At 61.2% G+C, this 113,116-nt stretch carries 111 protein-coding genes, 2 pseudogenes and 1 riboswitch (2 of these 114 cut by a window edge); of the genes and pseudogenes, 36 read left to right on the top strand and 77 right to left on the bottom strand.

Annotation, left to right across the window (positions count from 1 at the left end; all coding sequences use genetic code 11):
* The 7 genes from K5Q02_RS14965 to flhA form a co-directional block, all read right to left on the bottom strand.
* Positions 1-1,420 carry the 5' portion of a chemotaxis protein CheA gene (locus K5Q02_RS14965; RefSeq protein WP_225831804.1) on the bottom strand. The gene continues 800 nt to the left of window position 1, outside the view, so 1,420 of the gene's 2,220 nt are visible here — the first part of the coding sequence; it begins with the start codon at positions 1,418-1,420; the stop codon falls past the left edge of the window.
* 11 nt (positions 1,421-1,431) lie between these two features.
* Positions 1,432-2,220, bottom strand: coding sequence for a protein phosphatase CheZ (locus tag K5Q02_RS14960; RefSeq protein WP_225831802.1), 789 nt, complete (start codon positions 2,218-2,220; stop codon positions 1,432-1,434).
* 19 nt (positions 2,221-2,239) lie between these two features.
* Complete coding sequence (locus K5Q02_RS14955; protein ID WP_225831800.1) at positions 2,240-2,614, bottom strand: chemotaxis response regulator CheY; 375 nt, start codon at positions 2,612-2,614, stop codon at positions 2,240-2,242.
* Positions 2,615-2,766: 152 nt separating this feature from the next.
* The gene (fliA, locus tag K5Q02_RS14950; protein WP_225831798.1) at positions 2,767-3,510 is read right to left on the bottom strand and encodes an RNA polymerase sigma factor FliA; all 744 of its coding nucleotides are present in this window, start codon (positions 3,508-3,510) and stop codon (positions 2,767-2,769) included.
* The gene (fleN, locus tag K5Q02_RS14945; RefSeq protein ID WP_225839697.1) at positions 3,507-4,346 is read right to left on the bottom strand and encodes a flagellar synthesis regulator FleN; all 840 of its coding nucleotides are present in this window, start codon (positions 4,344-4,346) and stop codon (positions 3,507-3,509) included. The genes fliA and fleN overlap by 4 nt, the downstream gene beginning before the upstream one ends.
* Before the next feature lie 87 nt (positions 4,347-4,433).
* On the bottom strand, positions 4,434-5,741 hold the full coding sequence (gene flhF / locus K5Q02_RS14940) for a flagellar biosynthesis protein FlhF (protein WP_225831796.1): 1,308 nt from the start codon (positions 5,739-5,741) through the stop codon (positions 4,434-4,436).
* A gap of 15 nt (positions 5,742-5,756) precedes the next feature.
* Positions 5,757-7,865, bottom strand: coding sequence for a flagellar biosynthesis protein FlhA (gene flhA, locus K5Q02_RS14935; protein WP_225839696.1), 2,109 nt, complete (start codon positions 7,863-7,865; stop codon positions 5,757-5,759).
* 253 nt (positions 7,866-8,118) lie between these two features.
* Between flhA and sodC the strand changes: the two genes are divergently transcribed.
* Complete coding sequence (gene sodC / locus K5Q02_RS14930; RefSeq protein WP_225831795.1) at positions 8,119-8,640, top strand: superoxide dismutase family protein; 522 nt, start codon at positions 8,119-8,121, stop codon at positions 8,638-8,640.
* Between the two features lie 44 nt (positions 8,641-8,684).
* Here the strand turns inward: sodC and flhB are convergent, their stop codons facing one another.
* The 19 genes from flhB to K5Q02_RS14835 all read right to left on the bottom strand — a co-directional run bounded on the left by flhB (position 8,685) and on the right by K5Q02_RS14835 (position 24,775).
* A complete protein-coding gene (flhB, locus tag K5Q02_RS14925; RefSeq protein WP_225831793.1) occupies positions 8,685-9,821 on the bottom strand; it encodes a flagellar biosynthesis protein FlhB in 1,137 nt (378 codons plus the stop codon).
* Positions 9,821-10,597 (bottom strand): flagellar biosynthetic protein FliR, encoded by a 777-nt coding sequence (fliR, locus tag K5Q02_RS14920; RefSeq protein WP_225831790.1) that lies wholly within the window; start codon positions 10,595-10,597, stop codon positions 9,821-9,823. The genes flhB and fliR overlap by 1 nt, the downstream gene beginning before the upstream one ends.
* Positions 10,597-10,866 (bottom strand): flagellar biosynthesis protein FliQ, encoded by a 270-nt coding sequence (gene fliQ / locus K5Q02_RS14915; protein ID WP_013791040.1) that lies wholly within the window; start codon positions 10,864-10,866, stop codon positions 10,597-10,599. Before fliQ ends, fliR begins: the two co-directional genes overlap by 1 nt.
* 10 nt (positions 10,867-10,876) lie before the next feature.
* On the bottom strand, positions 10,877-11,662 hold the full coding sequence (fliP, locus tag K5Q02_RS14910; protein ID WP_225831788.1) for a flagellar type III secretion system pore protein FliP: 786 nt from the start codon (positions 11,660-11,662) through the stop codon (positions 10,877-10,879).
* Complete coding sequence (gene fliO, locus K5Q02_RS14905; RefSeq protein WP_225831785.1) at positions 11,662-12,087, bottom strand: flagellar biosynthetic protein FliO; 426 nt, start codon at positions 12,085-12,087, stop codon at positions 11,662-11,664. The genes fliP and fliO overlap by 1 nt, the downstream gene beginning before the upstream one ends.
* Before the next feature lie 4 nt (positions 12,088-12,091).
* Complete coding sequence (fliN, locus tag K5Q02_RS14900) at positions 12,092-12,562, bottom strand: flagellar motor switch protein FliN (protein ID WP_225831783.1); 471 nt, start codon at positions 12,560-12,562, stop codon at positions 12,092-12,094.
* Between the two features lie 63 nt (positions 12,563-12,625).
* Positions 12,626-13,597 carry a flagellar motor switch protein FliM gene (gene fliM / locus K5Q02_RS14895; protein WP_225831781.1) on the bottom strand — a complete coding sequence of 324 codons (972 nt, stop codon included), beginning with the start codon at positions 13,595-13,597 and terminating at the stop codon, positions 12,626-12,628.
* A 15-nt stretch (positions 13,598-13,612) separates the two neighbouring features.
* The gene (fliL, locus tag K5Q02_RS14890) at positions 13,613-14,137 is read right to left on the bottom strand and encodes a flagellar basal body-associated protein FliL (RefSeq protein ID WP_225831779.1); all 525 of its coding nucleotides are present in this window, start codon (positions 14,135-14,137) and stop codon (positions 13,613-13,615) included.
* Between the two features lie 255 nt (positions 14,138-14,392).
* A complete protein-coding gene (locus K5Q02_RS14885) occupies positions 14,393-15,670 on the bottom strand; it encodes a flagellar hook-length control protein FliK (protein ID WP_225831776.1) in 1,278 nt (425 codons plus the stop codon).
* A gap of 72 nt (positions 15,671-15,742) precedes the next feature.
* Positions 15,743-16,099, bottom strand: a complete 357-nt coding sequence (locus K5Q02_RS14880) for an Hpt domain-containing protein (protein ID WP_225831774.1) — start codon at positions 16,097-16,099, stop codon at positions 15,743-15,745.
* Between the two features lie 88 nt (positions 16,100-16,187).
* The gene (locus K5Q02_RS14875) at positions 16,188-17,882 is read right to left on the bottom strand and encodes a fused response regulator/phosphatase (protein ID WP_225831772.1); all 1,695 of its coding nucleotides are present in this window, start codon (positions 17,880-17,882) and stop codon (positions 16,188-16,190) included.
* Positions 17,883-17,888: 6 nt separating this feature from the next.
* On the bottom strand, positions 17,889-18,194 hold the full coding sequence (locus K5Q02_RS14870) for an STAS domain-containing protein (protein ID WP_070882915.1): 306 nt from the start codon (positions 18,192-18,194) through the stop codon (positions 17,889-17,891).
* Positions 18,195-18,402: 208 nt separating this feature from the next.
* Entirely contained in the window at positions 18,403-18,855 is a 453-nt protein-coding gene (gene fliJ, locus K5Q02_RS14865; protein WP_225831770.1) for a flagellar export protein FliJ, read from the bottom strand.
* Between the two features lie 3 nt (positions 18,856-18,858).
* Positions 18,859-20,217, bottom strand: a complete 1,359-nt coding sequence (gene fliI, locus K5Q02_RS14860; protein WP_225831769.1) for a flagellar protein export ATPase FliI — start codon at positions 20,215-20,217, stop codon at positions 18,859-18,861.
* Positions 20,207-20,995: a flagellar assembly protein FliH gene (fliH, locus tag K5Q02_RS14855; RefSeq protein ID WP_225831767.1), complete on the bottom strand. Its 789-nt coding sequence runs from the start codon at positions 20,993-20,995 to the stop codon at positions 20,207-20,209. The genes fliI and fliH overlap by 11 nt, the downstream gene beginning before the upstream one ends.
* A 3-nt stretch (positions 20,996-20,998) precedes the next feature.
* A complete protein-coding gene (gene fliG / locus K5Q02_RS14850) occupies positions 20,999-22,015 on the bottom strand; it encodes a flagellar motor switch protein FliG (protein ID WP_225831766.1) in 1,017 nt (338 codons plus the stop codon).
* The gene (gene fliF / locus K5Q02_RS14845; protein ID WP_225831764.1) at positions 22,008-23,813 is read right to left on the bottom strand and encodes a flagellar basal-body MS-ring/collar protein FliF; all 1,806 of its coding nucleotides are present in this window, start codon (positions 23,811-23,813) and stop codon (positions 22,008-22,010) included. The genes fliG and fliF overlap by 8 nt, the downstream gene beginning before the upstream one ends.
* Positions 23,814-23,829: 16 nt before the next feature.
* On the bottom strand, positions 23,830-24,159 hold the full coding sequence (gene fliE, locus K5Q02_RS14840; protein ID WP_225831762.1) for a flagellar hook-basal body complex protein FliE: 330 nt from the start codon (positions 24,157-24,159) through the stop codon (positions 23,830-23,832).
* Positions 24,160-24,448: 289 nt separating this feature from the next.
* Positions 24,449-24,775: a ComEA family DNA-binding protein gene (locus K5Q02_RS14835; RefSeq protein ID WP_225831761.1), complete on the bottom strand. Its 327-nt coding sequence runs from the start codon at positions 24,773-24,775 to the stop codon at positions 24,449-24,451.
* A gap of 184 nt (positions 24,776-24,959) precedes the next feature.
* Between K5Q02_RS14835 and K5Q02_RS14830 the strand changes: the two genes are divergently transcribed.
* Positions 24,960-26,516, top strand: a complete 1,557-nt coding sequence (locus K5Q02_RS14830) for a glycoside hydrolase family 17 protein (RefSeq protein ID WP_225831759.1) — start codon at positions 24,960-24,962, stop codon at positions 26,514-26,516.
* A 40-nt stretch (positions 26,517-26,556) separates the two neighbouring features.
* Here K5Q02_RS14830 and K5Q02_RS14825 read toward each other — a convergent pair whose 3' ends face one another.
* Positions 26,557-26,931: a hypothetical protein gene (locus tag K5Q02_RS14825; protein WP_225831757.1), complete on the bottom strand. Its 375-nt coding sequence runs from the start codon at positions 26,929-26,931 to the stop codon at positions 26,557-26,559.
* 276 nt (positions 26,932-27,207) lie between these two features.
* Between K5Q02_RS14825 and K5Q02_RS14820 the strand changes: the two genes are divergently transcribed.
* The 3 genes from K5Q02_RS14820 (at position 27,208) to K5Q02_RS14810 (ending at position 30,253) form a co-directional block, all read left to right on the top strand.
* Positions 27,208-28,506 (top strand): serine/threonine protein kinase, encoded by a 1,299-nt coding sequence (locus tag K5Q02_RS14820; protein ID WP_225831755.1) that lies wholly within the window; start codon positions 27,208-27,210, stop codon positions 28,504-28,506.
* A gap of 19 nt (positions 28,507-28,525) precedes the next feature.
* Positions 28,526-29,275, top strand: coding sequence for an MlaA family lipoprotein (locus K5Q02_RS14815; protein WP_225839695.1), 750 nt, complete (start codon positions 28,526-28,528; stop codon positions 29,273-29,275).
* A gap of 129 nt (positions 29,276-29,404) precedes the next feature.
* Positions 29,405-30,253 (top strand): pirin family protein, encoded by an 849-nt coding sequence (locus K5Q02_RS14810; RefSeq protein WP_225831753.1) that lies wholly within the window; start codon positions 29,405-29,407, stop codon positions 30,251-30,253.
* Positions 30,254-30,334: 81 nt separating this feature from the next.
* On the opposite strand, the gene K5Q02_RS14805 is transcribed toward K5Q02_RS14810, so the two are convergent.
* Entirely contained in the window at positions 30,335-30,937 is a 603-nt protein-coding gene (locus K5Q02_RS14805) for a tRNA-uridine aminocarboxypropyltransferase (protein ID WP_225831750.1), read from the bottom strand.
* 144 nt (positions 30,938-31,081) lie between these two features.
* Here K5Q02_RS14805 and K5Q02_RS14800 point away from each other — a divergent pair, with 144 nt between their 5' ends.
* Positions 31,082-31,621, top strand: a complete 540-nt coding sequence (locus tag K5Q02_RS14800) for a DUF1003 domain-containing protein (RefSeq protein ID WP_225831747.1) — start codon at positions 31,082-31,084, stop codon at positions 31,619-31,621.
* A gap of 46 nt (positions 31,622-31,667) precedes the next feature.
* Here K5Q02_RS14800 and K5Q02_RS14795 read toward each other — a convergent pair whose 3' ends face one another.
* A complete protein-coding gene (locus K5Q02_RS14795; protein ID WP_225831745.1) occupies positions 31,668-33,233 on the bottom strand; it encodes a methyl-accepting chemotaxis protein in 1,566 nt (521 codons plus the stop codon).
* A 374-nt stretch (positions 33,234-33,607) separates the two neighbouring features.
* On the opposite strand from K5Q02_RS14795, the gene K5Q02_RS14790 reads away from it, so the two are divergent.
* The 3 genes from K5Q02_RS14790 to K5Q02_RS14780 are packed head-to-tail and all read left to right on the top strand — an operon-like array spanning position 33,608 to position 38,167.
* Positions 33,608-34,801: an efflux RND transporter periplasmic adaptor subunit gene (locus tag K5Q02_RS14790; protein ID WP_225831743.1), complete on the top strand. Its 1,194-nt coding sequence runs from the start codon at positions 33,608-33,610 to the stop codon at positions 34,799-34,801.
* 1 nt (position 34,802) lies between these two features.
* Positions 34,803-36,749, top strand: coding sequence for a MacB family efflux pump subunit (locus K5Q02_RS14785; protein WP_225831741.1), 1,947 nt, complete (start codon positions 34,803-34,805; stop codon positions 36,747-36,749).
* An 8-nt stretch (positions 36,750-36,757) separates the two neighbouring features.
* The gene (locus K5Q02_RS14780) at positions 36,758-38,167 is read left to right on the top strand and encodes an efflux transporter outer membrane subunit (protein WP_225831739.1); all 1,410 of its coding nucleotides are present in this window, start codon (positions 36,758-36,760) and stop codon (positions 38,165-38,167) included.
* 11 nt (positions 38,168-38,178) lie between these two features.
* On the opposite strand, the gene K5Q02_RS24350 is transcribed toward K5Q02_RS14780, so the two are convergent.
* Both K5Q02_RS24350 and K5Q02_RS14775 read right to left on the bottom strand, forming a co-directional pair.
* Positions 38,179-38,304, bottom strand: a complete 126-nt coding sequence (locus K5Q02_RS24350; protein WP_268945231.1) for a PA1414 family protein — start codon at positions 38,302-38,304, stop codon at positions 38,179-38,181.
* A 169-nt stretch (positions 38,305-38,473) separates the two neighbouring features.
* Positions 38,474-40,600 carry a TonB-dependent receptor family protein gene (locus K5Q02_RS14775; RefSeq protein ID WP_225831737.1) on the bottom strand — a complete coding sequence of 709 codons (2,127 nt, stop codon included), beginning with the start codon at positions 40,598-40,600 and terminating at the stop codon, positions 38,474-38,476.
* 300 nt (positions 40,601-40,900) lie between these two features.
* Here K5Q02_RS14775 and K5Q02_RS14770 point away from each other — a divergent pair, with 300 nt between their 5' ends.
* Positions 40,901-41,788: a DMT family transporter gene (locus K5Q02_RS14770; protein ID WP_225831735.1), complete on the top strand. Its 888-nt coding sequence runs from the start codon at positions 40,901-40,903 to the stop codon at positions 41,786-41,788.
* A 218-nt stretch (positions 41,789-42,006) separates the two neighbouring features.
* Here the strand turns inward: K5Q02_RS14770 and cysK are convergent, their stop codons facing one another.
* Positions 42,007-42,981, bottom strand: coding sequence for a cysteine synthase A (cysK, locus tag K5Q02_RS14765; protein ID WP_225831733.1), 975 nt, complete (start codon positions 42,979-42,981; stop codon positions 42,007-42,009).
* 133 nt (positions 42,982-43,114) lie between these two features.
* On the opposite strand from cysK, the gene K5Q02_RS14760 reads away from it, so the two are divergent.
* A complete protein-coding gene (locus tag K5Q02_RS14760) occupies positions 43,115-44,197 on the top strand; it encodes a DUF748 domain-containing protein (RefSeq protein WP_225831731.1) in 1,083 nt (360 codons plus the stop codon).
* Between the two features lie 135 nt (positions 44,198-44,332).
* Here the strand turns inward: K5Q02_RS14760 and K5Q02_RS14755 are convergent, their stop codons facing one another.
* Positions 44,333-44,908: a hypothetical protein gene (locus tag K5Q02_RS14755; RefSeq protein WP_225831729.1), complete on the bottom strand. Its 576-nt coding sequence runs from the start codon at positions 44,906-44,908 to the stop codon at positions 44,333-44,335.
* Between the two features lie 300 nt (positions 44,909-45,208).
* Between K5Q02_RS14755 and K5Q02_RS14750 the strand changes: the two genes are divergently transcribed.
* From K5Q02_RS14750 to K5Q02_RS14740, 3 genes are all read left to right on the top strand, one after another.
* Positions 45,209-46,054: an AAA family ATPase gene (locus K5Q02_RS14750; protein ID WP_225831727.1), complete on the top strand. Its 846-nt coding sequence runs from the start codon at positions 45,209-45,211 to the stop codon at positions 46,052-46,054.
* 154 nt (positions 46,055-46,208) lie between these two features.
* Positions 46,209-46,604 (top strand): GFA family protein, encoded by a 396-nt coding sequence (locus K5Q02_RS14745; protein WP_225831725.1) that lies wholly within the window; start codon positions 46,209-46,211, stop codon positions 46,602-46,604.
* 10 nt (positions 46,605-46,614) lie between these two features.
* On the top strand, positions 46,615-47,793 hold the full coding sequence (locus tag K5Q02_RS14740) for a vWA domain-containing protein (protein WP_225831723.1): 1,179 nt from the start codon (positions 46,615-46,617) through the stop codon (positions 47,791-47,793).
* A 226-nt stretch (positions 47,794-48,019) separates the two neighbouring features.
* On the opposite strand, the gene K5Q02_RS14735 is transcribed toward K5Q02_RS14740, so the two are convergent.
* The 3 genes from K5Q02_RS14735 to K5Q02_RS14725 are packed head-to-tail and all read right to left on the bottom strand — an operon-like array spanning position 48,020 to position 49,862.
* Positions 48,020-48,553 (bottom strand): DUF2937 family protein, encoded by a 534-nt coding sequence (locus tag K5Q02_RS14735; RefSeq protein WP_225831721.1) that lies wholly within the window; start codon positions 48,551-48,553, stop codon positions 48,020-48,022.
* Positions 48,554-48,587: 34 nt separating this feature from the next.
* The gene (locus K5Q02_RS14730) at positions 48,588-49,364 is read right to left on the bottom strand and encodes a class II glutamine amidotransferase (protein WP_042555763.1); all 777 of its coding nucleotides are present in this window, start codon (positions 49,362-49,364) and stop codon (positions 48,588-48,590) included.
* 24 nt (positions 49,365-49,388) lie between these two features.
* Positions 49,389-49,862, bottom strand: a complete 474-nt coding sequence (locus K5Q02_RS14725; protein WP_225831720.1) for an MFS transporter — start codon at positions 49,860-49,862, stop codon at positions 49,389-49,391.
* Positions 49,863-50,048: 186 nt separating this feature from the next.
* Between K5Q02_RS14725 and K5Q02_RS14720 the strand changes: the two genes are divergently transcribed.
* Positions 50,049-52,088 (top strand): S9 family peptidase, encoded by a 2,040-nt coding sequence (locus K5Q02_RS14720; protein ID WP_225831718.1) that lies wholly within the window; start codon positions 50,049-50,051, stop codon positions 52,086-52,088.
* Between the two features lie 41 nt (positions 52,089-52,129).
* Here the strand turns inward: K5Q02_RS14720 and K5Q02_RS14715 are convergent, their stop codons facing one another.
* Positions 52,130-52,381: a hypothetical protein gene (locus K5Q02_RS14715; protein ID WP_225831716.1), complete on the bottom strand. Its 252-nt coding sequence runs from the start codon at positions 52,379-52,381 to the stop codon at positions 52,130-52,132.
* A 129-nt stretch (positions 52,382-52,510) separates the two neighbouring features.
* Here K5Q02_RS14715 and K5Q02_RS14710 point away from each other — a divergent pair, with 129 nt between their 5' ends.
* Entirely contained in the window at positions 52,511-52,879 is a 369-nt protein-coding gene (locus tag K5Q02_RS14710) for a YajD family HNH nuclease (protein ID WP_225831714.1), read from the top strand.
* A 48-nt stretch (positions 52,880-52,927) separates the two neighbouring features.
* Complete coding sequence (locus K5Q02_RS14705; RefSeq protein WP_225831712.1) at positions 52,928-53,395, top strand: RNA methyltransferase; 468 nt, start codon at positions 52,928-52,930, stop codon at positions 53,393-53,395.
* Positions 53,396-53,455: 60 nt separating this feature from the next.
* On the opposite strand, the gene K5Q02_RS14700 is transcribed toward K5Q02_RS14705, so the two are convergent.
* The 7 genes and pseudogenes from K5Q02_RS14700 to dapA form a co-directional block, all read right to left on the bottom strand.
* Positions 53,456-54,067 carry a heme utilization protein gene (locus tag K5Q02_RS14700; RefSeq protein ID WP_225831711.1) on the bottom strand — a complete coding sequence of 204 codons (612 nt, stop codon included), beginning with the start codon at positions 54,065-54,067 and terminating at the stop codon, positions 53,456-53,458.
* Between the two features lie 225 nt (positions 54,068-54,292).
* The gene (locus K5Q02_RS14695) at positions 54,293-55,519 is read right to left on the bottom strand and encodes a hypothetical protein (protein WP_225831709.1); all 1,227 of its coding nucleotides are present in this window, start codon (positions 55,517-55,519) and stop codon (positions 54,293-54,295) included.
* A gap of 123 nt (positions 55,520-55,642) precedes the next feature.
* Positions 55,643-56,092, bottom strand: a complete 450-nt coding sequence (locus K5Q02_RS14690; RefSeq protein WP_225831707.1) for a YcgN family cysteine cluster protein — start codon at positions 56,090-56,092, stop codon at positions 55,643-55,645.
* An 84-nt stretch (positions 56,093-56,176) separates the two neighbouring features.
* Complete coding sequence (locus K5Q02_RS14685) at positions 56,177-57,103, bottom strand: D-2-hydroxyacid dehydrogenase (protein WP_225831705.1); 927 nt, start codon at positions 57,101-57,103, stop codon at positions 56,177-56,179.
* A gap of 11 nt (positions 57,104-57,114) precedes the next feature.
* The gene (locus tag K5Q02_RS14680; RefSeq protein ID WP_225831703.1) at positions 57,115-57,408 is read right to left on the bottom strand and encodes a YcgL domain-containing protein; all 294 of its coding nucleotides are present in this window, start codon (positions 57,406-57,408) and stop codon (positions 57,115-57,117) included.
* Positions 57,405-58,539 (bottom strand): annotated as a pseudogene (gene rnd, locus K5Q02_RS14675) (ribonuclease D). Before rnd ends, K5Q02_RS14680 begins: the two are co-directional and overlap by 4 nt.
* Before the next feature lie 56 nt (positions 58,540-58,595).
* Positions 58,596-59,450 (bottom strand): 4-hydroxy-tetrahydrodipicolinate synthase, encoded by an 855-nt coding sequence (dapA, locus tag K5Q02_RS14670; protein ID WP_225831702.1) that lies wholly within the window; start codon positions 59,448-59,450, stop codon positions 58,596-58,598.
* Positions 59,451-59,974: 524 nt separating this feature from the next.
* On the opposite strand from dapA, the gene K5Q02_RS14665 reads away from it, so the two are divergent.
* Entirely contained in the window at positions 59,975-60,454 is a 480-nt protein-coding gene (locus tag K5Q02_RS14665) for a hypothetical protein (protein ID WP_225831700.1), read from the top strand.
* Positions 60,455-60,614: 160 nt separating this feature from the next.
* A complete protein-coding gene (locus K5Q02_RS14660; RefSeq protein ID WP_225831698.1) occupies positions 60,615-61,907 on the top strand; it encodes an OmpP1/FadL family transporter in 1,293 nt (430 codons plus the stop codon).
* 105 nt (positions 61,908-62,012) lie between these two features.
* Here the strand turns inward: K5Q02_RS14660 and K5Q02_RS14655 are convergent, their stop codons facing one another.
* The 20 genes from K5Q02_RS14655 to ttcA all read right to left on the bottom strand — a co-directional run bounded on the left by K5Q02_RS14655 (position 62,013) and on the right by ttcA (position 78,029).
* Positions 62,013-62,567, bottom strand: coding sequence for a glutathione peroxidase (locus K5Q02_RS14655; RefSeq protein ID WP_225831695.1), 555 nt, complete (start codon positions 62,565-62,567; stop codon positions 62,013-62,015).
* A 28-nt stretch (positions 62,568-62,595) separates the two neighbouring features.
* A complete protein-coding gene (locus tag K5Q02_RS24345; RefSeq protein WP_268945230.1) occupies positions 62,596-62,721 on the bottom strand; it encodes a hypothetical protein in 126 nt (41 codons plus the stop codon).
* Positions 62,718-63,920 carry an MFS transporter gene (locus tag K5Q02_RS14650; protein WP_225831694.1) on the bottom strand — a complete coding sequence of 401 codons (1,203 nt, stop codon included), beginning with the start codon at positions 63,918-63,920 and terminating at the stop codon, positions 62,718-62,720. The genes K5Q02_RS24345 and K5Q02_RS14650 overlap by 4 nt, the downstream gene beginning before the upstream one ends.
* A 63-nt stretch (positions 63,921-63,983) precedes the next feature.
* A complete protein-coding gene (locus K5Q02_RS14645) occupies positions 63,984-64,388 on the bottom strand; it encodes a MarR family winged helix-turn-helix transcriptional regulator (protein ID WP_225839692.1) in 405 nt (134 codons plus the stop codon).
* Positions 64,389-64,536: 148 nt separating this feature from the next.
* A complete protein-coding gene (locus tag K5Q02_RS14640; RefSeq protein WP_225831692.1) occupies positions 64,537-65,268 on the bottom strand; it encodes an adenosylcobinamide-GDP ribazoletransferase in 732 nt (243 codons plus the stop codon).
* Positions 65,265-65,831 carry an alpha-ribazole phosphatase family protein gene (gene cobC / locus K5Q02_RS14635; RefSeq protein ID WP_225831691.1) on the bottom strand — a complete coding sequence of 189 codons (567 nt, stop codon included), beginning with the start codon at positions 65,829-65,831 and terminating at the stop codon, positions 65,265-65,267. The genes K5Q02_RS14640 and cobC overlap by 4 nt, the downstream gene beginning before the upstream one ends.
* A complete protein-coding gene (gene cobT, locus K5Q02_RS14630) occupies positions 65,828-66,883 on the bottom strand; it encodes a nicotinate-nucleotide--dimethylbenzimidazole phosphoribosyltransferase (protein WP_225831689.1) in 1,056 nt (351 codons plus the stop codon). The genes cobC and cobT overlap by 4 nt, the downstream gene beginning before the upstream one ends.
* The gene (gene cobU, locus K5Q02_RS14625) at positions 66,880-67,401 is read right to left on the bottom strand and encodes a bifunctional adenosylcobinamide kinase/adenosylcobinamide-phosphate guanylyltransferase (RefSeq protein WP_225831687.1); all 522 of its coding nucleotides are present in this window, start codon (positions 67,399-67,401) and stop codon (positions 66,880-66,882) included. Before cobU ends, cobT begins: the two co-directional genes overlap by 4 nt.
* Entirely contained in the window at positions 67,402-68,883 is a 1,482-nt protein-coding gene (locus tag K5Q02_RS14620) for a cobyric acid synthase (RefSeq protein WP_442964006.1), read from the bottom strand.
* A 26-nt stretch (positions 68,884-68,909) separates the two neighbouring features.
* Positions 68,910-69,902, bottom strand: coding sequence for a threonine-phosphate decarboxylase CobD (gene cobD, locus K5Q02_RS14615; RefSeq protein WP_225831683.1), 993 nt, complete (start codon positions 69,900-69,902; stop codon positions 68,910-68,912).
* On the bottom strand, positions 69,895-70,803 hold the full coding sequence (gene cbiB / locus K5Q02_RS14610; RefSeq protein ID WP_225831682.1) for an adenosylcobinamide-phosphate synthase CbiB: 909 nt from the start codon (positions 70,801-70,803) through the stop codon (positions 69,895-69,897). Before cbiB ends, cobD begins: the two co-directional genes overlap by 8 nt.
* A gap of 12 nt (positions 70,804-70,815) precedes the next feature.
* Positions 70,816-71,481: a 5,6-dimethylbenzimidazole synthase gene (gene bluB / locus K5Q02_RS14605; RefSeq protein ID WP_225831680.1), complete on the bottom strand. Its 666-nt coding sequence runs from the start codon at positions 71,479-71,481 to the stop codon at positions 70,816-70,818.
* Positions 71,478-72,803 (bottom strand): cobyrinate a,c-diamide synthase, encoded by a 1,326-nt coding sequence (locus K5Q02_RS14600; protein ID WP_225839691.1) that lies wholly within the window; start codon positions 72,801-72,803, stop codon positions 71,478-71,480. The genes bluB and K5Q02_RS14600 overlap by 4 nt, the downstream gene beginning before the upstream one ends.
* A complete protein-coding gene (gene cobO, locus K5Q02_RS14595; protein WP_225831678.1) occupies positions 72,803-73,438 on the bottom strand; it encodes a cob(I)yrinic acid a,c-diamide adenosyltransferase in 636 nt (211 codons plus the stop codon). Before cobO ends, K5Q02_RS14600 begins: the two co-directional genes overlap by 1 nt.
* A 146-nt stretch (positions 73,439-73,584) precedes the next feature.
* Positions 73,585-73,816, bottom strand: a riboswitch (cobalamin riboswitch).
* A gap of 34 nt (positions 73,817-73,850) precedes the next feature.
* On the bottom strand, positions 73,851-74,378 hold the full coding sequence (locus K5Q02_RS14590; RefSeq protein WP_225831677.1) for a C40 family peptidase: 528 nt from the start codon (positions 74,376-74,378) through the stop codon (positions 73,851-73,853).
* 137 nt (positions 74,379-74,515) lie between these two features.
* Positions 74,516-75,148 carry a C40 family peptidase gene (locus K5Q02_RS14585; protein WP_225831675.1) on the bottom strand — a complete coding sequence of 211 codons (633 nt, stop codon included), beginning with the start codon at positions 75,146-75,148 and terminating at the stop codon, positions 74,516-74,518.
* Positions 75,149-75,202: 54 nt separating this feature from the next.
* Entirely contained in the window at positions 75,203-75,982 is a 780-nt protein-coding gene (locus K5Q02_RS14580) for an NAD-dependent deacylase (protein ID WP_225831674.1), read from the bottom strand.
* The gene (locus K5Q02_RS14575) at positions 75,982-76,701 is read right to left on the bottom strand and encodes a DNA-3-methyladenine glycosylase I (protein ID WP_225831672.1); all 720 of its coding nucleotides are present in this window, start codon (positions 76,699-76,701) and stop codon (positions 75,982-75,984) included. Before K5Q02_RS14575 ends, K5Q02_RS14580 begins: the two co-directional genes overlap by 1 nt.
* Before the next feature lie 15 nt (positions 76,702-76,716).
* Positions 76,717-77,193: a hypothetical protein gene (locus K5Q02_RS14570; RefSeq protein ID WP_225831670.1), complete on the bottom strand. Its 477-nt coding sequence runs from the start codon at positions 77,191-77,193 to the stop codon at positions 76,717-76,719.
* An 11-nt stretch (positions 77,194-77,204) separates the two neighbouring features.
* On the bottom strand, positions 77,205-78,029 hold the full coding sequence (gene ttcA / locus K5Q02_RS14565) for a tRNA 2-thiocytidine(32) synthetase TtcA (RefSeq protein ID WP_225839690.1): 825 nt from the start codon (positions 78,027-78,029) through the stop codon (positions 77,205-77,207).
* 145 nt (positions 78,030-78,174) lie between these two features.
* Here ttcA and K5Q02_RS14560 point away from each other — a divergent pair, with 145 nt between their 5' ends.
* Both K5Q02_RS14560 and K5Q02_RS14555 read left to right on the top strand, forming a co-directional pair.
* Entirely contained in the window at positions 78,175-78,753 is a 579-nt protein-coding gene (locus K5Q02_RS14560) for a DNA-J related domain-containing protein (protein WP_225831668.1), read from the top strand.
* A gap of 85 nt (positions 78,754-78,838) precedes the next feature.
* Positions 78,839-79,333 carry a SprT family zinc-dependent metalloprotease gene (locus tag K5Q02_RS14555; RefSeq protein ID WP_225831667.1) on the top strand — a complete coding sequence of 165 codons (495 nt, stop codon included), beginning with the start codon at positions 78,839-78,841 and terminating at the stop codon, positions 79,331-79,333.
* A gap of 12 nt (positions 79,334-79,345) precedes the next feature.
* On the opposite strand, the gene K5Q02_RS14550 is transcribed toward K5Q02_RS14555, so the two are convergent.
* From K5Q02_RS14550 to K5Q02_RS14535, 4 genes are all read right to left on the bottom strand, one after another.
* Positions 79,346-80,233 carry a chemotaxis protein CheV gene (locus K5Q02_RS14550; RefSeq protein WP_225831665.1) on the bottom strand — a complete coding sequence of 296 codons (888 nt, stop codon included), beginning with the start codon at positions 80,231-80,233 and terminating at the stop codon, positions 79,346-79,348.
* Positions 80,234-80,315: 82 nt separating this feature from the next.
* Positions 80,316-80,552 carry a glutaredoxin family protein gene (locus K5Q02_RS14545; protein ID WP_225831663.1) on the bottom strand — a complete coding sequence of 79 codons (237 nt, stop codon included), beginning with the start codon at positions 80,550-80,552 and terminating at the stop codon, positions 80,316-80,318.
* Between the two features lie 46 nt (positions 80,553-80,598).
* A complete protein-coding gene (locus K5Q02_RS14540) occupies positions 80,599-81,717 on the bottom strand; it encodes a DUF5610 domain-containing protein (protein WP_225831661.1) in 1,119 nt (372 codons plus the stop codon).
* An 89-nt stretch (positions 81,718-81,806) separates the two neighbouring features.
* The gene (locus K5Q02_RS14535) at positions 81,807-83,015 is read right to left on the bottom strand and encodes an ammonium transporter (protein WP_225831659.1); all 1,209 of its coding nucleotides are present in this window, start codon (positions 83,013-83,015) and stop codon (positions 81,807-81,809) included.
* Between the two features lie 370 nt (positions 83,016-83,385).
* On the opposite strand from K5Q02_RS14535, the gene K5Q02_RS14530 reads away from it, so the two are divergent.
* The 7 genes from K5Q02_RS14530 (at position 83,386) to K5Q02_RS14500 (ending at position 90,075) form a co-directional block, all read left to right on the top strand.
* Positions 83,386-83,715 carry a DUF883 family protein gene (locus K5Q02_RS14530; protein WP_042555727.1) on the top strand — a complete coding sequence of 110 codons (330 nt, stop codon included), beginning with the start codon at positions 83,386-83,388 and terminating at the stop codon, positions 83,713-83,715.
* Between the two features lie 12 nt (positions 83,716-83,727).
* Positions 83,728-84,114 (top strand): phage holin family protein, encoded by a 387-nt coding sequence (locus K5Q02_RS14525; protein WP_225831656.1) that lies wholly within the window; start codon positions 83,728-83,730, stop codon positions 84,112-84,114.
* A complete protein-coding gene (locus K5Q02_RS14520; protein WP_225831655.1) occupies positions 84,111-84,452 on the top strand; it encodes a hypothetical protein in 342 nt (113 codons plus the stop codon). Before K5Q02_RS14525 ends, K5Q02_RS14520 begins: the two co-directional genes overlap by 4 nt.
* A gap of 83 nt (positions 84,453-84,535) precedes the next feature.
* Entirely contained in the window at positions 84,536-85,696 is a 1,161-nt protein-coding gene (locus K5Q02_RS14515; RefSeq protein ID WP_225831653.1) for an EAL domain-containing protein, read from the top strand.
* Between the two features lie 130 nt (positions 85,697-85,826).
* On the top strand, positions 85,827-87,158 hold the full coding sequence (locus K5Q02_RS14510) for a deoxyguanosinetriphosphate triphosphohydrolase (RefSeq protein WP_225831652.1): 1,332 nt from the start codon (positions 85,827-85,829) through the stop codon (positions 87,156-87,158).
* A gap of 2 nt (positions 87,159-87,160) precedes the next feature.
* Positions 87,161-88,258 carry an FUSC family protein gene (locus K5Q02_RS14505; protein ID WP_225831651.1) on the top strand — a complete coding sequence of 366 codons (1,098 nt, stop codon included), beginning with the start codon at positions 87,161-87,163 and terminating at the stop codon, positions 88,256-88,258.
* Between the two features lie 116 nt (positions 88,259-88,374).
* Positions 88,375-90,075, top strand: a complete 1,701-nt coding sequence (locus K5Q02_RS14500; RefSeq protein ID WP_225831649.1) for a hypothetical protein — start codon at positions 88,375-88,377, stop codon at positions 90,073-90,075.
* A 36-nt stretch (positions 90,076-90,111) separates the two neighbouring features.
* Here K5Q02_RS14500 and K5Q02_RS14495 read toward each other — a convergent pair whose 3' ends face one another.
* On the bottom strand, positions 90,112-90,456 hold the full coding sequence (locus tag K5Q02_RS14495; protein ID WP_131179129.1) for a YggL family protein: 345 nt from the start codon (positions 90,454-90,456) through the stop codon (positions 90,112-90,114).
* 156 nt (positions 90,457-90,612) lie between these two features.
* Between K5Q02_RS14495 and dacB the strand changes: the two genes are divergently transcribed.
* On the top strand, positions 90,613-92,091 hold the full coding sequence (gene dacB / locus K5Q02_RS14490) for a D-alanyl-D-alanine carboxypeptidase/D-alanyl-D-alanine endopeptidase (protein WP_225831646.1): 1,479 nt from the start codon (positions 90,613-90,615) through the stop codon (positions 92,089-92,091).
* Between the two features lie 90 nt (positions 92,092-92,181).
* Here the strand turns inward: dacB and rlmKL are convergent, their stop codons facing one another.
* The gene (rlmKL, locus tag K5Q02_RS14485) at positions 92,182-94,428 is read right to left on the bottom strand and encodes a bifunctional 23S rRNA (guanine(2069)-N(7))-methyltransferase RlmK/23S rRNA (guanine(2445)-N(2))-methyltransferase RlmL (RefSeq protein WP_225831644.1); all 2,247 of its coding nucleotides are present in this window, start codon (positions 94,426-94,428) and stop codon (positions 92,182-92,184) included.
* A 424-nt stretch (positions 94,429-94,852) separates the two neighbouring features.
* Between rlmKL and rmf the strand changes: the two genes are divergently transcribed.
* Entirely contained in the window at positions 94,853-95,068 is a 216-nt protein-coding gene (gene rmf / locus K5Q02_RS14480) for a ribosome modulation factor (RefSeq protein WP_225831642.1), read from the top strand.
* A gap of 94 nt (positions 95,069-95,162) precedes the next feature.
* On the opposite strand, the gene K5Q02_RS14475 is transcribed toward rmf, so the two are convergent.
* Together K5Q02_RS14475 and K5Q02_RS14470 are read right to left on the bottom strand one after the other, a co-directional pair.
* Complete coding sequence (locus K5Q02_RS14475; RefSeq protein ID WP_225831641.1) at positions 95,163-96,185, bottom strand: quinone-dependent dihydroorotate dehydrogenase; 1,023 nt, start codon at positions 96,183-96,185, stop codon at positions 95,163-95,165.
* Between the two features lie 74 nt (positions 96,186-96,259).
* A complete protein-coding gene (locus K5Q02_RS14470; RefSeq protein ID WP_225831639.1) occupies positions 96,260-96,481 on the bottom strand; it encodes a DUF2835 domain-containing protein in 222 nt (73 codons plus the stop codon).
* A gap of 170 nt (positions 96,482-96,651) precedes the next feature.
* On the opposite strand from K5Q02_RS14470, the gene K5Q02_RS14465 reads away from it, so the two are divergent.
* The gene (locus K5Q02_RS14465) at positions 96,652-97,515 is read left to right on the top strand and encodes a DUF6685 family protein (protein ID WP_225831637.1); all 864 of its coding nucleotides are present in this window, start codon (positions 96,652-96,654) and stop codon (positions 97,513-97,515) included.
* 97 nt (positions 97,516-97,612) lie between these two features.
* Positions 97,613-98,611, top strand: coding sequence for an alpha/beta fold hydrolase (locus tag K5Q02_RS14460; RefSeq protein ID WP_225831635.1), 999 nt, complete (start codon positions 97,613-97,615; stop codon positions 98,609-98,611).
* 314 nt (positions 98,612-98,925) lie between these two features.
* On the opposite strand, the pseudogene K5Q02_RS14455 reads toward K5Q02_RS14460, so the two are convergent.
* From K5Q02_RS14455 to K5Q02_RS14435, 5 genes and pseudogenes are all read right to left on the bottom strand, one after another.
* A pseudogene (locus K5Q02_RS14455) lies at positions 98,926-103,794 on the bottom strand (NAD-glutamate dehydrogenase).
* A 279-nt stretch (positions 103,795-104,073) separates the two neighbouring features.
* Positions 104,074-105,378: a TRAP transporter large permease gene (locus K5Q02_RS14450; RefSeq protein WP_225831633.1), complete on the bottom strand. Its 1,305-nt coding sequence runs from the start codon at positions 105,376-105,378 to the stop codon at positions 104,074-104,076.
* A gap of 59 nt (positions 105,379-105,437) precedes the next feature.
* Positions 105,438-105,941, bottom strand: coding sequence for a TRAP transporter small permease (locus K5Q02_RS14445; RefSeq protein WP_225831631.1), 504 nt, complete (start codon positions 105,939-105,941; stop codon positions 105,438-105,440).
* A gap of 129 nt (positions 105,942-106,070) precedes the next feature.
* Positions 106,071-107,057, bottom strand: coding sequence for a TRAP transporter substrate-binding protein (locus tag K5Q02_RS14440; protein ID WP_225831629.1), 987 nt, complete (start codon positions 107,055-107,057; stop codon positions 106,071-106,073).
* Positions 107,058-107,417: 360 nt separating this feature from the next.
* Positions 107,418-108,362 (bottom strand): LysR family transcriptional regulator, encoded by a 945-nt coding sequence (locus tag K5Q02_RS14435; RefSeq protein ID WP_225831626.1) that lies wholly within the window; start codon positions 108,360-108,362, stop codon positions 107,418-107,420.
* A 280-nt stretch (positions 108,363-108,642) separates the two neighbouring features.
* Here K5Q02_RS14435 and K5Q02_RS14430 point away from each other — a divergent pair, with 280 nt between their 5' ends.
* The 4 genes from K5Q02_RS14430 to K5Q02_RS14415 form a co-directional block, all read left to right on the top strand.
* Complete coding sequence (locus K5Q02_RS14430) at positions 108,643-109,860, top strand: OprD family porin (RefSeq protein WP_225831625.1); 1,218 nt, start codon at positions 108,643-108,645, stop codon at positions 109,858-109,860.
* A 132-nt stretch (positions 109,861-109,992) separates the two neighbouring features.
* Positions 109,993-111,876: a methyl-accepting chemotaxis protein gene (locus K5Q02_RS14425; RefSeq protein WP_225831623.1), complete on the top strand. Its 1,884-nt coding sequence runs from the start codon at positions 109,993-109,995 to the stop codon at positions 111,874-111,876.
* 238 nt (positions 111,877-112,114) lie between these two features.
* On the top strand, positions 112,115-112,867 hold the full coding sequence (locus K5Q02_RS14420) for a 5-oxoprolinase subunit PxpA (protein WP_225831621.1): 753 nt from the start codon (positions 112,115-112,117) through the stop codon (positions 112,865-112,867).
* Positions 112,864-113,116, top strand: partial view of a 5-oxoprolinase subunit B family protein gene (locus K5Q02_RS14415; protein ID WP_225831619.1) — the start only. Its footprint extends 467 nt past the window's final position; 253 of the gene's 720 nt are visible here — the first part of the coding sequence; its start codon is at positions 112,864-112,866; the stop codon falls past the right edge of the window. The genes K5Q02_RS14420 and K5Q02_RS14415 overlap by 4 nt, the downstream gene beginning before the upstream one ends.

The raw sequence follows: 113,116 nt of genomic DNA, 5'->3' as shown, positions 1-113,116 counted from the left end.
CATGGTCGACCGCGTTGCGCACCAAGTGAACCAGCGGGTCGGCCAAGGCTTCGACGAGGTTCTTGTCGAGGTCGGTCTCTTCACCGACCAGCTCCAGGTTGATCTCTTTCTTCAGCTGGCGAGCCAGGTCGCGAACCAAGCGTGGGAAGCGCCCGAAGACCTTCTTGATCGGCTGCATGCGGGTCTTCATGACCGACGTCTGCAGATCGGCGGTGACCACGTCGAGGTTGGACACGGCCTTGGACATGGCCTCGTCGCCGCTGTTGAGTCCCAGGCGCACCAGGCGGTTACGCACCAGTACCAGCTCGCCGACCATGTTCATGATTTCGTCCAGACGCGCGGTGTCGACCCGCACGGTGGTTTCCGCTTCGCTCGCAGGCGCAGCAGCAGCCGGAGGCGGCGCGGCAGCGGCTTTGGCTGGTTCGGCTTTGGCAATAGGCGCAGGTGCGGGCGCGACCTTGGCAACTACCGGCGCAGCCGTTTTGGCTGCTGGCTTCGGCACAGGGGCCGGAGCGGCAGCAACAGGGGCGATCGCCGTCGGCTCGACGAACTTGCCTTTGCCGTGCAGTTGATCGAGCAGCGCTTCGAATTCGTCATCGGTAATTTCATCGCCCTGCGCTGCAGAACTGGCGGATGCAGCAGGAGCAGCCGGTGCTGGCGTCTCTACGGCAGCAGCAACGAACTGGCCTTTGCCGTGTAACTGATCGAGTAGAGCTTCGAATTCGTCATCGGTGATGTCGTCGCCATTGGCGCTGCTCGAGACATTGGCTGGTGCAGGCGCGGCCGTTTCGACAGCGGTTGTCGCTGCAGCTGCGAACTGCCCTTTGCCATGCAACTGATCGAGCAGCGACTCGAATTCATCATCGCTGATTTCGTCGTCCGAAGCGCTCGCTGACGGCTGCGGCTCATCGTCCAAGGCATCGAGCAGCTGTGCGAATTCGCTATCGGTAATATCTGCTGATGCCTCAGCGCTCTGGGCTACAGGCTGGACAGGTGCAGAGACTGCAACATTGGCAAGCGCTGCGGCAGGCGCAGGTTCGGCGAGTCGTGCCAGTGCTGCCAGTAGCTCGGGAGAGGCCGGCGTTGGCGTAACGCGCTCGCGCACTTCGCTGAACATGCCATTGACCGCATCCAGCGCTTCGAGCACCACGTCCATCAACTCGGAGTCGACGCGACGCTCACCCTTGCGCAGGATGTCGAACACGTTCTCGGCAATATGGCAGCACTCCACCAGCTCATTGAGCTGCAGAAAGCCTGCCCCGCCTTTTACCGTGTGAAATCCCCGAAAAATCGCGTTGAGCAGATTCATATCGTCCGGGCGGCTTTCCAGCTCCACCAATTGCTCGGACAACAGCTCGAGAATCTCGCCGGCCTCTACCAGGAAATCCTGGAGGATTTCTTCATCGGCGCCGAAGCTCATATGACGTGCTCCTAAAATCCCAGGCTGGACAGCAAATCGTCGACGTCGTCCTGGGAAGAAGCGACATCATCACGCTTATCGGCATGAATCTGTGGAACTTCACCATGAGACGTATTTTTTTGTTTGTTCTGCTCTACACGCAACTCTTCATGATCGTGATCGATGCCGGCAAAACGGTCGACCTGACTGGCCATTAGCATCAATTTCAGCAGGTTGCTCTCTACCTCGGTCACCAGTTGCGTGACACGTTTGATCACCTGCCCGGTCAGATCCTGATAGTCCTGTGCCAGCAAAATGTCATTGAGGTGCCCCGACAGTTTGCTGCTGTCGCGCTGGCTGCGCGCCAAAAACAGCTCGATGCGTTTGGCCAACTCACGGAAAGCCTCAGCGCCCATTTCGCGGCGCATGAAACGTCCCCAATCCTCGCTCAGGGCATCGGCTTCGCTGCTCAAGTCATTGACCAACGGCGCACTCTGCTCGACCAGATCCATCGTGCGATTGGCCGCTCGCTCGGTCATGGTCACAACGTAATTGAGCCGCTCCGTAGCGTCGGATATCTGTGAGACTTCATTGGCGTGTGGCACTCGGGGGTCGAGCTGAAAATTGACGATGGCGTTGTGCAGCTCACGCGTGAGCTTGCCGACTTCGTGGTAAAGACCACGGTCGCGCGCCTTGTTCAGTTCATTGATCAGCTGTACCGCTTCGCCAAAGTTGCCTTTTTCGAGGCTGTTTACCAGTTGGCGGGCATTGCTTTTCAGAGTCGACTCGAGGTCGGCCTCTTGAGAATCTTCGTGTTCCATAACAACCTCGCGGCAGACATCAGCCGTTGACCCGCTCGAAGATTTTTTCGATCTTTTCCTTGAGCACCTGGGCGGTGAATGGCTTGACCACATAGCCATTCACACCGGCCTGGGCGGCCTCGATGATCTGATCACGTTTGGCCTCTGCCGTAACCATCAGCACTGGCATTTGCTTCAAACGTTCGTCTGCACGCACTGCGCGCAGCAGATCGATCCCACTCATGCCAGGCATGTTCCAGTCGGTCACGAGAAAGTCAAAACTACCGCTTTGCAGCATCGGCAATGCGGTGACGCCATCGTCGGCTTCCGCCGTATTGGTAAAGCCCAAATCACGCAAAAGGTTCTTGATGATCCGGCGCATCGTCGAAAAATCATCGACGATGAGGATTTTCATGTTCTTGTCCAAGTCGACCTCCGTACAGTCCTAAAACGCCATCAGCATTCTGAAGCGCTTATAAATCGTGAAACCGGCCTGGCGGAACGCCGCAAAACTATTGCGCCCGGCTTTGCTGCGTTCACTGTGTTTTCCAGCGCCCTGCTAATTCCTTATGCGCGCCATTCCACTAACCGTGCGCGTAGGCGCGCGGCACACTGACTGTGTAATTGGCTGACCCGCGACTCACTAACCCCCAGTACCTCGCCGATTTCCTTGAGATTCAACTCCTCATCGTAATACAGCGATAACACCAGCCGCTCACGCTCCGGCAGATTGCTGATAGCGTCGACCAGCGCGGCCTGGAAACGATTGTCTTCCAGCTCATGCGAAGGCCCTTGCAGCAAGGAACTCGTGTCTTCCTGCAGCCCGCCGCTTTCGCCTTCCTGCAACAGATCGTCGAAACTGAACAGGCGGCTGCCCAAAGTGTCGCCAAGAATGCCGTAGTAATCTTCGAGACTCAATTGGAGTTCGGCAGCAACCTCCTGATCTTTAGCGTCTCTTCCTGTTCTCGCTTCAATTTTTCGGATCGCATCGCTGACCATCCGGCTGTTGCGATGCACCGAGCGCGGCGCCCAGTCACCTTTGCGCACCTCGTCGAGCATCGAACCACGGATACGAATACCCGCGAACGTCTCGAAACTAGCGCCCTTACCGGCGTCATATTTACGTGATGCCTCAAGCAGGCCAATCATGCCGGCCTGGATAAGGTCATCCACCTGCACATTGGCAGGCAGACGCGCCAGCAGGTGGTAAGCGATACGCTTGACCAGTGGCGCGTAACGTTCAATCAACTGATGCTGTGAATCTTGTGCGTGTGCCTTGCTGTACATACGGAGTCCAGAGGCTGTCGTCATACAGCCGTGTCTGCAGTCGGTTGTTGCACCAGGCGCTCAACGAAAAATTCCAGGTGGCCTCGCGGATTGGCCGGCAACGGCCACGCATCAACCTTCTGGGCAATCGCCTTGAACGCCAGCGCGCACTTCGAGCGAGGGAACGCCTCATACACCGCACGCTGTTTCTGTACGGCCTTGCGTACCGATTCGTCGTAAGGAACCGCGCCCACGTACTGCAGCGCGACATCCAGAAAACGGTCGGTCACCTTGGTCAGCTTAGCAAACAGATTACGGCCTTCCTGTGGGCTGTGCGCCATATTGGCGAGCACCCGAAAACGATTCATGCCGTGGTCACGGTTGAGGAGCTTGATCAGCGCGTAAGCATCAGTGATCGAGGTCGGCTCGTCGCACACCACCACCAGCACTTCCTGGGCAGCGCGCACGAAACTCACAACCGAGTCGCCGATGCCTGCAGCGGTATCCACGATCAACACATCGAGGTTGTCGCTGATATCGCTGAAAGCCTGAATCAGGCCGGCATGCTGCATAGGCGTGAGCTGCACCATGCTCTGAGTACCGGAGGCTGCCGGCACGACACGAATACCGCCTGGTCCCTGCAGGACAACATCGCGCAGTTCGCACTGACCGTCGATGACGTCAGCCAGGGTGCGTTTGGCCGTCAGGCCGAGCAATACATCGACGTTGGCCAGCCCCAGGTCAGCATCCATGAGCATGACGCGCCGACCGAGATCCGCCAGCGCCAACGACAAATTCACCGACACATTGGTCTTGCCAACGCCGCCCTTGCCGCCGGTCACCGCGATCACCTGTACGGGATGCATACCCATGTTATCTATACACCTTGTCTAACTTCGCTTTAGAGCCACATGGCCATTGTGCGCTGCCGGAATGACCACGGCCAACGCTTCGCCACACCTGCATGATCATCCCGCGCGTCGTGTCGGATCTTGATACAACCCGGCAAACATATCGGCCATCGTATCCTCACTCGGCTCATCCGGAGCCTGCAGGCCTACAGCACGACTGACCAACTGATGGCTACGCGGAACATGTACATCGTCCGGAATTCGCGGGCCGTCTGCCAGATAGGCTACCGGTAGACGGTGGCTAATAGCCAGACCCAATACCTCTCCCATGCTGGTTGCTTCATCCAGTTTACTCAGAATGCAGCCGGCCAGCCCACAACGCTTGTAGCTGTGATACGCCGCCTTGAGCACTTGCGCCTGGCTGGTTGCAGCCAGTACCAAATAATTGCGGGCGTTGACGCCACGACTTGCCAGGGCCTCCAACTGCATGCGCAGTGCTGGATCGTTGGCTGGCAGGCCGGCAGTATCGATGAGAACCACACGTTTGCGCACCAACGGTGCCAGCGCCTGAGTCAATGACTGACCTGGATCAACGTGAGTCACGGAAACGCCAAGGATACGGCCCAGGGTCTTGAGCTGCTCCTGAGCACCGATGCGGTAGCTGTCCATGCTCACCAGGGCGATATTCGCAGCGCCGTACTTGAGTACATAGCGCGCTGCAAGCTTGGCCAGGGTGGTGGTCTTGCCCATGCCGGCCGGGCCAACCAGAGCGATCACTCCGCCCTCTTCCATCGGCTCCTGCTTGGGTGTCTGAATCGAGTGTGCCAGGTGCGCCAACACCATGCGCCAGGCTTGACGCTGATCAGTGAGCGAGGCGACACGATCAAGCAGCGTACGTGCCAGATCAGCAGGCAAACCCATGCGCTGCAGACGGCGCCACAGGGTGGCCTGCTGAGGGCGACGCGCTTGCAACTGGCCCCAAGCCATGGAGCCCATCTGCATTTCGATCAGCTCACGCAAGCCATGCAATTCGGAACGCATGGATTCCAGAGCAGACTGGTCTACCGAAGCCGCTGCCGGCTTCTTCTGCTGACGTTCGAGCACCGCGCTCAGGCTATCGGCCGGCGCACTGCCCGGCGCTTCGGCGAACATCTGCCGATCCTTGCCAGCGTCAAGCTGGGCACGGGTGGTCAATTCAGCCTGGGCGGAAGCGATACGCGACTGCGTCTTGCGCAGTTCAGCCTCCAGGGCCGGATTCGGTTGCCGCGCCGGAGCGGGCTGAACCTGATAATCGAGCGCGGCCGTCAATTCCACGCCACCTGCCACACGGCGGTTACCGATGATGGTCGCATCAGCGCCCAGCTCATCACGAACCAGCTTCATGGCTTGGCGCATATCGGCGGCAAAAAAGCGTTTGACCTGCATGGCCCGTACCCTCGATTAGTTCTGCCCCACCGTCGCAACGATGGTGACCTGCTTGTTGTCCGGAATTTCCTGGTACGCCAGAACATGCATGCTCGGGACGGCCAACCGGGCGAAACGCGAGAGCATTCCCCGAACCGGCCCGGCCGCCAGCAGAATCACCGGCTTGCCAAGCATCTCCTGACGCTGCGCTGCTTCCACCAGGGAACGTTGCAGCTTCTCGGCCATGCCAGGCTCCAGGAGGATGCCATCCTCGGAGCCTTGACCGGCCTTCTGAAGACTATTTAGCAATATCTGTTCCAACCTTGGCTCAAGGGTGATCACAGGCAGCTCCGGCTCTAGTCCCACGATGTTTTGCACGATTGCGCGAGCCAACGAGACGCGCACTGCGGCAACCATGGCGGCGGGATCTTGACTCCGTGGCGCGACGTTGGCGATGGCTTCGGCAATGGTACGGATGTCGCGAACCGGCACCTGCTCCTGCAACAGTGCCTGCAGTACCTTGAGCAGAGTCGACAGCGAGATCAGGCCAGGAACCAGCTCTTCTGCCAGTTTTGGCGAGCTTTTCGCCAACAATTGCATCAATTGCTGGACTTCTTCATGGCCCAGCAGCTCATGGGCATGCTTGTGCAGAATCTGATTGAGGTGGGTAGCGACCACGGTACTGGCGTCCACCACGGTGTAACCGAGGGACTGTGCCTGGTCACGCTGACCGGGATCGATCCAGACTGCCTCCAGGCCGAACGCCGGATCTTTGGCGGCGACGCCATTGAGGGTGCCGAACACCTGACCCGGGTTGATCGCCAGCTCGCGATCCGGATACACCTCGGCCTCGGCGACGCTGACACCCATCAGGGTCAGGCGATAGGCATTGGGTTGCAGATCCAAGTTGTCGCGAATGTGCACGGACGGCATTAGGAAGCCCATCTCCTGTGAGAGCTTCTTGCGCACGCCCTTGATCCGTGCCAGCAGTTGCCCGCCCTGGTTGCGGTCGACCAGCGGAATCAGCCGGTAGCCGACTTCCAGGCCGACCATGTCCACCGGCATCACGTCATCCCAGCCGAGCTCCTTGACCTCCTGAGCACGCTGGGCGGGCAGCAGCTCCTGCTGACGTTGAACCTCCTGGATCTCGACTTCCTTGACCTTGCGCTGTTTGTTGGCGATCCAGTAAGCGGCGCCAGCAGCGACCAAGCCCAAGCTGATGAAGGAGGTGTGCGGCATACCGGGCACCAGGCCCATGGCGATCATGATGGCAGCGGCAACAGCCAGCGCGCGGGGCGAGGCGAACATCTGACGATTGACCTGGGCGCCCATGTCTTCGGAGCTGGATACCCGGGTCACCATGATCGCAGCGGCGGTCGACAGCAGCAGCGACGGAATCTGTGCCACCAGACCGTCACCGATGGTCAGCAAGGTGTAGATGCGGCCGGCGTCGCCGAAGCTCAGGCCGTGCTGCAGCATACCGATGGCCATGCCACCGATCAGGTTGATGAACAGAATCAGCAGGCCGGCGACGGCGTCACCGCGAACGAATTTACTGGCACCGTCCATGGAGCCGTAGAAGTCGGCTTCCTGAGCGACTTCGGTACGGCGCTTCTTGGCTTCGACCTGGTCGATGAGGCCGGCGTTGAGGTCGGCGTCAATGGCCATCTGTTTGCCGGGCATGGCGTCCAGGGTGAAACGAGCGCTCACTTCGGAGATACGCCCGGCACCCTTGGTGACCACCACGAAGTTGATGATCATGAGGATCGCGAACACCACGATACCGACCACGTAGTTGCCGCCGATCACCACCTCACCGAAGGCCTGAATCACCTTACCGGCAGCGTCGTGGCCATCCTGACCGTGCAGCAATACCACCCGCGTGGAGGCGACGTTGAGGGCCAGGCGCAGCAAGGTCGCGGCCAGCAGAATGGTCGGGAACACCGCGAAGTCCAGCGGCCGCAGCGCGTAGATCGCCACCAGCAGGACGACGATCGACAAGGCGATACTGAAGGTGAACAGCACGTCGAGCAGGAACGGCGGGATCGGCAGCATGACCATGGCGAGCATGACCAGCAGCAACAGCGGGATGCCGAGATTGCCGTTGCGCAACCCGGAAAGGTTGCTGCGAACGTCGCCAATCATTTGTGCGCGATCTACTGCCACGTGGTTACCCCAGCTGATTCAATCTTTTGACGCCTGAGCGTCTTTGCTGCGGATGTTTGCAAGAACCTTTCCAACTCTCCGAAAAGCCCGTAATCACTGACTTGCAAAGCTTCTTGAACGGGTATGAGCCGCTACGGAGCAGGACGAAAACACGAACCACGCCGGGAAACTCCAGTCCCAACCTGTGGGTGATGCTTTTGCCCACGGATTTTCCATCCTCGAGGAGTCATGTATGAAACGCTGGATGATGGCCGCACTGGCCAGTTGCTGCGCCGCTAGCCTGCAAGCCGCCGACCTCACGGTCGACCTGAACGCCGTGGACGCCAAAGGCGTCAACAGCCCGGTAGGCAAGGTGGTGATCAGCCAAAGCCCTTACGGCGTGGTTTTCACCCCAGATCTGCACGACCTGGAGCCAGGCGTGCACGGCTTCCATGTGCACAGCAAGCCCAGCTGCGATGCGGCACCGAAGGACGGCCAGCCCTCGGCAGCTGAAGCCGCTGGTGGCCACTGGGATCCGCAGAACACCGGCAAACACGGTTTGCCATGGGGTGATGGCCACCTCGGCGATCTCCCCGCCCTGCTGGTTACCGCAGACGGCAAAGCCAGCCAGCCGGTACTGGCGCCGCGCATCAAGAGCGTGGATGAGCTGAAGAATCTGGCCCTGATGGTTCATGCAGGGGGTGATAACCATGCTGACCACCCGAAACCATTGGGCGGCGGTGGTGCCCGCGTGGCCTGTGGCGTCATCAAGTAATACCGCAGGCGCACATCGCGGGCCGCAACTCGTGATGTGCGCGGCTACTCGTCGCGCCGTAGATCCGGCGGGATGGGCAGATCCTTGAGCTCAACAGGGCGTTTGCCCTTGCCTGCCTGGTACTGGCGTATCTGGTAAACGTAAGCCAGCACCTGGGCAACCGCCAGATAGAGCCCCGCGGGAATTTCCTGATCGAGATCGGTGGTGTGATAGATCGAACGCGCCAGCGCTGGGGACTCGAGCAGCATCACTTTGTGCTCCTGAGCGATCTCGCGGATCTTCAACGCGGTGAAATCGCTGCCCTTGGCCAGCAGCATGGGCGCTTGGCCCTTCTCTGGGTCGTATTTCAAGGCCACGGCGAAGTGGGTCGGGTTGGTGATCACCACATCGGCCTGGGGCACGGCCTGCATCATGCGGCGCTGGGTCATCTCATGCTGCAACTGACGAATACGCTGCTTGACCTCAGGCTTGCCCTCGCTGTCCTTGTATTCGTCCCTGACTTCCTGCTTGGTCATCTTCAGCTTCTGGTTATTGTCCCAGAGCTGGAAAGGCACATCGACAGCCGCGATCAGGATCAACCCCAGTGACATCCACAGCGCACTCCAGCCCACCACTTCGGCGGAATGCATGATGGCCGACTCGATCGGCTCATTGGCTATCGCCAGGAGGTCATCGCGATCCATCGACAGCACCACCAGCGCCACCACCAGAATCAGAATGAACTTGGCCAACGCCTTGAGCAGCTCGATCAGCGCCTTCATCGAGAACATGCGTTTGAGCCCAGCCAGCGGGTTCATGCGGCTGAACTTGGGCGCCATGGCCTTGGCCGAGAACAGCCAGCCGCCGAGGGCGATGGGCCCGACGATGGAGGCAATCAGCAGGACGATGAACAGCGGCATCAGCGCTTCGAGGGCTACCTTGCCGGAAGCGGCCAGCAACAGCGCCATGTTGCGCTCGTCGAACAGCATCTCGCGGGTCAGCTCGAAATTGCCGCGCATGATATTCAGCAGCGCATTGCCAATGGCGCCGCCAGTGGCCAGCAAGCCACCGGTACCCGCCAGCATGACGGCAAAGGTGTTCAGCTCGCGCGAGCGCGCGATTTGCCCTTTCTCGCGAGATTCCCGACGGCGTTTCTCCGTGGGTTCCTCGCTTTTATCGGCACCACTTTCCGACTCGGCCATCAGCCTGCCCTCGCCAGCTCACGCAACATGATCAGCGCCTCGGACGCCAGCCCCTGATAGTGCGAAAGGATATCGGCCAGGGAAATCCACACGATCACCATGCCCAGCACCAGGGTCAGCGGAAAGCCGATGGAAAAGATGTTCAGCTGCGGCGCCGCCCGGGTCATTACGCCAAAGGCGATATTGACCACCAGCAGCGCGGTAACCGCTGGCAACACCAGAATCAGCGCCGCACCCATCACCCAGCCGAGCTTGGTTGCCACCTCCCAATAATGCTCGACCTGCAGCCCGGAGCCCGGCGGCAGCGTTACGAAACTCTCGGCGAGCACCTCGAACACCACCAGATGGCCATTCATTGCCAGGAACAGCAGGGTCACCAGCATGGTGAAGTACTGACCGATCACCGGCACCGAAATACCGTTTGCGGGGTCGACCATGGACGCGAAACCCAGCCCCATCTGCATCGCCAGGATCTGCCCGGCGACCACAAAAACATGGAAGAACAGTTGCAGCACGAAGCCGAGCATCACGCCGATGAGAATTTCCTGGGCGATGAGCATGAAGGCTTGCAGGCTTATGGATTCCACCTGCGGCATGGGTGGCAAGGTAGGCACCAGAACCACGCTGATGGCCAGCGACAGGTACAGCCGCACACGCGTTGGCACCAGTTGCGTACCGAAAATCGGCATCACCATCAGCAACGCTGCGATGCGAAATAGCGGCAGCACGAAACTGCTGACCCAGCTACCTATCTGCGCATCGCTCAGCTCGAACATCAGCCGATCAGCTGCGGGATGTTCATGATCAGGTTCTGGGTGTACTCCATCAGTTGCTGAACCATCCACGGCCCGGCAACGATCAGAGTCAGCAGCATCACCAACAGACGCGGCAGGAAGCTCAGCGTTTGTTCGTTGATCTGCGTGGCAGCCTGGAACATCGCCACCAGAAGGCCCACCAGCAGGCTGGGCATAACCAGCAAGCCGACCATCAGGGAGATCAGCCAGAGCCCTTCACGGAACAGGTCGACAGCAACTTCAGGGGTCATGTGAGCCTCGCTATAAAGTGCCGAAACTGCTGGCCAGAGTGCCCATGATCAACGCCCAGCCATCGATCAACACGAACAGCATGATCTTGAACGGCAGCGAAATGATCAGTGGTGACAACATCATCATACCCATGGCCATGAGGATGCTCGCCACCACCATATCGATGATCAGGAACGGGATGAAGATCATGAAACCGATCTGAAACGCGGTCTTCAACTCGGAGGTCACGAACGCCGGCACCAGGATGGTCAGCGGCGCCTGTTCCGGGGTAGCGATGTCGGTGCGCTTGGACAGGCGCACGAACAGCTCCAGATCGCTCTCACGGGTCTGCGCCAGCATGAAGTTCTTGATCGGCACTTCCGCCCGCTCGATCGCCTGTTGCGCCGGCAGCTGTTCGCTCAGGTAAGGCTGCAGCGCCTCGCGGTTTATCTGGTCGAACACCGGCGCCATGATGAACATCGTCAGAAACAACGCCAGGCCAATGAGAATCTGGTTGGACGGCGTCTGCTGCAGGCCCATGGCCTGACGCAAGATGGAAAATACGATGATGATCCGCGTGAAGCTGGTCATCAGCATGACGAACGCCGGAATAAAGCTCAGCGCAGTCATGATCAGCAAAATCTGCAGACTGACCGAATATTCCTGCTGCCCCTCGGCATCGGTGCTCAGGGTGATCGCTGGAATCGACAGCGGGTTGTTGCCCTGCTGGATCAGCGAGATGCCGCCAGGCGGTTCCTGAGCGAAAGCCAGCGAAGCGCCTAGGGTGAACACCAGCACAAGCAGAAGACGCAGCATCAGGACTTGTCCTTCTGATCCTTGCCCAGCAGCTCCATCAGGCGCTGAGCGAACTCCGTCGAAGCAGGCTCAGCATCAGGCAAATGCACCGGCTCGTTCATCACGTGCAACTGATTGATTCGCCCCGGGGTGAGACCGAGCAATATCTGCTCGTTACCCACTTGCACCAATACCAGCCGATCACGCGGGCTCAAGGCCTGGGTAGCAACGATCTTGATTACCTTGCCACCATTGGGGCCCAGGCGCTGCACACGGCGCATCATCCAGGCGAGCAGAAAGATCAGGCCAACGACCAACAACAGGCCGATGACCAACTGCACCAATTGGCCACCGATACCGCTGGCGGCCGCAGGCGCCTGGGCCACAGGCTCAGCAGCCAACGCGGAAAGCGGCAACACCAGTAGAGCAGACAGGATTTTGTTCATGATTTCAGCGCAGCTTCTTGATGCGTTCACTGGGGCTGATCACGTCGGTCAGGCGAATGCCAAACTTCTCATTGACCACCACCACTTCGCCATGGGCGATCAGGGTACCGTTGACCAGCACATCGAGCGGCTCGCCAGCCAGACGATCGAGTTCGATCACCGAGCCCTGGTTGAGCTGTAGCAGGTTGCGAATGGTGATGTCGGCATTGCCTACTTCCATGGAAATGGAGACAGGAATGTCGAGAATCACATCGAGATTCGGGCCTTCCAGGCTAACTGGATTGTTGGCCTTGGGCATGCTGCCGAACTCTTCCATGGGCGCCCGCGGCGCAGCCGGCTGGCTTGATGCGCTGGCGGCCAGCATGGCATCGATATCGTCCTGCCCATCAGCATCGCCGGACTCAGACAGGGCGGCAGCCCACTCATCGGCCAGTGCCTGCTCCTCGGGCGTGGTGTTTTCGTTCTCGTCTGCCATCGTTCAACCTCGGCTGGCGTTTATCGGTCGGGCCACACGCTCGGGCGCATGGCGAAATTGTGGCTAGCGATGACGCTCGATCGGATCGAGCACCTGTAGAGACAGGTTGCCCTTGTGCGAGCCAAGCTTGACCTTGAAGGACGGCACGCCATTGGCACGCAGAATCATGTGTTCCGGCAGCTCGACGGGAATCACGTCGCCCGGCTGCATGTGCAGAATGTCGCGTACCTTCAGTTGGCGCCGCGCGACAGTGGCGCTGAGCGGTACGCTGACCTCCAGAATGTCTTCACGCAGGGCCTTGACCCAGCGCTCGTCCTGGTCATCGACATCGGACTGGAAGCCGGCATCGAGCATCTCGCGAATCGGCTCGATCATCGAGTAAGGCATGGTGATGTGCAGGTCGCCGCCACCACCATCGAGCTCGATGTGGAAGGTCGATACCACGATGACTTCGCTGGGACTGACGATGTTGGCCAGCGCCGGATTGACCTCCGAGCCGACGTATTCGAAGTTGATGTCCATCACCGCGGCCCAGGCTTCACGCAAATCAATGAATGCCTGATCGAGCACCATGCGTACTACACGTAATTCGGTAGGGGTGAACTCGCGGCCTTCGATCTTCGCGTGGCGGCCATCACCACCAAAGAAGTTGTCGACCAGTTTGAATACCAGCTTGGCGTCGAGAATGAACAGACCAGTGCCACGCAGCGGCTTCATCTTCACCAGATTGAGACTGGTCGGCACGTACAGCGAGTGAACGTACTCGCCGAATTTCATCACCTGCACACCGCCCACGGCCACATCAGCGGAGCGACGTAGCAAGTTGAACATGCTGATGCGGGTATAGCGCGCAAAACGCTCGTTGATCATTTCCAGGGTCGGCATGCGCCCGCGCACGATCCGATCCTGACTGGTCAGGTCGTATCCCTTGACGCTACCCGGCTCGACGAATTCCTCGGTTTCCACCAAGCCGTCGTCGACACCGTGCAACAGCGCGTCGATCTCGTCCTGGGACAGCAGGTCTTGCACAGCCATTATCGGACTCCCGCCTTATTGCAACACGAGGTTGGTGAACAGTACCTGCTCGACGGTCACCTTACCCGTCTCCTTCTCAGCCAGTTGCTGCACACTGGCCGTGGCCTGCTGACGCAGCATCTCCTTGCCCACCGGGGTGACCAGCGTGGCGAAATCCTGGCTAGAGAACAGCATCACCAGGTTGTTGCGCAGTACCGGCATGTGCACCTTCAATGCATCCAAGCCGGCCTGGTCGCGAGTCATCAAGGCAATGCTGACCTGCATGTAGCGGGCCCGACCGTTCTGGGTAAAGTTGACCACGAACGCCGGCGCCAGCTCTTCATAAATGGCCGGCTGCTTGACCGGAGCAGCATTCTGCGCTGACTCATGGGCTGTTTCTTCCTTGGCCGCGCTCTTGCTGAGAAAGAACCAGGTGCCGCCAACCGAAAGCCCTACGGCGATCAGCAGCGCCAGAACGATAACGATGATGAGCTTCAGCTTGCCAGGCGGTTTGCTTACAGCCTCAGCGTCAGCAGCGGGTGGGGCGTTCTTCTTAGCCATGCCAAAAATCCGTCACGAAGCAGAGAACCTTCCGCTTTCAAAGGGTTGAGAGCAAGTGTTATGCCAGCTCATGAGCTAGGGTGCAATTGCTGCGCGCGCCATGTTACGCGAAAGCGCAGTATCTGACCTGAGCATTGGCCCAGAAACAAAATCACCCTGACCGATTGATTCGGACAGGGTGAAGTCTAGAGCAGAGTCTGGCGATCAGGCTAAGCGGTGGCTAGTCAATCATCGACTGGCTCACTGACAGCAACCTCATGCGTAGTAGTCGACCATACCGCGGCCAGCGCCCTGGACGGGATCACGTAGCTCGACACTGCCGATCACCCGTTCTTCTTCACCCGCCCCGACGGAACCGTCATCTGCGAGCCGGCCGCCGCGGTCACGACTATCACCGTCCTGCCCCTGGCCTTGCCATCCACGGCCCTGGGACTGGTCGGAAACGTTCACATCGGCGAGATTCATGCCTTGCTGGGTGAACATTTCACGCAGGCGGTGCACCTGGCTTTCCAACGCCTCGCGCACGCCCAGGTGGGCACTGGCAAAGCTGATCTGGGTCTGATCCTGGTTCACGCTAATGCGCACTTCCAGGCGACCAAGCTCCGCCGGGTCAAGCTGGATTTCGGCGGACTTGAGGTTCTGGCTGGACATCCACATCACTTTGTCCACCACGCCCTCGCTCCAACCGCCTTGATGCATGGCTAGCGCTTGCCCAGGCACCACGGGAACCCGCGCCACTTGTGAAGCCTGCTGGCCGATAGCCTGGCTCAGTGCACTGAGCTTGCTGACGAATTGTTCAGGCGCGGTGTCAGCCGAACTCTCCTTCAGCGCCTCCAGGCCTTCAGTGCTGAGCTCGAACAGCGGAAGCTTCGCAGTCTCACCGCTGCCCTCACCGTCAACAGTCGTAGATTTCATGCCCATGGCCGCCATGGCGCTGGCAAATGCCTGACCACTGCTGGCCGACGCGGAAGTCGACGCACTGCCATTGCTCGCCGCGGCTTGTTCAGCCACCTTTTCCTGGGCGCCGACATCGAGCGCCAGACGCACCGCAGGCAGTTGATTGAGCGCATCGATCTCAGGATCGAAGCTGGCTTCGGTCATGGCGGCCGGTGCGGAGCCAATCAAACTGGCCGAGGCAGCAGCCTGCGCCTGCAGCGCAGGATCAACGACCTCCACCACGACCGGCTGCGGCTCGAACAGGCCGAGCATCAACAGCGGATCAACCACTGCATCCTCACTTGCCGGATCGGCAGGCAAATCCTTGCCGCTTTCGGCAACGGCTGGCGTCTGGTCGGAGGTCGGCGCCGGACTACTGGCGGTTTCCTGGGGCTCGCTTTTGCTGTCGCGTGCGTTTTTGGCGGCATTGTCCTGGCGCTCGGCCGCCTTGGCCTGACGCTCTTTGGCATACACCTGCGAGAAGCTGGAAGCCTCTTGCTTGCGCGGTTCGGCCGTATTCTGCGCAGCGTTCGCAGCAGGGGCCTTGGGTTTGGCCACCGCAGTGGGCGTCAGCAGCAGATCAGGGGCAACGGGCATGAATGCTCTCCGCTTGAATTATGTCGTGAACACAGACAAAGCAAAGGGCGGGCCAATATGCAGGTAAACAGATTAATCCGTGGAAAAACGCTGGCGCTCAGATTTGAGCAGGATACGAACGATGGCGAACTCGCGCTCAACGCGGCCGATCAACGCGGCCGAATCAGTCAGGTCACCACGGCGGGCCAGCTCCTCAAGCTCGCAGCAGGTATCAGCCAGCATCTTGGCGCCCATGTTGCTGCAACTGCCCTTGAAGCTGTGTGCAGCATGGCGCATGGTTTGCACATCCTGCTCCTGCTCGGCCACCCGTAACAGCCGCAGACGCTCTTCGGAGTCGGCAATGAAGGTATCCAGCAACACGGGATACTCGCCCTCCATGATGTCCTGCAAGGTAACCAGCACGGCGCGGTCTAGATGATTGTCGGACACCCTTTACTCCAGGCATGCCGTGAACGGCAGCTCGCCAGTGCTGATAACACGCCTTAACCCGGCAGGCCGAGCAAAACGAAGGGACGAATTATGCCTCTGCGGGCCAGGAGAATTCCACACTGACCCGACGCCCATCGGGCGACCAGCTGCAATACTCACTAAGATCACGAACCAGGTTTATGCCGCGCCCACTGAGTCCATCAGCAGGGCGATGGCGTGCCAATACGGCCTGGGAGTCGAAGCCTGCGCCGCTGTCTTCCACCGTCAGCGTCAAGCGACCGCCACCCTCCTCGCGGCAAACGTCGACAGCGATGCTGACGCAGCCATCAGCCAGTGCATCGAGACGTTCGCCACGCTGCCGGTAATACTCGGAGAATCCCGCCGCATCGCACTTGAGGGCCGAATCCAGCCCCAATACACCGTGCTCGAGCGCATTGGTATACAGCTCGCACAGCACGCTATAGAGATTACCGCCATGGCCACGCAAGCCTGGCACTTCGAGCAACAGCTGCAGCAGGTAAGGCAAGGGATAGAAATCACGCAAGGTGGGGCCGCGAAAGTCGAAGCGTGCCGACCACTGCTCAGGCCCTGCGCGCCACTCAGTGGACGCCAGCGGCGGTCGATTCACCGCGCTATCCTCGACCATGGTCACCTCGACCAGGCTGACGTCGTCACGCGCCTCGCCATGAAAGCGCTGCAGCGCACGCTGAATGTCGTCGAACAACGCAGACGGTGGATGGCCGTTATCAAGTACGTCGAGCAGCCGTTGCTCGCCAAACAGCTCTTCATGTTCGTTGTGGGCTTCGAGCACCCCATCGGAAAGCAGGAATACGCGATCACCCAGTTCCAGCGGATAGGCCTCGTAGTCATCGCGAAAACTGTCCGGCTCCAGCACCCCAAGCGGCAGATGGCGTGACACCAGCGGGACTCGCTCACCGCCCTTGCGCAGCACGTAGCCGTCCGGCAGACCACCGCCCCAGAATTCGACTACTTGGCGGCGGAAGCTGATATTCAGCACCGTGGCACAGCAAAACACGCCGCGTGGCAGGATGCGCCGCAGCTTGGCATTGCTCTCGTGAAGAATTTCGGCCAGCGAATGCCCCTTACCCGTCATCCGGTAGAAGACATCGGCCAATGGCATCGCCCCGATCGCCGCGGGCAAACCATGACCGGTGAAGTCGCCGAGCAGTACATGCATGTCACCGCTAGGGTGAAATGCGGCCAACAACAGGTCGCCATTGAACAGTGCGTAGGGCGATTGCATATAACGGATATTGCCCGCCCCCAGGCAACCGGAATGGGCCACCTTGTCGAACACCGCCTTGGCTACCTGCTGTTCGTTGAGCAAGTGCTCATTGTGCCGGGCGATCAGGTCGCGTTGCTGCAGTACCTCCTGATGCAAGCGTCGCAAGCGATCCATGGCGTTGATCTTGGCTTCGAGAATCACCCGGCTGTAGGGCTTGGCAAGAAAATCGTCGCCACCGGCCTCCAGGCAACGAACCAGTGCTTCTTCTTCGCTCAGGGAAGTCAGAAAGATGATCGGCACCATGGCATCGCCAGCCAGCGCCTTGATCCGCCGCGCCGCCTCGAAACCATCCATCACCGGCATCAGTGCATCCATCAATACCAGTTGCGGACGCTGCGACTCGAACAGCGCGACCGCCTCCAGGCCATCGCTGGCGGCCAGCACTCGGTGCCCCTGGCGACCGACGATGGTCGACAGCAGCATGCGGTCAGTGGCGCTGTCCTCGGCAATAAGGATGGTAAGACGCGAGGCGTTCATAACGCGTCAGACGATCTGGAACAGCTGTTCGAAGTTCGAAATGGACAATATCTTGCGCACGTCGGCATTGCAGTTAAGCAGGCGAATCTGCGCGCGGTCACCGCCTGCATGGTCACGCAGCAGCAGCAACATGCCGAGCGCCGAGCTATCGAGGTAGGTCGTCCCCTTGAGGTCTACCGAATAGCGCTTAGGACGGATATCGACGCGCTCGTAAGCACGACGAAACTCCTGATGGGCGCCAAAATCGAAGCGACCCTGAATCGTGATGGTCAACTCTTGCCCATCTTCCGAAGGCAGCGAGGTGATGGGCATGCAACACTCCTTGAGATCCGAGAAACCCGTCAGACCGCCGTATGCGAACCAACTTACCCGAGCCTGCCCTAATCAGCAGGCAATACCATGCTGACCAAAGCCGTGACGCGGTGTCTCACCTATTTTCCTATCCCTGCCCAAGCCGCTCTCCGGCGACCTGAATTCCGGCCTATGAAGATTTAGCATTAGCCTGCGTCAGCGGCAACCATCATTCTTGAAAATCACGTCGAGGTATACGCTGAGAAAGCTCATCCAGTAGTTTCTGCTCACGTTTATCCTCGGCCAGACGCGCCTCGTCCAGGTAGCGCTGCACCAGCTTTCGCAGCCCCTCGAGCCGGGCGTAGCGCTGCTGCCAGATCTCGCGCATCTTGTCCAGGTTATTGCGGTGCCAGCTCACGGCCTGCTGCTGTTGAGCAATTGCCACATCGAGCTGGGAAAGGAAACGCTGATAATTCATCAGCCACTGGCCGGATACACCGCGCTGCCCTTCGCTGATCCACTGCTGTTGATAGCCTTGCAGATAGTTTTCAAGATCGCCCAGCTTGCCTTGAGCCTGGCCCAGCAAGCCTTGGGCACGCCCTAGCTGCAAAGCGGCCTCACGCTCGGCTTTTTCGGCCATTTCGACGACGGGCGCCAACCGCGCAGCGCGACTTGTTGCCACGCGTTAAGGCGCCGCAGTGGGGTTCAGAACAGCAGCCAGCAGGTCACGGCTGCTTTCCAGGCTTTCGCTTTCTCCCAGGCTTTGGCGCAAGTAGCGCACCATTACCGGTTGGCGGGCGATAGCCAAGTCAGTATCGGCATCACCACCTGGCACATAGGCGCCAACACTGATCAGATCGCGGCTCTGTTGATAACGTGACCACAGCTGCTTGAAGCGCTGAGCGTTGCGCATATGCTCGGCGCTGACCACCTGGGGCATGACCCGGCTGATGGAGGCTTCGATGTCGATTGCCGGGTAATGCCCCTCTTCGGCCAAACGTCGGGACAGCACGAAGTGACCGTCAAGCACCCCACGGGCGGCGTCAGCGATGGGATCCTGCTGGTCATCGCCTTCCGACAGCACGGTGTAGAATGCGGTGATCGATCCCCCACCCTCCTCTGCGTTGCCGGCACGCTCGACCAGACGCGGCAATTTGGCGAATACCGAGGGTGGATAACCTTTGGTCGCCGGCGGCTCACCAATGGCCAAGGCGATTTCACGCTGGGCCTGGGCGAAACGGGTCAGGGAGTCCATGAGGAGCAGAACATTCTTGCCCTTGTCACGAAAATACTCGGCGATCCGCGTGCAATACATGGCGGCGCGCAGGCGCATCAATGGCGCATCGTCAGCAGGCGATGCCACAACGACCGAGCGCTTGATACCCTCGCTACCGAGAATCTCGTCGATGAACTCCTTCACCTCACGGCCCCGCTCGCCGATCAAGCCAACCACGATGATGTCGGCCTCAGTAAAACGGGTCATCATGCCCAGCAGCACCGACTTACCAACGCCAGTGCCGGCAAACAGTCCGAGACGCTGGCCACGGCCGACGGTGAGCAAGCCATTGATGCTGCGGATGCCGACATCCAACGGTTCGCTGATCGGGTGGCGCTTTAGCGGGTTGATGGTCGGGCCGTCCATGGGCACCCAGTCTTCGGCTTTCATCCCGCCCTTGCCGTCCAGAGCACGGCCAGCACCATCGAGCACACGGCCGAGCATGGACATGCCCATGGGCAGACGCCCGGTATCCGGCAGCGGCACCACGCGCGCGCCAGGCGCAATGCCAGCCAAACTGCCGACCGGCATCAGGTAGATCTTGCCAGCAGAAAAGCCCATCACCTCGGCTTCCACCTGCACAGGGTGATAACTGTCGTCATTGATCACCAGGCAGCGGCTGCCCAAAGCAGCTCGCAAGCCTTCGGCTTCGAGGGTCAGGCCGACCATACGCAGCAGGCGGCCTTCGACTATGGGCTGAGATGGCAGCTTCACGGCGTCGCTATAACCCTCCATGCGACGGGCAAAGCTAATGCGCTCAAGGCGCATTGGCGTCATCCAGGTCAATATGCATGTCGGCAGAACGTGGTGTCGTCGCATGCTCGCGCTGCTGCTCGAACAGTTGCTTGAGCGCTTGGCTCAGCCGCGTTTCGACACTGGCGTCGATGCGACTGTGCTCGGTTTCTACCCGGCAGCCGCCGGGTAGAAGAGAATCATCTTCGAGAATCCGCCAGTTTTCTTCATGGCGATCACGCAGCGACTTGACCTGCTCGAAGTCCTGCGGATTGAGGTGAATACGGATATTTTCTGCGCCCATGGGCAGCAGCTTGAGCGCCTCACGCAGCACCTGGCGAATCTGGCTGGAGTCTCGGCCCAGTTCGCGCTGAATCACCTCACGAGTGATTTGCCCGACCAAACTCACCATTGCCACTTCGAGTTGCTGATCCTGCTCAGCGATCGGCTCGAATAACTGGCTCATGACCTGCTCGAGCGCATTGACTCTGCTCGCTAACGCGACGTCGGCTTCCTGCTTGGCTTTGAGCTGGCCTGCGCGAAAGCCGTCTTTTTCGCCTGTTGCGAAACCTTCGTTGTAGGCGTCCTGGCGAATGGCCTCAAGCTCGTCGAGCGTCAAGGGTTTGACATCCTCCAGAGCAACCTCTTCGCTCTCCTGTGGCTCAGGCGGTTGCGCCTCGGCAGCCGACACGTCAGAAGCAGGTGCCTGCTCCGGCACCTCAACATGCTCGTCGAAACTGGGCAGCGACCAACGATTGACGCTGCCCAGATCCTTGGCGCGAATCAGTTCACTGACGGGTTCCTTGCCGGCCATGGGTTAAACCATCTCCTCGCCACCTTTGCCACCCAGGACGATTTCGCCAGCATCAGCCATACGCCGAGCGATGGTGAGGATTTCCTTCTGGGCCGTTTCGACATCGCTGACACGCACCGGCCCTTTCGCCTCGAGGTCATCACGCAACAATTCGGCGGCACGCTTGGACATGTTCTTGAACACTTTCTCCTTGATCGCCTCGTCCGCGCCCTTGAGCGCCAGCACCAGCACATCGGAAGAAACTTCTCGCAGCAGCGCCTGGATGCCGCGGTCATCGACATCGGCCAGGTTGTCGAAGACGAACATCAGGTCTTCGATCTGCGACGACAGGTCTTCGTCGACCTCTCGGATCGAATCCATAAGCTGCCCTTCGACCGAGCTATCGAGGTAGTTCATGATATCCGCAGCACGCTTCACGCCGCCCATGGTCGCACGGGTGGTATTAGTGCTGCCGGAGAACTGCTTCTCGAGGATAAGGTTGAGCTCCTTGAGCGCAGCGGGCTGCACGGTGTTCAGCGACGACACGCGCAGCACGATGTCGAGACGAACCTTGTGATCGAAATGCCCCAACACCTCGCCAGCCTGATCCGGATCCAGGTAAGCCACCACGATGGCCTGAATCTGCGGGTGCTCATAGCGGATCACATCGGCCACGGCGCGCGGCTCCATCCACTTCAAACTGTCCAGGCCGCTGGTGCTACCGCCCAGCAAGATCCGGTCGATCAGGTTACCGGCCTTGTCCTCACCGAGCGCCTGGGTGAGCATTTTGCGTATATATCCGTCAGCGCCCACGCCCAAGCTGGTTTGGTCGCCGACGGTTTCGACGAACTCGCCCATCACCTGTTCGACCTGCTCACGGTGAATGTTGCGCATGCCGGCCATGGCCACACCCACGCGCTGCACTTCCTTGGGGCCCAGATGACGGAGCACTTGGGCCGCATCGGTTTCACCCAGCGAGAGCAGAAGAATCGCGGCCTTCTCGACTTTGCTCATCTTGGCGGTGGTACGGTTTTCATTCATCAGCATTGATCCAATCTTTGACCACCTGGGCTACACGACCCGGGTCTTCGGCGACCAGGCTTTTGATCGCGTTTAGTTGCGCATCATACCCCTCGCTCGGGCTGGGCAGGAGAATGCTTTGCGGGCCACCGAGGCTCACCCGGTCGGACGACAATTGACCGTCCAGGCCACCCATCTCGCCGAGATCGACGTCGCCATCGCGACCACCACCAGCCATGGCCAGCTCTTTGCCCTTGCCGCCACCGGTAATGTTGTTGAGCACAGGGCGCAACACGAACCACACCAGCAGGAAGATCAGCAGCGCCGGGAATAGCGACTTGAGACCGCCCATGGCCATCAGGAACAGTTCGCTCTGGTACCACGGCATCTCGATCACTTCGCTGACCTCACTGCTAAAAGCAGTGTTGATCACGCTGACGCTATCACCGCGGCTGGCATCGAAGCCTACCGAGTCCTGCACCAGACGGGTAAACCGAGCCAGGTCATCACTGGTCCACGGCACCCGAGTGGCTTCCCCGGTGGCCGGGTCGACACGCATCTGATCATCCACCACGACAGCGACGGAAAGCCGGCGCAAGCGACCTTGTTGCTGCTTGGTATAACTGACCGAACGATCGAGTTCGAAGTTACGGGTCGACTGATCACGTTTGTCGGCCGGGTATGGTGCAAGCATCGGCTGGCCAGTGGCCGGATCCATGATCTGCTGGCCATTGGCATCGACCAGAGGCTGGCCGGGGGCAATCGGGCCACCAGGCGCGGCGGCACCGCCAGCCTGCTGCGGCGCAGCGGCAGGGCCTGGCGGCTGATTGCTCAGGGCGCCGGGAACGCCTTGCGGACCGCTGCCGCTGCTGCGTTGTTCATTGACTTGCTGCTCGCTGCGCAGCGCGGGCTGATCCGGATTGAAGGTTTCCGAGGTCGACTCGACGGCGCTGAAATCCACGTCGGCAGAGACTTCGGCCTTGTAGCGACCCATGCCGAGCACAGGCTGCAGAATGTTGTGCACGCGCTGGGTGAACAGGCTCTCCATGCGGCGGCTGTAATCGAACTGCTTGCCGGCCATGCTCAGTTCGGACATTTCCTGCTGATCGGACAGCAGGTTGCCCTTCTGATCGACGACGGTGACCTGGCCCTTGTCCATTTCCGGGACGCTGCTGGCGACCAGATTGACGATCGCCATCACCTGGCTTGGCTCCAGATTACGGCCCGAATACAGCTCGACCAGTACCGACGCGCTTGGCTTGCGCTCGTCACGAACGAATACCGAGCTCTTCGGGATTGCCAGGTGCACGCGAGCTGCCTTGACGTTGTTGAGGCTGGAAACGGTGCGTGCCAGCTCGCCTTCCAGGCCGCGACGGTAGCGGGTGGCTTCCATGAACTGGCTGGTACCCAGGCCCTGCTCCTTGTCGAGAATCTCGAAACCGATACTGGTATCGGTGGGCGCCACGCCAGCGGAAGCCAGGCGAATGCGCGCACGGGCCAGGTCTTCTGACTTGACCAGCAGTGCGCCGGAGTTCGGCTCGATGGTGTAATCGATATTGGCCGTAGTCAGGGTTTCCATCACCCCGCGGGCGTCCATACCGTCGAGGCTGCCGTACAACGGCTTGTACTCCGGCTGCTGTGACCACAGAACCACGGCGAAACCAATCGCCACACTGGCGGCCAGGCCAACCAGCAAGCCAGCCTGACGCAGCAACGGCATATCGGAAAGGTTTTCCAGGAACGTCAGTCCCAGCAACGGCTTTTTCGGCTCGCTGCCAGCAGTGGTGGCGGGTACGGTGGTGGCAAGTGCGTCGGCCATGATCGGGATCTACCTCTTAAACCGGCATTTGCATGATGTCTTGATAAGCCTGAACCAGCTTGTTGCGCACCTGGGTCATAGCCTGAAAGGAAACGCTGGCCTTCTGCGAGGCGATCATCACGTCGGTCAAGTCAACGCCGCTCTGGCCCATTTCGAAGGCCGTGGACAGCTGGCTGGAGGCCTGCTGGGTTTCGCTGACTTTATTCACCGCCTGCCCGAGCATGTCCGAGAAGCTCGGTGCACCGGCTTCCTGGGCTTCGGCGACTGCCGGTTTGCGGGCCATGGCCTCAGCCTGCATGGAGCGCATTTCCAGCATTAGACGGTTGAACGCGACGCCCTGACTCATAACCCTTCCTCTCACTGACCGCGGTTTTTTGACGCCGCGTGTGCTTTGCAAGGGTATTTGCAACAAGGGTGCCAACTGCAAAGAGCATCAGTTACTGACGCAATACCGGTGCACTGACGGCAAAAGCAGGAAGCGAGCCAACACCCTGAAAGGGTCTACACAGCATTGTTAGGAGGATGAGGCGCGGCATGCTGCCAGAAAACCGCCCCTATCGAGGATTACCGCTGGCCATAAAAATGCCGCTCGATCTAAACAATCGAGCGGCTCGGGTACAGCGTGCCAGTCAGCGTTATTGGCTGACAGTCAATTTTCCACGATTACGTTCAAGCAGCGACTCGCCGATCCCCTTGACCTCAAGCAGCTCGTCAACCGATGCAAACTCACCGTGAGTCTCGCGGTAACTGACGATGGCTTGTGCCTTGACCGAACCGACACCACTGAGCTCGCGCTGCAGTGTTTCAGCATCGGCAGTATTGAGATTGATGGGGTTGAGTTCGGCCAATTGCTGAGCGACGGGCTCGGCGGCCGGCGTTTTGGCACTTTCATTGGCACTGACCAGCAGTGAGGTACTGGCCAGAGCAGCGAACAGCAGGGCTTGCAACGTAGATTTTTGCATGATTCAACATCCTTATAGAGTCGACTCCAGTTGAGCGACGCGGGTATTCCTAACGCCGCACAATCAAAACTAGCCAGCTTGCATCGGTTGTCAAATCTTGGCGTTGTTATCTCACTTTGCGCCGCTATCTAAAGCCCCTGCTCGCCGCTAAGATGCGCGTCTCTCTTACCATGCGTGTTCGATCATGCCCGCCACCGCCCGCTTTCCTTTGCTCCCTTATATCTGTGCCGGCATCATCGGCTTTCTCGCGCTTGGCAGCCTCTGGCAAACCATTGGCAAGCCGGTCGTCCTGGCCGACGCTGCGACGCCCACGCACAAGCTGCAATGTGCTTCCTACACACCGTTTGGCAAGGATCAGTCGCCCTTCGATCTGCCTCTGCAGATTCATCCGGAGCAGATGGACACCGATCTTGGATTGCTTGCCGAACGCTTCCAATGCATCCGCACCTATTCGGTCACCGGCCTCGAGTCGCTACCGGATCTGGCGCGCAAGCACGGCCTGAAGCTGATAACCGGCGCCTGGGTGAGCCGCAACCCGCATGACACGGCCATCGAAATTCAGGGCCTGATCAAGCTGGCCAAGGAAAACCCGGACGTCGTCGAAGCGGTGATCGTCGGCAACGAAGCGCTGCTGCGTAAGGAAGTCACGGGCGGGCAACTGGTCGAGCTGATCAATCAGGTCAAAGCCGAAATCACCCAGCCAGTGACTTACGCCGATGTCTGGGAGTTCTGGCTCAAGCACCCCGAAGTGGCCCCGGCCGTGGACTTCATCACCATTCACCTGCTGCCCTACTGGGAAGATGACCCAGCCGGCATCGATGCAGCACTGCATGAAGTGACCGAAGTGCGCGAATTGTTCGGTAAACAGTTCGCGCCCAAAGACATCATGATCGGCGAAACCGGCTGGCCAAGCGAAGGCCGCCAGCGTGAAACCGCAGTACCCAGCCGCGTCAACCAGGCCACTTTCATCCGTGGCTTCGTCGCACTGGCCGAACAGCACGGCTGGCGCTACAACCTGATTGAAGCATTCGATCAGCCGTGGAAACGCGTCAGCGAAGGCGCTGTGGGCGGTTTCTGGGGTTTGTATGACGCCGACCGCCAGGACAAATCGATCCTCGCCGGGCCAGTTTCCAACCTGCCGCACTGGCCGTTCTGGCTGGCCATCAGTGGCGGCGTTCTGGCCTTTGGATTACTGGTTGGCGGTCGCCCCAGTTCGACCCGCAACGCCGTATTGCTGCCGCTGGTAGCCGCACTGGGTGCCGCGTGCATCGGTCTGTGGGCAGAGTTGTCCTGGGTCACCAGTCGCTATGTCGGCGAATGGCTGTGGGCCGCAGCCCTGCTCACTCTCAATCTGCTGGTTCTGGCCCACGCAACACTGTCGCTGTCCACTGCTCAGAGCTGGCGTGCTCAGGCATTCAGCTGGTTGGAGCGCCGTGCAGGCTGGTGGCTGGCGGCGGCCGGCTTCGCCGGTGCGGTGATGATGCTGGCGATGGTCACCGACGCCCGCTATCGCAGCTTCCCCAGTGCAGCGCTGTTGCTGCCGGCGCTGGTTTACCTACTACGCCCGGTTGCGGCGCCGCGTCGGGAGATTGCCCTGTTGGGGCTGCTGATTGCCGCAGGCATCGTGCCGCAGCTGTATGAAGAGACGCTGGATAACCTGCAGGCCATTGGCTGGGCGATTACCAGCGCGCTGCTGGCAGCCGCGCTGTGGCGCAGCCTGAAACGCTCGAAGGGACGCTAGGAGCAACTGGCGCAGCGTTCGAGCGCTGCGCCAGGCACTATCAGCCCGCTGCCGAAGTGGGCGCGCGTACCAAGCGCAACAGCGCCAGTACCACCGCGAACACCGCCAGGCTGGCGGTGTAGAGCGCCAGAGCCGGTAAACCAAGCAGCAGCCCTGGTACAGCCAGGCGCCAACCCCAGGCACCTGGCAACACAAAGGCCAGCACGGCACAGCCAAGGGCAGCCCAGGCGATTATTTTCAAATGAATCATCCAACCCAGGGTGGCGCGAACCTGGCAGGCCAGATTCTCTGGGTCGTCGACACAACGACCTACCCACTGATCACCCTCCATAAGCAGGTAGCGCAAGCCATAACTGGCGATCACGCAGAGAACGGCAATGATCACCAGCACAACGACAGACAGACGACGGGGCATGCGGCACTCCAGAGCGCATCGAAATGGCGCTCAGCATAATCTTCCGCATGGTGGATGCAAGTCACAAATGGTGGTAAGTCCAAAGGCGCTGAAAACCGCGCAGCCTCGACCTTTGCTCGTAAATCCGGTATCTACTTCATTGGCGTGCAGCAGGACGATAATTTCCCATGGCACTTTGACACATGGGCAGTTGTCCTAGTCATCGCGGCTGATGCCGAAAGCACGGGCAGCCCCGCCCACCTCTGAAAAGAATGTTCTCTTCCAAAGGGATCTTGTATGTCTTTCATACCCCGCCTTGCTGCCCTGCTTAGCGGCCTGCTGCTCAGTGCCCCGCTCTGGGCTGCCGACATCGACGCGCAGACTTACGGCTATCCGCTTACCAATCCGTTCGAGGCGACTATCGCCACCACGCCGCCGGAGCTGCGGCCTGAGTTACCGGACGATGCCGATATCAACCAGAAGGACTATCAGGTTCGCCTGCGCCCGGAACGCGAATTCCAGCTGCCGGACAACTTCTGGGCGGTGACCAAGATGCGTTACCGGCTGGCCGAGCAGAAAGGCCCGGCGCCGCTGATCTTCATCATCGCCGGCACCGGTGCGCATTACTCGAGCAGCACGCCTGAATACCTGAAGAAACTGTTCTATGGTGCGGGCTATCACGTCGTGCAGCTGTCGTCGCCGACCAGCTACGACTTCATGACCTCAGCATCGCGCTTCGCCACGCCGGGTATCAGCCGTGACGATGCCGAAGACCTGTATCGCGCCATGCAGGCGGTGCGTGCTCAGCATCCGCGCCTGGAAGTCACCGACTTCTACCTCACCGGTTACAGCCTCGGCGCCCTGCACGCCGCATTCGTCAGCCAGTTGGACGAGACACGCCGCAGCTTCAACTTCAAGCGCGTGCTGATGCTCAACCCACCGGTCAACCTGTACACCTCGATCACCAACCTGGATCGCCTGGTTCAGACCGAGGTCAAGGGCATCAGCAACCGCACCACCTTCTATGAACTGGTGCTGGGCAAACTGACCCGTTACTTCCAGGACAAGGGTTACGTCGATATCAACGACGCGCTGCTGTATGACTTCCAGCAGTCCAAGGAGCACCTGACCGACGAACAGATGGCGATGCTGATCGGCACTTCGTTCCGTTTCTCGGCTGCCGATATCGCGTTCACATCTGATCTGATCAACCGTCGCGGCCTGATCACTCCAGTGGATTATCCGATTGGCGAGGGCACCAGCCTGACGCCGTTCTTCCGCCGCGCTCTGCAGTGCGATTTCGACTGCTACATGGCCGAACAGCTGATCCCCATGTGGCGCGCCCGCTATGACGGCGGCAGCATGACCCAGCTGATCAATGAGGTGAGCCTGTACGGTATCGAGGATTACCTGAAGAACAGCCCGAAAATCGCGGTGATGCATAACGCTGACGATGTGATTCTTGGTCCAGGCGACCTCGGTTTTCTGCGCCGCACCCTGGGTGATCGCCTGACCGTGTACCCGCTGGGCGGCCACTGCGGCAACCTCAATTACCGCGTCAACAGCAAAGACATGTTGGAGTTCTTCCGTGGCTAAGTCCTTTCCTACTCTCACGCTGTTCGCCGCCCTGCTGACCTGCGGCACCGCCGTTGCCCAGACCACCATCGAGGACGACGGCTTCAAGCAACCGCTGAGCAAGCTCAAGTTCAACCCCGGTCTGGATCAGCGCGAGTTCGAACGCTCGACGCTGTCCGCGCTGGAAGTGTTCGATCCGCTGGAATCGTGGAACCGCCGCGTCTACCACTTCAACTATCGGTTCGATGAGTGGGTGTTTCTGCCCGTGGTCGACGGGTACCGCTACATCACACCGGGCTTCGTGCAGAAGGGTGTGACCAACTTCTTTAGCAACCTGGGTGACGTACCCAACCTGTTCAACAGCGTGGCGCAGCTCAAGGGGCAGCGCGCACTGAACACCACGGCACGCCTGTTGTTCAACACCACGCTCGGGGTTGCCGGACTGTGGGATCCAGCCACCCTAATGGGCTTGCCCAAGCAGCGCGAGGACTTCGGCCAGACCCTGGGTTTCTACGGCACCCCTGCCGGCCCATACCTGATGCTGCCGATTCTCGGGCCGTCGAACCTGCGCGACACCGGTGGCCTGGTGACGGACTTCGGCGTCGCACAAGCGGTCAATTACCTCAACATGGCCGAGGTCGCCAGCGATCATCCAGAAGTCACCCTGCTCAGGGGCGTCGATCAGCGATCGACCACCAGCTTCCGCTATGGCCAGATCAACTCGCCGTTCGAATACGAGAAACTGCGCTTCTTCTATACCGAATCGCGCAAGCTGCAGATCGCCGAGTGACACGAGGGGCGGCGTCCAGTGGCGCCGCCCTTCAACATCGACTTTATTGATCGATAACACAGGGTTTTCCTACCCATATCCCGGTTCGCCTCGCCTAACATGGGCCATCGCGTTCCAGGAGCCTTCAGCATGACCCAACTACGCAATGTACTCGCCATTCAGCCGGGCCAGCCCGCTTCCGACGGTGCCGGCGTGCGCCTCAATCGAGTGATCGGCGGTGGCGGCATCGAGCGCTTCGACCCCTTCCTGATGCTCGACGAGTTCAGCACCGAGAACGCCGACGACTATATCGCCGGCTTCCCGCCGCACCCCCACCGTGGCTTCGAAACCATTACCTATATGCTCGAAGGGCGCATGCGCCACGAGGATCACCTGGGCAATGTCGGGCTGCTGCAGGGCGGTGACGTGCAGTGGATGACCGCGGCACGCGGCATCATCCACAGCGAAATGCCGGAGCAGGAACAGGGAGCCATGCGCGGCTTCCAGTTGTGGCTCAACCTGCCCGCCGACAGCAAGATGGCCGACCCGGACTACCGCGACATTCCGGCCGCGCAGATTCCCCGCGTGCGTACCGCCAGTGGCGCCGAAGTGGTGGTGATTGCCGGCACCTTCGCCGAGGGCGCTATCGTTCAGGCAGGCGCGGTGCAGCGCCCCAGCACCGATCCCTATCTCCTCGATCTGCATATTCCGGCAGGCAGCACCTTGAGCCCCGCCCTGCCCGACGGCCACCGCGCTCTGCTTTACGTGTACCAGGGCGACGCTCATGTGCAACGCAGCCACGAAGTGAGAGCCGGCAGGCTGGTTCGCCTGGATGATCAGGGTGAATTGCATCTGAGCAGCAGCACGGGGACTCGAGTGCTACTGCTCGCTGGCAAGCCGCTGAACGAGCCCATCGTGCAATACGGGCCTTTCGTGATGAACAGCCGGGAAGAAATCGAACAGGCGATGCGCGACTTCCGAGATGGCACCTTCGCCTGAAGCGGGCATCGCTATTGGTGGGCTGGAGCCCAGCCTACGACACGCGCGCACCCCGTAGGGTGGGCTTCAGCCCACAAACACTTATGAATGCAGGTGATTGCGCCTGAACGTTTCTTCGCCCATCGCCGCGATCTGCCCTTCGATAAGGGCATCGAAGGGTTTCAGCAGGGCCTGATAATCAGCCGGCGCCTCCAGCACGTTCAGCGCCGCGACGATGGCCTCGAGAGTCGACAGCGATCCTTCCATCGGCGCCTTGCGCAGTCGATAGCGTGAGGGCGGCACATTCGACAGGGTCACCCGCGGCAGCGCTGCCAACGCAGGATTGAGGTGCAGCAGCTTGCGCGCCTTGCGCCAGGTGCCATCAGGCACCACCAGCCGCAACGGTCTGTCATCCGCCCCACCGACAAGGCTGTCCAGCGGCTGGGCGTCGTTCCCGGGAAACAGCAGGCAGGAGCGATAGCTAGGTTGCGCCAACCAAAGCGGCAAGTCTTCGAATACCTCACCGATCCGCAACGTCGCGTTGCGCAGACCGAGCACGGCCAGATTGGCGGTATTCAAAGCGTGATCGACTTCATCAGGATGCTGCAGCACAAGAATTTCGGTACGGCTGGGCAAATCTGGGATCAGCGCGCACAAGCAGTGGCTTTCGGGGCGTTTGCAGCGGGAACAGCGGGGGCGTGACATCGGGGGCTCTCCTCAGCGAGGCAGTGTGCCACAAGCCAACTGCCGCGTAAGCTGCAGTGGCAGCCAGATAGCCGTCATGGTGCTCCGACCAAGCGCCGTGCCTTCCCACTCACCGCTGCGCGCCCTGCCCCCATGGAGCCGACAATGAACACGCCTGCCGACAAACCCTCAATCTCCCCCGTCGACCCTCTACGCTTCCATCGCAGCCATGCCCACTTGGCGAACCCTTTCGGTAACGACACCTTCGCACTCAAGGCTGAAGCCTTCGCACGATTCTTCGGCACTCCGATGTTTCTCGGCGTACAAACGCTGATAGTGGCAGCCTGGATCGTCGTGAACGCAAGTGGCCTGAGCAGTTTCGATGTCTATCCGTTCATTTTGCTCAACCTCGCGTTCAGCCTGCAGGCGGCCTATGCGGCGCCCCTGATCCTGCTGGCTCAAACTCGCCAGGCAGCCCGCGACAAAGCGCATTCGGAGGCCGATGCGAAACACCGTGAAGAACTGGCAGTCGCCAACGAGAAACGCCTGGAGAGTGCCGCACAACAGAGTGCCCAGTTGCTGGATCTGATTCGTCAGAATACCGAACTGACGTCCATCACCAAGCAACTGAGCGAGCGAATCGAAGGCTTGACGGTAGAACTGCATGAGCGACTGATCAACAAAGATAGCCGCCCATTGGCCTAGGGTCTGTTGCCGTTTCACGCGGCTCGCGTTGAAACGGCAACAGACCCTAGCGGTTGAAGCGCTCGGCCAGGCTGTGTAGGTAGTCGGCCATGGTCTCCAGCTCCTTGCCGATGGCGGCCCCCTGGTGAGCCTGCTCGGCGCCCTGCTCGGAAAGCTGGGCGATGCGGGTGATTTGCCGACTGATGTCATCGGCCACCTGGCCCTGTTCTTCGGAAGCAGCGGCAATCTGCTGGCTCATGCCGGTGATGCGGCTCACCGATTCGCTGATGCCATCCAGCGCGATACGCACCGCCTCGACGCTTTGTACGCTCTCCCGAGATATCTCCTCACCCCGCCCGGCGGTGACCACCGCACGCTCGGCGCCGGCACGCAAGGACGCAATGATCTGGTGAATCTGCTGGGTCGACTCGCGGGTGCGCGAAGCCAGCGAACGCACCTCATCGGCAACCACGGCAAAACCACGCCCCTGCTCGCCCGCGCGCGCCGCCTCGATCGCGGCGTTGAGCGCCAGCAGGTTGGTCTGCTCGGCAATCGAGGTGATCACGTCAGCAACGCTGCCGATGGACTGGGTCGAGTTGGCCAGGTCGTTCACCGCCTGGCCGATATCCGCGACGGCCTTGGCCATGTGCTGCATGGATTCCAGGCTGCCACCGGCCAGTTGCCGACCTTCCTTGGCCAGGCGATCCGCCTCTTCGGCGGCATGGCTGGTGCTCTGCACGTTCTGGGTGACTTCCTGAATGGTTGCCGCCATCTGGTTGATGGCCGTGGCTGACTGATCGGTTTCGCTGCGCTGCTGATCGAGCATCTCGGCGCCGGCCCGGGAAAAGCCGGCTGACTGAGCGGCCTGTTTCTTGACGTTCACACCCGCATCTTCCAGGCGCGTCAGCGCCGTCTGCAGGCGGGCCTCCTCGCTGATCATGGCCATGTCGAGCAACGCCTGGGCGCCGCGGCTCTCGCTGTAGGTGAGCGCCACCAGGCTACTGGTGAAGGCCTTGGGATGGTCGGCCAGGGTACGGCGAATCAGAGAGCGCTTGGCGTACAGCTGATAGGAGCCCAGAGCAGTCATCACCACCACGATAAGCGCCGCCAGCCACAACCCAGCAAGCACCGAGTGAGCAGCGAGGATCACCAGCGTGGCAAGAATCAGCGGCCAGGAACGAATCAGGTCGTAGGTCAGGTACTCGATCTTCGGTACCGGGGATTTTCCGGCCCGCAACCTGGCGTACAGCGCCTCGGCGCGGCGCTTCTGGTCTTCGCTCGGCAGCGAGCGCACCGATTCGTAACCCGACACCTGGCCGTTCTGGTAGATCGGCGTGACGTAGGCACTGACCCAGTAGTAATCGCCGTTCTTCGAGCGATTCTTGACGATCCCCATCCAGGGTTTGCCCTGCTTGATGGTGTCCCACATGTGGCCGAATACCGCTGGCGGCATATCCGGGTGGCGTACCAGGTTGTGGGGCTGGCCGATCAGTTCCTCACGAGTGAAGCCGCTGATGGCAACGAATGCGTCGTTGCAGTAGGTGATCTTGCTGTTCAGATCGGTGGTGGAGATCAACCGCTCATGACCAGGAAAAGTCCTTTCCCGCTGAGTCACCGGCAGATTCTGACGCATGGTTGCAATCCTTTAGTTCGTGAAGGGTACATCCCTGCCACTCCACTATGTCTAGCACAGCAATGCTGCCGCGCCAGCACAGGTAGGCGTTTGGTTTTAAACAACTAAGCACGAGCGAAATGGCACATTGGAGTCGTCGCACTCGGCTCCCTGCCACGCCTGTTTCCTGCTTACCCGATCGGGCTTTCCATAATGTCGGCAAGCGCGTCGGTGACTTGAGAGCCTTGCCGCATTTGCTGGGTCACAAATAACCGCTGCCGGTCGTCCGACCACGAACTTTACCTATTCCTGACAGAACCTTACCTCGCTCTTACCCAACGCAGATGAGCGCCTCCCTATAGTGGCTACATCCAAATTCGTTGTGTGCCATCACCATGCCAAGAACCAAGCTGCTGCTCCTGATTCCCGCCATCGCTGCCCTGGCATTGGGCGGCTATGCGCTCAACCGTTGGCTGCAGCCAGCGCCAGGCAACGGCCTGCTGACTGCCGAGGTTCGCCAGGCCAGCATCGAGCAAACGGTCATTGCCACCGGCACACTGGAAGCCTTCAAGCAGGTCAGTGTCGGCGCCCAGGTGTCCGGCCAAGTCACCAAGCTACACGTCGACTTCGGTGACCTGGTCAAACAGGGCGACCCCATCGCCGAGATCGACTCCCTGACCCAGCAGAACGACCTGGCCAATGCCAAGGCTGCATTGGCCAACGTCAAGGCCCAGCGTGCAGTGCAGGCCGCGAACTTGAAAAAGGCGCAGCTCGCCTTCAATCGGCAGAAATCCATGCTCGCCCAGAACGCCAGCTCGCGGGAAAGCTACGAGACTGCCGAGGCCGACCTGAACACCGCCAAGGCCCAGGTCGCCGCGCTGGACGCGCAGATTCAGCAGGCACAGATCCAGGTGTCCACCGCCGAAGTCGATCTCGGCTACACCAAGATCGTCGCGCCCATCGACGGCACCGTGGTCGGCGTGGTGGTCAAGGAAGGCCAGACGGTCAACTCGGCGCAGTCGGCGCCGACTATCGTCAAGGTCGCCCAGCTCGACAAGATGACCGTGCGCGCCGAGATTTCCGAGGCCGATGTGGTCAACCTGCAGCCCGGCCTGCCGGTGTACTTCACCATCCTAGGCGAGCCCGGCAAACGCTATGAAGCCACGCTGCGCATGATCGAGCCGGCACCGGACTCGATCAACACCAGTGACAGCACGTCGAGCAGTTCATCGTCGACCACCTCCACCGACACGGCGGTGTATTACATCGCCGTGTTCGACGTGCCAAACCCGGACGGCAAGCTGCGCATTTCCATGACCACCGAAGTGAACATCGTCCTCGACAGCGTCAAGGATGCCGCGAGCGTCCCAGTGTCGGCGCTGGGCAGCGCCAACCGTGACGGCAGCTACACCGTGCAGGTGATGGGCAAGGATGGAAAGGTCGAGGCACGACAGATCCGCACCGGCCTGGAAGACTCGATCAACGCTCAGGTGCTGGAAGGCCTGGAGACCGGCGACAAGGTGGTACTCGGCGACGCCGCAGCCGGCTCCAGCACCACCCTGCGCATGCGCGGGCCGATGAGGCTCTGATATGGCACTCTTAGAACTCAGCGGCCTGCGCCGCGAATTCCCTGCTGGGGAGCAGACCATTGCCGTGCTCAAGGATGTCGACCTGAGCATCGAACAGGGCGAGATGGTAGCGATCATCGGCACCTCCGGTTCGGGCAAGTCGACACTGATGAACATCCTCGGTTGCCTGGACAGAGCAAGCGCCGGCACCTACCGCATCGCTGGCCGGGAAACCGGCAAGCTGTCACCGGACGAGCTGGCCGAACTGCGCCGCGAGTATTTCGGCTTCATCTTCCAGCGCTACCACCTGCTTGGCGATCTGGACGCCGTGGGCAACGTCGAAGTACCGGCCATCTACGCCGGCAAGGACGCCGCCAGCCGCCGCGAACGCGCCGAAGCCCTGCTGCAGCGGCTCGGCCTCGGCGAACGCCTGAGCCACAGGCCAAATCAACTTTCCGGCGGCCAGCAGCAACGCGTCTCCATCGCCAGGGCGCTGATGAATGGCGGCCAGGTGATTCTCGCCGACGAACCTACTGGCGCACTGGACAGCCACAGCGGTGAGGAAATGCTCAAGCTGCTGCGCGAGCTGCATGCCGCCGGACACACGGTAATCATCGTCACCCACGACATGAAGGTCGCGGAAATCGCCGATCGGGTTATCGAGATCAGTGACGGTTGCATCATCGCCGATCGCCGCCTGCGCCCTGCCGAGGACGACGTGCCCGCCATGCCTGAACCGGCGCCAGCACGGGTCGCCAATGCCTTGAAGGCCAGTTTCGGGCAGTTCCGCGAGGCCCTGCGCATGGCGCTGCTGGCGATGCTGTCGCACAAGCTGCGGGCCTTTCTGACCATGCTCGGCATCATCATCGGCATCGCCTCGGTGGTCTCGGTGGTAGCGCTCGGTCAAGGCTCGCAGCAGAAGATCATGGAAAACATCAGCGCGATCGGCACCAACACTATCGACATCTATCCGGGCAGCGGCTTTGGTGACCGCCGCTCCGGGCGGATCCAGACGCTGGTACCGGCAGACGCCGACGCCCTGGCCGGCCAGGCTTTCGTCGACAGCGTCACGCCGTCGGTTTCCAGCTCCGGTACCTTGCGCTATCGCGAGCAGGCGCTGACCGTATCCACCAGCGGCGTGGGCGAACAGTTCTTCCGTGCCAAGGGCTACACCTTTGCCCAGGGCCGTGCGTTCGACGCCAAGGCGGTACGCGAGTCGGCGCAAAGCGCGGTTATCGATGACAACACCTACAAGAAGCTGTTCGCCGGCAAACAGGCCCTCGGCCAGGTGATCCTGCTGGGCAATGTACCGGTGCGCGTGGTCGGCGTGCTCGACCCCATCCAGAGCAACTTCGGCGGCAGCGATTCGCTGCGCGTCTATCTGCCTTACACCGCGGTGATGAACCGCATGCTCGGCCAGTCGTACCTTGAAAGCATCACCGTGCGGGTCGACGACAGCGTGTCCAGCGATGCCGCCGAGCAGGGCATTATCCGCCTGCTCGCCCGCCGTCACGGGGTTCAGGACTTCTTCGTGATGAACACCGACACCATCCGCCAGACCATCGAGAAGACCAGCCAGACCATGACCCTGCTGATCTCGGCCATCGCCCTGATCTCCCTGCTGGTCGGCGGTATCGGGGTGATGAACATCATGCTGGTGTCGGTCACCGAGCGTACCCGTGAAATCGGCGTGCGCATGGCGGTAGGCGCACGGCAGAACGACATCCTTCGCCAGTTCCTGATCGAGGCGGTGCTGGTGTGCCTGATCGGTGGTGCCCTGGGGGTGCTGTCGGCGCTGGCCTTTGGCGCGCTGTTCAGCCATTTCACCAGCGAATTCAGCCTGGTGTTTTCCAGCGGCTCGATCATCGCTGCGTTTCTCTGTTCCACGGTCATCGGCCTGGTGTTCGGGTTCCTGCCAGCCCGCAATGCCGCCCGCCTCGACCCCGTCGACGCACTGTCTCGCGAGTAGCCACGATCATGCACAGCCATTACCTGAAACCTCTGTCTCTGCTCGTCGCCCTTGCTCTGGGCGGCTGCAGCTCGCTGCTCTCCACACCTTACGAGCGCCCGGAGCTGACCGTACCCACCAGCTGGCAGCAGCCTGGCGAACAACAGGCCAGCAGTGGCCAGGCCTGGTGGAAAGCCTTCAATGATCCGGAGCTGGATCGACTGATCGATGCGGCGCTGGCCCGCAACAACGATATCGGTACCGCATTGCTGAACGTACGCCGAGCGCAATTGCAGGCTGGCCTCACCCGCGACGGGCAGTTTCCCCAGCTCAGCAGTGGGCTGAGTGCCGACCGTACCCGCGCCCTGCGCGGTGAAGGCAGCGCCGCTCACAGCTATTCGCTGACCGGCTCGGTAAGTTGGGAGGCCGACCTGTGGAACCGCCTGGGTAGCGCTACCGATGCAGCCGAACTCGAAGCGCTGGCGACCGAGCAGGATTACGCCGCTACCCGCCTGTCACTGGCGGGTACGGTGGCGAGCCTGTATTGGCAGATCGGCTATCTTAACGAACGCCTGGCGGCCAGCGCCGCGAGCATCGAGTACGCACGGCAAACCCTGCAGTTGGTTCAGGTGCAATACGATGCCGGCCAGGCTTCGGCGCTGGAGCTCGCCGAGGCGCGGCAGAGCCTGGAAACCCAGCTTGCCAGTGAAGTGGATCTGCGCCAGCAACGGGTCGAGCAGCGCAACGCCCTGGCCGTGCTGTTCGACGGTACCAGCCCGGCGAGCCTGACTGAACTGCAGAGTCTGCAAGACAGCGTATTACCCGCCGTGCGTGCAGATCTACCGGCCAGCCTGCTGGCTCGGCGCCCGGATCTGCGCGCTGCTGAACTGCGCCTGCGCAGTAGCCTGAAATCCGTGGATGCCACCCGCGCCAGCTATTACCCGGATCTGAGCCTGACCGGCACCCTGGGCTACTCCAGTTCGGCACTGGGCAACCTGCTGCAGAATCCGGTCGGCGCCGTGGGTGCCAGCCTGGCCATGCCATTCCTGCAGTGGAACCAGATGAAGCTCAACGTCGCGGTCTCGAAAACCGACTATGAGCTGGCGGTGACGGACTTCCGCCAGAGCCTGTATCAGGCATTGGCCGACGTGGAGAACGGACTGGCGGGGCGGCGTCATTACGCCGAGCAGGAAGGCATGCGCAGCCGCGCACTGGACGCAGCCAGCGAGGCAGAACGTATCTATCGTATTCGTTACGAATCAGGGGCTGTGGATCTGCAGTCCTGGCTGAGCGCGCAGGATACCCGCCACACGGCGCAGATCACTCTGGCGGAGAATCGTCTGAACCAGCTGATAAATGCAGTCACGCTGTATCAGTCCCTGGGCGGGGATACAGGCGTGAACATCGAAGCGCCACTGGCGACGCTTCCAGATCAATGACGCAGCGACACTCAGCGGCGGCGCTGGCGCTCTGCTGCCAAACGGCGCTGCTCTTCACTGCGGATTGGGATCGGCTGCATGCGCTGAACAAACAGGGCATTGAGCTGTGCGGCAAGTTTTTCGAACCAGGCTTTCATAAGAGATCTCCTCGACTGCACGCGGCTATGGTGACCGCTTGACTTGAGAGTAGCCGAAACCTTCGCACTAGGGGAGATGTAACAAGCCTCCAACCGTTGCAAGGCGCTACCGACCGTCGCTTTGCTTCTGCTGAAAGTCGAGGGCCGACGCTGCGGCCCGTCGGTTTGATCAGAATTGATATTCCACGCCCGCCCCTGCATACCAGGAACGGCCGGGTGCCGCTTCGTAATAACGGTCGTTGCCATCGCCAACGATCACCGAGCCGACATACTGCTTATCCAACAGATTATCCAGGCGCAAGGTCTGGTGAGTCTTCCAGGCACCCAGATTCTGCTCGAAGCGGGTACGCCAGTTGAAGACCGCGTAACTCGGTGCGGCTTTATCGGTGTTGGTGTCCTCGACGTAGACCTTGCTGCGATACAAGCCTTCCACGGCAGTGCTGATGCCATCGACTGGCTTCCAGGCCACTTCGCCGAACAGCGTAGTGCGTGGTACGCCAGGGAGGTTGTTGCCTTTGTCGATGCTGTTGTTGCCTGCGACGAAGCTCGAATCATAGGTCGCCGCCAGGTAGGTATAGGCCAGCGCTGCTGACCACTGCTCGTTGAACTGGCTCTCAACACCCAGCTCGAAACCGCGGCGCAGGGTCTTGCCAGCGTTCTGGTAGCTGGTGCGCCCGCCGCTGTTTTCCAGCACGACGATTTCATCATCGGTAGTAATCTGGAAGATCGCGGCATTGACGCGGGTGCCTTCGGCGACGCGAGCTTTCAGGCCAATTTCGTACTGGGTGCTTTCCGACGGCTCCAGGCCATAGTTGAAACCAGCATTGCCCTGCGAGTAGGCTAGCTCGGCCTGACTCGGCGTTTCGAAACCCTTGCCGACGCTGACATAGCCATTCAGGTCAGGCGTGAAGGCGTAACCCAGACTGACCGAAGGCGTGGCCTTTTCATAACGTCGGGTGCCACTGTCGTCACCATTGGCACCAGCGATGTACTTATCATCGACATCCACCTCCACGGTGCTGTAACGCAGGCCGCCCTGCAGCGTCCAGTCGCCTAGTGTCCAGGTCGCCTGGGCGTAGGGATCCAGGCTGGTGACGGTGTCGACTTCGTCGCGGCGTAACGCGCCTTTGACGCCTATCTGAGAGCCGGAGAAATTCTCGTATCCACGGCGATCGTCACGACTCTGATCGTAATCCAGGCCGAACACCAGCCGCAGATTACCCGCCACCCCATCCACCGGTTGCAGCCAGCGAACACTGCCGCCGTGAAATTCGCGGTCGAAATCGACTACCCCACCACTGTGATTCGGGTTGCCCTGTGGCCCTTGGGGAATGGCCAGATATTGAATCACGCTGCGTTTACCCGCATAGGCCGTCGCCTGCAGCGTCGCATCACCAAAATAGCGCTCATAGTTGGCGCCCAGTTGCTGGTGGTCGATGCTCTTGCGGGTATTGAAGTTCAGCGCATTGACCGCCACCGAACGCGGATCGGCCTTGTAGGCCTCCCACGCCTGGCCAAGGGGATCCTTAGTGCCGTTCTGCTCCAGGCTGCTGTAGATCAGCGCCAGCTTGCTGTCTTCATCCGGTTTGAAATTGAGCTTGGCGAAGGTCTGGTCACGGCGCGCTGAACTGTGGTCGCGGTAACCGTCGGTGTCCATCCGCGAGGCGTCGAGCACGAAGCCCACGCCATCTGCCTCGCCTTCGGCGGTGAGGTGGTTGCGGGTCAAGCCATCACTGCCGATCAAGGTCTCGGCACCAATACGTGGCCGACCGACGCCGTCGCGGGAAAACATCTGGATCACCCCGCCGGCATTGCTGCCATACAGCGTCGAGGCCGGGCCACGCAGCACTTCGATACGGTCGGCGGTATCCAGGTTGAAGGTCGCCGCCTGCCCCTGGCCGTCAGGCGTGCTGGCAGGGATACCATCAGTGATCAGCTTCAAGCCGCGCACGCCGAAAGCCGAACGGGCGCCAAAGCCGCGGGATGATATCTGCAGGTCCTGGGCATAGTTCTGGCGATTCTGCACCACCAGCCCGGGCACCCGTGTCAGCACCTCGGAAGCATTGATGCCCAATTGACCATCACTGATCTGCTCGCGGTCGATACCGTCCACCGAGAATGGCAGGTCGAAACTCTGCATCGCGCTACGCGAGCCGGTCACCACGCTGGGTTCGAGCACCAGGCTGCTGGCAGGCTCCGCCGCCTGTACCGTCCCCGCAGCGGCGCAGCTGCATAACAGGATGGCCTTGGCCAGGCGGGACAGCTCGGGCAGTTGCGCGGGCGAGTTACAGCTCATGGGCGTGTTCCTTAATTCTTCGGCAGAGCGTATTTGGCGCGACCATCCGGATCGGGATGGCTGATGCAGAGCGGCGCAATTATGGTTCTTTCGGGCCTGACGTGCGACCCGCGTGCCAGAGCGCTTGTTCAAACAATAGTGCTCGGTGGCACAGAGCCTGGCACTTACTGGCCTTGGACAAGGTTGCAGGTTGTTTCCTGCTCGGCAGGTACTTGCCGACTTTGAAAGCCAATTTCGAGCTTGCCTTGCCGACGACGTCCGGCAAAACTGCCGGCCTTCCGCCCGAGACTGGAGCCTGCCTTGCGCCCCGCCGATATGCTGCGCCTTCTGCTACTTGCGTCGATCTGGGGAGCCAGCTTCCTGTTCCTGCGCGTGGTGGCCCCTGTGATCGGCAGCATGCCGACAGCCTTTTTTCGCGCTGCGATCGCCATGCTGGGCCTGCTGGCGATCCTGCTGCTGATGCGAGTGAAGTGGGATTTTCGCGGCAAGCTGGGTCTGTGCCTGGTGCTGGGCGTGATCAACGCCGGGATACCCTCGGCCATGTACAGCCTGGCGGCGCTGGTGTTGCCAGCGGGCTATTCAGCGATCATCAATGCCACCACGCCGATGATGGGGGTATTGATCGGCGCCCTGTTCTTCGCCGAAGCGATGACGCTGACCCGTGCAGCCGGCGTTGCCCTCGGACTGTTCGGGGTTGCCGTACTGACCCGTAGCGGCCCGGTGGAGCTGGATACTGACCTGGTACTTGGCGCCCTCGCCTGCCTGCTGGCGACGGTCTGCTACGGACTGGCCGGATTTCTTACCCGGCGCTGGATAGCCGGCGACCTGGACAACCGCCTTACCGCGTTTGGCAGCCTGTGCGGCGCCAGCCTGTTCCTGCTACCGCTGTTCGGTGGTTCGCTGGCGATACAACCGCTGGCCAGCTGGGGCGGCTGGCTGGAGTGGTCATCGCTGCTGGCCCTGGGGCTGGGCTGCACAGCTTTCGCCTACGTACTGTATTTCCGCCTGCTCAACGACATTGGCCCGATCAGGGCGTCGACCACCACCTTTCTGATCCCGATCTTCGGCGTGTTCTGGGGCGCCCTGCTGCTCGACGAGCCGTTGTCCTGGGCGCACCTGTACGGCGGCGTATTGATCGCCATCGCGTTGTGGCTGGTGGTTCGCCCGGCGACGAAAGCACCGGCATAGACAGCCGTCCAATGCCATAGGGTGGATCGGGACGTGCAAGTGAAGCGTCGTCTACCCGTTACGGCTCGAAAGCAGTGCCGGACGATCGATTAGGTGGGCTGAAGCCCACCCTACAGGGGCGCTGGCGTAGGGTGGGCTTCAGCCCACCAATTCGCCTCGTTTGATGGCTCCCACGCTCAAGCGTGGGGAGCGATCTGATTGGCTACGCGGCCAATACTTTACTGCTGCAATTCCTGCTCGGTGAACAGGTCACTGAACAGCATGCTCGACAGGTAGCGCTCGCCGGAGTCCGGCAGGATCACCACGATGGTCTTGCCCTGCATCTCCGGCTTCTCGGCCAGGCGAACGGCGACTGCCATCGCCGCGCCGCAGGAAATACCGCAAAGAATGCCTTCCTCGCGCATCAGCCGCAGCGCCATGGCTTTGGAGTCTTCGTCGGTCACTTGCTCGACCCGGTCGACCACCGACAAATCGAGGTTTTTCGGCACGAAGCCGGCGCCAATGCCCTGAATCTTGTGCGGGCTGGGTTTGACCTCTTCGCCGGCCAGGGTCTGGGTGATTACCGGCGAGGAGACAGGCTCGACCGCAATGGACTGGATCGCCTTGCCCTGGGTGTGCTTGATGTAACGCGAAACCCCGGTGATGGTGCCGCCCGTGCCGACGCCGGATACCAGCACGTCCACGGCACCTTCGGTGTCGTTCCAGATTTCCGGGCCGGTGGTTTTCTCGTGGATCGCCGGGTTGGCCGGGTTTTCGAACTGCTGTGGCATGTAGTACTTGGCGGTATCGGAGGCAGCGATCTCAGCGGCTTTCTCGATCGCACCCTTCATGCCCTTGGCCGGCTCGGTGAGAACCAATTCGGCGCCCAGCGCCTTGAGCACCTTGCGGCGCTCCAGGCTCATGGACGCTGGCATGGTCAGCACCAGCTTGTAACCGCGGGCAGCGGCGACGAAAGCCAGACCGATACCGGTGTTGCCCGACGTCGGCTCGACCAGGGTCATGCCCGGCTTGAGCACGCCACGGGACTCGGCATCCCAGACCATGTTGGCGCCGATCCGGCACTTCACCGAATAAGCAGGGTTGCGCCCCTCGATCTTGGCCAGGATGGTCACCCCTTTGGGGCCGAGGCGGTTGATCATCACCAGAGGGGTGTTGCCGATAGCCTGTGCGTTGTCTGCATATATGCGGCTCATGGTGTACCGGTTCCTTGTCTTGACTGAGCCCATCAGCCTATGCCCGATGCGTCAGGGCGTCCAGCGTCGGGAAGGTCGAACTCTGCGGGCGCGATTGCAGTCCACCCAGACAACGCCTACACGGATGCATCCGATGAAACGCCGCTACAGCCTGCCACTATGGATCTGCCTGGGCCTGCTCGCACTGGTGCTGGTCGCCCACGTCGCCCTGCCCTATGTGGTGCGCGACTACCTGAACGAGAAGCTCGCCGACATGGGCGACTACCGAGGCCACGTCGAGGATGTCGACCTGGCCTTGTGGCGCGGCGGCTACCGCATCAATGGCCTGCGCATCGTCAAGGCAGATCGCGACGTGCCGGTGCCGTTCGTGGCCGTGCCGCAGATCGAGATTTCGGTGAGCTGGAATGAACTCTGGAGCGCACGCGCAGTGGTCGCCCGGGTGGTATTCGAGAAACCCGAAGTGAATTTCGTCGACAGCGAAAACCGCGACGATGCCCAGACCGGTGAAGGCGTCGACTGGCGCGAGCAGTTGAACAAGCTGCTGCCAATCACCCTCAACGAACTGCGCGTGAATGACGGCACCCTGGGTTTCTACAACTTCAATGCGTCGCCGCCGGTGAAGATCCAGGCCAATGCCATCCAGGCCAGCCTTTATAACCTGACCAACGTGGCCGACGAACAGGGTGATCGGGTCGCCCGCTTCGAAGGCAAGGCACAGTTGCTCGACCATGCCCCCCTGGAAGCCAGCGCGGTGTTCGATCCCTTCCACAACTTCCAGGATTTCGAATTCCGCGTACGCGCCACCGGCATCGAACTGCCACGCCTCAATGACCTGGCCAATGCCTACGGCAAGTTCGACTTCAAGAGTGGCAACGGTGATCTGGTGGTCGAAGCGTTTGCCGAGGACTCCCAACTGAGCGGCTACATCAAGCCACTGCTGCGCAACGTCGAAGTGTTCGACTGGCAACAGGACGTCGAGAATGAAAACAAAGGTTTCTTCCGCTCCATCTGGGAAGCCGTGGTCGGAGGCGGCGAGAAGGTTTTGAAAAATCAGCGCCAGGATCAGATCGCCACCCGTGTGGAGCTACGTGGCAGCACCAAACAGCAGGACATCAGTGCCTTTCAGGCGTTTATCGGCATCCTGCGCAATGGTTTCGTGCAGGCTTTCAACGCGAGCTATGACGGCGAGCCATCGGGCAGCGACGCTCAGAAATAATCTACGGAGTTCTAGCTCGGCGGAGTGACAGAAGTAGTCGGGCACACCAGTTTGGCGAAGTTGCCAGAAACGGTCATGCAGAACGCGGCTCTCGGTAGCCTTGGATAGGGCTCCAAAGCTACCGACAACTCGATATTACTGACCTGCAGTCGCGCCAATGACGTTGCAAAATTCGTCGCGAACGGCCTCAGCCGGGGACGTCACACCACCGGAAAGTACATAGGTGGTGCTCACTCGTAGCGCTTTGCCTTGAGGTTCCATGGTCACGTTGAACGGTACGCTTTTGCCCTGACCGTAGCTAACGGCCTGCGAAGCACTAATAATGCCCAGATCCTTATCGGTATTGGTGATGGTCCAGCCATTGGAAGTCAGGTAGCGGGCGGCACGCTGAATGCCGGTGGCTTGCGATACACCATTGATGGTTGCATGGGACTTGAATGTACGGCCCGCCCAGAAGCTGCCATCAAACGTGAAGTTTTGCGCGCACTCGCGACTATCCGCTGGCAAGGCTGCCTTTGCCTGCTCATTTTTTACACCTGGTGTAACGCAACCACTGAGAATGATGCCGCCAAGAGCAATGAGAAGAGTCTTTTTCATTTTCCACTTTATCCAAGAGAGGGAAGATGCGTAGCTAGGTGGACATTTCAGTCCATTGGCCACCGTTTTCAGGTCGTAGAAGTCGGTGAGTACGGCACGCTGAGCAATCAGCACCTTACCGCAGACCTGCCCGCAGTTTACAAGGCATGGGTAGAGATTACCTGTCCTGGCTCACACCTGAGTCTCCCAATCGAGACATGCATCACCCATCTCTTTAAACAACAGCCAACGATCAGCATGGTAACTCATCACTGAAATACCGCTCCAGGCAGGCCAGGCCGTCGAGCCGACTGCGCGGTGTGCGGCCAACAAACTAAGAACCGCCCGCCGGTTCACAGTCCAACGGCACGCGCGTTATAGTCCGTGCTTTGCGCACAATCAGGCCTCTATACAAAGCCCTGCGAGGATTATTCGATGAAGTTCGAAGGCACACCGTCCTATGTCGCCACCGACGACCTCAAACTGGCGGTCAATGCAGCAATCACCCTGCAGCGGCCGCTGCTGGTCAAGGGCGAGCCCGGCACAGGCAAGACCCTGCTCGCCGAGCAGTTGGCCGAGTCCTTCGGCACGCGGCTGATCACCTGGCACATCAAGTCCACCACCAAGGCTCATCAGGGCCTGTACGAATACGATGCGGTGAGCCGCCTGCGTGATTCGCAGCTCAGTTCCGAGAAGGTTCACGACGTCCGTAACTACATCAAGAAAGGCAAGCTGTGGGAGGCCTTCGAGGCCGACGAGCGCGTGGTGCTGCTGATCGACGAAATCGACAAGGCCGACATCGAGTTTCCCAACGACTTGTTGCAAGAACTCGACAAGATGGAGTTCTACGTTTACGAGACCGACGAGACGATCAAGGCCAAGCAGCGCCCGATCATCATCATCACCTCGAACAACGAGAAAGAACTGCCAGACGCCTTCCTGCGCCGCTGCTTCTTCCACTACATCGCCTTCCCGGATCGCCAAACCCTGCAGAAGATCGTCGACGTGCATTACCCCGGCATCAGCAACAGCCTGGTGGCCGAAGCCCTCGACGTGTTCTTCGACGTGCGCAAGGTGCCGGGGCTGAAGAAAAAGCCCTCGACCAGCGAACTGGTCGACTGGCTCAAACTGCTGATGGCCGACAACATCGGCGAAGCGGTGCTGCGCGAGCGCGACCCAACCAAGGCCATCCCGCCACTGGCCGGCGCCCTGGTGAAGAACGAGCAGGACGTGCACTTGCTGGAGCGCCTGGCCTTCATGGCGCGCCGCGGTAATCGCTGAGAACGTGTTAATGACCTGCTGCGCGTCGGCCATGCCGCGTTAAAAACAGGCTCGGAATGCTCATTTACAAACTCGTAAACTCCGCTTCCTCACCTGTTTTTGTCTTGCATGACTCTAGCTCGCTAGATCCTAAACACGTTCTAAGGAACATCTAATGCACTGTGGAAGTTGCCTCTGCGGTACGGTGAAGTACCAGATCGACGGGCCCATCGAATCTGCCAACCATTGCCATTGCAGCCAGTGCCGCAAGGGCCATGGTGCAGCGTTCGCCACGTACGGCAACGTGCGGCGCGAGCACTTTCGCTTTACCCAGGGCGAAGAGGCGGTGGCGCTGTTTAGCTCTTCGCCGGGCGTAGGCCGTACTTTCTGCCAGCGCTGCGGCTCGAATCTGCAATGGTTCGCCGAACAGCCCCGTCCGAACTGGCTGTCGGTAACCCTGGGGACGCTGGATACGCCGTTACCCAGCGTTGCGCAGCAACACATTCATGCCGAATCCTGCGCCGACTGGTACCGGATCGCCGACGGCCTGCCCGTAGAACGTCGCGACTGAGGAAGCCACCATGCTGCTCAATCTGTTCACTGAAATGCGTGCCGCCAAGGTGCCGGTTTCCCTGCGTGAACTGCTCGACCTGATCAATGCGCTCCAGCACAAGGTCGTGTTCGCCGATATGGACGAGTTCTATTACCTGTCGCGCGCCATCCTGGTGAAGGACGAGCGCCATTTCGACAAGTTCGACCGTGCTTTCTCCGCCTATTTCGACGGTTTGCAGAGCCTCGATCAGCACCTGGAAGCCCTGATCCCCGAAGAGTGGCTGCGCAAGGAGTTCGAGCGTTCCCTGAGCGCTGAAGAGCGCGCGCAGATCCAGTCCTTGGGCGGCCTCGACAAGCTGATCGAGGAATTCAAGAAGCGCCTGGAGGAACAGAAGGAGCGCCATGCAGGCGGCAACAAGTGGGTCGGCACCGGCGGTACCAGCCCGTTCGGCTCGGGCGGCTACAACCCGGAAGGCATCCGCGTCGGTGATGCAGGCGAGCGCCAGGGCAAGGCCGTCAAGGTGTGGGATCAGCGCGAGTACAAGAACCTCGACGATTCGGTCGAGTTGGGCACCCGCAATATCAAGGTGGCCCTGCGCCGCCTGCGCAAGTTCGCCCGCCAGGGTGCGCTGGACGAACTGGATCTCGACGGCACCATCGACCATACCGCCCGGGACGGTGGCCTACTGAACATCCAGATGCGCCCGGAGCGTCGCAACACGGTCAAACTGCTCCTGCTGTTCGACATCGGCGGCTCCATGGATGCCCACGTCAAGGTCTGCGAAGAGCTGTTTTCGGCCTGCCGTACCGAGTTCAAGCACATGGAGTATTTCTACTTCCATAACTGCGTGTACGAGACGGTGTGGAAGAACAACCTGCGGCGCAACGCCGAACGTTTTTCCACCCATGACCTGCTGCACAAGTACGGCGCCGACTACAAGGTGGTGTTCATCGGCGACGCCGCCATGGCGCCCTATGAAATCACCCAGCCCGGCGGCAGCGTCGAGCACTGGAACGAGGAAGCGGGCCACCTGTGGATACGCCGCTTCATGGAAACCTACAAGAAGCTCATCTGGATCAACCCCTACCCGCGCCAGACCTGGGATTACACCACCTCGACCGGCATCATCCGCGAGCTGATCAACGACCAGATGTTCCCGCTGACTCTGCAGGGACTGGAAGACGGGATGCGTTTTTTGGCCAAGTGATAGCCCCCTCGGATCGCACAGGTTAGGTGCCAGCCAGTGCAAAGGGTATTTACACGCTTGACGGCGCTCTACCCCACCTTCTTATGCAATGCCGAATATCGCTTGGTGGGTTACGCGACGCGCCGAAAAAAAGATGCGCCTGGCTTTCCGGGGGATGGCGTCGCTAACCTGCGCGGCCCGACCCACCCTACGGTTCTTCGCTCAACCCAGGCGACGCCACGTGCTCTTAACGCATGCGCGGCTGCTGACGCTCAGACACGGTGCGCCGATCACGGCGACGGAACGGCAGGGCCAGCAACATCACGATGCTTTCCACTACCCAGGCGAGGAACAGCGCGCAGGCGATACCCCAGGCGATCGCCTCGGGCGCCAGGAGCACCTGATAGCGGTAGGCAGCATGGGTTTCCTGCAACAGTTGCTCGTCGGCGGCCGTTGCCAGGTGCCAGACCTGGCGATACCAGGGCCCCTGCATGGCCAGCGATTCGCGCTGCAGCAACTCGGAGCGCTCGACCAGCAGGCTGACGCTGCGCGCGTCGCTCTGCATCACCGGGTCAGTGCTGCCGCGATAATGGCCGACCAGGCGCTGCAGATCGCCATCGAAGAAGCGTTGTGCGGTGTCACGGAAACCGCTCAGGCTCTGCTCGGATTCCAAGTGATGGGCTTCGACGCGCTTGGCGTAATCATCGATGAAGCCCGGCACCTGAACGCCCAGCAACAGGCCCAGAGCGAACAACGCCAGACGCAGATAACTTCTTAACATTCATCCCCCGCAGCCCCGTCACGGGGGACACTCGTCAGTTGCTCAGGCCCTGGGCGATGCATTCGCCCGCGCGCCACAGGCGCCATTCGCCCGGCTGGTACAGCGACCATTGCTCGTTGTCGGTCAACGGCTCGGTGGCCAGTACCGACACCACGTCATTGGGCGTGGTTTCGGCATGAAAATCCACGCTCATGTCGGCATCGCGCAGGTGCGCAGGCCCAAAAGGCGCACGCCGGGTGATGTGTGCCAGCTTGCTGGAACAGAAGCTGAACAGCCAGTCACCGTCGCTCAGCAGGCAATTGAACACGCCATGCTGACGATAGGCCGCGCAGGCAGCGACAAGTTCAGGCAACAGCACCTCGATCGGTACCGCCTCCGGGAATGCTGTGCGAATGCGGTTGAGCAGATCGCAGAAGGCCGATTCGCTGTCCGTATCGCCGATGGCGCGGTAGAAACTCAGGGCCGGACGGAAATCAGCCAGTTGGCCGTTGTGAGCAAAGCACCAATTGCGCCCCCACAGCTCACGCACGAAGGGATGGGTGTTGGCCAGGCAGACGCGCCCGACATTGGCCTGGCGGATATGACCGATCACCACTTCGCTCTTGATCGGATAGCGCTGCACCAGTTGCGCCACTTCCGACTCGCTGCTCGCCCGTGGATCTTGAAACAGGCGCAGGCCGCGGCCTTCGTAGAAACCGATGCCCCAGCCATCACGGTGCGGCCCGGTGCGCCCGCCACGCTGCATCAGCCCGGTAAAGCTGAAGACGATATCGGTGGGGACGTTGGCGCTCATGCCGAGCAGTTCACACATGATCTGGTTCTCGATTGATCTGGCTTACAACCGCGGCTCGACGCGAGCGCTGCGGGAACTGCGTGGCGCGGCGTACTCTGGCTCCTGCTCCTGCTTGAGGCGTTCGCGCAGGGTCAGATCGCTGTCCTCACCCTGCTCCTCTTCGCGTGCAGCCTTACGCGCCTTGGCGCTGCGCAGGAACGGCCAGCGAATGGCCACAAACACCAGGTAGATCGCAAATACGATGAGCCCGTACATGGCCAGATCCGCCACGGCGCGCCAAGCACTGCTACCCACTTTGAAGATCAGGTCGAGGGCAACGATGGCTACGGCGGGCGCAAACAGCTCCTTGGCCGGATCGACGATGGTCGGGCAGAACAGCAGGATCGCCACCAGCACGCGCAGCGGTTCGCGCAGGTAGCGCCACATCCAGCTGGTGATACGGAACCACACCAGCAGGCAGCCCAGCGCCGCAATGGCATAGGCGCCCCAGGCGAGGAGGTAGTCGTTTTCGATCATGAGGGGGACGGTTCCCTTGCTTGACTGGGCTCGAACGGGCGAATCCGCATCTTTCGGCGGTTGCCTGACGACAAAGACGCTTATGATAACGGCTTTTCCCTGGTTCGGCGCCTTTAGGGTGCCTCTAAAAACGTAGGTAGTTTTTAGAAGTGCCCTTTGTCGTCGCCCTGCGTTCTGGAGACTTTTATGACCACCGCCCCCATCGCCCGCAAGGACACCGGCACCGATCCCTATCACTGGCTCGAAGCCCGGGACAGCGATGAGGTGCTGAGCCACCTGCGTGCCGAGAACGCCTACCTGGAAAGCCAGCTGAGCGATCAGGGTGCATTGCGCGAACGGTTGTTTCAGGAAATAAAGGCGCGTATCCGCGAGACCGACCTGTCATTGCCAACGCCCTGGGGCGACTACCTCTATTACCAGCGCACCACCGCTGGTGACGAATACCCGCGCCACTACCGCTGCCCTCGTCCCGCTGACGGCAGCCTGCAGCTAGACGAAGCTGGCGAACAGCTGCTTCTCGACCCCAACGAAATCGCCGCAGGCGGATTTCTGTCCCTGGGCGCCTTCAGCATCAGCCCTGACCAACAGCGCCTGGCCTATAGCCTGGACACCAGTGGCGACGAGATCTATCGCCTGTTCGTCAAGGAACTGGCCAGCGGCACCATCGACGAGCTGCCGTTCGACGACTGCGACGGCAGCGTGACCTGGGCCAATGACAGCCAGACGCTGTTCTACGGCGAACTGGACGATGCCCACCGCCCCAGCACGCTGCATCGCTATCGACTTGGCGAAACGCAGAGCAGCCAGGTGTTCCACGAGCCCGATGGCCGTTTCTTCCTCACCTGCTACCGCAGTAGCTCGGAACGCCAACTGGTACTGCTGCTCGGCAGCAAGACCACCAGTGAATGCTGGGTGCTCGACGCGGACACCCCGCAGCAGGACTTCCAATGCCTGGCACCGCGCGAGGAAGGTCACGAGTACTACCCTGACCACGGCAAGCTCGACGGCCAGTGGGCCTGGCTGATTCGCAGCAACCAGACCGGCATCAACTTCGCGCTGTACAGCGCAACACCTGAGCGACCAACGCGCGCGTACTGGCAGGAACTGGTAGCACACAATGAACAGGTGATGCTCGAAGGCGTCAGCCTGGCCGAGTCGGCGCTGGTGCTCAGCCTGCGTGAAGGCGGCCTGCCGATCATCGACGTGCGCCCGCAAGGCCTGGCCGGTTATAGGGTTAGCCTGCCGGATGCCGCCTACAGCCTGTACGTGCAAGACAGCCTGGAATTCGCCAGCCCGGTGATCCGCCTGCGTTACGAGGCACTCAATCGGCCCGCACAGATTCGCCAGTTGAGCTTGGCCGATGGCACTCAGCAGATTCTCAAGGAAACCCCGGTACTCGGCGAGTTCGATGCCGATGTCTATCTCAGCCAACGGCTGTGGGCGACCGCGCAAGATGGCACTCAGGTGCCGATCAGTCTGGTCGCCCGCCGAGATGCGCTAGGCCAGGCCGCTCCGCTCTATCTGTATGGTTACGGCGCCTACGGCGAAAGCCTCGACCCGTGGTTTTCCCACGCGCGCCTGAGCCTGCTCGATCGCGGCGTGGTGTTCGCCATCGCTCACGTGCGCGGTGGCGGCGAGCTGGGAGAAGCCTGGTACCGCGCCGGCAAGCTGGAGCACAAGCAGAACAGCTTCGGCGACTTCATCGCCTGCGCCGAGCACCTGATCGCCCAGGGCTTCACCAGCCCGTCGCAGCTGGCCATCAGCGGCGGTAGCGCCGGCGGCCTGCTGATCGGCGCGACGCTCAACCAGCGGCCTGAGTTGTTCGCAGCGGCTATCGCCGAAGTGCCTTTCGTCGATGTGCTCAACACCATGCTCAACCCGGAGCTGCCGTTGACCGTCACCGAGTACGACGAATGGGGCGACCCCAACCAGCCGGAGGTGCACGAACGCATCAAGGCTTACGCTCCTTACGAGAACGTACGTACGCAGCGTTATCCGGCGATCCTCGCGGTGGCCGGCTACAACGACAGCCGCGTGCAGTACTGGGAAGCAGCCAAGTGGGTGGCACGCCTGCGCGAACTGAAGACCGATGACAACCTGCTGCTGCTCAAGACCGACCTGGAAGCCGGCCACGGCGGCATGAGCGGCCGCTACCAGGCGCTACGGGATGTCGCACTGGAATATGCCTTTCTGTTCAAGGTACTCGGCCTACGTAACGAGGCCTGATGCATGGCTGGCTGCCGTGGTCGGCAGCCAGCGTTGCGCACTCAGTGTTTCTGGTGCTGGTCTTGCTGCTCATGTTGACGCTCCGCGGCGTCATCAGCCGCCTCGGTCGACTCGTCGTTGTCACGGCCGTCGCGGATCACTGGCGGGGTGTCGGGATCAACGGCAGAGGGATCGGGCACGTCGGGGCTCTGCACGGTATCCGCGGGCTGCACGGCAGACGGCTGTTCCTGCTGGGCATGGGCGATGCCGGCGAATGACAGCAGACCGATCAGCATCATGATGGATTTGCGCATGTTGGGTACTCCAATGTTCGGTGGGACGAACTGCATTGGGCATTGCCAGATGCTGGAAAGTGCAAACAGATTCCTCTGGGCAGTCACTGACGCTGCCTTATACTGAGAGCCAGCCACCAAGGAGCGAACATGAGCAGCCCGTCCACGCCAACGTCCAAACTCGACCGCATCCTCGCCGATGCCCAACGCAGCCGCGAAGAAGGCTACCGGGACAAGGCCCTGCGCATGTACCCGCACGTTTGTGGCCGTTGCGCCCGTGAATTTTCCGGCAAGCGCCTCAGTGAACTGACCGTTCACCACCGTGACCACAACCACGACAACAACCCCCAGGACGGCTCCAACTGGGAGCTGCTGTGCCTGTTCTGCCACGACAACGAACACTCTCGGTATACCGACCAGCAGTATTTCAGCGAAGGCTCCACCGCCAGCCAGAACGGGCCGAAAACCACCCACAAGGCGTTTGCCAATCTCGCCGATCTGCTGCAGAAAAAGTCCTAGCCGCCAAACAGGCCGTATAATGTCGCTCCTTTTGCGCGAGGCCTGTCCGTGGGCAACAAACGATACAGCTGCATTGGTCTCTACAACCCCAAGTCACCGGAGAATGTCGGCGCCGTGATGCGTGCCGCTGGCTGCTATGGCGTGGCCTCGGTGTTCTATACCGGCAAGCGCTACGAGCGCGCCCGGGACTTCGTCACCGATACCAAGCGTGTGCACCTGGACATTCCCCTGATCGGCATCGATGACCTGCAGAAAGTCATCCCCCTGGGTTGCACCCCGGTTGCCGTGGAACTGGTGGACGGTGCCAGGCCACTGCCGAGCTACACCCACCCGGATCGCGCCTTCTATATCTTCGGCCCGGAAGATGGCTCGCTGGACAAGGAAGTACGCGACTGGTGCGAAGAGGTGGTCTACATCCCCACCGAGGGCTGCATGAACCTGGCGGCCACCGTCAACGTAGTGCTCTATGACCGCCTGGCCAAAGGCAACAACACCAAGACCGGCGCCAAGTACTGAGCCAAACTGCAGACAAAATAAAGCCCGGAGCAACCCGGGCTTTGTGTTGAGGCTGACTGATCAGGAAGGTTGGACTTTGCCACCAGTGCGGCTGTAGCCATCTTCGGCAACCAGTTTGCCACCGATGTGCTCGAAGGCCTGGGCAGCTTTGCCACCAGTGCGCTCGTAACCGTCTTCAGCGACCAGTTTGCCACCGACACGCTCGAAACCGTTTTCGGCAATCTTGCCACCAGTACGCTCGTGGCCGTCTTCAGCAACCAGCTTGCCACCGACACGTTCGAAACCGCTTTCAGCGATCTTGCCGCCAGTACGCTCGTGGCCATCTTCAGCAACCAGTTTGCCGCCTACACGCTCGAAGCCGCTTTCAGCGATCTTGCCGCCAGTACGCTCGTAGCCGTATTCAGCGACCAGCTTGCCACCGACACGTTCGAAACCGCTTTCAGCGATCTTGCCACCGGTACGCTCGTAGCCATCTTCAGCAACCAGTTTGCCGCCTACACGCTCGAAGCCGCTTTCAGCAATCTTGCCGCCGGTACGTTTGTAACCATCTTCAGCGACTTTTTGTGCACCAACCGAGTGCGAAGTAGTGGCATCGACAGGGGCTTGCGGCAGTGCGAAAGCGGCGCTGGCAAGGGTGGCAATGAACAGGCTGGCGATAAATTCAGTTTTCATGTTGAGCTCCTTGGGAGGAAGTAAATGGGTATGGAGCTCATGTTACTCAAGAAAATTTGATCAAAAACTCGATCCTGGGAATAGTAAAGATCGACTTCATTGATAGCTTGCTGAACGCCAGCAATGGCGGGGCCTGGATGCGAAAACGCCCAACCTGGCGCCTGCACCGGATTGGGCGTTAGTGACTCGAAAGAGGGCTTTCGAGGGAGATGCCGCTACAGCCGATCAGCGCAGCAGTCGGGTATCCAGCACCTTGGAACTGCGACCCATGACGTTCTCGGTGATCTCGATGAAGTCCTTGGTGCTGGCCTTGTCGAGACGCATCAGGCCGCGAGCCACGTCGTCCAGCGAGCGCTGCTGACCATCCTTGGTGGCCTGGCGAATTTCCCGGTCGAGCTCCTGCAGGAGTAGAACCGCACGCGCGGTGATCGGCCCGGTGGAATTTTCCGTGCGCAGAGATTTGACCGGCTTGCTCCACTTGATCAGATGCTCGCGCACCTTCTGGTAGCGATCCTCGCTGAGTCCGCCAGCGCGGCGCATCACTTCGATGGCGTAATACTCGGCCACCCCTTCGCTGATCCAGTCACTATTGTCGGTATCACTGATGCGGCTGAACACGTGTACCAGCTCGTGCACCAGCGAGCTGGTGCCGTTCTCGCTGACCAGCGGGCGATCCGCGTGCATGAAATAGGAATTGGGGGCCGACAACCCGCCACGCCACATCGGGTCACCAGCACCGACCACCAGCAGTTTGGCTGGATCACGCGGGAACACCGCCTGCATCTCGGGCCATACGAAGGTCAGCAAGGTGAGGGCATCCATGCGCCGCATGCCCTCACCCACCGGCGCGGCGATGGTCACCTGGGTTTCACCAAGTTTGGCACGCCGCGTGCCAATCTTGCCGGCGACGATCCAGCCGGTGGGGCGATCGAACTTGCGCTGAGGGTTGTCGATACGGAATTTGTTCTTACCCACTCGCGGCCAGCCGGTCTCGACGCTACGCCAGCCTTTGGGCAGGTCGAACTCGAGTCGCGCGACCAGATTCGTGCCGTCGACCTGGTTGAGTACCGCGCTGGGGATCAGGTCATCACCGCGTAGCAGGGCCCAATCTTCGGTCATCCGCGCGTCGAAGCGATCTTCGCCACGGGGATGACTGATACGCACCTTGTACGTCAGGCTCGCTTTGCCCTTGCTCGGCACCCACAGGCCACGCTGCTCGCCCTCCTGCTTCCACTCGCCGTCGGCTTTGAAGTCGCTGTAATAGCCATCGTCACCCAGATTGAAATTGAGGCTGCGAACGCGCTCGCCCTTCTCCAGGCTGATGCTGACTTCGGCCTGATCGCTTTGCGGAAGGAATTTCACCTTGTAGTCCAGATCGACCTTTTCGGCCGCCCACAAGGGTGTGCCGGTACTCAACAGAACAGCGGACAGCAGCAGGCAGCGAATCGACATACAGGCAACTCCAGAACAGACGAATCGGAACGTTCCATGGGATCAGGCACAACAATAGCCGGTGCAATCGCGTCATGAGACACCAGCCCGCTTAAGCGAGCCTTAACAGCACATCACAGACACTCAGCCGGCGCGAAAGATCAGATGTTCTTCCCAATCATCCTCGGCCACGCTGCTTTCACTGAGCATGCGCCCCGCCTGGGAGATCCGCTCGCGGTGCACTGCATCCGGGTCACCGCTGACCAGGTGATGCCAGAGCGGCAGATCCTTGCCCTCGCTGACCAGCCGATAACCACACGTGGGCGGTAACCACTGGAACTGATCTGCCTGGGCTGGCGTGAGCTGAATGCAATCCGGCACGAAGGTCTTGCGGTTCGGGTAATCGCTACAGTGGCAGGTATCCAGATCGAGCAGTTTGCAGGCGATGCGCGTGTAATAGACCGCCCCATCGTCCTCGTCTTCGAGCTTCTGCAAGCAGCATAGGCCACAGCCGTCGCACAGCGATTCCCACTCCTGAACGTCGAGTTGCTCGAGGGTCTTGTGTTTCCAGAATGGGGGTACGAGCGCGGCCATGATCAGAACTGGAGGTAGCTGGCGAAAAGGCCGGCAGTCTAGGTCTGCCGACCGCACAGTACAAGCCGCGCGCGACGACGCGGCTCAATAGCCTCGGGAGAAATCCACCTGGCCTTGCAGCGCGCCGCCGTCTTGGTAACGCTGCAGGTTGCTGACGAACAGCTCGACCACCAGATGCGGCAAGCTGGGCGCAGCACTGTGGCCGGTGAGCAGCAGGTTGTCGGCAGTCCAGAACGGGTGCCCGGCAGGCAGCGGTTCTTCGCGGCAGACATCGATCACCGCGGCGGCCAATTGGCCCTTGGCCAGCGCCGCGACCAAATCCTCGTCGACCACCGATGTACCGCGTCCCGCGTTGATCAATACGGCTGACGGCTTGAAGCGTGCCAACAGCGCAGCATCATAGATGTCATGGGTGGCCGGCGTGTTGGGCAGCAGGTTGATCACGTAATCGGCCTGGGCGACCAGGCGCGGCAGGTCTTCGAGGGCAGCCACTTCGTTGAATGGCGCCAGCGTTCGCGCACTGCTGGCAACACCGGTCAGCTCGACGTTGAATGGCTGCAGGAAGCGCGCTACTGCCACGCCAATTTCGCCGGTACCGACGATCAACACCTTGCGTCCGGCCAGGCTGCTGGGCAGCCGGCCATCCCAGCGCTGCTCGCGCTGCGCCTGCAGACGGGTGAAGAGTTCGCGCTCGTGGGCGAGCATGTGGCACAGCACGTACTCGGCCATGATCTGCCCGAAAACCCCGACCGCACGCGTCAATCGATAATCGCGTGGCAGGTCGTCAGCCAGCAACGGCGCGATGCCCGCCCAGGTCGACTGCACCCAACCCGGCTTGTGACCGGCGCGCATAAGTTCGGCGAACAAATGGGGCTCGCCCAGCCAGACTTCACAGCCGCCCGCCTGCTGCGCCAGATCGTGCTCACCGGCAACCAGCTCGATTTGTGGCAAGGCTGTTTGCAGCAAATCGCGATATACGGCGTGATCATTTTCGGCAATCAGTACACGCATGGCGGCCTACCTCAGACAGGGTCGTTGCGACGTAACAGCTCTTCCGGCAGATGCTCGATGTAATCCTCTTCCGGTGGCGGCATCTGCAGGTGGTAACCCTGGCTATCAAGGTTCTCCAGCACCTTGTGGATGTCTTCGCGTGCCAGAGCGCGCTCCGGCGTCAACACCATGTCGAAAGAATGAATCGGCGAGCCGAAGGCGCTCAGCAGGTTTTCAGGCACCTGTTTCAGGGCATCGGCACGCAGCACATAGAGGTACATACCATCCTTGCGCGGGCTCTTGTAGATAGAGCAGATACGTTTCAAGCAGATTCTCCTTGTGCGGCGAGGCAGTCGAGCAGCGCCTCGCCCATCAACTCACGGCGCCAGCCACGCAGGCTGTCGGGCAGGCGGTAAGGGACCATTCGGATATCCACTTTTGAGCAGCGCTTCCAGAATTTTCTTGCGCAACATCAGCTCAGGGGCGATATCCAGGCGCTCGCCTTCACGCTGGCCAATGGCACGTAGCTTCTTGAGCAGCGCCGTGGACTCCAGCGGCAAGGGCTCGGGCATGGCTGGCGGCCACTCGCTCTGTGGCAGCGCGGCGGCATCACGGATCATCTGCAGTATGGTTTCGCCGTCCTGGCGGACGGTTTTCGGATGCATGTCTTCGATGCGCGCCAGGCTGACCAGATCACCCGGCTGCTGGCGAGCCAGCGGCCACAGCGAGTGTTCACGCAGGATGCGGTTGCGCGGCTGGTTGCGTGCCCGTGCCTGCTGCTCGCGCCAGATGCACAGTACGCGCAGCACGGCCAGTTGAGCACGTGACAGCTTCCAAGCCAGCTTGGCCTCCCGATAGGCCTCTTCGGCAGGCGTCTCGCGACCGAGGGCGGCGACCAGTTCGGCACCATCCTCGAGTATCCAGGCATTCTTCTCGGCCGAGAGCCTTTCCTGCAGACGCCGATAGAGCTCGGCCAGATGCACCACGTCTTCTGCGGCATAGCTGACCTGGGTGTCGGAAAGCGGGCGTTGCAGCCAGTCCGAGCGGGTCTCGCCCTTGGGCAGCTCTATATCCAGCACAGCCTGCACAAGACGCGAATAACCCATGGAGAAACCAAGATTGAGATAACCGGCGGCCAACTGCGAATCGAACAGTGGCACTGGCAGGCTACCGGTCAGGCGCAGTAGTACTTCCAGATCTTCGCTACAGGCGTGCACCACCTTGATCACCTGAGAATCTTCGAGCAGCGCGGCGAACGGCGACCAGTCGTCGATCAGTAGCGGGTCGATCAGATAGGCCTGCTTACCCTCGCTTACCTGTAGGAGGCCGGCGATGGGGTAAAAGGTGTCGACGCGCATGAACTCGGTGTCCAGCGCCAGAAATGGCTGTTTGCGCCAGGCAGAGCAGTGCTCCGCCAGGCTGGCGTTGTCTCGAATCCAGAGAATTTCGATGGTCACGCGGCTCTCCCGTAAAGATTGCCGCGCAGTATATCCCGTGAGCCTCTGCCGTGGGCTCACAGTAGTTCGACCCGCATGCGTTCACGTAACTCGTCGGAACAACGCAGCATGGGCTCGCGCAACTCATCGACGATCAACCCCTGCATGGCCAACAGGCTTTTCACCGGCGCCGGGTTGGGTTCGACGAAGGCCAGGCGGATCAGTGGTAACAAGTCGCGGAACAACGCGCGCCCGGCTTGCAGATCGCCCCGCTGCAGATGTGCCACCACCTGCACGAAATCGGCGGTACGGATATGCGCTGCCGCAGAGATGGCACCGCTGCCACCAAGACACAGCGTGGCAAATATCTGCTCGTCTTCGCCGGTAAGTACGTCGAGCGCGCCATCCTGAATCAGCATCTGGGTCTTGCGCGAGTCGCCGCCGCAATCCTTGATGGCGACTATCCGTGGGTGCCTGGCGAGCTGACGAATCGTCTCCAGTTCCATGCTGACGGCGCTGCGATAGGGAATATCGTAAACAATGACCGGCAACTGCGAAGCATCAGCGATGGCCCCGAAGAATGTCAGCAACCCCTGCTGCGACGGCCTGATGTAATAGGGCGCAGGCACCAGGATACCGGCCAGCGAGCGGTTCTGAATGCGCTGCAGGCGAGCCAGCACCGCCGCCTGATTATTGCCACTGAGCCCCATCACGACACGGCTGGCGGGGATCACTTCGAGCACCGTGTCGAGCACCGCCAACTGCTCCTGCTCATCCAGCGCTGCCGCTTCGCCACTGGTGCCGCAAACCACCAGCCCTGCCGCACCTGCGCCCAGCAAATGCGCAGCCAGCGAGCGCAAGGCCGGCAAATCCACCTGCCCGTCGCGAAATGGCGTAACCAGAGCGACCCAGATTCCAGAAAATGTAGACATGCGTGCAACTCCTCGATGTAGACCGTCTGGTCACCGTCGATGGAGTGCGGGAAGGGAGTGTGACGAAGGGATACTTCGACCTCGCGCCTCTGTCCTGTCAGCCCATCTGACGGGACAGCGCGCCCCGGTCAAATGAGCGACTGTTTCTTCGACTTACCAGCTTCCAGGCAAACACCCTGCAACGCAGCGGCGAGGCTACGGGCAGAAGGTATGGGCTGGGAGATGATGAACATGGAATGCTCAGGCAAGACAACGATGCATCGATACTGCCGAAAGCAGCGCAATGGTGTCAATACGGCTCGCTACAGTTCCAATTAGGCATATGCAGCCTGGTGTAAATCCTCTATTGATTTAAAAACAGATCTTTACAGGATGAATATCCCACTAAGCTTTAACTTGAGCGGCTAAACCACCGCTCCCGATGGGATTTACAGATTGATGGGCCGCTTCGCAAACGCCACCGCCTGCTCACGACGATGTTGCCAGCGCCCTCCTCCACCGGTCACCTCTGCGTAGAGGCTCGTATGGGAATCGCCGCCTGTGATCTGAACCAGCAGGTTATCCGCCCCACCCTGCTGTATCTGGACAAACAATCGACCGCCGCCGAAGCGCTGTTGCTAGGCATCGCCGCCTGCCAGTCGTCTCTGGGCGAATCACTGGACAACCATAGCGGTTACGGCCTGTATCGAATCTCGGAATCCCGTCATCGGCATCTCTGGGATGACCACCTGGCCGGCGACCCCGAGCTGGCCAGTCGAGTAAGAGGCCTAGCCAGCCAGCATGCCTTTCTCGGCGCGCCCCACCTCGAACTGACGGTCAATCTGCGCTATGCCACCGCGATAGCCTGGCTGCTCATCGACAACCACTACAAGGTGCTGCCTGTCGCCGACGATCTCGCCGCACAGGCGTTGATCTGGCAGCAGGTCTTCGCGCCCTATCGCAAGCCGGACGAATTCATTTCGGCCTGGCAACGATGTGTTCTCGGACGAGCGGTTGCTGCCTGAAAAACTGACTATCGAGTCAGGGGTGCCAATCGGCGCGAGGCTCTATATCCTGCCCGAACGGACAGTTTCACCTCGACGGATCGTGTTTAACCCTGAACTTTCCAAGTTGACGTTGAGTCAGCAAAGCGAGAGTTCCCCCGACCCTGCCAAGGAGCACCCCGTGAGTACAAGAATCCTAAGAACCGGTCTGGCAATCGCCATCGCATCCACCTCCAGCTATAGCTTGGCCAGCGGCTTTGCGCTCAACGAGCAGAGCGTCGCAGGCATGGGCATGTCGTTCGCTGGCCGCTCGTCGTCAGCGGAGGATGCCAGCACGGTGTTCGGCAACCCGGCTGGCATGGCGCGAATCAAGCGCGAACAGGTCAATTTCGGTGTGGCTGCCATCCATGCCAAGAGCAGAATCAGCAGCAATGGCAGTACTACAGCTCTGAGCGGTGCTCCCAACGGCGGTAGCAACGATGGTGACATGGTGCCGACCACTGGCGTGCCGATGGGTTACTACGTCAAACCACTGGACGACAAAGTCGCCTTCGGTATTGGCGTCTACGCGCCCTTCGGCCTGGCGACCGAGTACGAGAGTGGCTTCCAGGGCCGCTACTTCGCAGACAAGAGCTATGTGCGAGTCATCACGGTACAGCCTACGCTGAGCTACCGCTTCAATGACCAACTGTCGGTCGGCTTCGGCCCCACCTTCAACCACATCGAAGGCGAACTTACTTCGTCGCTGACCAACCCGGCCGGCCCGCCCGGCAGCAATGACGGCAAGGTCAAGATCAAGGGCGATGATGTAGCCGTGGGCTTCAACGTCGGCGTACTCTACGAGTTCACTCCGCAAACACGTGTAGGCCTGGCCTACCATTCGCGGGTCAAGTACGAGCTGGAAGGCGACACCCGCGTATCGGGCCCTGGCACGGTGATCGGCACTGCAGCTGGCAAGTATGACGCCTCGCTCGACGTGACCACTCCAGAATCCGTAGACCTCTCCATCACGCACGAACTCAACGATGCCTGGACACTTTATGCAGGTAGCACCTGGACACGCTGGAGCCGTTTCAAGGAAATCCGCGTCGAAAATGAAGGCGTGACCGGCCCACTGGCCCCTGGTTTGAGCACCATCGTAGAAGAACAAGACTGGCACGACACCTGGGCTCATGCGGTCGGCGTGTCTTACAAGCTGAATCCGCAATGGGTACTGCGTACAGGTGTGGCCATCGACCAGACACCCACCAACAACGAACATCGCTCGCCACGCATCCCATCGGGTGACCGGACGATCTTCAGCGTTGGTGCCGGCTGGAGCCCAAGCGACGACATGACCATCGACCTCGCCTACACCTACCTCAAGGAGGAAGAAGTCGATATCAATCGCAGCAGTGCCTCTCGAGGTACCTACAACGCCACCTACAAGAACAGTGCCCATGGCCTGGGGGCATCCCTGACCTACCGTTTCTAAGCCGATCTCGAGCACGCACGTCCATCAGGGTGGCGTGCTCAACAGACGGCAATCGGAAACAAAAAAATCGCGGCTCATGCCGCGATTTTTCATTGCTTCCTCAACTCAAGGCTGTGAAGCGATTGCCTTCTCCACGGCGGCGATCAGCTCGGGATCATCGGGCTTGGTCATGCTGGAAAACCGCGCGATCACCTGGCCCTTGCGGTCGACCACGTACTTGAAGAAATTCCAGCGCGGCGCTGCCGTCTGCCGGGTCAGCTCCTTGAACAGCGGGATGGCCTTGTCGCCGGTGACGGGCTGGGTTTCGCTCATGGTGAAGGTCACGCCGTAATTCACGTAACAGACCTTGGCGGTCTCTTCGGCGTCATCCGACTCCTGCTTGAACGAATCGGACGGTACCCCAAGGATTTCCAGGCCCTGACCGCGATAGCGCTGATTGAGCGCTTCCAGCCCTTCGAACTGCGAGGTGAAGCCGCAGAAGCTGGCGGTATTGACCACCACCAGCGGCTTGCCGGCGAACTGTTCGCACAGGTCGATCTTGTCCTTGGAGCGCAATTTGGGCAGCTCCCCCTGCAAAAGCGCCGGGCACTCAGCGGCCTGCACGGCGGAGACAGTGAACGCCAGCAAAACCAGCGGCAGAGCAAACAGTCGCACGCGCATCAGGTCGTTTCCTTATGGTTTGATCCGTTCAGCAGAGGCTCATCCCCAACTGCATTATCGCCAGCCCGCCCTGTTGCCAGCCCCAGAAGATCACCGCCAGCAGCGACAGACCTGCGGCGCCGATAGCCAAAGCGATCAAGGGTCTGAGGATCATGCATGGGCTCCTTGCAGGCGGGCGACGGGCTGTTCGCGAACTGGCCAGTTGAGCGCTGCGGCCAGAACGCTGAGCAGGATGGAAATCTGCCATACCAGATCATAGCTGCCCGTGTGGTCATAGAGGTAGCCGCCCAGCCAGCCCCCAAGGAAAGAACCCAGTTGGTGGAACAGGAAGACGATGCCGCCGAGCATCGACAGGTTGCGTACCCCGAACATGGTTGCCACCGTGCCATTGGTCAGCGGCACGGTGGACAGCCACAGCAGGCCCATGACGATACCGAATGCGTAGGCCGTCCATACGCTCAACGGCACCGTGATGAACAGTGTGATCACCACGCCACGTGCCAGATACAGCGCACTGAGCAGCCGTGGCTTGGAGCGCCGCCCGCCCAGCCAGCCGGCGATGTAAGTGCCGAACACGTTGAACAGCCCGACCAGCGCCAGCACGGTAGTGCCGACGATGGCCGGCAGGTGCTGATCGACCAGATAGGCCGGCAGGTGGACGCCGATGAACACCACCTGAAACCCGCATACGAAAAAGCCCAGCGCCAGCAGCCAGAACCCGGAATGGCTGCAGGCTTCGCGCAGCGCCTCGCCAAGCGTTTGCTGAGGGCCCAGTGACACCTGCGGGCGATCCTTGACCATGGCCGCCAGCGGAGCAATCAGCGCCACCATGATACCCAGCACGATCAGCGCGGCCGACCAGCCCAGCCAGCCGAGCAGCCCGAGCGTGCCTGGCAGCATGGCGAACTGGCCGAAAGAGCCCGCCGCTGCGGCGATACCCATGGCCATGCTGCGTTTCTCGACCGGCACCGCACGGCCGACCACGCCGAGAATCACCGAGAACGATGTGCCCGACAGGCCAATGCCGATCAGCAAACCGGCACTCAGCGACAGCGATAGCGGCGAGTCCGACAGGCCCATAAAAATCAGCCCCGTCGCGTACAACAGGCCGCCGACGATGATCGCCCTCTGCGCGCCGAAGCGATCCGCCAGGGCACCGGTAAATGGCTGTGCGATGCCCCAGATCAGGTTCTGCAAGGCAATGGCGAAGGCGAAGACACCGCGCCCCCAGCCAAAATCGTCGCTCATCGGCGACAGGAACAAGCCGAACCCGTGGCGAGTGCCAAGGGACAGGGCGAGGATCAGAGAAGCTCCCAGCATCAGCCAGAAACTCGTGCGCCATACCGAACTCATTGCATGTCCTTCTGTTATCAGGTCGAAACGCACAGTGGGAAAGGCGACTCACGCCCACTCCCGTCAATCCAGGCTGGCGAGCAATTCGCCCAGCGCTTCCATGTGTTGCGGCTGCAATCGCTGCTGCAGTTGCGCCTGCACCGTCTGCCAAGCGCCCAATGCTTCGGCGAGAAGCTGTTCACCAGACGGGCTCAGCACGACCAAACGGTTGCGCTGATCGGCACCGCCTTGCAGCGTTACCAAGCCCCGCCCTTCGAGCACACGAAGGTTGCGGCCCAGGGTGCTGCGCTCCAGGCCCATGGCATCGGCCAGGTCAGTGATGCTCGGCTGACCGAGGCGCTGCAGGTGCCTGAGCAGAGAATACTGGGCGACGTTGATCCCCACCTCGCTCAGGGCGTCGTCGTAGAGTTTGCTGACGCCACGGCTGGCACGGCGCAAACGAGTACAGAGACATTCGGTCGGTAACATGGGATGCATGTATATACCCGCTTCTGACCGCAGACAACCCCAACGTGAAATTTGCAGTGCTTTTCCGGCTGGAGAACGGGCCGTATGCAGCGCATACCTGGAGAAATCCGGGTATCGCTTCGCTCGACCCAGGCTACGGGGCAGTTGGTTAGCTAGCGACTTGTAGGGCCATCGTCAGCAGCACGCCGCACTCGAGCACTTCCAGCAAGGCCCCGGCGGTGTCGCCTGTGGTGCCGCCTATGCGCTGCTGCATCATGCGCCGCATGCAGAAAAAAATTGCCGCCGCCGCCAACATCACCCAGATACCACCGAACAGCAGGCAGGCCAGCGACGTCACCGCCAGCACGGCGATGGCGGTCGACCTCGGCAGATAATTTGCCAGCGCCTCGCCGAGTCCGCCCGCACGGACATAGGGCGTCCACAGAAACAGGGCCAGCAGCGCGCCACGCCCGAGCACAGGAACCAGCAGGAGCACGAGGTGATCACCCCGTTCGAGGAGGGTCAGCAAGGCAACGAACTTGAGCAGCAACAGCAACACCAACACCACCACGGCGATCGGCCCACTGCGCGGATCTTTCATGATCGTCAGGGTGCGCTCACGATCCCCGAAACCGCCCATCCAGGCATCCGCGCTGTCCGCCAGGCCATCCAGATGCAATGCACCGGTCAGCGCGACCCACAGGCTCAGCAGCAGCGCCGCCTGCAGTGGCACGGGCGCAGCGTCGAGCAGGTGCGCGGCGCCGAGCAGCAGCAGGCCGATCACCACACCAACCAGCGGATAGCAAAGCAGCGAGCGCCCCGTCTGCTCAGGCGTGGGGACGCCGGCCAGGCGTACCGGAAGGCGAGTGAGAAACTGCAGCGCGATCCAGAAAGGTGTCATGGAATTTCCCGCAAGCCCTGACCATCGATCTGCAGGTGTACTCGCTGACCGTGGGCCACGCTGACCTGCAGCAATTGTTCACGGGGCAACCCACGCGCCCGCGCCAGCAACAGACGCATCACCCCGCCATGGGTGACCACCAGCAACTGCTGCCCCTGATAAGCGTCTTGCAGACGCCGCAACGCATCCAGCACCCGCGCCTCGAAGGCGAGCAGCGGCTCGCCGCCGGGTGGCGTGAAGGCGTAGGGATCGGCCCAGAAGCGACCCAGGTCATCGGCGTCGGTTTCCATCAACTGGGCGGCGCTACGTCCTTCCCAATCGCCGAAATGCAGCTCCTGCAAACCCGCCTCGAACTGCAACGGCAGATCGCGGGCGGCGGCCAGTTCCTCGGCAAAGCGTGCGCAGCGCTGCAGCGGCGAGCTGATCAGCGCATCCCAGTGTTCATCGGCCCGTACCGCAGCCCGCAACTGCGCCCAGCCGACGTCGGTCAGTGCGTCGTCCAGGCTGCCGCGCAAGCCGCCGCCCTGTTCGGTTTCGCCATGGCGCAAGAGATGCAGGATCACGGCGCGCGATCCGCCACCGCCGCCTCGGCGAAAGTGGCCATTTCATTATGCAGCGCGCAGGCCAGGCGCAGCATCGGCACCACCAGTGCAGCCCCACTGCCCTCACCCAAGCGCAGACCCAGGCTGACTATCGGCGTGGCCTGCAATGCGGCGAGCAGGCGCTGATGGCCCGGCTCGGCGCTCTGATGGGAAAACAGCAGCCAGTCGCGGCACGCCGGGTTCAGGCGCACAGCCAGCAAGGCGGCGACGCTACAGATGAAGCCGTCGACCAGCGCCACCACGCCCTGCTGGGCGCACGCCAGATAGGCGCCGGTAAGCGCAGCAATCTCGAAACCGCCCAGGCGACGCAGGGCTTCCATCGGCTCGCTGGCGGCTGCACGGTGCAGCGCCAGGGCCGTCTCGATCACCTGCGCCTTGTGGGCCACGCCGGCAGCGGCGAGCCCGGTACCCGGCCCCACCAGCTCGGCCACCGGGCAATCCAGCAACAGGCAGGCCAGCGCCGTGGCCGCGGTGGTATTGCCTATGCCCATCTCGCCGCCGATGAACAGCTCGCGGCCATCCTCTGCAGCGCGGACGACGCTGTCGCGCCCGGCCTGCAGGGCGATCAGCGTCTGGGCGGGCGTCATCGCCGCTTCACGCATCAGATTGGCGGTGCCGGCACCAACTTGCAGATGGCGCACGCCTGGCAGCGGCTCGAGGGGCAGCGCGGTACCCAGGTCGGTCACTTCCAGCGACGCGCCCAATTGCCGGGCCAGCACGCTGATCGCTGCGCCACCACCGACGAAGTTGCGCAGCATCTGGCCCGTGACCGCCTGTGGGTAGGCCGAGACACCTTCAGCCACCACGCCGTGATCGCCGGCGAAAATGGCGATCCACACCTTGTCGATACCCGGGCACTCACGGCCCTGCAGCCCGGCCAGGCGAATCGCCAGGCGCTCCAGTTCGCCGAGCGAACCGGCCGGCTTGGTCAACTGCCCCTGCCGCGCCTCGGCTTTGTCGCGCGCAACCTGATCGATAGGCTGAGTGGGGTTGAGCCACCAGTCGAGGTTCATAACGGATCTCCCTTGAGAATCATCGGCAGGCCAGCGACCGTGAACACCACGCGCTGGCAGCGTTCGGCGATGGCTTGGTGCAGCAGGCCGGCTTCATCGACATAGCGACGGGTCAACTCGCCCATCGGCACCACGCCGAGCCCGGTTTCATTGCTGACCAGAATCAACCGCCCCGGCAGGTTCGCCAGGCAGGCCAACAGCGCGTCGCGCTCGCGCACCAGGCGTGCGTCATCTTCCAGCAGCAACAGGTTGGTCAGCCACAGGGTCAGGCAATCGACCAGCAGGCAGCGCTGTGCAGATGCCTGCTCGCCAAGTATCCGGGCCAGCTCCAGCGGCTCTTCGACTAGCCCCCAGTGCGCCGGGCGGCGATCACGATGCGATCGGATGCGGCTGCTCATCTCGCCATCGAGCGCTTGGCTGGTGGCGATGTAAATCACCTCGAGGCCCGACTCGTGGGCCAGGCGCTCGGCCAGCCGGCTCTTGCCGGAACGGGCGCCGCCGAGAATCAATTCCTGCATCTATTCGGTCTCCGTAGAGGCCGCCAGGCCGCACAGCGAAAGCAGCGCCGAGCGATCCAGGTGCGCGTCGACCAGATCGGCCAGACGCTCGATATCGCGCTCGCGCAGGGCGTGGTAATCCACCACCTGCACATCCCCCAGACCAGCCCAGCGCAGCAGCGCCGAGCAGGCCGCCGACGACTCGAACAGGCCATGCAGATAAGTGCCCATGACTTGGCCATCGGCACTCAGAGCACCGTCTGCGCGACCGTCATCAAGCTGAACGACGGCACGCTGCAGATCGGCTCCCGAGGTCACGCCAGCATGAATCTCGTAACCGCTTATGGACGCATCCTCGAGACACAGACGCCCCCGCACATTACGCAGTTGCTTGTGAGGCTCCAGCACCGTGTCGATCTGCAAAAGTCCCAGGCCCTCGCTAGCGCCGGCGGGCCCCTCGAGGCCGTCGGGATCCTCGACACGGCGCCCGAGCATCTGCAGCCCGCCGCAGATGCCAAGCAGCTTCCCGCCATAACGCAGATGCCGGTCGATGGCCTCGGCCCAGCCCTGGCTACGCAGGAAGGCCAGGTCGGCGCGTACGCTCTTGGAGCCGGGCAGAATGATCAGGTCGGCGGGCGGGATCGCTTCGCCAGGGCCGACGAAGGTCAGTTCGACCTGAGGGTGCAGCCGCAGCGGGTCGAAATCGGTGTGATTGCTGATGCGTGGCAGCACCGGAACCACCACCCTGAGCACCTGCTCGGCCTTGCTCACTTGGCGACGGTCGATGGCGTCTTCGGCCTCCAAATGGAAATCCATCAGGTAAGGCAGTACGCCGAGTACCGGCTTGCCGGTGCGCTGCTCGAGCCAGTCCAGGCCGGGTTGCAGCAAGGCGATATCGCCGCGAAAGCGATTGATCACGAAGCCCTTGAGACGCGCCTGCTCACTGGGTGATAACAATTCCAGGGTACCAACCAGATGGGCGAAAACGCCGCCCTTGTCGATATCGGCGATCAGAATCACCGGGCAGTCGACCGCCTCGGCAAAGCCCATGTTGGCGATGTCGTTGGCCCGTAGATTGATCTCCGCAGGCGAACCGGCCCCCTCCACCATCACCACCTGATGCGTCGCCTGCAGGCGCTGATGGGAGGCCAGCACCGCCTGGCGGGCGACTTGTTTGTAATCGTGGTAGGCCACGGCATTCATGTTGCCGACGGCCTGGCCGTGGATGATCACCTGAGCGCCGGTGTCGCTGTTGGGTTTGAGCAGCACCGGGTTCATGTCGGTATGGGGCGCCAGACCGCAGGCCTGGGCTTGCACCGCCTGGGCGCGGCCGATCTCGCCGCCGTCGGCGGTTACCGCACTGTTGAGTGCCATGTTCTGCGGCTTGAACGGCACCACGCTGACGCCCTGGCGGCGCAGCCAGCGGCACAGCGCGGTAACCAGGGTGCTCTTGCCGGCATCCGACGTGGTGCCTTGCACCATTAAAGTAGCGCCCTGCTGCATAAGAGCGGCGCCTGATTCAGAACGGATCATCTCGACTCCTCGGCGAATACACTCAGTGCGCGGGCCAGACGCTGCCAGCCCTCTTCATCCGGCGGCAGGCCGAAACGGATGCTGGCTGGCCGCTCGAACAGCCGGGTGAGAATGCCATTGCAGGCCAGAAACTCGTGCAGCACGCCGGCCCGCTCGCAGGCGATCCATTGGAACAGCGCGCAGCCGCCAGTGGCTGGCAGGCCATGCTCGCGCAGCAGGTCGGCCAGGCGCTGACCGTCACTGGCCAAGCGCTGCCGCTGCGCCTGCTGGCCAGCGTGATCTTCGAGCAGGTGGGTACCCAGCCAGCGTGTCGGCCCGCTGAGAGTCCAGGGGCCAAGCATCTCTTCCAGCTCACCCAGCAGTTTGGCGTCAGCCAACACGAAACCCAGCCGGGCACCTGCCATGCCGAAGAACTTGCCGAACGAACGCAGCACGATCAGCCCAGGCAGGTGACTGTGGGCCGCTAGGCTCTGCTCCGGGGTACAGTCGATGAAGGCTTCGTCGACGATCAGCCAACCGCCTCGCTCGGCTAGGCGCGCATGCCAGGCGAACAGTTGCTGCGGTGAAAATCGCCGACCGGTAGGGTTGTTGGGGTTGACCAGCAAGAGCACGTCGAGCCGCTCCAGCGCCCGGTTGACGCTCGCCTCGCAGAGCTCCAGCACCCGGTGTCCTTCGCGCTGCCAGGCCGCCGCATGCTCGGCATAGGCCGGCGAGACGATGCCAACGCGCGCTTCACGCCGCAGTCGCGGCAGGCACTGGATGGCCGCCTGAGAGCCAGCAACGGGTAGCAGCCGATCGACGCCGTAGTAGGCGCAGGCAGCAGCTTCCAATCCGTCATCCAGTTCGGGCAAACGCACCCAGGCCTGCTCCGGAATCGCTGGCAGTGCTAATCCGTAAGGCGCCACGCCAGTCGAGACGTCCAGCCAGTCGCTCAGGGGAATACCGTACTGAAGGGCCGCTCGCCGCAAACGTCCGCCATGCTCAAGCAATGCACACCCCCACGATCAGCATCAGCAGCAGCCATAAAAGCACGCCACCCCAAACCAGATTCATCGCCCGTTCGATATCCCGCGCTTGGGGCTGCGGCCCTTCGCCAAGCTCGGGTCGCTGGTGCAGCTCGCCATGATAGACAGCCGCACCGCCGAGGCTCACGCCCAACGCGCCAGCGCCAGCGGCCATCACCGGCCCGGCGTTGGGGCTGTCCCACTGTGGCGCCTGGCGCTGCCAGCACCGCATTGCCGCGGTGGTGCGCCCGAGCAACGCGTAGGTCAACGCGACCAGACGCGCCGGCACGTAGTTGAGTAGGTCATCGATCTTCGCAGCAGCCCAGCCGAAGCGCTCGAAGCGTTCGTTGCGGTAGCCCCACATGGCATCCAGGGTATTGCTCAGGCGATACAGCACCACACCGGGGGCGCCAGCGACAAGAAACCAGAACAGCGCGGCGAACACCGCGTCACTACCGTTTTCCAACACCGACTCGGTGCCTGCACGGGCTACGCCGGTGGCGTCCAGGTCATCGGTGCGACGGCTGACCATATAGCCGACGCGCTGGCGGGCCAAGGGCAGATCGCCAAAGCGCAGCGCCTGAGCCACCGGCTGCGCGTGCTGGTCGAGGCTACGCAGACCAAGCGCCGCATACAGGGCGATGATCTGTACCAGCCAACCGACCCAGGGCAACTGCACCAGCAGCACGGTCAGCAGAGTGAGCGGTAATACCGCCAGGCACCAGGCGCTCACACCATGGCTGCGCCACCCACCACCGGACGGGTTGAAGCGTTGCTCCAGACGATTGGCCAGTTTGCCGAAGCCCACCAGCGGGTGCCAGCGCCTCGGCTCACCGAGCGCGGCATCCAGCGCCACACCAGCGGCCGCACTGAGGATCAGGCTCATAAAGGTGCTGCGCTATTCATGTGACTCCCGGTCTTGTGATGCCCAGCGATCCTCAAACAGCAATTCATTCAACGGCCGCACCTCGGCCCAGCCCTCCTGGGCCAGCATTGGTACCGGGTAGAACGCCTGCACCGGGCCCAGACACAGCACCGCCACCGGCTTGCTGCCGGCTGGCATGCCCAGCAGCTCGGCCAGTGCGAGAGGATCGAACAGCGACACCCAGCCCATGCCCAGCCCCTCGGCCCTGGCGGCGAGCCAGAGATTCTGAATGGCGCAGGACAACGACGCCATATCCATTTCCGGCAAGGTACGGCGACCGAATACATGGGATTCACGGCCGTCCATCAACGCCGCGACCAGCACCTCGGCGCACTCACGAACGCCCTCGACCTTGAGGCGCATGAACGCGTCGGAGCGTTCGCCCAACGCCTCGGCGGTCAGTCGGCGCTCGGCCTCGACCAGTTGATAGATATCTTCACGCAGCGCCGGTCGGGTAATACGGATGAAGCGCCAGGGCTGCATCAGGCCGACGCTGGGCGCCTGGTGCGCAGCCTCTAGCAGCTTCGCGAGCAGCTCGGGCGCCACCTCGCCACCACTGAAATGACGCATGTCGCGGCGCTCGGCTATCACACGGTAGACCGCGGCCCGTTCATCAGCGCTGAAGGCGTGGTCGCTCATGGTCGAAACAATGCCGCTGCGGCCGCAGGATTGGATGGCATATAGAAGTGGATATAGGACGCGGTAAGCCGGCCGAGACGGAACACCGCCTCACTGACCGGTTTGTCATTGGGGCACTCGCCGCGAGCCAGCGGCTCCAAATCGGATTCGAGCCGCGAATGATGATAGCTGTGACCCCGCAACAGCCCCTCGGGCAGCTTCACCGCCTGCAGCGCGAGGGCGACCAGGCGCTTCTGCATCTGTGCATGGCCAGGCACCAGCCCGGCCAGCTCGGCTCGCTCGCCAGCCACGTCGCTCAGCGAGTCGAGCAGGTAAAGCATGCCACCGCACTCGGCGAGGATAGGCTTGCCGGCTTGCTGATGAGCGGTGATGGCCTCGATCATCGAACGGTTCGCGGCCAGCGCCTGCAGATTCAGCTCGGGATAACCACCGGGCAGATAAAGGCTGTCCACCTCGGGCAGGTGTTCATCGGCAAGCGGACTGAAGAACGTCAGGGTCACGCCCATCCGCTCCAGCAGATCGAGGTTGGCCTGATAGGTGAACGCGAAGGATGCATCGCGGGCTACGCCGATGCGTACGCCCTCCAGCAGCGGCAACGGCGCTGCAATCGGCGGGGCGGCGAAGGTCACAGGTGGCGGCAGGGTTACCGTCGCGGTCTGAGCCAGCGCATCGGCAGCGGTATCCAGGCGCACATCGAGGTCGGCGAGCTCGGCGGCCTGCACCAGGCCCAGGTGGCGGCTCGGCAATTCAATGGCGGCGCTGCGCGGCAGCGAGCCGTACCAGCGGATCGAAGCCGGCAGGCTATCGCGGATCAGATCGTTGTGACGCCCGGGATTGACGCGGTTGCCAAGCACGCCGGAGAACGGCAGATCCGGCTGATAGCTGGCCAGGCCGACGGCCAGTGCGCCGAAGGTCTGGGCCATGGCGGAGCCATCGATCACGCCCAACACCGGAACGCCGAAGCGGCGCGCCAGGTCGGCGGCAGATGGCGAGCCGTCGAACAGGCCCATCACGCCTTCGATGAGAATCAGATCCGCCTCGCCAGCGGCCTCCCACAACAAGCGACGGCTCTCGTCCTCGCCGACCATCCACAAGTCCAGCTGATAGACCGGGTTGCCACTGGCGCGGGACAAGATCATCGGATCGAGGAAGTCGGGCCCGCATTTGAACACCCGCACCCGCTTGCCCTGCCGGGTGTGCAGACGCGCCAGGGCTGCAGTGACAGTGGTCTTGCCCTGCCCCGAGGCCGGCGCAGCGATCAACAATGCCGGACAGTGACGCGGCGCGCGCTCACCCGCATCAGATGCAGACGCTGTAACGATCAAAACTCAACGCCTTTCTGTGCTTTAACGCCGGACTTGAAGGCATGCTTGACGAGCGTCATCTCGGTGACGGTATCCGCGGCCTCGAGCAGCGCTGGCGGCGCGCCACGGCCGGTCGCCACGACGTGCTGCAGCTCGGGGCGCGACTCGATGTCGCGAAGCACCACGTCCACGTCCAGGTAACCGTGCTTGAGGGCGATGTTCAGCTCGTCCAGTACTACCAGGGCGATCTGCGGGTCGTTCAGCAATTGCCGGGCGACCTCCCAGGCCTGCAGGGCCTTCTCGATATCGCGCTGCCGATTCTGGGTATCCCAGGTGTAGCCCTCGCCCATCACGTGATAGCTGACTTCATCGGGAAAGCGACGGAAAAAGTGCTCCTCGCCGGTGGCCATGCCGCCCTTGATGAACTGCACCACACCGACCTTGAGACCATGCCCCAGCGCGCGGGCGACCATGCCGAAGGCCGAGCTGCTCTTGCCCTTGCCATTGCCGCTGTGCACCAGCAACAGGCCGTACTCGTCCTGAGCCTGGGCGATTTTCTCGTCCATCAGGGCTTTCTTGCGCGCCATGCGGGCGTTGTGCCGCGCGTCACGCTCTGCTGATTCTCGGCTTGGGGATGGGGTCGATTCGCTCATGGGATCTCCTCAGCGCAGTGCCAATCGGCGCACGCAGGTGAAACGCTCGGGCAGGAAAGCGGGTTCATGCCGGACGATAAAGGAATCACACAGGAGTAGGCAGGAGCTGACCGGGTCGGTCGTGCACCGGCCGCGCCCACCGCGCAACTCTGGAAAAGCGACAGGCCGGTCTCCGGGCTTGCGAGCGCCACGCCTATTTAGACGCGGCCACCAGCGCGGCCATCCGGTATCGACGATACGGTGGCGAAAAGCGTGGCTTGGCTCGTTTACCGTTGCGGGGGCAGCGTCGGCATTGCCTGCTTGCTGGAGCAGCGGCGCACCGACTTCCCAGTTTCACCCTCGGCCGAAACCGAGGACACCTGAAGCAAGCGGCGAAGGGTAAGGATTGGCCGCCTCAGCGTCAATCGAAGACTCAGGGATGACTAGCCAACTCGACCGGAAAAACCCGCTTCGCTTCGATATAGGTACGCTGCCAGTAGCTGTTGGCGAGGCTGTCCAGGCGCACGGTGCCGCCCGAGGACGGTGCATGCACGAAGCGCCCCTCACCGACGTAGATGCCAGCGTGGCTGACCTGGCGGCCGCCACTGGTGGCAAAGAACACCAGATCACCACTGCGCAGGGCATCACGGCCTACGGTCGGCGCGCGCATGCTGATCAGTTCGCGCGTCGACCGCGGCAACTGGATGCCCGCCGCATCACGGTAGACGTAACCAATCAGGCCGCTGCAATCGAAGCCGCTGGCTGGGGTATTGCCGCCGTAGCGGTAAGGCGTGCCGACAAGGCCCAATGCACGAAACAGTACATCGTCAGCGCCCCCCTGATAATTACCAGGTACAGGTGCTACGACAACGGGTTGCGGAGCAGGTACGGGCGCACGACTGGAGCATGCACTGAGCAGTGCTGTGAGCAGCAAGAGGGCGATGCGGATGGTGGCAGTCATGGACGGACGATCCCGGAGCCTGAGTGCGCCCTACTCTGCTCCGTTCACATCTGCAGTGCAAGCTTTAGCTTTATGCTGCAGTCGCTTGAAAACTATCAAGATGTTGCCCGATCAATGCAAGCCGGACAAATCACCCATCAGTGCTGAGTCGCGAGGTGCTCGGTCGGCGCCATCGCCAGAACGCGCTTGGCCTCGATGAAGGTGCGCTTCCAGTAGCGATCATCCATGCTATCGATCCGCACGCCACCGCTGCGGCTGCTGGAGGAATGGATGAACTGATCATCGCCGAGGTAGATACCGGCATGACTGACGCGCCCACGGCCAGCAGTGCTGAAGAACACCAGATCACCCGGCTGCAGCGCTTTGCGCTCGACCAGCGGGGCATCGATATTGATCATTTCGCGCGTCGAGCGTGGCAGTTGCATGCCAAGTTCTTCACGGAACAGATAGCCGATGAAGCCGCTGCAGTCGAAACCGGTTTTCACAGAGCTGCCACCGAAACGGTAGCGGGTGCCGATCAAGGAGATACCTTTTTCGAGAACGCTGTCTGCAAGCTGTGGCAGCTCGTACGGCGCGTGGCCGGCAAAATCAGCGGCTGCATCGTCTTCAACGACATCGATCTGATCCAGAACAGGCGCTGCAACTACCGGCCTGGCAGGCAAAGAAGCCTGAGCGGGAGCATCGATCTGGGATTGTGGAGCATGGTTAGCGCAGGCGGCGAGAACCATTGTCAGTGCGAGAGGCACGAGGGGTGCGAAGCGTTGGCGCATGGGCACGACCGTGGCGTGAAAAATGAACAGCCGCGACTATGCCCACTAACGTGATCATTTGCAAATATTATGAGTAATGATGTGACTCAGTAGTTCCGGAAAAACATCTAAGGCTCTTTCTTGCAGCCTGAAGTCAACTAGATCGCTGACCTCGCTCTGCGACAAATTGACCTCCACCGTCACGCCCCCGGAGCGGCGAGTGCGCAACAGCGGCTCGACTATATAAGGAAAGCTTGCACTGGTGCCAACGCTGATCACCAGATCGAACCCCGTCTCCAACTGCGCATAAAGACGACCGACGGCCTCCTCCGGCAGCATCTCGCCGAACAGCGTCACCGGCGGGCGCAGCACACCACCGCAACTCCCACACAGAGGCGGCAACGGTTGCTGCAGATGCTCGGCGAGTCCCTCGTCCACACCGCCGCAGCTCTGGCAATGTAGCGGCGCCAACTCACCGTGAATTTCGATCAGACGATCCGCCGGACTGCCAGCCAAACGGTGGTAACCGTCGATATTCTGGGTGAGCACCCAGCACTCGGGTTTCAAAGCTTGCAACTCGGCAATTGCCCGGTGACCGGCATTCGGCTGGGCCGCCATACAGGCGGTGCCGAGTTGTGCCAGGTACTTCCAGCACAGCGCCGGGTCGCGACGCAGCATCTCGCCCGACAGCGCCACCTCGATCGGTACGCCCTCCTCGGTATGGCCGTTGTACAGGCCACCAAGGCCACGGTAGGTGGGTAACCCGGAGTCGGCAGACAAGCCTGCTCCGGTGATGATCAGAATCCGCTGCGCATCCGCGATAGCCAGCGCAAGGCGCAGCAGACTCTCGTGCATCAATGATTGACCGTGTGGGCCAGCATCACCGACAGCTGGCACATGGGCCGACCACTTTCTGCATGCCACTGATTGAAGGCAGCTTGAACCGCAGCGCGGTCGCGCTGACTGCTTGGTACCTTGTCGACAATCTTCTGAGCCTTGAGCGCTGCGACCATGTCATCGGAAGGAATAAAGGTGTCTTTGCCAACCATACGCAGAAAGCGCGGCGCAGAAAGGCCGCCGAGCTGAGTCCCCTGCTTGGCCAACCAGTGCCAGAGCCCGACGATATCGGTCACCGGCCAATCGGCGATCAGTGCACCAAAGGCAAAGCCGGGGCGCGGGGTGGTGGTTTTCGCAGCGGCAGCCGGCCCGCTCAGCGCGCCACGCTCCACGTCGAGAATGAACTGCGCGTTACGGGGTACGCTCTTGAGCTTGCCCAGGTGGCGGATCAGGCGAACGTCCTGCATCAGACGCTCGAGGCGTTCGCCGCCCATCAGCACGACCTTTTCCGGATCGAAACCGAAGAACACTTCTTCGAAGGCCGGCCACTTGGCGTCCACCAGGCTGTGTTTGAGACCCGCCCGGAAGATGCGCAGGCTCATGATCGACAGGTAGCGATCATCGCTCAGCGCCCGCAGTTTCTTGTCACTGGCGGGTTGCGGCAGGCGCGCCTCGAGCGCCTCGACCGAGCCGAAGCGATTCACGCAGTATTCATGCATCCATCGGTAATCGTGCATCGTTTGCCTTGGGATCTACTGGAGTTTGAACGGTGCAGCGAAGCGACCCTCGCTCACCTCGATGAAACCTTCGCCGCCGAGGCGCTTGAGGCGACCGTCGAAGCTGCCGCGCACGCCCCAGTCGTCGATGCTGTCGATCCTGAGGTCGAACGTGGCGCCATCATCATGACTGAGCGCCGACCAGATTTCTGTGCCGTCCTCATGCTGTACGGCATAACGACTGACCAGCCTGGAGCCTGACAGGCTGTAAGTACCTGGCTTGATCTCACCGCCCAGCGCCCACAATTCGAAATCGTAACTGTCGCTCATGGCCCCATCGTCCAGGCGACCACCAATGACCAGATGTTCGCGGCTCTTGGCCAACTGGGCCACCAGCCGCGAATCGAAATGCATGGCCTTGCCACCCAACTCGAGCGTCAGGCGGCCCTGCTCGCTACCGCCATCGCAGCCACTCAGCAACAGACAGAACATCACCAGCATGACCTTGTACATGGCTTGGACTCTTACAGGTTCATCACGTTAAGAAAGCGCGGCGTGGCCTGCTCATCGATTTTCAGGCTGGCGAAGTCGAACAGGTTGCGGTCGGCAAGTTGCGACGGCACCACATTCTGCAGGGCGCGGAACATGATTTCCGTGCGGCCTGGAGATTTGCGCTCCCAGTCCTGGAGCATGTCCTTGACCACCTGACGCTGCAGGTTTTCCTGGGAGCCGCAAAGGTTGCACGGAATGATCGGGAATTCCTTGAGATTGCTATAGGCCTCGATATCGGCCTCGTTGCAATAGGCCAACGGGCGAATCACCACATTGCGCCCGTCGTCGGCACGCAGTTTGGGCGGCATGGCCTTGAGCGTGCCGCCATAGAACATGTTGAGGAAGAAGGTCTCGAGGATATCGTCACGGTGGTGACCGAGGGCCATCTTGGTCGCGCCGATCTCGTCGGCGAAGGTGTACAAGGTGCCGCGGCGCAGGCGCGAACACAGCGAGCAGGTGGTCTTGCCCTCCGGAATCTTCTCCTTGACCACAGAATAGGTGTCCTTCTCGACGATGTGGTACGGCACACCGATGGACTCCAGATAGGCCGGCAGCACGTGTTCGGGGAAGCCCGGCTGCTTCTGATCCATGTTCACCGCGACGATCTCGAAGTGAATGGGCGCGACCTTCTGCAGATAAAGCAGGATATCGAGCATGGTGTAGCTGTCCTTGCCACCGGACAGGCAGACCATCACCTTGTCGCCCTCCTCGATCATGTTGAAATCGGCAATGGCTTCGCCGGCCTGACGACGCAGGCGTTTTTGCAGCTTGTTCTGATTGACCGAGAGGGTGCCCATGGCGCGCGGAAATCCGGTAGAAGTACTGAAGCCGCGCATTTTACCCAGAAAACCAGGCATACCCCAGCCACAAAACGGCCAACCGTCGCCGATTGGCGTGGCGCCCGATTGTGCAAGGCGATATTCCTTCGGCTAAGGTGAGCCAATGAACGAAGAAAACACCCCCAACACACGACTGCTCGAATTGCTCCAGACCGCGCCCGAAGGGCTCTCGGAATACGAGCTGCTGCTGCGCCTGAATCGCTGGCAAGGCGCCGAAGAGCGCCTGCCCACGGATACCCTGGAGTTGTTTCGCAGCCACTTTCTGCTGTTCCATACCCTCTATCGGCTGCGCGACCAGCTGGCCGCCGAACAACGTGCCTTGCTGCAGATCAGCCCGCTGTGCATCCGGCTGCTGCCCTATCAGGCAGGCGAAAGCGCATTGAGCGAAAAGGATCCGTTGCGCGAGTACTACCTCGACCTGACTCATCTGCGCGATACCGATACCGACGATGTGCAGAAACTGCTTGGTGCGTTCTGGGTACGCCTGCAGGGCGGCGAGGAAAAACAGTCGGCCCTCGCCGTTCTCGAGCTGGATGCACACAGCGGCGAGCTCGACCTGTCGATAATCAGGCAGCGCTACCGACAGCTGGTCAGCATTCATCACCCGGATCGTGGCGGCAGCACGCAGCAGTTGCAGAGCATCAACCACGCAATGGAGACGCTGCAGCGTTATTACCGCTGAGGGCACTTGCCGTTCAGCTCGCAAACGCTGCATGGCCGGATGATCTGCGGCATAATCCGCCGCAATCACCTTTCCCGATGCCCCCATGTCAGAACAGATCCACGCCCGCGTCGAGGCTTGCTATCAGCAGGCGGAAACCTTCTTCAAGCAGCCATTCAAACGCCCCGAAGTGAGTTTCAAGCTGCGCGGCCAGAAGGCTGGAGTGGCTCATCTCACGGAAAACAAACTGCGCTTCAACCCGCAGCTGTACCGTGAAAACCAGGAAGATTTTCTGCGCCAGACGGTGCCCCACGAAGTGGCGCATCTGGTCGCACACCAGCTTTTCGGCCTGAGCATTCAGCCACATGGCGAGGAATGGCAGCTGATCATGCGTGGGGTCTACGAACTTCCGCCACACCGCTGCCACAGCTATGACGTGAAACGCCGCCAGGTCAGCCGCTTCATCTATCGCTGCCAGTGCCCGCAAGGCGAATTTCCGTTCTCCGCGCAGCGCCACGCCCTGGTCGCCAAGGGCCGTCGCTACTTCTGCCGGCGCTGCAAGATCACCCTGCAGTTCACCGGCGAACAGAGAATTGAATAGGCGTGCCGCGATTCAGTCGTTGAGACGCTGGAACGCGCGCAGTAGCGCTTTGCTGAGATCGACGCTGGAGAACTTGGTGAGCACGTCGTTGGCCCCCACTGCGCGGGCCTTCTCGGTATTCATGGTGCTGTCCAGCGAGGTATGCAGCAGCACGTAGGTCTCGCCAAGCACACTGTCCTTGCGAATCTGCTGAACCAGGGTGTAGCCGTCCATTTCCGGCATTTCGATATCCGAGACCAACACCTCGATCGGCTGCCCCTCCTGCTGCGCGGCCCGCAGCACTTCAAGCGCGCTGGCGGCGCTACGTACGGCCTGGCAGTCCAAGTCGAGCTTTCGCAGCGTGATCAGCGTTTGCTGCAGGGCTACCTGGGAGTCATCGACGACCAGTACTCGACGGCCTTGCAAGAGCTGCCGCTCGGCATGGCTGAGCAACTCATCGGCGACATCCTCGAGAGGAGCCGGTGCGATCTCATGCAAGACTTTTTCAATGTCGAGAATTTGCACGATAGCGCCGTCGATCTGCGTCACTCCGGTAATGAAAGCGCGCGTGCCAGCGCCAGCAGGCGGCGGGCGCACATCGCGAGTCGAGCATTGCACGATGCGCTCCACGCTCTGTACATGCAGCCCTTGCCGCGACCGGCTGAGCTCGGTAACGATAAGACAGCCGTCCTGGCTATCACTACCACCGCGCTCACCAATCGCTCGCGCCAGATCGATGACCGTCAGCGCCGAACCACGCAAAGTCGCCACGCCGCGCACATGGGGGTGCCGACTGGGCATTTTGGTCAACTGCGGGCAGGGAATGATCTCGTTGACCTTGAGCAGATTGATGCCCAGCAAACGGCCACTGTGCAAACGAAACAGCAGCAGCGATAACGCATCGCCCAGCACTACACCCATGGATACAACTCCCCTGTCATTCTAAAAAGCAAAACCTGGCCAGACTTCGAATGCGTCAGGCTCGTTGTGTGCAGACGGTGTATCAGCCAAGAAAGGCGACGACCTGCGGCGCATCAAACGGCCAAGGCAACTCGGCGCCGGTATCGGTGCGTTTCAGCACGGGTATCAACAACGCATAGCGCTCAAGCAAGTCGTCACGCTCCGCGATATCGACCAACTCGACCAGCAAGCCGCGCTCGACGAAAGGCATCACTACCGCCTCGGCGTATTCACACAGATGACAACCGAGGGTTCCCAGCAATTGGCACTCAGGGAGCATGGGTCAGCCTCCGCAGCGAGAAAGGTGGCATTCTACCACCCCGCCCTCAACAATCAGGCGCTCGCCGCCCTCCATCCGCTTTCGGCGCCAACGTGGAGCCCAACAGGCCCTGCAGACCGTCCAGCAGGCGGCCATTAAGCTGCTCTGCCTTGTCCAGCCGCGCAGTATCAAACCGCTCGTCCAGCGAGAAGCCACCTTTAAGCAGATCCTGCAGCAGGCCCTTGCCGTCGCTGACCCATTCATTGGCGTTACGCAGTGCGTCAAGCAGGCCCTGAGCATAGTCGTTGAGCGCGCCGTTGACCGCACTGGCTGGCTGCCCACCCTCGCTGGCCACGGAGCCGTAGGTATCGGTAGCCTGGCGCACGCTGGTCTGGGTCAATTTCAGGGACATGGAGGCCAGTTGCGAGCCGTCCATTTCCAGCGACATGGCCCGATCGAAGGCGCCGGCCACATCACCGGAATAGAAGGAATTGGAAAGATCCTGCACCTGGCTGAACAGCTTCTCCAGGGCGGCTTTTTCCTGATCATCCAGATCACCCTCGACCTGCACCTGCCAACCACCGATCTGCAGACTGCCGGACTGGCTGCTGGAACCTTCGGTGCGCGACCAGGCGGCGGACGCCTGAGCGATCGATACACGCAGGCGGTCACCATCTCGGGTGGTGATATCCAACTCGAAGCTTTCCGCCACGGCCGCAAAACGGTCGCTCGACGTCGGTACGACACCAGCGGCTGGCGCTGCGCCGAACTGTTTGTCGAGGCCGGCAAAGCCCTGCTGAATGCGCTGGTAGGTATCGTCGATATCAGTGGCGACCTTACCCTTGAGAACGCCCATGCCGTCGAGAATCTTGCGGGCTTCGTCGAAGCCCTTCTCTACGCCAGAACGGGCCTGATCCATGAATTTCTGCAGCTTTTCCGGGCTCGCACCTGCAGCCGCTTCGCTCTTCAGCCGCTGCTCGATGAACCCGAGCACGCGATCTGCCACCTTCTCCGGAGAGAAGTCATCCTGCTTGGCGGTGAGCGAGCCGGCAGGCAGCCCCAGGCGCTCGGCAAGCCGATTGGACAGCGCGGCCTGGGCATCGGCCGCGTTGCGGATGGTGGTCTGGCCGCCAATCTGAGGCGAGCGGCCTGTCGTTGAGGTCGACAGCGGAAGAGAAACAGTCATGGCAAGTCACCGAAACGGAGCATGTCCAAGGTTGACGGCAGCTCTTGGCAAAAGTTTAGGGCTAGCTACCGAGCAACTCGACAAGCGGCTCAGTCCTGACTGACCGCACCGATCTTGTGTATCGACAGATCGGCGCCGTAATACTCCTGCTCCTGGCTCAAACGAATGCCGACGACCAGCTTCAGCGCGCCATATACCAGGAAGCCGCCAATCAGCGCCACCAGCACACCCAGTACGCTGCCGAGCAACTGACTGACCAGGCTGACACCACCCAGACCACCCCACATCTGCTGCCCGAAGATGCCGCAGGCGATACCGCCCCAGACGCCACACAAACCGTGCAGCGGCCAGACGCCGAGCACATCGTCGATCTTCCATTTCACTTGAGTGGCGGTAAACGCCCAGACGAACAGCGCGCCGGCAATAGCGCCAGTGACCAGCGCACCGACCGGATGCATCAGGTCGGAACCTGCGCAAATCGCCACTAGGCCGGCCAGCGGGCCGTTATGCAGGAAGCCAGGATCGTTGCGGCCGACGATCAGCGCCGCCAGCGTGCCGCCGACCATGGCCATCAGCGTGTTGACCGCCACCAGTCCGCTGATGCTGCCCAGGGTCTGGGCGCTCATCACGTTGAAGCCGAACCAGCCGATGATCAGTATCCACGAGCCCAGAGCAAGGAATGGAATGCTCGACGGCGCCATGGCGACCAGACGGCCATCGCGGTAACGGCCATCCCGGCGCCCGAGCAGCAGCACCGCGGTGAATGCCAGCCAGCCGCCAACGCCATGCACCACCACCGAACCGGCAAAGTCGTGGAATGGCGCGCCAAATTGCGCCTCCAGCCAGCTCTGCAGGCCGAAGTTACCGTTCCAGATCATGCCCTCGAAGAATGGATAGACGAAGGCAACGATCAGCGCCGTGGCGCATAGCTGCGGGCCGAAGCGGGCGCGCTCGGCGATGCCGCCGGAAATGATCGCCGGTATCGCCGCCGCGAAGGTCAGCAGAAAAAAGAACTTCACCAATGCATAACCATTGCCCTCGACCAGTACGCTGGCGGGGTGCAGAAAGGTCACCCCATAGGCAATCCAGTAGCCGACGAAGAAATAGGCCATGGCGGAGATCGCGAAGTCCGAGAGGATCTTCGACAGAGCGTTGACCTGGTTCTTCTGCCTTACCGTGCCCACTTCCAGAAAAGCGAAGCCGGCGTGCATGGCGAGCACCATGATCGCGCCGATCAGGATGAACAATGTATTAGAGCCGTGAATCAGCGTTTGCACGGCACTGTTGAGATTTTCCATCGAGGCAGAGGCTCCGCAGAGAAAAGCACCAGAAAAGAACATCGCCCAATCAGAAAGCACCACAAAGAGGCATCAGTGGCCGCTTTACCGCGTTACCAACTGAAGGCGAGCGCCATCCTGGTGCTCAACGATGCTGTCATTTCAGCACTTATTGATTAATTATCAATTTGTTACGTACGCACCAGACCATTGCCTTCCTAGCGGAGCAAGCACCATAAACATGCATCTCAGGCACGAACGCACCACGCCAATGCAATGCTTATGCCTTCCGGGCCTGCTTCATTCCCGGCGATTCACAGATAGACTGAACCTGGCCAATGGCAGCTACTCGAACCCCTTACACCGCATCACACCTACAGGAGAACGATCCATGGCCCGCCCACTTCCTTCACGTCCTGCTGCACCTGCCAATAAAGAAGAACTGCTCGAAGAGTTTCAGGCGCTGGTGCGCGACACCGAAGTCTTGCTTCAGCACTCGGCCAGCCTGGTAGGCGATCAAGCCGAAGAGCTGCGCGCGCAGATCCGTGACAGCCTCGGCCGTGCGCGTTCGACGCTGAAGAACACCGAAGAGAACGTCGTGCTGCGCGGTAAGGCTGCAGTCGGCGCGACCGAAGACTATGTGCAGACCCACCCATGGCAGACCATCGGCATAGCCGCCGGCATTGGTATACTGATCGGCATGCTCATTAGCCGACGTTGATCAGGACAGCACATGGATGACAGCCAGACAGCAGCACCTCCCAGCCGCGGGCCTTCGCCGCGGCGCCTGGCCGGTGCCCTGCTCGGGCTGATTCAGGGCCATGTGGCACTGTTCAGCGAAGAGTTTCGGGAGCAGCAGGCGCGCACCGTCACCCTGCTGATCCTGACTGGCTTGTGCGTGTTGTTCGGGCTATTGCTGATCACCGGCCTATCTGCCGCACTGCTGATCGTATTCTGGGAAAGCCACCGCATTCTGGTGATTTCCCTGCTTTGCCTCTTCTATACGCTGGGTTTGCTTGCCTGCGCGGCGAGCCTTGTCCAGCGCATGCGCAACGCCCCCGCCCCATTTAGCGCCAGCCTCGAAGAACTGACCCGCGATCGGGAGCAATTGCTGCCATGACCCGCCCCAGTAGCAAGACCTCCACCCAGGAACTGCGCAAGACCATGCTGCGTCTGCGCCTGGAAATGCATCGTCAGGAAATTCGCCACGAAACCATGGTCATCCTGCAGCCGTTGCAGAAAGCCAAGGACTTCGGCAATCACTGGCGCCAGGAACTCAAAGGCAGCAACGCACCAATCTGGATCACCGGCGGAGCCTTCGCATTGACCCTGCTCGGTATGCGCGGCGGCCAATGGCGTCGCTGGCTGCGCATGGCGCTGGAGGCTTTTCCCAACCTGAGGAAACGCCCGGCCGACCCTGAAGGCAAAAAGCCAGCAAAAGAGCCTGAGCAAGCCTGATACTGGCCACATTCTTGCTAGCGACATGGGCTTGAGCCGGATATTACCCGGCATTACCGTTCTCTTTGCTAAGGATGTGCTCGGTGCTCGACGGTCAACCGCTCGCCGTCTTCCAACCCTTTATCGATACGGCTACCGGCCAGATTGCTGGCGTCGAAGCGCTGGCCAGGCTGCGTGACGCACAGGGTCGCCTGCACTCGGCAGGGCCGCTGTTCGCCAATCCCAAGACACCGCCAACCGCCCTGCGCCGCCTCGACCGGCAAGTGCGTGAACAGGCGCTGATGCGTTTTCACGACGCGCCGTCGCAATGGTTCTTGAGCCTGAACATATCGCCACGCTGGATCAGTCGCTTGCGACCTGAACAGGCGCTGCCCAGCCTCAAGCAGCTTGAGCGCAGCGGTATCGATCCCAAGCGCGTGGTTTTCGAGATCACCGAACTCGGTGGCGCAAGCCAGCGCCTGCCTGGCGTAGTGGCCCGCTACCGGGAAGCCGGCGCGCGCATCGCCATCGATGACTTCGGCGCTGGCTACTCCCAGCTCGACCGGGTGCTGGCCTTGCAACCCGATATTCTCAAGCTAGACATGCGCCTGTTCCAGGAAGCAGCCCGTGGCGGCCCCAGTGGCGAAGTGGTCAAGGCACTGGCGATGATGGCCGAAAAAACCGGCTGCTGGATCATCGCCGAGGGCGTGGAAACCAACGCCGAACTCGACTTTGCGTTGGAATGCGGAGCCCGCTACGTGCAAGGCTATCTGTTTGCCAGGCCCGAACTGGCGTTTTTCGAGAACGATGCGTTCGTTGATCGTTTCGCACTGCTGCGCGATCAGTACGTGCAGCAGAAATTGGCCGAGAGGGCTCGTCTGATGGGCCTACGCAAACAACTCGCCGAGCTGTTCGCAGTGCTCAAGAACGATCTGGAAAGCGGCCTGCCGGCAGCGCTTGCCGCGCCAGTGGCCTACCCCTGGCTGCTGCGCCTGTACCAATGTGACCGCCATGGCACACAGACCACGCCCAACCTGGAGTGGCGCGACGGTGCCTGGCAGGCCGATGATCGCTACATCGGCCATAACTGGTCGTGGCGCCCGTATTTCTACCAGTTGCTCGCAGAGGGCTGGGAAGAACGCCGCCTGATTCTGTCCAGCACTTACCGCGATGCGACCAGCAACCAATACTGCCTCACGGCCGGGCAGTTCATCGACAACGGCAACCGGCTGTTACTGGTCGATATCGATGCCAATGGACTTTAGTGGATGCAGCCTTGCAGTTGCTTCGTCGAACAGGGAAGCTAACGATCAATTCGCATGTGGGGGTCTTTGGCAAACCACATGCATATGACCGACGAAGGCCGCGCCATCGTCTCCGATAAAGGAAGCACGCTTGGACTGGCAAACCCTGCTCACCCGTGAACGTCTTGGCAAACCGTCGCCCAGCGCCGATGAACTGGGCCGCAGCCCCTTTCACAAGGATCATGACCGGATCATCTTCTCCGGTGCCTTCCGCCGCCTGGGCCGCAAGACCCAGGTGCACCCGGTGTCCAGCAACGACCACATCCACACGCGCCTGACCCACTCGCTGGAAGTCAGCTGCGTCGGCCGTTCCCTGGGCATGCGCGTCGGCGAGATTTTGCGCAGCGAACTGCCCTCCTGGTGCGAGCCGAGCGACCTGGGCATGGTGGTGCAGTCGTCCTGCCTGGCTCACGACATCGGCAACCCGCCCTTCGGCCATTCCGGTGAAGACGCCATTCGCCACTGGTTCCAGCAGGCGGCCGGTCGCGGCTGGCTGGACGCTATGAGCGATGCCGAACGCGGCGACTTCCTCAGCTTCGAAGGCAATGCCCAGGGCTTTCGCGTGCTCACGCAGCTCGAGTACCACCAGTTCGACGGCGGCACGCGGCTGACTTATGCAACCCTAGGCACGTACCTCAAGTACCCCTGGACGTCTCGTCACGCAGAGGCCCTCGGTTACAAGAAGCACAAATTCGGTTGCTACCAGAGCGAGCTTCCACTGCTCGAACAGATCGCCAGCAAGCTCGGCCTGCCGCAACTCGAAGAACAGCGCTGGGCGCGTCACCCCCTGGTGTATCTGATGGAGGCCGCAGACGATATCTGCTACGGCCTGATCGATCTCGAAGACGGCCTGGAAATGGAGCTGCTCGACTACGCCGAAGTGGAGTCGCTGCTGCTCGATCTGGTCGGCGATGACCTGCCGGAGACCTATCGCCAACTGGGGCCCAACGATTCGCGTCGACGCAAGCTGGCAATCCTGCGCGGCAAGGCCATCGAGCACCTGACCAACTCGGCAGCCCACGCCTTCGTCGAGCAGCAGTCGGCGTTGCTGGCAGGTACTCTGGAAGGCGACCTGGTCGAGCACATGCACGGCCCAGCCAAGAATTGCGTGCAAGCCGCCAAGGCGATGGCCCGGGAAAAGATCTTTCAGGACAAACGCAAAACCCTCCACGAGATCGGTGCCTACACCACCCTGGAAATTCTCCTCAATGCCTTCTGCGGCGCGGCGCTGGAACAACATGGCGGGCGCACGCCGTCGTTCAAGAACCGCCGCATCCTCGACCTGCTCGGCCATAACGCGCCCGATCCGTACTGGCCGCTGTACCGCTCCTTCCTGCGGATGATCGACTTCATTGCCGGCATGACCGATAGCTACGCTACCGAAATGGCCCGCGAAATGACCGGCCGCTCGAGCCCCGTCTGAGCATGCGCCAGGTATTGCGACAGTTGTTCAGCTGGCACGCCGGGCCACCTGCCTGGGGCCCGGCCGTGGTGGCAGGGCTGGGCTGTGCACTGCCGTTGCTGCTGGGGCTGTTCAGTGCTCACCCTGGCTTCCTGTGGGCCTCGGTCGGTGCTTTTCAGGCTGCACAGGCCAATCCGCTACACCGCTTCGGCATGCTGCGCATGCTGCTGCTAACCGGGCTCGGCGCCTGCAGTGCAGGGTTGGGTTTCTGGTCGGCGACGCACCCACTGATCAGCCTTTCGCTATTCGCCAGCTTTGGCCTGCTGCTGGCCTGGCTGCAGCGTTACGGTACTGAAGCAGGCAAGCTGGGTATCGGCCTCACTGTGTGCCTGTGCCTGGGTCAAGGTCAATACGGCAGCAGCAGCCTGAATAACCCCTACGCCATTGCCATGCTGTTCATTCTCGGCGGGCTGTGGGTGATGCTCCTGGCGTTCGGCCTGCGTGGCGTTCACGGCCTGCGCATGTGGCCGTACATGCCGCGCCTGATGAGCCTGATAAAGGTGCTGCGCCGCCATGCCCGCCGCCAGTCACGCCAGCAGTGGTGGTTGTACGCGATGGGCTGCACGCTGGCAGTATCGCTGGCCGGCCTGATCGTCAACCTCGCGCACCTGCAGCGCGGTTACTGGCTAACTCTAGCGGTGGTCACCACCCTGCAGCTGGAGTTCAGGGGCAGCCTGGTGCGTGCCCTGCAGGCAAGCATGGCCAGCCTGAGCGCTGCCGGACTGCTGATCCTGTTCGGCAACAGCCTACAGAGCCCACCGATGATGGTGGCCATCATGCTGCCGCTGATCACCCTGAGCCGTGCTCTGCAAGCGCACAACTACGGCCTGTTCGTGCTGCAGACCACGGTGTGCTTCGTGCTGCTCGCGGAAAGCCTGGCCAGGGACTGGCACCTGCCACAGGTACGCCTGTTCAACGTCACCCTGGGCATTCTGCTGACACTGTTCATAGCCTTGCTAATGCATGCCCTGCGGCAATGGCTGGACAATCGCGCGGCGATAAAACAGCAACCACTCGGCAATAATGACAAAGTGCCTTCACAAGACTCGACAGTGCCATAAACGCCTGACTATGCTGGCCTATTAATAGCGCAACCATGGAGCGACGCGCGATGCCCAGCAGCTTCCGGCCTGGAGAACGCAGGTTACCCCTGCACGTTCACATTAGCGTGCTGTTCATGCTGATGCTGCTGCTCACCGGCGGTGCACTGGGTGTGTTCAACTACCGCCAGACCACGGCAATCATCTTCTCCAGCAGCGCTATCCTGTTCGAACATATTCAGCAGGATGTACAGCGCGATATCAGCGCCACCTACCAACCCATCCATCACCTGCTCGGCGTGCTGGCGTTCGCCGAAGGTGCCCGCAGCGATGACCTGCAGACGCGCATGCCCCTGCTCGCCCCCTTCGCCCAGGCACTGCGTGACAATCCCAAGCTGGCCTCGCTGTACCTCGGTTACCGCAATGGCGACTTCTTCATGGTTCGCGCTCTGCGTAACCGAACCATCCAGCGGCAGTTCCAGGCCCCCGAAGGCGCCTCGCTGCAAATCTGGGCAGTCGAGCAGCACGCAAACGGCCGGACGGGTGAATACCTGTACTTCGATGACGCGTTGAAGCTGCTGGAGCGCCGTCCCTTGGGTAGCCAGGATTACGACCCGCGAACGCGCGAATGGTACAGCCGTGCCCACAGCCAGAGCGGCACAATCACCACCACGCCTTATGTGTTCTTCTCCTCTGGGGCGATCGGCACCACCCTGGCCAACGCAATCGGTGAACAAGCGGTGATTGCCGCCGATCTGACTCTGCAAGACCTTTCCGCCACGCTAATCAAGCACAAGGTCACACCGAGCAGCGAAGTGGTGCTATTCGATGCCAGGGGATTGGCCGTTGCCTACCCCGATAGCCAACGCCTACTCAGCCATACGCCCGAGCCGCGACTGAAGCCGGTGACCGAACTGCTGACGGAACAGGCCGACGCCTTTGTCGAACTGACACCCGGGCACAATCAGCAAAGTATCGAAACGCTAAACAAACGCCGCTGGGTGGTCTCCCGCAGCCACGTCAGCGAGGGCGGCCCAGATGGCCTGTACCTGGCGTTGCTGGTACCGGAAGATGAATTGCTCGCCGACGCTTATCGCATCCGCTGGCAAGGCGCACTGATTACCTTGACGACCTTGCTGCTGTGTTTACCTATCGCCTGGTTGGTGTCGCGCTGTATCACCCGTCCACTTGCTGCTCTGCAGGATCAAGCCGAGGCGATGGGGCGTTTCGACTTCGCGGCCGCGAGTGGCCTACGTTCCTCGGTGCTTGAGGTGGATTGCCTGGCACAGGCCATGGCACAGATGAATGGAGCCCTGACGCGCTACCAGAAGATCATCGCCGAACTGGGTCATCAGCCGAGTATTCAGGCAATGCTGAAGTGGACAACGCAGCAAACCCTACAGGCCATCCACGCTCAAGCCGGTATCGTCTACCTGATTCAAAACGGGCACCTGCAGCCGCACACAATGGAGTTTGCAGACGCAACTCACAGGCTGCGTAGTAGCGATCTGCATAGCTTGCCGCTCGATGGCGGCGCTTTACCGGCATGGCTGCGCCAGGCGCTGGATGGCGGCCACGCATCACTTTCACTGGGGTTCGACAAGGCTGGCGACTATCGGCCGCTGCTCAACATGCTAGGCACGCCACTGGTAAACCTATTGGCAATTGCTCTACGTGACCGTCAAGGCGAACTGCTGGGAATGCTTGTGCTGCTACAGGGTGAGGAGACCCCTGACGGGCATCTAGACATCCGTAGCGAACAGTGTGTGGCATTCAGTGAGGCCGTGGCGACAATCACCGCTCGGCATCTGGAGAGTCGTCAGGCTGCATCAGCCTGAGAAAGAACGGGCCTCGAACGAGGCCCGTACAGTGCATCAGGAAGCCGAGTTGATCTCGTTTTCCGGATACCACACGTCGAGCAGCGGGCTGACGCTGACATCAACCAGTTCCGAACGGCCCTTGAGCCATGCTTCGACGGCGGCGCGTTGCTCTTCGCTGACCGAACCGCGCTTGGACAGACATACCAGACCGTAGTCGTCACCACCGACGTAGCCCAGACCATTGGCGGTCATGGCGTCGCTCAGGAATGCATCGAGGAAGGCGTCGACGGCTTCGTCGCTCAGGTCTTCCTTGAAGTTCAGGTTCAGCTCAAAACCCAGCTCCTGGAATTCATCCACACAGAGTTTCTTGCGCAGACGACGGGAACGATTGGTAGCCATGGGTAAAAATCCTTCAGAGTGATAACGCGCGGCACTCTACCAGCTTAGCGAGCTCGATGCCCGTCACCTGACGAAAAACCCCGCAATCGCAGCCCTGATAGCCTAGTCATGGGGCATAATGCGGCGCATTGTCCCAAACCGCTGTGGGAGCTCGTAATGCGATTTTCCGTTGTACCCGCCGTTCGGAGGTTGCGCATCCTCCGCCCTCTGGCCCTCGCCTGCCTCGTACTGCCTACTGCCCTGCCCGCTTATGCGGCGACCAGCGCTAATCTCCCTGAAAACGTGGTCAAAAGCCTAAAGGCCAACAAGATCGGCCAGCAATCATTGTCGGTGGTCACCCTGCCGCTCACTGGCCCAGGCAACGGCACCATCTTCAATGCCGACGTTTCGGTGAATCCGGCTTCGACCATGAAGCTGCTGACCACCTTCGCCGCACTGGAACTGCTCGGCCCGACCTATCAGTGGAAAACCGAGTTCTATACCGACGGCCAACTCAAGGACGGCGTGCTCAACGGCAACCTGTACCTCAAGGGTGGCGGCGATCCCAAGCTGAACATGGAAAAGCTCTGGCTGCTGCTGCGTGACCTGCGAGCCAATGGCGTGCGTCAGGTGACCGGCGATCTGGTGCTCGATCGCAGCTATTTCGCACAGCCTGATCTGCCCGCCTTCAACGACGACGGCGGCGATGCCAACAAGCCCTATCTGGTCACCCCCGACTCGCTACTGGTCAACCTCAAGGCGCTGCGCTTCATCGCCCGCGCCGAGAATGGCAAGGTCACCGTCGCTGCCGAGCCACCGCTGGCGGGGTTGACGCTGGATAATCAGGTCAAGGTGCTCAAGGCTGGCAAATGCCCGGCCTGGCCGGACGTGCGCTACAACCCGGTCAAGGAATTCGACGGCACCCGGGTGATCGTCACCGGCCAGTTGACCGATGGCTGCAGCGCCCAGACCTACCTGTCGCTGCTCGACCATCCCGGCTATGCAGCGGGTGCCGTGCGCGCCATCTTCCAGGAGCTGGGCGGCAGCATCATGGGCAAGAACCGCCAGGCCGATGTGCCGAAGAGCGCGAGCCTGCTGGCGCGAGCCTTTTCCCCCGACCTGGTGGAAATCATCCGCGACATCAACAAGTACAGCAACAACACCATGGCTCGGCAGCTATTCCTCAGCATCGGCGCGCAGAATCGCACCGATGCGGACGTCGACGACGCCCACGCCGCGCAGCGGGTGATCCGCGCCTGGCTGGCCCGCAAGGGCATTACCGCACCACAACTGGTGATGGAGAACGGCTCCGGGCTGTCCCGTGCGGAACGCCTGAGCGCTCGAGAGATGGGCCGTATTCTGGAGGCTGCCTGGAAGAGCCCCTACGCCGCCGAGTTCATCAGTTCGATGCCGATCGTCGCGCTGGACGGCACCATGCGCAAACGCCTGCGCAATACACCCATGGCCGGCCAGGCACACATCAAGACCGGCACCCTGAACAACGTCCGCGCCATCGCCGGCTTCAGTCGCGACAGCAATGGCAACAGCTGGGCCGTTGTGGCGATCCTCAACGACCCGAAACCCTGGGGCGCTTCGGTGATTCTCGACCAGGTGCTGCTCGACCTCTACAAGCAGCCGAAGAGCAACGCCAGATAACAGCATGAGATAGCCCGGGTCGAGCGCACAGCGACACCCGGGAAATCGCCCTGGGTATCGCTGCGCTCAACCCAGGCTACGGTTCGTTGGTTACTTGGCCATCAGCTTCCAGGCGCGGTGGATCTTGGCGTTACGGGCGAAGTCCGGATCGAGGGTCGCTGCGGTGATCTCCTCCACCTGATAACGCGACGGCAATTGCTCGTCGAGCAGGAACTTGCGGAAGTTATTGGAGAAGTACAAAACGCCGCCCAGCGCCAGGCGGGCCATGGCCATGTCCAGTAACTGAACATGATCGCGCTGTACATCGAACACGCCTTCCATGCGCTTGGAGTTCGAGAAGGTCGGAGGGTCGATGAAGATCAGGTCGTACTCACCCCGATCATCGGCCAACCAGCTCATCACATCGCCCTGCTCCAGGCGGTTCTTGTCGGAAAAGCCGTTGAGCGACAGGTTACGCCGCGCCCAGTCCAGGTAGGTTTTCGACAAATCGACGCTGGTAGTGCTACGCGCACCACCTTTTGCCGCATGCACACTGGCCGTGGCGGTATAGCAATAGAGATTGAGGAAGCGCTTGCCCGCAGCTTCTTTCTGGATGCGCAGGCGCAGTGGACGGTGATCAAGAAACAGCCCGGTATCCAGGTAGTCGGTCAGATTGACCAGCAGCTTGATGCCGCCCTCGGCCACTTCCATGAACTTGCCTTGCGCGGCCTGCCGCTCGTATTGCTTGGTGCCACTCTGCCGCTCGCGGCGCTTGATCACCACCTTGCTTTTGTCGATGCCCAGCGCCTGGGGAATAGCGGCCAGCGCGTCGAACAGACGGGCCTGGGCCTTCTCCGGGTCGATGGAGCGCGGTGCGGCGTACTCCTGCACATGCACCCAGTCGTGATAGAGGTCGATAGCCAGGGCGTATTCCGGCATATCGGCATCGTACAGACGGTAGCAGTCAACGCCCTCACGGCGTGCCCACTTGCCGAGCTGCTTGAGATTCTTCTGCAGGCGGTTGGCGAACATCTGCCCGCCTTCGCTCAACCGCGCCTGCTCTACGGGAGCCGGTGCCGGCTTGATCGGGTTGCCGTTGCGGTTGAGTTTCGGTTCTTCGACCTGCAGCTCGCTCTGCTCACGTTCGCGCTCACGCTGCTCGGGAGTGCGACGTTCACCGGTGACGAACTGCTCGGGCTGCACCTTGATCAGTAGCAGCTTGCACGGCAATGCGCCGTTCCAAAAGGCGTACTGCTTGTGGCTGCGGATACCCATGCGCTTGCCCAGGTCGGGGGCGCCGGTGAATACCGCTGCCTCCCAGCCCATGCAGGCCTGGCGCAGGCGCTCGCCGAGGTTCTGGTAGAGGTACAGCAGACTCGCCTCGTCACCCAGGCGCTCGCCGTAGGGCGGGTTGCTGATCACCAGGCCTTTCTGGTTCTGATCCGGCCGCGGTTCGAAAGTCGCCACTTCGCCCTGATAGACCTTGATCCAGTCACTCAGCCCGGCGCGGTCGATGTTGTTGCGAGCAGGCTGAATCAGTCGCGGATCGGCTTCGTAGCCGCGGATCCATAGCGATGGCTTGGCCAGGCCGACAGCAGCACGCTCTTCGGCTTCAACACGCAAACGATTCCAGGTGGCCGGCACGTGGCCGAGCCAGTTACTGAAGCCCCACTGCTCGCGCGTCATGTTCGGCGCAATATCGGCGGCGATCATCGCGGCCTCGACCAAAAAGGTACCTACCCCGCACATTGGGTCGGCCAGGGCGCCGCCTTCAGCGGCGATACGTGGCCAACCGGCACGGATCAGCACCGCGGCAGCCAGGTTTTCCTTCAGCGGTGCGGCGCCCTGCTGCAGGCGATAACCACGCTGGTGCAGGCTGTGGCCGGACAGATCCAGCGACAGTATCGCCTCGCCACGATCCAGGCGCAGATGCACGCGCATGTCCGGATTGATCTTGTCCACCGACGGGCGGGTGCCATCGGCCTGGCGCAGCTTGTCGACAATGGCGTCCTTGACCTTCAGCGCACCGAAATGAGTATTGTCGATACCTGAACCATTACCGCTGAATTCGACAGCCAGGCTGCCACTCGGCAGTAGGTGTTCGAACCAGTCGACGTTGAGCACACCCTCGTAGAGGGTCTCGGCATCACGTACCGGAAAACGCGCCAGCACCAGCAGCACGCGATTGGCCAGGCGCGACCACAGGCACAGGCGATAAGTCGTCTCCATGCTGGCCACGCCACGAATGGCCGAGGTGTGCTCGCGGGCCTGATCCAGGCCCAACGCTTTGGCTTCCTCGAGCAGCAGGCCTTCGAGCCCTTTGGGGCACGTGAGGAAGAGTTCGTTATCGTGCGACATCAGAGATCCAGTGCCAAAAGGCAGTAATGGGTTGGGCGCAACAAAAGGCACAACCAAAATAAGTGACAAAAAGTCGCAAAGCGACCCTTCGTCGGAATAAACAGCAGGTGTAATCGATAGCCATTCACGATGGCAAAACACCAGCAAGCAACGTGCGAAGCCCCATTTACCGTGGCTTTCGCTCAAGGCCGACAAAAAATTACGCCGACCTTATGGCCTCACCCGCAAAACCGTTACGTCCTTATGACAAATCGATCATTCACACGGGTTCCTGCATTCGATAGAAATCTACCCAGGCCAACGTCGCAACGACGGTGGCACAGGAGGCTCGCGACGCCGGCAGCGGACTCCACGGCAGAATCTTCTGCCTGACCTCCCAGAGGTCTACGGGACATAAACAGTCAACAAGTGAGGGCAACACCCTATGAGAAGACTTAAGCGTGATCCTTTAGAAAAAGCTTTTTTGCGCGGCTATCAGTACGGTATTAGTGGTAAATCCCGCGAGCTGTGTCCTTTCTCTCTTCCGTCCGTGCGTCAGGCCTGGATCAATGGCTGGCGTGAAGGCCGCGGTGACAACTGGGACGGTTTGACCGGCACCGCCGGTATCCATCGACTCAACGAACTTCGAGCTGTCGGCTAAACCAGGGACCTACCGACTTCACCAAGCACGCTCCATCCGAGCGGCGGGCGCAAGCCCAGGGGCTCCCTAAGGGAGCCCTTTTTATTTCCCCTCTTCAGCGGCGCGCCGCGGCAATCGCATCCACCGCCTCGCGAATCAGCGCAGGCCCCTTGTAGATGAACCCGGAATAGATCTGCACCAGGCTCGCACCCGCGGCGATCTTGTCCGCCGCATGGCGCCCCTCGGTGATACCGCCAGCAGCAATGATCGGCAGACGCCCGCCCAACTCTCCCGCCAGCACACTGACCGTATGAGTACTCTTGTCGCGCACCGGCGCGCCCGACAGGCCACCAGCCTCGTTGGCGAACGCCAGATTCTCGACACCCTCACGGCTCAACGTGGTGTTGGTGGCGATAACCGCATCCATGCCGCTCTCCAACAATGCCGCCGCAACCTGAACGGTCTCCTCATCGGTCATGTCCGGAGCGATCTTGATCGCCAGGGGCACACGACGACCATGGCTCAGCGTCAATTCATTCTGGCGCTTGTGCAGGGCATCGAGCAGTTGCTTGAGCGAATCGCCGAACTGCAAGCTGCGCAGCCCAGGCGTGTTCGGCGAACTGACGTTGACCGTGATGTAGCTGGCGTGGGCATAGACCTTGTCCAGGCAGATCAGGTAATCGTCTACCGCTCGCTCGACCGGAGTATCGAAGTTCTTGCCGATGTTGATACCCAGCACACCGCGAAACTTGGCAGCCTGCACGCGGGTAAGCAGGTGATCGACGCCGTGGTTGTTGAAGCCCATACGGTTGATGATCGCCTCGGCCTCGGGCAGACGAAAGAGACGCGGTTTGGGATTACCTGGCTGCGGACGCGGCGTGACCGTACCGATTTCGACGAAACCGAAGCCCAACTGCGCGAAACCGTCGATGGCATTGCCGTTCTTGTCCAGGCCTGCAGCCAGGCCAACCGGGTTGGGGAACTGCAGCCCCATCACCGTTACCGGCAGGCTGTTCGGTGCCTTGCTCAGGCGCCCGGCAAGACCAAGACGCCCGGCCGCGCCAATCAGGTCGATGGACAGCTCGTGGGAGGTTTCCGGGGACAGTTTGAACAGCAGCTCGCGGGCCAGGTTGTACATGGGCAGGCTTAGCTCGTCAGTGGCGAAATCGAAAGGCGCCGATTATAGCCGCCCAACCACCCGCCTAGCGAGGCCTAGGGCAGGCGACGCAGGCTGAGCAACTCACCTTCGACGTTGAATTGCAGCTCGAAGGAACCATAAATACCTTCGTGGGTCAGAAATGGCCGGAAATGATGGGCCGGAATGCTCACCCGCCGACCATCTCGGCTGAGGGCCTGAATGCGATTGGCCCGCCCCTGGTAGAGCACCCGCAGACGTTCTGCCGATAACGAAATATCCAGTACCAGGCTAGGCATGGAAGCTCCCTTGCAAATGAATGAACAGATTCTGCCACAGTGCTCTCAGCCAAGCCCGTCGACGCGGCCTGGTATCACCGTACAATGCGCCAACTTCCTTGATGCACCCCGTGCAAGACGCTGCCAGCTCTGCCACACTGCAGCAGGCACACCGACGTCCGCGAGTTGCCATGAGCCTGCCTGAACAGCCCAGCCCTCTTACCTCACGCCTTACCGCTCTGGCCCAGCGTGTGGGTCTGCTTGGCCGTGGCTGCAAGCCAATCTTCGAACGTGCCAGCCAGTTACGCCTGCCGTTCGCCGCGATTCCGACCTTCGCCGACACTATCTGCTGGCAAGCCGGGCCGCCGCTTCAACGCCTCAAGGATCTGCCTCGTAGCGCGCTTTCTGGCCCCGTACAGGAAGACAAGGCAGACGCTCGCCTGGCATTGCTCAGGCTGGTGGACGTTAATCACCGCCAGGTGGAAAAACTCGACCTGCGCAAGGTCGACGGCCTGGTTAATTGCGACGACCGTCATGCCAGCTTCGAGGATTACGCAACCAGTGAAGCCTGCCGAAAAATCCGCATCATCAGCTACAGAGACTTCGTCAGAACGCTGACCCAGGCGCTGCCGGACTTTCCCGAAGGACACCTCGATCTCTATCAGACACAGTGGCGTGGCGAGCGCCTGTTCTGGGCTGGAGAGCAGCATCCTGAAGCATTCGCCAGCGCAGTGGCTTACGCGCGCTTGCGAGGTCTGGAAATCAGTCTCACAGCAGACATTACCGAATACCGTGTCAGCGAAAGTGGCCTACAGGCTCTGGAGCAGAACTACCACGTTCTGGCTATGCCGAGTGAAGCCTGGAGCGATGCCACCTTCATGCAGTTGCTGATGGAGCACGACATACCCTATGCCCGTCTGAGCCTGCTACGTACCCAGGGCTCCCCCGAATTCCTGCTGCTGCCCAAGCACTCCCCACAAGCCTCTGCGCTGGGCGAAGGCCTGTGCCAGGCCGGTGCCCCGGATATGCTGCGTTACGTTCGCGAACTGGACTGAAACGCGCCACCCAGACAGGTTTTGTAAACACTTGCCAGCAATGCTACACGCGTATTGCTGTCAGTCTTTGCTCCCCTAACGTCTGGAGCATCCCCCTGTGCGCATTGCCCTCGCCACACTGCTGATCGCTGGCAGCCTGCCGGCCCTGGCTGCCGAAACGCCCAGTTACGGCCCTGAACTGCAAGGTTTCGATTACCCACACGAGATCAAGCGTTTCACCTTCGACTCCCAAGGCAGCTCGCTGCAAATGGCCTACATGGACGTGCAGCCGAAAAAAGCCAACGGCCGAACCGTAGTGCTGATGCACGGCAAGAATTTCTGCGGCGCGACCTGGGAAGGCAGCATCGCCGCCCTGAGCGAGGCTGGTTATCGTGTCGTAGTGCCGGATCAGGTGGGCTTCTGCAAGTCCAGCAAGCCCGCTCATTACCAGTACAGCTTTCAGCAACTGGCCAGCAACACTCATGCGCTGCTGGAACAGCTGAAGATCGAGCGCGTGACGGTCATGGGCCATTCCATGGGCGGCATGCTCGCCACCCGCTACGCCTTGCTCTACCCCGAACAGGTTGAGCAGCTCGCGATGGTCAACCCGATCGGCCTGGAAGATTGGAAGACCCTCGGTGTGGCTTACCTGAGCGTGGATCAGTGGTACCAGCGCGAGCTGAAAACCACTGCCGAAGCCAGCCGCAACTACCAGAAGAACACCTACTATGCAGGCCAGTGGCGCCCAGAGTTCGACCGCTGGGTGGATATGCAGGCAGGCATGTTCAAAGGTGATGGCAAGGAAATCGTTGCCTGGAACTCGGCGCTGACCTACGACATGGTCTACACCCAGCCAGTGGTCTATGAGTTCGCTAACCTGAAGATGCCCGTTTTGCTACTGATCGGCGAGAAAGACAACACCGCAGTCGGCAAGGACACTGCGCCCGAAGCAATGCGCAGCAAACTGGGTGACTACAAGGCGCTCGGCCCGGCAACGGCGAAACGTATCCCCGACGCGACCCTGGTGACCTTCCCGGATCTTGGCCACTCGCCGCAGATTCAAGAACCTGAGCGCTTCCACAAGGCATTGCTCGAAGGCCTCCAGCAGAAGCCCTGAGGCGGCGGTCTTTTCGTAAGATTGCGGCATGGCGACAACTCGCCGGCAAGCTGGCTGCTACGGGATCGTGGGAATTTTGCGCATCAAGTAGGAGCCCGCTTGCGGGCGATGCATCAGTGGCCGTTCCGCGAGATTGCGGGGGTGACTGAGATTCGCCGGCAAGGGCTAGGCGCCCCCCCGGCTCCTACGGGATCATGGGAGGTTGCGTATCGAGTAGGAGCCCGCTTGCCGGCGATATGACTTTCGGGAAGCAAAGATAAAAAAACGCCCCGAACCAGTCGGGGCGTTTTCGTTTCTCGCTACAGCTCAGGTGATCAAGCTGGTAATACCGGCAGCTGGCTTTGCGCCAGATCGCTCAGCTCGCGATTGGCCACCGCGTACATCGCATAATCACTACCAGCCGCTGCACGCAGTTCGGCGAGCATGGCCTTCCAACGGTCGACCAAACGACGGTTCTGCTCAAGCCATGCCTCGACCCGCTCCTCGATCGACTCCGAACCACCTGGCAGCTGCAGCACGGAGACCGTGATCGCCCGTTGCTGTGCATCCAGGTCATCGCGGAACGCCTCGCGGGCCAGAGCCTGCCAGTTGCTTTCCACGCTCAGGCTGCTGATCTGCTGCAGGTACCACGACAGATCCAGAGCGTCAGCAACGGCGAAGTATGCCGATGCCACTTCGGTGGGCTCGCGACCGGTAAGGTCTGCGGATTCGATGATCGGCAGCAGCGTGTACAGGTGGCCCGTGCCTGCAACCACGCGGGACAGCAGCTCCGGCACACCGGCTTCGACGTAGGTTTGGTAGCGCGCCATCCACTGATCGCGGGCAGGCCCTTCGAGCAGCTCGTCCAGACGCATGGCCAGCGCCTTGACCCGTGGGCCGAGGTGAGCAACGTCGCGGGCGGCATCCAGGTCGTTGCGGCGGCTGCGCAGGTACCAGCGAGTAGCACGACGGCCGAGGCGCATCAGCTCATCCATCATGGTCAACTGCAGATCGGCCGGCACCTGGTTGTCCAGGGCCTCGATCTGCCGCCACCAGAACGGCAGGTGGAACACGTCACGTACCACGACGTAGGCAGCGGCTACCTGCGCCGAACCCACCCCGGTGGACTCCTTCAGACGCTGCACGAAGGTGATGCCCATGTGATTGACCAGATCGTTGGCAATCTGCGTGCTGACGATTTCGCGCTTGAGGCGGTGACGGCGCATGGCCTCACCGTACTGCTGAGCCAGTCGCGCCGGGAAGGCAGTTTCCATCTCGCGGGCCAGGTAATCGTCATCGGCGATGTCGGACTTGATCAGCGATTCCTGCAGCTCGATCTTGCTGTAGGAAATCAACACCGAGAGTTCCGGACGGGTCAGGCCTTGGCCCTTGGTGGCGCGCTCGTTGAGCTCCTCTTCGGTCGGCAGGAACTCCAAGGCGCGGTCGAGTTTGCCGGTCGCTTCCATGGCCGCCATCAGGCGCTTGTATTCACCCTGGCGCTCACGGGCACGACGCTCGGCGAGCGACAGGGCCTGGGTCTGCTTGTAGTTGTTGCCCAACACCAGACTGCCGACGTCTTCGGTCATCTCGGCGAGCAGCGTGTTGCGCTGCTTGCCGGTCATGTCGCCGGCGGTGACGATCTCGTTGAGCAGGATCTTGATGTTCACTTCATGGTCGGAGCAGTCCACACCACCGGCGTTGTCGATAAAGTCGGTGTTGCTGGCGCCGCCATTAAGGCCGAACTCGACACGGCCGAGCTGGGTCATGCCCAGGTTGCCGCCCTCGCCCACCACCTTGGCGCGCAGTTCACGACCGTCGACACGCAGCAGGTCGTTGGCCTTGTCACCGACATCCGCATGGCTTTCGCGGCTGGATTTGACGTAGGTGCCGATACCGCCATTCCAGATCAGATCCACCGGTGCCTTGAGCAGCGCATTGAGCAGCTCGTTGGGGGCCAGTTTGTCAGCCTGAATATCGAAACGGGCTTTCATCTCCGGACTGATCGGGATGCTTTTGGCACTGCGCAGGAAAATGGCGCCGCCCTGGGAGATCAGCGAGGTGTCGTAGTCAGCCCAGCTGGAACGCGGCAGGTCGAACAAACGCTGGCGCTCGGCGAAGCTGCGTGCAGCATCCGGATTAGGGTCGATGAAGATATGCAGGTGGTTGAAGGCAGCGACCATCTGCAGCGATTCGGACAGCAGCAGACCGTTGCCGAATACGTCACCGGCCATGTCACCGATACCGATCACGGTGGTCAGATCCTTCTGCACGTCGATACCGCGCTCACGGAAATGACGCTGCACGGAAACCCAGCCGCCCTTGGCGGTAATGCCCATGCCTTTGTGGTCATAACCGGCCGAGCCGCCCGAGGCGAAGGCGTCGCCCAGCCAGAAGCCATATTCACCGGCAATGCCGTTGGCGATGTCGGAGAAAGTCGCAGTGCCCTTGTCGGCCGCGACGACCAGGTACGGGTCATCGACGTCGTGGCGCACCACATTGGCGGGCGGCGCTACTTCACCGTCTTTCAGGTTGTCGGTGATGTCGAGCAGCCCGCTAATGAAGATGCGGTAGCAGGCGATGGCCTCGGCCTGGATCTCGTCACGACCGCCACCCACAGGCAAGCGGCGTGGCACGAAACCACCCTTGGCGCCGACCGGCACGATCACCGCGTTCTTGACCTGCTGCGCCTTGACCAGGCCGAGCACTTCGGTACGGAAGTCCTCTTCACGGTCGGATCAGCGCAGGCCGCCCCGCGCGACGTTGCCGAAGCGCAGGTGCACGCCTTCGACGCGCGGCGAGTAGACGAATATCTCGAACTTCGGCACTGGTCGTGGCAGTTCAGGGATCGCGCTCGGGTTGAATTTGAAGCTGAAGTAGTGCTTCGCCTCGCCCTGGGCATCGGGCTGATAGAAGTTGGTGCGCAGAGTCGCCTTGATCAGATCCAGATAGCGACGCAGGATGCGGTCTTCGTTGAGCACCGCAACGTTGTCCAACGCCCCGAGAATGGCCTGCTCCAGCTTGTTCTGCTTGTCCTGCAGGTCATCGGCGCTGAGCTTGCGGGCGAGGTAGAAGCGGGTCTTGAACAGACGCACCAGCTCACGGGCGATATCGGCATGATTGAGCAGCGTGTTGGCGATGTAGCCCAGGTCGAAGCCCAGGCGAATCTGCTTCAAGTAACGGGCATAGGCGCGCAGCAGCGCTACGTCGCGCCAGGGCAGGCCGGCGGTCAGCACCAGGCGGTTGAAGGCATCGTTTTCGGCATCGCCACGTACGATGTGCACGAAGGCGTCCTGCAGCGTGTCGTTGAGCTGCTGGATGTCCAGTTTGAGACCTTCACCGTAGGTAAAGGCAAAATCGTGAATCCAGAATTCGCGCCCGCTCTGATGTTGCAGCCGGTATGGAAATTCGCCGAGCACGCGCAAACCGAGATTTTCCAGAATAGGTAGCACGTCGGACAGCGCCAGCGGCGTATCGGCGTGATACAGCTTGCAGTGCAACTGACGCTCACCTGGCACCAACGGCTGGTAGAAGCTCATCACCAACGGGCGCTCTTCGGAGAGACTGCGCAGGTGCTGCATGTCGACCACCGCCGAATGCGCGGGGAAGCGCTCGCGGTAACCGGCCGGGAAATGCTTGGGGAAGTCGGTCAGCACGCGCGTGCCCTTGGCCTCTCCGAAGTTCTCCACCACCAGGGACGCATAGTCGTCCGTCCAGGAGCGGCAGGCCTGAATGACCTCGCGCTCGAGCTGCTGCGGGTCGATAGCCAATTTGGTCTTCGGATCAACACGCAGGATGAACTGCACACGGGCCAGTACGGACTCGGAGAAGTAGGTCCAGAACTCGCAATCGCTGGCTTGCAAGCGATCGACCAGCACTTGCTGAATACGCAGGCGGGTCTCGGTGGAATAGATGTCACGCGGCACGTAGGCCAGGGCATAGACGAAACGACCGTAGGGGTCGAAACGCAGGAACAGGCGCACTTTATTGCGTTCCTGTATCTGCACGATAGACAGCGCGGTACTGGCCAGCTCATCTACCGGTGTCTGGAACAGATCATCACGCGGCAGCACCTCGAGAACCTTGACCAGTTCCTTGCTCAGGTGACCCTGGGAGATAAAGCCGGAGCGCTTCTCTACATCGGCGACCTTGCGGCGAATGTACGGAATCTCGCGCACACTTTCGCTGTAGGAGGTGGAGGTGTAGATACCGAGGAAACGGAACTCCTTGACCACCTTGCCCTCGCCGTCGATTTCACGAATGGAGACGAAATCAGGATAGGCTGGACGGTGTACCCGGCTCGGCTGAGCCGCCTTGGCGAACGACAGCAGGCTCGGCTCGCGCAGATAGGCCAGCGCGTAGGGTTCGATGTGCAGGTCTTCTTTGCTCAGACCACTGCGTAGACGCTTGGACAGCCCCAGTAAGGAGCTTTCGTCGTACTGCAGATAGCCGCCAGTGGCATCGTCGTGAACGGTGAATTCTTCGTAACCGAGGAAGGTGAAGTGATCGTCCTGCAGCCAGTCGAGAAACACCTTGATCTCGTCCAGCTCGGCGGCATCGGTATGAGCATGGCCAAAGGTGCCTTCACCTAGCTTGCTCAGCAGTTCCTGAGCCTTGGCCTTCATAGGCTGGAAATCGGCAACGCTCAGACGCACTTCGTCCAATACGTCGAGCAGGGTCTTCTGCAGCGATTTGATCTCGGCGTTGCTGGCGCAACGGTTGATTTCCAGGAACATCAGCGATTCGCGCGTGACATCCGGGCCGGCACTGCCCTTGGGCAGCAGATCGATGAGTGCGCCTTGCGCATCACGGCGCACGCTGAGCACGCTGTTCTGCAGGGTATGGATGCTGTAACCGCGGCGCTTGAGTTCGATTCGCACCGAGTCGACCAGGAACGGAATGTCCGGGTGCAAGACTTCGATGCCGGTATGGGTGCTTTGCCAGCCATGCTTTTCATAGTCGGGGTTGAACACGCGCACTTGGGGCTGCGCTGGATCGAAAGTAGCCAGCAGGCGCCAGGCAGAAAGGGTGCAACCGACCAAGTCGGAAAGACGCCGTTGAGTCAGTTCCTCGAGGGCGATGATGCCGAAGAACTGTTCAGCGAACAGGGCCACTCGTGGCAGATCCTGCTCACTGACATGCTGCGCCAGGGCCGCTTGCAGTTGGTGCTGAAAGTCGGCTTTGCTGGCCGCGGTGAAGAACGCCATGTTTATGCTCCGTCTATGGGCTTGTTATGTGCGATTCGTGTTCCATGTCCTAGTTCAACCTTAGCGCAGCGGTTTGGAATTACCCGGGCAGCCGCTTTAACAGAATGTTTGAACGATGACTCCTCGGTCACAGAGGCCGCCTGAGCTTAACGACAGTACAGGCGCCGGCGCTTGCTGTGCGGCGACATTTTCGTTCACGGCTGTTACAGCGCAGCAATAAAAAAACCCTGCCAGGGTGACTGGCAGGGTTGAGCAGGTGCTGCGAGTGGAAGCGGATGATCAGCTTGCAGTCATGGCCTGGGGCAGTACCAGCACGATCTGCGGGAAGACGGTAATGAGGATGGCCATGAACACCAGCAGCAGGAAGAACGGGAAGCTGGCCTTGGCCACCGTCCACATATCCTTGCCGGTGAGGTTCTGGATGACGAACAGGTTGAAGCCAACCGGCGGCGTGATCTGCGCCATCTCCACGGTGAGGATGATGAAGATGCCGAACCACAGCAGGTCGATACCCGCCGCCTGTACCGCCGGCAAGATCACCGCAGTGGCCAGCAGAATGATCGAGATACCGTCCAGGCAACTGCCGAGGATGATGAAGAACACCATCAGCGCCATCAGCAGCACGTAAGGTGACATCTGCTTGGCGATGATCCAGTCGGCCAGTGCCGACGGCAGCCCGGTGAAACTCATCGCAGCGGTCAGGTAAGCGGCGCCAAGCAGAATGAAGAAGATCATGCACGAGGTGCTGACCGCGCCAAGCAAGCTCGACATGAAGGTTTCCACGGTCAGCGAGCGCGAATACAGGGCGATGAACAGCGCGCCGACCACGCCCAACGCCGCGGCCTCGGTTGCGGTGGCGATACCGCTGTAGATCGACCCGATCACCGAGATGATCAGCACTACCACCGGAATCAGCAGGCGCGCACGGCGCAGCTTTTCCCGCAGCGGCAGCGCAGGCTCTTCCGGTGGCAACTGGTCGGCGTTGATTTTCGACCAGATCATCAGGTAGCCGGAGAAGATCGCCAGCAACAGCAGCCCCGGCAGGATGCCGGCGATGAACAGCCGTGATACCGAAACCTGAGCGCCTACCGCGTAAACGATCATCATGATCGACGGCGGAATCAGCAGACCCAGAGTGCCGGCACCGGCCAGCGAACCCATAGAGATACCTTGCGGATAGCCGCGTGACTTCAGCTCAGGCAACGAGATACGGCCGATGGTCGCCGCCGTGGCGGCGGACGAACCGCTGACCGCGGCGAAGATCCCGCAGCCCAGCACGTTGACGTGCAACAGACGGCCCGGCAACCCGCGCACCCAGGGCGAAAGGCCTTTGAACATGTCTTCCGACAGTTTGGTGCGATAGAGAATCTCGCCCATCCAGATGAACAGAGGCAGCGCCGTTAGCGTCCAGCTGGCACTGGCCGTCCAGCTGCTCGAGGCGAGGATCGAGCCGGCAGGAGCACCGCCAAACAGCTCCATGCCGATGATGCCGACACCGAGCAGCGACAAGGCCACCCAGACACCGCCACCGAGCAGCGCGAACAGCGCCACCAGCAGGGTGATTGCAATGATTGTGTATTCCACGGTGAACTCACTTCTGTCAGGCGGCCTTGGCCACCGGGTCTATACGGCAGGCGACGTGCTTACTCGCTCATCACACCGGGGGTTTCGTCTTCGAAGCGGCGGCCCATGCATACCAGCACCAGGCGCTCGGTCATGGCGATCACCAGGATCGCGGTGCCCAGCACCATCGGCAGCTGCGGCACCCACATGGGAATCGGCAACAAGCCGGAAGACACTTCCTTGAATTCATAGGACTCGAGCACGAACAGCGCGCAGTACCAGGCCAGGTAGGCGGCAATCACCAGCCCGACGATATTGCCGAGCACCTCGACAGCGAACAGGCTGCGCTGCGGCAGAATGCGAAACAGCAACTCGACGCGGATGTGCGCGCCGCGCATCAGCGCATAAGGCAACGCCAGGAAACCCGAGGCGGCCATGGAATAGGCGGCGAACTCATCGGTCGACGGAATCATGGTGCCGAACTGACGCGCCAGGATCTGCGCCACGATCAGCAGGCAGATCAGAATAAGGAACAGACCGGCGAGCATGCCGGACAGGGTGTACAACTTACGTAGCCAACTCATGGCGCAAACGCCTCGCACGCGAAGTGAGCGATTGGCAAGGCGTTGCCACCTTGCAGTTCGGGGGATGAAAACGCCCGGGGGCTTTCACCATGATGGCAGCGAGCGTGTGCCACGCCCGCTGCCGCTGGATCACTTGCGATAGGCGTCGATGATCGCCTTGCCTTCGTCACCAGTGCGCTGCAGCCACTCGGCAGCCATGGTCGCGCCGATGGTTTCGAAGCCGCTTTCCACTTCGACCGGAGCGCTCTCGCTGACCTGCATACCGTTCTCGGCGAGGGTGGCAACCAGCTTGCTGGTCTCTGCCTCTGCCGCGGCCCAGCCCTGCTGCTCGGCACGCTGTGCCGCAGCCAGCACGGCCTGCTGCGAAGCTTCCGGCAGTCGGGCGAAGGCACGGGCGTTGACGATCACGAAGTTCTTCGGAATGAACGCTTTGACGTCGTAGTAATACTTGGAAAAGTCCCAGGCCTGAGTATCGACGCCGGTAGTCGGCGACGTCAGCATGCCGTTGATCATGCCGGTACTGAACGCCTGAGGCACTTCACCGGTGTTGATGACGGTGGGTATCGCTCCCATCAGCTCGGTCATGCGCGAAGTGGCGGGGTTATAGGCACGGAACTTCATGCCCTTGAAATCGGCCATGGTGCTGATCGGCGTCTTGGTGAAGATGCTCTGCGGCGACCAGGGCATGGCATACAGCAGCTTGATGCCCTGCTTGGCCAGGCGTGCTTCCACAGCCGGCTTGCTGACTTCCCAGAGTTTCTGCGCATCGGTGTAGTTACGCGCCAGGAACGGCACGCTGTCGATCTCGTAGATGGCGTCTTCGTTACCCAGTACCGACATCAATACATCGCCGATCTGTACCTGGCCGGTCTGCACCGCACGTTTGACCTCGGGGCGCTTGAACAGCGAGGAGTTGGCATGCACGCGGATTTCCAGCTCGCCGGCGGTGGCGGTGGATACTTCCTTGGCGAAATCCTTGGCGACTTTGGTAATGGAGTTGCCATCCGGCTGTTCGACCGACATGTTCCAACGCTCGGCCGCCTGGGCGGAAATGCTCATCGTGCCCATGATGCAGGCAAGAACCGTCAGGCCGAAGCGAAACGAAGTTGTCTTCATGTGTTTCTCCAGATCAGAAAGGGGACGCAGCGAACGGCCTTCAACCACTCGATGGCGCGACCCGGACACCGCCCCAGCAGGGGCCGGCCCGGTGTTCAGCGTCAGAGACCTTCGAGATGCGCGGGACGTATCGGAAGCCGTTTTCGAGTCTCGTCAGATCACCAAAGGCTGTCCAACTAGAAAAAACGGGGGTGCATGATCAGAAATCGTTATGGGATAAAACGAGGCGTAACAGAGCGCCTGCGCACTACTAAAGGGCAAAAATAGATAGTTCGAAGCATTCACTCTCGCGATGATTACGCGCAGACGGCGAGCGCCACTCTAATAAAGGGAGCGCGCTCAACGCTGCGACGAATCCGTTCAGGCCGTCTTTCGTTCCAGGCAGTGGCTGATCAGCGTCACGCGCTCATCACCCATTTCCTCGCTGTACTGGGCGAGAACCTCAGGGGTCAGGGCAACGATGTCCTCGATCAACTCGAGGCCCACGCCGCTACGCCAAGTGGCGACGATATCCAGCGGTGGCGGCTGCGGCACGTCCGGCAGGATGCTCAGCACGCCGAGCTCCAGTTCCTTGCTGACCAACGAGGCCGGCAAGGCGCCAATACCGAATCCATCACGGATCAGCCGGGTCATCGCGGCTACCGAGTTGACGCAACTGATACGCGGGGACACCACGTTGCCGGCATGCAGCAGATTGAGGATGTCCTGGTGCGGCCGCGAGTTCTTCGAAAAGGTAATGATGCGCTCGCGAGCGAGCTCGTCCATGGAGGTGAACGGGCGGTGGTAAAGCGAGCCTGTGGGCACGATCCATTGCACCGGATAACGCGCCAGTTCGAGGTTGCGCACGCTGTCGCCGCGCATCACGTCGGTCTGGAAGATGATGTCCAGATAGCCTTTCTGTAATTGCTCGCAGAGGTTGCGTGAGGTGTCGGCAGTCAGCTCGATCTCCACCGCCGGGTAACACTCCATGATCTTTGCTACGAACGAACTCAGCCAGGTGTGAATGACGGTATCCATAGCGCCCACGCGGATGCGCCCCTGGATACTGCTGGCATCGTTGATCGACTGTTTCATGGCCTGCATGGTGTCGATCATCTGCTCGGCGTACTCGAGCACTTTCTGCCCTTCGGGCGTCAGCGACACACCTTTGGAATCACGCAGGAACAGGCGTGTACCCAGCTCGTCTTCCAGTGCCGCGATGCGGCTGGAAATCGAGGCCTGGGTGCTGAACAGCTTCTCTGCCGTGAGGCGAAAACTCTTCAGGCGAGCAACCCATACGAAGGTCTCAAGAAATCTCAGATTCATGGCGACTAGTCCCCGGCAATGAACGTAATGCGGGCGATAAGAAGCCTGCAACGGCTGCAGTGAAAGCAGTTTGCATGCCAGCCACCCTGCTCTCGCCCTGTTTTAGCGCATCGACTTTTCTTATGAGCCGCCACTGGTTTTTCTCGTTGGACGCTCTCGGCCGGGGCTACCAAAAATGCCGACGCCGCACCGCAAGTCCCCTAATAAGAATTAATGAATCGCGCACTGCCAAGCAGACGGAACATACCGCTGCGCGCTCAACCACCAGGAGAGACTCCGCATGACACCGTCCACTCGCATGGCCGCCCTGCTGCTCGCTAGCAGCGTGCCTGGCCTGGCCAACGCCGACTTCATCGGCGACAGCAAGGGCAGCCTGGAGCTGCGCAACTTCTACTTCAACCGTGACTTCCGCCAGGAAGGTGGCCGTGAAAAAGCCGAAGAATGGGCTCAGGGTTTTCTGCTGCGTGCCGAGTCCGGCTATACCGAGGGCACCGTTGGGGTAGGCATCGATGCCTTGGGTATGCTTGGCGTAAAGCTCGACTCCGGCGACGGCACAGCAGGCAGCGGCCTGTTGCCGGCCGATGGTTCCGGTGGCTCGCAGGACGAGTACTCCAAGTTGGCACTGACCGCCAAGGCGAAGATTTCCAACAGCACCCTCAAGGTCGGCGCTCTGCATTTCCGCAGCCCGATCGTCTCGGCCAATGACTCGCGCCTGCTGCCGCAAACCTTCCAAGGTGCGCTGCTGAATGTGCAGGAAATCGACAAGCTGACCCTGCAAGGCGGCAAGATCAACCGCATCAAGGCAAACAGCTCCACTGACTACACCGAGATGACAGGCAACCGCATCGGCGGCACCAGCGACTCGTTCGTGTTCGGCGGCGGCGATTACAAGCTCACCCCCGAGCTGACCGCCGGCCTGCACTACGGCACCCTCGAAGATGTTTACCAGCAGTACTACGGCACCCTGGTGCATCTGCTGCCACTGGGCGAAGGCCAGTCGCTGAAAACCGACCTGCGTTACTCGCAAAGCCGTGAGGACGGCAACTTCCGTAACCTCGACAACAAGGCCTTTGGCGCCATGTTCACCTACACCCTGGGCGGCCACGCCATTGGTGCCGGCTATCAGCGCATGAGCGGCGACGATCCGTTCCCCTACATCGCCAGCAGCGATCCGTTCCTGGTCAACTTCGTGCAGATCAACGATTTCGCCAATGCCGAAGAACGCTCCTGGCAGGCACGCTACGACTACAACTTCGCGGCCCTCGGCATTCCGGGCCTGACCTTCATGACCCGCTACATCTCCGGTGATAACGTCGCCGTGGCCGGCGCTAACGACGGCAAGGAATGGGAACGCAACATGGATATCGCCTACACCATCCAGTCCGGTGCGTTGAAGAACCTCAACCTGAAATGGCGCAACGCCACGGTTCGTTCCAACTTCGGCAACGACCTGGACGAGAACCGCCTGATTCTGAGCTACAGCATGCCTTTGTGGTGAGTAGCCGCGGGGCCAGTGCTCAACTATTGGCCCCGCGCACCGACAAACACTACTCGGCTTTAAAGTTCTGCAGTCATCAGACAACTTGGAGTAGAGTCGACGCAAAACAATAAAGCCAACAAGGGAATCTCCATGCCGTTCTTCCTGTCCTGGAAGCAGAAATTTCGTCTGCTCATCCTCATTACCCTATCCAGCCTGGCGCTGATGACGGCCTCCTCGTTCTGGGCCAGCCAGCGACTCGACCACGCCCTGCAAGCTCGCGAGAACGCCACCGCCTATGCCGGCGCATCGGCCACGCTGATGAATCAGTGGCTCAAACTCGGTGCCGAGCGGCGCACCCTGACCCCGGAAGGGGAAACCGAATTCCAGGCCAACCTGGCTGCCCTCGCGATCCTGTCACGCCAATACGCCGACAGCGCCAGCAATCTCGACGACCCGAGCATCACCCAGAACGCCCAGGCGATAGACCAGCTGCTGCAGGACGACGTGCGCCTCCAGGAAACCTGGCTGAGTCTGTCCAGCGACCTCGGCCTGACGCCCTTCAGCGGCAAGCGTGCGCCACTGGCCGACAGCGCCAAGCAACTGGAGCGTATGACTATCGGCCTGATCCAGCCATTCATCGTCGAAGCCCTGAACAATCAACGCGACTACCTCGCCACCTTCAACCCCGCCTATGCCCAACGCGTTCACGCGGCCATCGGCGAACTGCAGGCCAAGGTGGTCGACCTGGACTGGCAGGACACCCAGGTCGGCCAATCGGTAAGCGCTTTCACCCAAGACTTCGCCGCAGCCGACACGCTGATCCTGCGTATCAGCGATACCGAAAAACAGCTGCTCGATCAGGGCCGGCAGATCGACGCGGCCATCGACGAACAGAACACGCGCCTGCAAACCGGCGTACTCACGCGCACCACGCAGCAAGCCGAACAGGCCCGTAGTACTGCCAACTGGGCCATGGGGCTGACTTTCGTACTGGTCTCGCTGTTCATGCTCATCACCCTGAGCCAGGCCTCGCGCCTGCTGATGGCGCAACTGGACAAGGTGATCCGCCTGCTCTCCCAGGTGGCTGCCGGCAACCTCACCGCACGTATCGAGGTCGGACAGAACCCCCGAGACGAGTTCAACCTGCTGGGTAGCGCTTCCAACCAGATGACGGTGGGTATCGCCGGGGTCATTCGCCAAGTGGTCGATGGCAACCAGCAGCTCAACCAGTTGCACAACTACCTCAACGACGCCATGCGCCGCCTCGAGGAGAACAGCACCCAGGTGGAGATGCAAACTGAGCAGGCGGCCTCCGCCTCGCAGCAGATATCCGCCACAGTCAATGAAATGGCTCAGCGCACCACCGACGTCGGCAACGCCACTCAGGCCGCCTATCAATCGGCGCGCAACGGCGCGGCAGTGATAGTCGCCAGCGCCGACAACATGCGCCGTCTGTCACAGTTGATCCAGGACACCCACGCCCAGGTCAGCGCCCTGACCCAGTCGAGTGGCAAGGTCACCAGCATCATCGACGTGATCAACGGCCTGGCCGATCAGACCAACCTGCTGGCGCTCAATGCCGCGATCGAGGCCGCGCGCGCGGGCGAAGCCGGCCGCGGTTTCTCGGTGGTGGCCGATGAAGTGCGCTCGCTGGCGCAGAAAACCGTCGCAGCGACCACCGACATCGCAGTGATCGTCAACGATTTGCGCCAGCAAACCCAGCGCATGGACGACCTAATGGTCAGCGGCCTGAGCCTGGCCAGCGAAGGTGAACGCAGCTCCGGCGAGGTGGCCCTGGCCATCGACGGCATTACCGGCTCCATGGAGCACCTGAGTGCGGAAATGAGCCAGGTGGTGGTGGCCATCGAACAGATCTCCAGCACCACCGAGGAAATCGCCGCCAAGGTCGAGGACATCAACCTGCACACCGGCCAGACCAAAACCTTGCGCCTGAGTCTGGATGAACACACCCAAAGCCTGTCACGCCAGGTCGATGCGCTGACCAGCAGCGCCAATCAGTTCCGTATCGCCTGACACCCGCCACCTGCTCACCGCGACCGTCAGCCGACGTGTCGCGGTAATGCGGCTTGCGCTGGAACGCCAACAACCCCTTGCAGCGCCATCGACTTTTCCTATCTCCAGCGGCCGCTTTAATTAGTTGGACGCCTCGCCGCTTGCACTGAAAAATGTCAATCAGGGTCATAAGACGCAGCGAGCTACGCAGCCCGTACCTATGAAGAACGCACGAGTTGCCCGCACAGAGGACATCACCTTGAACAGCCTGCTCCTGAATTGCGATATCGGTGAAAGCTTCGGTGCCTGGAAAATGGGGCTGGATGCCGAGGTCATGCCCTTCATCGACTGCGCCAATATCGCCTGCGGTTTCCACGCATCGGATCCCAGCACCATGGCCAAGACCGTCGCCCTGGCCGTGGCCCATGGCGTGCAGATCGGCGCCCATCCGGCCTACCCGGATCTGGTCGGCTTTGGCCGCCGTTCCATGGATTGCACACCTCAGGAGGTCGAAGACCTGCTGCTCTATCAGGTTGGCGCGCTCGATGGCATCTGCCGCAGCCAGGGTACCCGCGTCAGCTACGTCAAACCCCACGGTGCGCTGTATCAGGACATGATGCGCAAGCCGCAAATTCTGCGAGCGGTGATGCGTGCGGTGGCCGCCTATGACAGCAGCCTACCGGTGATGCTCATGACCACTCGCGACAACACCCAGGCCCAGGCCATTGGCGACGAATTCGGCATCACCCTGTGGTTCGAGGCCTTCGCAGATCGCGCCTATGACCCCGCGGGCTTCCTGGTTTCCCGCGCCCTGCCCGGCGCCGTGCACCATGACGCCGAGACCATCGTCAACCAGGCCACCACCCTGGCTCGCGGCGAGCCTCTGGTAGCCAACGATGGCAGCGCGCTCAACCTGCAGGCCCACACCCTCTGCGTACACGGCGATAACGCCGGTTCGGTCGCCGCGGTTCGGCGCATTCGCGAGGCTTTCGACGCACTGGGGCAGGCATGACCGTGAACGTGCCGCTACCGAAAATCGAGATCGCCGGGATCGATGCGTTGATCCTGCGCCTGTTCGAACAGATCGATGAAAGCAACATGCCCTGGCTGCTGGCCGCCAGCGAGCGCCTGCGCCAATGCTTCGGCGAAGCGCTGATCGATCTGGTGCCCTCCTACACCACCCTGCTATTGCAGTACGACCTCGAGCGTCTCGATCCGCGGCAGGCCAAGGCACTCATCGACGAGGCCTTCAGAGGTCTGC

This window comes from Pseudomonas sp. MM211 (genome assembly GCF_020386635.1).
Lineage (GTDB): Bacteria > Pseudomonadota > Gammaproteobacteria > Pseudomonadales > Pseudomonadaceae > Aquipseudomonas.
This window is presented reverse-complemented; position numbering and strand designations above follow the sequence as displayed.

What these genes read in the sequence shown, in the direction of transcription:
- fliR (WP_225831790.1), bottom strand. Translation starts at nt 10,597, where the DNA reads ATGTTCGAGCTGAGCGATGCGCAGATAGGTAGCTGGGTCAGCAGTTTC.
- K5Q02_RS14560 (WP_225831668.1), top strand. Translation starts at nt 78,175, where the DNA reads ATGAACGAAGAAAACACCCCCAACACACGACTGCTCGAATTGCTCCAG.
- K5Q02_RS14585 (WP_225831675.1), bottom strand. Translation starts at nt 75,148, where the DNA reads ATGCGCCAACGCTTCGCACCCCTCGTGCCTCTCGCACTGACAATGGTT.
- cbiB (WP_225831682.1), bottom strand. Translation starts at nt 70,803, where the DNA reads ATGAGCCTGATCCTCAGTGCGGCCGCTGGTGTGGCGCTGGATGCCGCG.
- K5Q02_RS14500 (WP_225831649.1), top strand. Translation starts at nt 88,375, where the DNA reads ATGCTGATGCTGCTGCTCACCGGCGGTGCACTGGGTGTGTTCAACTAC.
- dapA (WP_225831702.1), bottom strand. Translation starts at nt 59,450, where the DNA reads ATGTCTACATTTTCTGGAATCTGGGTCGCTCTGGTTACGCCATTTCGC.
- K5Q02_RS14885 (WP_225831776.1), bottom strand. Translation starts at nt 15,670, where the DNA reads ATGCCCGTTGCCCCTGATCTGCTGCTGACGCCCACTGCGGTGGCCAAA.
- K5Q02_RS14750 (WP_225831727.1), top strand. Translation starts at nt 45,209, where the DNA reads ATGAAGTTCGAAGGCACACCGTCCTATGTCGCCACCGACGACCTCAAA.
- K5Q02_RS14435 (WP_225831626.1), bottom strand. Translation starts at nt 108,362, where the DNA reads ATGAATCTGAGATTTCTTGAGACCTTCGTATGGGTTGCTCGCCTGAAG.
- flhB (WP_225831793.1), bottom strand. Translation starts at nt 9,821, where the DNA reads ATGGCCGAGTCGGAAAGTGGTGCCGATAAAAGCGAGGAACCCACGGAG.
- cobT (WP_225831689.1), bottom strand. Translation starts at nt 66,883, where the DNA reads ATGAACCTCGACTGGTGGCTCAACCCCACTCAGCCTATCGATCAGGTT.
- K5Q02_RS14735 (WP_225831721.1), bottom strand. Translation starts at nt 48,553, where the DNA reads ATGTTAAGAAGTTATCTGCGTCTGGCGTTGTTCGCTCTGGGCCTGTTG.
- K5Q02_RS14685 (WP_225831705.1), bottom strand. Translation starts at nt 57,103, where the DNA reads ATGCGTGTACTGATTGCCGAAAATGATCACGCCGTATATCGCGATTTG.
- K5Q02_RS14645 (WP_225839692.1), bottom strand. Translation starts at nt 64,388, where the DNA reads ATGTTACCGACCGAATGTCTCTGTACTCGTTTGCGCCGTGCCAGCCGT.
- K5Q02_RS14835 (WP_225831761.1), bottom strand. Translation starts at nt 24,775, where the DNA reads ATGCAAAAATCTACGTTGCAAGCCCTGCTGTTCGCTGCTCTGGCCAGT.
- K5Q02_RS14580 (WP_225831674.1), bottom strand. Translation starts at nt 75,982, where the DNA reads ATGCACGAGAGTCTGCTGCGCCTTGCGCTGGCTATCGCGGATGCGCAG.
- K5Q02_RS14720 (WP_225831718.1), top strand. Translation starts at nt 50,049, where the DNA reads ATGACCACCGCCCCCATCGCCCGCAAGGACACCGGCACCGATCCCTAT.
- K5Q02_RS14525 (WP_225831656.1), top strand. Translation starts at nt 83,728, where the DNA reads ATGGATGACAGCCAGACAGCAGCACCTCCCAGCCGCGGGCCTTCGCCG.
- ttcA (WP_225839690.1), bottom strand. Translation starts at nt 78,029, where the DNA reads ATGGGCACCCTCTCGGTCAATCAGAACAAGCTGCAAAAACGCCTGCGT.
- K5Q02_RS14550 (WP_225831665.1), bottom strand. Translation starts at nt 80,233, where the DNA reads ATGGGTGTAGTGCTGGGCGATGCGTTATCGCTGCTGCTGTTTCGTTTG.
- rmf (WP_225831642.1), top strand. Translation starts at nt 94,853, where the DNA reads ATGAGAAGACTTAAGCGTGATCCTTTAGAAAAAGCTTTTTTGCGCGGC.
- K5Q02_RS14695 (WP_225831709.1), bottom strand. Translation starts at nt 55,519, where the DNA reads ATGTCGATTCGCTGCCTGCTGCTGTCCGCTGTTCTGTTGAGTACCGGC.
- K5Q02_RS14505 (WP_225831651.1), top strand. Translation starts at nt 87,161, where the DNA reads ATGCGCCAGGTATTGCGACAGTTGTTCAGCTGGCACGCCGGGCCACCT.
- K5Q02_RS14715 (WP_225831716.1), bottom strand. Translation starts at nt 52,381, where the DNA reads ATGCGCAAATCCATCATGATGCTGATCGGTCTGCTGTCATTCGCCGGC.
- K5Q02_RS14690 (WP_225831707.1), bottom strand. Translation starts at nt 56,092, where the DNA reads ATGGCCGCGCTCGTACCCCCATTCTGGAAACACAAGACCCTCGAGCAA.
- fliI (WP_225831769.1), bottom strand. Translation starts at nt 20,217, where the DNA reads ATGCGCCTTGAGCGCATTAGCTTTGCCCGTCGCATGGAGGGTTATAGC.
- flhA (WP_225839696.1), bottom strand. Translation starts at nt 7,865, where the DNA reads ATGATTGGCGACGTTCGCAGCAACCTTTCCGGGTTGCGCAACGGCAAT.
- K5Q02_RS14805 (WP_225831750.1), bottom strand. Translation starts at nt 30,937, where the DNA reads ATGTCACGCCCCCGCTGTTCCCGCTGCAAACGCCCCGAAAGCCACTGC.
- K5Q02_RS24345 (WP_268945230.1), bottom strand. Translation starts at nt 62,721, where the DNA reads ATGATCCTCAGACCCTTGATCGCTTTGGCTATCGGCGCCGCAGGTCTG.
- K5Q02_RS14955 (WP_225831800.1), bottom strand. Translation starts at nt 2,614, where the DNA reads ATGAAAATCCTCATCGTCGATGATTTTTCGACGATGCGCCGGATCATC.
- K5Q02_RS14710 (WP_225831714.1), top strand. Translation starts at nt 52,511, where the DNA reads ATGAGCAGCCCGTCCACGCCAACGTCCAAACTCGACCGCATCCTCGCC.
- K5Q02_RS14570 (WP_225831670.1), bottom strand. Translation starts at nt 77,193, where the DNA reads ATGTACAAGGTCATGCTGGTGATGTTCTGTCTGTTGCTGAGTGGCTGC.
- K5Q02_RS14430 (WP_225831625.1), top strand. Translation starts at nt 108,643, where the DNA reads ATGACACCGTCCACTCGCATGGCCGCCCTGCTGCTCGCTAGCAGCGTG.
- K5Q02_RS14650 (WP_225831694.1), bottom strand. Translation starts at nt 63,920, where the DNA reads ATGAGTTCGGTATGGCGCACGAGTTTCTGGCTGATGCTGGGAGCTTCT.
- K5Q02_RS14875 (WP_225831772.1), bottom strand. Translation starts at nt 17,882, where the DNA reads ATGAACGCCTCGCGTCTTACCATCCTTATTGCCGAGGACAGCGCCACT.
- fliG (WP_225831766.1), bottom strand. Translation starts at nt 22,015, where the DNA reads ATGAATGAAAACCGTACCACCGCCAAGATGAGCAAAGTCGAGAAGGCC.
- K5Q02_RS14535 (WP_225831659.1), bottom strand. Translation starts at nt 83,015, where the DNA reads ATGGAAAATCTCAACAGTGCCGTGCAAACGCTGATTCACGGCTCTAAT.
- K5Q02_RS14540 (WP_225831661.1), bottom strand. Translation starts at nt 81,717, where the DNA reads ATGACTGTTTCTCTTCCGCTGTCGACCTCAACGACAGGCCGCTCGCCT.
- K5Q02_RS14795 (WP_225831745.1), bottom strand. Translation starts at nt 33,233, where the DNA reads ATGCGTCAGAATCTGCCGGTGACTCAGCGGGAAAGGACTTTTCCTGGT.
- fliA (WP_225831798.1), bottom strand. Translation starts at nt 3,510, where the DNA reads ATGACGACAGCCTCTGGACTCCGTATGTACAGCAAGGCACACGCACAA.
- fliQ (WP_013791040.1), bottom strand. Translation starts at nt 10,866, where the DNA reads ATGACCCCTGAAGTTGCTGTCGACCTGTTCCGTGAAGGGCTCTGGCTG.
- fliL (WP_225831779.1), bottom strand. Translation starts at nt 14,137, where the DNA reads ATGGCTAAGAAGAACGCCCCACCCGCTGCTGACGCTGAGGCTGTAAGC.
- K5Q02_RS14740 (WP_225831723.1), top strand. Translation starts at nt 46,615, where the DNA reads ATGCTGCTCAATCTGTTCACTGAAATGCGTGCCGCCAAGGTGCCGGTT.
- K5Q02_RS14495 (WP_131179129.1), bottom strand. Translation starts at nt 90,456, where the DNA reads ATGGCTACCAATCGTTCCCGTCGTCTGCGCAAGAAACTCTGTGTGGAT.
- K5Q02_RS14825 (WP_225831757.1), bottom strand. Translation starts at nt 26,931, where the DNA reads ATGCCCCGTCGTCTGTCTGTCGTTGTGCTGGTGATCATTGCCGTTCTC.
- K5Q02_RS14700 (WP_225831711.1), bottom strand. Translation starts at nt 54,067, where the DNA reads ATGAAAACTGAATTTATCGCCAGCCTGTTCATTGCCACCCTTGCCAGC.
- fliM (WP_225831781.1), bottom strand. Translation starts at nt 13,597, where the DNA reads ATGGCTGTGCAAGACCTGCTGTCCCAGGACGAGATCGACGCGCTGTTG.
- K5Q02_RS14545 (WP_225831663.1), bottom strand. Translation starts at nt 80,552, where the DNA reads ATGCTCCCTGAGTGCCAATTGCTGGGAACCCTCGGTTGTCATCTGTGT.
- K5Q02_RS14470 (WP_225831639.1), bottom strand. Translation starts at nt 96,481, where the DNA reads ATGCCTAGCCTGGTACTGGATATTTCGTTATCGGCAGAACGTCTGCGG.
- dacB (WP_225831646.1), top strand. Translation starts at nt 90,613, where the DNA reads ATGCGATTTTCCGTTGTACCCGCCGTTCGGAGGTTGCGCATCCTCCGC.
- K5Q02_RS14555 (WP_225831667.1), top strand. Translation starts at nt 78,839, where the DNA reads ATGTCAGAACAGATCCACGCCCGCGTCGAGGCTTGCTATCAGCAGGCG.
- K5Q02_RS14575 (WP_225831672.1), bottom strand. Translation starts at nt 76,701, where the DNA reads ATGCACGATTACCGATGGATGCATGAATACTGCGTGAATCGCTTCGGC.
- K5Q02_RS14475 (WP_225831641.1), bottom strand. Translation starts at nt 96,185, where the DNA reads ATGTACAACCTGGCCCGCGAGCTGCTGTTCAAACTGTCCCCGGAAACC.
- K5Q02_RS14590 (WP_225831677.1), bottom strand. Translation starts at nt 74,378, where the DNA reads ATGACTGCCACCATCCGCATCGCCCTCTTGCTGCTCACAGCACTGCTC.
- K5Q02_RS14665 (WP_225831700.1), top strand. Translation starts at nt 59,975, where the DNA reads ATGGGAATCGCCGCCTGTGATCTGAACCAGCAGGTTATCCGCCCCACC.
- K5Q02_RS14830 (WP_225831759.1), top strand. Translation starts at nt 24,960, where the DNA reads ATGCCCGCCACCGCCCGCTTTCCTTTGCTCCCTTATATCTGTGCCGGC.
- K5Q02_RS14790 (WP_225831743.1), top strand. Translation starts at nt 33,608, where the DNA reads ATGCCAAGAACCAAGCTGCTGCTCCTGATTCCCGCCATCGCTGCCCTG.
- K5Q02_RS14960 (WP_225831802.1), bottom strand. Translation starts at nt 2,220, where the DNA reads ATGGAACACGAAGATTCTCAAGAGGCCGACCTCGAGTCGACTCTGAAA.
- K5Q02_RS14655 (WP_225831695.1), bottom strand. Translation starts at nt 62,567, where the DNA reads ATGCGCGTGCGACTGTTTGCTCTGCCGCTGGTTTTGCTGGCGTTCACT.
- cobU (WP_225831687.1), bottom strand. Translation starts at nt 67,401, where the DNA reads ATGCAGGAATTGATTCTCGGCGGCGCCCGTTCCGGCAAGAGCCGGCTG.
- K5Q02_RS14725 (WP_225831720.1), bottom strand. Translation starts at nt 49,862, where the DNA reads ATGATCGAAAACGACTACCTCCTCGCCTGGGGCGCCTATGCCATTGCG.
- K5Q02_RS14530 (WP_042555727.1), top strand. Translation starts at nt 83,386, where the DNA reads ATGGCCCGCCCACTTCCTTCACGTCCTGCTGCACCTGCCAATAAAGAA.
- fliO (WP_225831785.1), bottom strand. Translation starts at nt 12,087, where the DNA reads ATGAACAAAATCCTGTCTGCTCTACTGGTGTTGCCGCTTTCCGCGTTG.
- rlmKL (WP_225831644.1), bottom strand. Translation starts at nt 94,428, where the DNA reads ATGTCGCACGATAACGAACTCTTCCTCACGTGCCCCAAAGGGCTCGAA.
- K5Q02_RS14820 (WP_225831755.1), top strand. Translation starts at nt 27,208, where the DNA reads ATGTCTTTCATACCCCGCCTTGCTGCCCTGCTTAGCGGCCTGCTGCTC.
- K5Q02_RS14620 (WP_442964006.1), bottom strand. Translation starts at nt 68,883, where the DNA reads ATGCAGCAGGGCGCTACTTTAATGGTGCAAGGCACCACGTCGGATGCC.
- cobO (WP_225831678.1), bottom strand. Translation starts at nt 73,438, where the DNA reads ATGAGCGAATCGACCCCATCCCCAAGCCGAGAATCAGCAGAGCGTGAC.
- fliF (WP_225831764.1), bottom strand. Translation starts at nt 23,813, where the DNA reads ATGGCCGACGCACTTGCCACCACCGTACCCGCCACCACTGCTGGCAGC.
- K5Q02_RS14775 (WP_225831737.1), bottom strand. Translation starts at nt 40,600, where the DNA reads ATGAGCTGTAACTCGCCCGCGCAACTGCCCGAGCTGTCCCGCCTGGCC.
- fliP (WP_225831788.1), bottom strand. Translation starts at nt 11,662, where the DNA reads ATGCTGCGTCTTCTGCTTGTGCTGGTGTTCACCCTAGGCGCTTCGCTG.
- flhF (WP_225831796.1), bottom strand. Translation starts at nt 5,741, where the DNA reads ATGCAGGTCAAACGCTTTTTTGCCGCCGATATGCGCCAAGCCATGAAG.
- K5Q02_RS14800 (WP_225831747.1), top strand. Translation starts at nt 31,082, where the DNA reads ATGAACACGCCTGCCGACAAACCCTCAATCTCCCCCGTCGACCCTCTA.
- K5Q02_RS14780 (WP_225831739.1), top strand. Translation starts at nt 36,758, where the DNA reads ATGCACAGCCATTACCTGAAACCTCTGTCTCTGCTCGTCGCCCTTGCT.
- K5Q02_RS14425 (WP_225831623.1), top strand. Translation starts at nt 109,993, where the DNA reads ATGCCGTTCTTCCTGTCCTGGAAGCAGAAATTTCGTCTGCTCATCCTC.
- fliH (WP_225831767.1), bottom strand. Translation starts at nt 20,995, where the DNA reads ATGGCCGGCAAGGAACCCGTCAGTGAACTGATTCGCGCCAAGGATCTG.
- cysK (WP_225831733.1), bottom strand. Translation starts at nt 42,981, where the DNA reads ATGAGCCGCATATATGCAGACAACGCACAGGCTATCGGCAACACCCCT.
- fliN (WP_225831783.1), bottom strand. Translation starts at nt 12,562, where the DNA reads ATGGCAGACGAGAACGAAAACACCACGCCCGAGGAGCAGGCACTGGCC.
- K5Q02_RS14810 (WP_225831753.1), top strand. Translation starts at nt 29,405, where the DNA reads ATGACCCAACTACGCAATGTACTCGCCATTCAGCCGGGCCAGCCCGCT.
- bluB (WP_225831680.1), bottom strand. Translation starts at nt 71,481, where the DNA reads ATGAGCGACCACGCCTTCAGCGCTGATGAACGGGCCGCGGTCTACCGT.
- K5Q02_RS14520 (WP_225831655.1), top strand. Translation starts at nt 84,111, where the DNA reads ATGACCCGCCCCAGTAGCAAGACCTCCACCCAGGAACTGCGCAAGACC.
- K5Q02_RS14445 (WP_225831631.1), bottom strand. Translation starts at nt 105,941, where the DNA reads ATGAGTTGGCTACGTAAGTTGTACACCCTGTCCGGCATGCTCGCCGGT.
- K5Q02_RS24350 (WP_268945231.1), bottom strand. Translation starts at nt 38,304, where the DNA reads ATGAAAGCCTGGTTCGAAAAACTTGCCGCACAGCTCAATGCCCTGTTT.
- K5Q02_RS14440 (WP_225831629.1), bottom strand. Translation starts at nt 107,057, where the DNA reads ATGAAGACAACTTCGTTTCGCTTCGGCCTGACGGTTCTTGCCTGCATC.
- sodC (WP_225831795.1), top strand. Translation starts at nt 8,119, where the DNA reads ATGAAACGCTGGATGATGGCCGCACTGGCCAGTTGCTGCGCCGCTAGC.
- K5Q02_RS14760 (WP_225831731.1), top strand. Translation starts at nt 43,115, where the DNA reads ATGAAACGCCGCTACAGCCTGCCACTATGGATCTGCCTGGGCCTGCTC.
- K5Q02_RS14745 (WP_225831725.1), top strand. Translation starts at nt 46,209, where the DNA reads ATGCACTGTGGAAGTTGCCTCTGCGGTACGGTGAAGTACCAGATCGAC.
- fliE (WP_225831762.1), bottom strand. Translation starts at nt 24,159, where the DNA reads ATGAGTCAGGGCGTCGCGTTCAACCGTCTAATGCTGGAAATGCGCTCC.
- K5Q02_RS14730 (WP_042555763.1), bottom strand. Translation starts at nt 49,364, where the DNA reads ATGTGTGAACTGCTCGGCATGAGCGCCAACGTCCCCACCGATATCGTC.
- K5Q02_RS14870 (WP_070882915.1), bottom strand. Translation starts at nt 18,194, where the DNA reads ATGCCCATCACCTCGCTGCCTTCGGAAGATGGGCAAGAGTTGACCATC.
- K5Q02_RS14465 (WP_225831637.1), top strand. Translation starts at nt 96,652, where the DNA reads ATGAGCCTGCCTGAACAGCCCAGCCCTCTTACCTCACGCCTTACCGCT.
- K5Q02_RS14640 (WP_225831692.1), bottom strand. Translation starts at nt 65,268, where the DNA reads ATGACACCTTTCTGGATCGCGCTGCAGTTTCTCACTCGCCTTCCGGTA.
- K5Q02_RS14785 (WP_225831741.1), top strand. Translation starts at nt 34,803, where the DNA reads ATGGCACTCTTAGAACTCAGCGGCCTGCGCCGCGAATTCCCTGCTGGG.